This window comes from Ancalomicrobiaceae bacterium S20 (assembly GCA_040269895.1).
In the GTDB taxonomy this organism is placed as follows: Bacteria; Pseudomonadota; Alphaproteobacteria; order Rhizobiales; family Ancalomicrobiaceae; genus Methyloraptor; species Methyloraptor flagellatus.
Genome location: CP158568.1, coordinates 3604270 through 3719612 on the forward strand (window position 1 = coordinate 3604270; position 115343 = coordinate 3719612).

A 115343-nucleotide genomic window follows, 5' to 3' on the forward strand; every position below is an offset into this window, starting at 1 on the left:
TCATCTCGCACCTCGGCGCCCGGCCGCAGGTCGCGCTGCGCGGCTTTGCCGAGCAGGCCGGCTTCACCCTCTGATCCCGCATCGGCGGGCGACTTCGCGCGGGCCCCTCGCCCGGCCGGCGCCCGCGACCGAGGAGATCGTCATGGCGCGTGTGCCCACCTCCTCGTCCCCGGTTCCGGAGCGAAGACACGATCGGCCGCGAACCGGTCGGCCAAGCCCCGCAAGGCGGCCGCGCCCGTACCGGCCGAGCCGCGCGCGAAATCGCGCATCGGCGAGGCCAATGTCGAGAAGATCCTGGACGCGGCGCTCGGCGTCTTCGCCCGCTTCGGCCTGCGCGGCGCACGCACGGACCAGATCGCCGAAGCGGCCGGCATGTCGAAGCCGAACCTGCTCTATTACTTCCGCTCCAAGGAGGCGCTCTACACCGCCGTCCTGGAGCGGACGCTCGCCATGTGGCTCGATCCGCTCGCGCGCATCGACCCCGACATGGATCCGCGCGCGGCGTTGACCGACTATATCGAGCGCAAGCTCGCCTATTCGCGCTCGCATCCGGATTGTTCGAAACTGTTCGCGACCGAGATCATCCAGGGGGCGCCGATGCTGCGCCCGGTGCTGGAACGTGATCTCGTGCCGCTGGTCGAAGCCAAGACCGGCACGCTGAAGCGCTGGATCGCCGAGGGCAAGCTCGCGCCGGTCGATCCGGTGACGCTCGTCTTCATGATGTGGGCGACCACCCAGCACTACGCCGACTTCGCCGCCCAGGTCGCGCTCCTGACCGGCAAGACGCTCGACGACCCGGTCTTCCACGAGACCACGCGGGCGACCATCCTCAAGGTGATCCTCGACGGCGTGCTGCCGCGCTGAGGCGGTCGCGCGGCGCCGATCAGATCACCGCGAACTGCGCCTGATGCAGCGCGGCGTATTTTCCGGCGCGGGCGATCAGATCCTGATGCGAGCCGAGTTCGACGACGCGGCCGTCGTCGACCACCGCGATCAGGTCCGCGTCGCGAATGGTCGCGAGCCGGTGCGCGATGACGAGCGTGGTGCGGCCGCGGGTCAGATCGTTCAGCGACTGCTGGATCGCTCGTTCGGTCTCGGTGTCGAGTGCCGAGGTCGCCTCGTCGAGGATCAGGATCGGCGGATCCTTCAGGAACATCCGCGCGATCGCCACACGCTGCTTCTGACCGCCCGAGAGTTTCACGCCGCGCTCGCCGACGATCGTGTCGAGGCCATCGGGCATGGCGGCGATGACGTCGTCGAGCCGGGCCTTGCGCGCGGCCTCCCATATCTCGGCATCGGAAGCGCCGAGCCGGCCATAGGCGATGTTCTCGCGCATCGTGCCGCCGAACAGGAACACGTCCTGCTGGACGATGCCGATTTGCCGGCGCAGCGAGGCGAGCGTCATGCGGCGGATGTCGATGCCGTCGATCGAGATCGCGCCGCCGGTCACGTCGTAGAAGCGCGGCAGGAGCGAGCAGAGCGTCGTCTTGCCCGAGCCCGAGGGGCCGACGATCGCCAGCGTCTTGCCGGCCGGCACGGTGAGATCGACGCCGTCGAGCACGTCACCGCCGGGCGCATAGGCGAAGCGCACGCCTGCAAAGCGGATCTCGCCCGAAAAGCGCGGCGCCTCGATCGCACCGGGGGCGTCGGCGACATCGGGCGCGGTCTCCATCAGTTCGACGAAGCGCCGGAACCCGGCCATGCCCTTCGGATAGGTCTCGATCACGGCCGAGATCTTCTCGACCGGCCGGAAGAATACCGTGACCAGGATCAGGAAGCTCACGAAGCCGCCGGGGCTCAGCTGGTTCGTCAACACGAACCAGGCGCCGGCGATCATCACGATCATCTGCACCAGCCGCATGCTCATGTAGTTGAGCGAGCTCGACGCGGCCATCAGCTTGTAGGCCTCCAGCTTGGTGCGGCGGTAGGCGCTGTTGTCCTGCTCGAACAGGCCGCTCTCGTGGCCCTCGTTGCCGAAAGCCTGCACGACGCGGATGCCGCCGACGGTCTCCTCGATGCGGGTGTTGAAGTCGCCGACGCGCGTGAAAAGCTGGCGGAAATTCTGCGTCATGCGCTGGCCGAAGTGATTGGTGATCCAGCCGGTCGCCGGCACGATCACCGCGGTCAGCACGGCGAGTTCGACGTTGATCGACAGCATGATCAGGAGCGCGCCGAGGAAGGTCATCACCGCGATGAACAGATCCTCCGGCCCATGGTGCGCGACCTCGCCGATCTCCTCGAGATCCTTGGTCAGCCGGCCGACGATGTGGCCGGTCTTCATGTTGTCGAAGTAGCGGAACGACAGTTTCTGCACATGCTCGAACGCCTGCCGGCGCATCTCGGTCTCGATGTTGATGCCGAGCATGTGGCCCCAATAGGTGACCACCACCATCAGACCGGTATTGAGCGCGTAGATCCCGAGCAGCCCGGCGACGGCGGCGATGATCAGCGGCCAGTCGGCCGTCGGCAGCAGCAGGTCGACGAAGGCCTTCACCGCGACGGGAAAGCCGAGCTCGAGCAGGCCCGACACGACCGCGGCCGAGAAATCGAGCAGGAACAGGCCGCGATAGGGCCGGTAGTAGGAGAGGAACCGGGTGAACATCGCAACAGTCTCGGACGCGGTCCCCCACGCGCACGGGCGGACACGCGTGCCATGAGGGAAAGGGCGGAGGCGTCCGCTTAGGGGAAACACGTGTCGGCGCGGTGACGCAAGCAAAGGCGAGCAACGCCGACGCATGGCGGCCATCCATCACGTCGGAGCACGGGCCGGACGGCCGAGAAACCGCGAGATCCCGTTCCGTTCCGGTCCCGATCAACACGATTGATCGGATCGATCAGCAGGATGCGTTGGTTCTCGCCGGTGCGAAGGGCGAGTTTTGCATGCACATCACCGGCGCGGGGGAGATCCGACATGGCGGCGTTCAGGCTTCATTGCTTTGGTCAGTCGGGCAACAGCTACAAGCCCGCGCTCATGCTGGCCCTGTGCGGCGCCGATTGGGAACCCGTGCTGGTCGACTACTTCGGTGGCGAGACCCGGCAGGCCGGCTGGCGGGACGGCCTCAACGAGATGGGCGAATGCCCGGTGCTCGAACACGACGGCAGAACGCTCAGCCAGTCGGGCGTGATCCTCGACTATCTCGCCGAGGTGCTCGGCCAGTTCGGTGGCCGCGACGCGGACGAGAAGCGCGAGATCTGGCGCTGGGTCCTGTTCGACAATCACAAGTTCACCAGCTATTTCGCCACCCACCGCTTCCTCAACGCGCTCGCCGAGCCGCGCGGCAATCCGGATGTGATCGCATTCCTGAGGGCGCGGACGACGGCCGCGTTCAAGGTGCTCGACCAGCATCTCGCGACGCGGGCCTGGACGGTCGGCGGGCGGCCGACGATCGCCGATCTCTCGATGGCCGGATACGTATTCTATCCCGAGGCCGAGACCGGCTTCGATCTTCGGGCGGAGTTCCCCAACATCGCCGCCTGGGCCGATCGCATCGCCGCCCTGCCCGGCTGGCAGGCGCCCTACGACCTCATGCCGTCGCAGCGGTGATCGCGGGCATGCAACGTCGTCTCGCTCTCGTCACGGTCGTGGTGCCCGACTACGACCGCGCCATCGCCTATTACGTCGGCACGCTCGGCTTCCGGCTCGTCGAGGATATCGACATGGGTGGGGGCAAGCGCTGGGTCGTGGTCGCGCCCGGCGACGGCGGCTCACACCTGCTGATCGCGCGCGCCGCCACCCTCGGCCAGGAGGCCGCGATCGGCCATCAGGCCGGCGGCCGGGTGTTCCTCATTCTCGAAACCGACGATTTCGACCGCGACCACGCGATCTATCTCGCCGCCGGCGTCCACTTTCGCGAGGCGCCGCGCGACGAGCCCTATGGGCGGGTCGCGGTCTTCGAAGACGCCTTCGGCAACCGCTGGGATCTCATTCAGCCGAAGCGGTGAGGGCGCCCCTCGCGGGTCGCCCTCGTCCATGACATCGACCGAAAGGCCGGATCACTCCGCCGGTTCGCGCGCGACCGCGGCTTCCGGATATTCGACCGGGCCGCGCGGGTTCTTGGCCATCGGGTTGTTCGGATGTTCCATCCAGGTCCGGTGGCCGCCGACCACGCGGCCGGTGCGCTTGTCGACCTCGCCGGGCGCGAGCGGCCGCATGGTGATGCAGCTGTCGACCGGGCAGACGACGGCGCAGAGATTGCAGCCGACGCATTCCTCTTCCATGACCTCGAAGTGACGCGCACCGTCCTTCTCGGTCATGATCGCCTGATGCGAGGTGTCCTCGCAGGCAATGTGGCAGCGGCCGCACTGGATGCACAGATCCTGATCGATCTCGGCCTTGACCACGTAGTCGAGGTTCAGGTGCTGCCAGTCGGTCATGCGCGGCACGGCGCGGCCGACGATCTCGTCGAGCGAGCGGATGCCCTTCTCGTCCATGTAGTCGGAGAGGCCGGTGATCATGTCCTCGACGATCTTGAAGCCGTAGACCATCGCCGCGGTGCAGACCTGCACGGTCGAGGCGCCGAGCGCGAAATACTCGACCGCGTCCTTCCAGGTCTCGATGCCGCCGATGCCCGAGATCGGGATGCCGGCGGTCGCCGGCGAGCGGGCGATCTCGCTCACCATGTTGAGCGCGATCGGCTTCACCGCCGGGCCGCACATGCCGCCGTGGGTGGTGTGGCCGTCCGTCGCCGGCCATGGCTCGAGCGTGTCGAGATTGACGCCCATCACCGAGTTGATCGTGTTGATCAGGCTGACCGCGTCGGCGCCGCCGCGCTTGGCCGCCTCGGCCGGGCGGCGAATGTCGGAGATGTTCGGCGTCAGCTTGACGATCACCGGCATGCGGCTGTGCTGCTTGCACCAGCGCGTGACCATCTCGACATATTCCGGCACCTGACCGACCGCCGAGCCCATGCCGCGTTCGCTCATGCCGTGCGGGCAGCCGAAGTTGAGCTCGATGCCGTCGGCCTCCGTCTCCTCGACGCGGCGCAGGATCTTCTTCCAGCTCTCCTCCTCGCACGGGACCATCAGCGAGACGACCAGCGCCCGGTCGGGCCAGTCGCGCTTCACCTGCTTGATCTCGTCGAGATTGACCTGCAGCGGCCGGTCGGTGATCAGCTCGATGTTGTTGAAGCCGAACACGCGGCGATCTTGCGAATGGATCGCGCCGTAGCGCGGGCCGGAGACGTTGACGACGGGAAGCCCTTCCTCGCCGAGCGTCTTCCAGACCACGCCGCCCCAGCCGGCCTTGAAGGCGCGCACGACGTTGTAGGCCTTGTCGGTCGGCGGCGCGGAGGCGAGCCAGAACGGGTTCGGCGCCTTGATGCCGCAGAAGTTCACGCTGAGATCGGCCATGTCACCCTCCCCCGATCAAGCCGCGACGACCGCGGACGCGCCGAGCGCCCGGTCGATCGAAATGGCCGCCTGCTTGCCGTCCTCGACCGCCGCGACGGTCAGATCCTCGCCGCCGTAGACGCAGTCGCCGCCCGCCCAGACGCCCGGCATCGAGGTGCGCCGCTCGGCGTCGACCTCGATGCGGCCACCGCGCATGGTCAGCAGATCGGCTTCGACCTCATGCGCCATGAAGCTCTGGCCGATCGCCTTGAACAGCTGGTCGCAGGCGAGCGTCAGCGTCTCGCCGGTGCCGACCAGCTTGCCGTCGACGGTCTTCGTATATTCGAGTTCGACGCCGGTGAGCTTGCCGGCTTCCGCGATCAGGCGGACCGGCCGCAGGTCGGTGCGGATCAGCACGCCGTCGGTCTGCGCGACCTCCTGCTCGTATTCGGAGGCGTTCATCTGCGCCCGGCCGCGGCGATAGGCGATGGTGACCTCCTCGGCGCCGAGGCGCTTGGTCTGGCTCGCGATGTCAATCGCGGTCATGCCGCCGCCGATCACGACGATACGGCGACCGACCGGCAGCGTGGAGAGGTCCTTCGCCTGGCGCAGCCGCGCGATGTAGTCGACTGCGTCCTCGACGCCGGCGAGATCGTCGCCGAGGCCGAGCGCATTGACGCCGCCGAGGCCCATGCCGAGGAACACCGCATCGAAGCTGTCCTTCAGCGCGGTCAGATGGACGTCGCGGCCAAGGCGCTTGCCGTATTCGATCGTGATGCCGCCGACATCGAGGATGTAGGCGACCTCGCGCGCGGCGAAGTCGTCGGTCGCCTTGTAGGCGGCGATACCATATTCATTGAGGCCGCCGGCCTTCTCGCGGCCCTCGAAGATCACGACCTCGTGGCCGAGCACCGCGAGCCGATGCGCGCAGGCGAGGCCGGCCGGGCCGGCGCCGACGACGGCGATGCGCTTGCCCGTCGGCGCGCCGCGCCGGAACACCTGCTTGCCCGCGGCGAACAGCGTGTCGGTCGCGTAGCGCTGCAGGAGGCCGATCTCGATCGGCTTGCCCTCGGAGACCTCGCGGACGCAGACTTCTTCGCACAGCGTCTCGGTCGGGCAGACGCGGGCGCACATGCCGCCCATGATGTTCGACGACAGAATCGTCTTGGCCGCGCCGATCGGGTTGCCGGTGGCGACCTGCCGGACGAACAGCGGGATGTCGATCGAGGTCGGGCAGGCCTTCACGCAGGGCGCGTCGTAGCAGAACAGGCAGCGCTCGGCCGCCACGCGCGCCTCGAAGCGGTCGAGCGGCGGATGGATGTCGGAGAAATTCTCCGCGAGCACGTCCGGGGCGAGCCGTCCGCTCGCGATATCGGTCCATTCGGCCATGGGTCGTCCTCCCCCTGATGTCCGTCGATCGAGCAGGCCTCCATCCACCCGATCCGCCTGCCCGGCACCGCCTCCGCCCCGTCAAGGGGCGTCAAAGGCGCGGCCGGATGCGGCAGCGTAGCAGTCGGACCCGGCACTCTGGAACTATTCCGGTTCCAACTTTTGACCATCTGATCAAAACTCGGATGAGGTGTCAATTCCGCGCCATGGTCGAAAATTGGGCGTCGATTGCGGAATCCGGCGGCATCCGCGGACCGGATTGCGCAGGACCGACGCGGCGCCGAACCGAGTTCGTCGCCCGACCCAGAACCCCGCGGCGGGTCGCCTGCCGGCCGCTTCGCCGGGAGTGGAGGTGGAGCGGCGCGTGCGCGCTCGACCTCACAGCGACGACATGGCCCAAAGTGAACATTCTGTTTGACAGATGAACAGATGTTCCATTACTCTGCACCGCAACGATCGAGAACGGGTCGCCGCAGCGAACGGCGCCCCACGGGGAGGAACACCGAGACCGCCGAGCGCTCCGCCGGCCGGCTCTGCGCGTCTCCTCGATGAAGCTCTCGTGCGTTTCCGGCCTCGCCGTCAGGTGGCCGGTTCCGAGCTCGCCGGTTCAGGCCCGACCGGCCAGGTCCAGTGCCAAGAGGACGCCTCATGCCCGATGCCGCCGTCGCGACCAGCGCCACCGGTCTCGCCAACCTGCCCAAGGCCTTCCAGGTCTACGGGCCGGAAGCGCTGAAGACCGCGCTGAAGAAGATGCATCTGATCCGCCGCTTCGAAGAGGGCGCGGAAGAGCAGTACATGCGTGGCCTGATCCACGGCACCATGCATCTGTCGATCGGCCAGGAGGCGAGCGCGGTCGGCATCTGCATGCCGCTCGGTGACGCCGACTACATTACCTCGACGCATCGCGGCCACGGCCATTGCATCGCCAAGGGCGCCGATCCGAAGAACATGTTCGCCGAGTTCTTCGGCAAGGAAACCGGCTATTGCCGCGGCCGCGGCGGCTCGATGCACATCGCCGACGTCGAGAAGGGCAACCTCGGCGCCAACGGCATCGTCGGCGGCGGCCTGCCGATCGCGGTCGGCGCGGCGCTCGCCATCAAGCAGCAGGGCCGCAAGGACGTCGCGATCTCGTTCTTCGGCGACGGCGCCTCCAACGAGGGCTCGTTCCACGAGTCGCTCAACATGGCGGCGATCTGGAAGCTGCCGGTCGTGTTCGTCTGCGAGAACAACAAGTACGGCATGTCGACCTCGACCGAGCGGTCGATGGCGGTGCCGAACGTCGCCGACCGCGCGGTCGCCTACAATATTCCGGGCGTGATCGTCGACGGCAACCGCTTCTCGGAGGTCGCCTCCGCCGCGCTCGACGCGATCGAGCGCGCCCGCGCCGGCCTCGGTCCGACGCTGATCGAGTGCAAGACCTACCGCACCCGCGGCCACTCGCGCTCGGACCGCAACCGCTACCGCACCAAGGAGGAGATCGAGGCCTGGAAGGCCAAGGATCCGATCCAGCAGTTCGAGGCCGAACTGACCGAGCACGGGCTGATCACCGCCGAGGAGATCGCCGCGATCCGCGCCGCCGCCGAGGCCGAGATCGCCGCTGCGGTCGAATTCGCGATCGCCTCGCCCGCCCCGAACGCCGCGGACCTCGTCCGCGATGTCTACACCGTCTGAGGCCGCCCCCATGGATGCGATGATCCGCGAACTGAGCTTCGCCGAAGCCCTGCGCGAGGCCATGGGCCACGCGCTCGAGACCGACCCGCGCGTGTTCCTCATGGGTGAGGACATCGGCGTCTACGGCGGCGCCTTCCAGGTGACGGGCGACCTCGTCCATCGCTTCGGCGAGGCGCGCGTCATCGATGCGCCGATCGCCGAACTGGGTCAGGCCGGCGTCGCCGTCGGCGCCGCGCTCGCCGGCCAGCGGCCGGTGCTCGAGTTCCAGTTCTCCGACTTCGCGGCGCTCGCGATGGAGCAGATCGCCAACCAGGCGGCCAAGATCCGCTTCATGTACGGCGGCAAGTGCTCCGTGCCGGTCGTGATGCGCATGCCCTGTGGCTCCGGTACGGGCGCGGCCGCGCAGCACAGCCAGAGCATGGAAGCGTGGTTCGCCCATGTGCCCGGCCTCAAGGTGGTCGAGCCGTCGACCCCGGCCGATGCGAAGGGCCTGTTCCTCGCCGCGCTCGACGATCCGGACCCGGTCATGTTCTTCGAGCACAAGCTGCTCTACAAGACCAAGGGCCACGTGCCGACCGAAGCCTACCGGATTCCGCTCGGCAAGGCCGAGATCAAGCGGAAAGGTAGCCAGCTCACCATCGTCGCCTCGGCGATCATGGTGCTGAAGGCACTCGAGGCGGCCGAAGAGCTCGCCAAGGACGGCTACGACGTCGAGGTGGTCGACCTGCGCACGCTGCGCCCGCTGGACACCGAGACCATCATCGCCTCGGTCAAGAAGACCTCGCGGCTCATGTGCGTCTACGAGGGCGCCAAGACGCTCGGCATCGGCGCGGAGATCGCCGCGATGATCGCCGAGAGCGAGGCGTTCGACTATCTCGATGCGCCGATCCGGCGGCTCGGCGGTGCGGAATGCCCGCTGCCGTACAACCCGGATCTGGAGCGCGCCGCGGTGCCGCAGGTCCCCGACATCGTCGCCGCCGCGCGCGACATGCTCTCGAAGCGGGTGTGACGCCATGCCGGTCGAAGTGATCCTCCCCCGCGTCGACATGGACATGGCCACCGGCAAGATCGCCCGGTGGTACGCCGAGGCCGGCCAGCAGGTCGCCCAGGGCGAACCGCTGTTCGAGATCGAGACCGACAAGGCCGCCATGGAGATCGAGGCCCCCGCCTCGGGCATCCTGCGCGACATCAAGGCCGAGCCCGGCATCGACGTCGCCGTCGGCTCGACCGTCGCCTTCATCTATGCGGCCGACGAGGCGTGGTCGCCGGCTGCGGCGCCCGCCCCTGCGGCGGCAGCCGTCGCGGCGCCGGTCCTGGAGACCACCGCTACCACGGCGACCAAGACCGAGGCGCCGATCCCAGCGGCTCCGGTCGATATCGCCGGCAAGATCCGCGCGACGCCGCTCGCCCGCAAGCTGGCGTCCGGCGCCGGGCTCGACCTCTCGGCCATCGCCGGCACCGGTCCGCGCGGCCGGATCGTCAGCGACGACGTCCGCGCGGCCGCCTCCGCCCTTCCGAAGGTCGGGGCAGCTTCGGCCCCCGCTCCGGTGCCGGCATCAGCCCCGGCCGCACCGGCGGTGATCGCCGCACCCCCGGTCGCTCCGCGCCCGGCCGCACAGCACGGCCTCTCCGTGCATCGCCGCGAAGGCACCGGCACGCCGGTCGTGTTCCTCCACGGCTTCGGTTCGGAGAGCGGCTCGTGGGCCGGGCTCTTCGCCGCGGTCGAGCCGGGCCGGCCGATCCTCGCCTTCGACCTGCCGAGCCACGGCCGCTCGCCGGTCGAGGATGTGCCCTCGATCGCCGCACTCGCCGAACGGATCGCCGATGCGCTGCGGGCCGAAGGTGTCGACGAGGCCCATGTCGTCGCCCATTCGCTCGGCGGCGCGACCGCGCTCGCCCTCGCCGATCTCGCCCCCGCGCTCGTCCGTTCGCTGGTGCTGATCGCACCGGCCGGGCTCGGCGCCGACATCGACGGCGCCTTCCTCGACGGGTTCTCGCGGGCGACCTCGAAGGAGACCGTCGAGCCGTGGCTCGGCCGTCTGGTGGCCGATCGCAAGCACCTGTCGCCGGGCTTCGTCGCCGTCACGGCCAAGGGCCGGGCCGACGCCGAGCGCCGGGACGCGCAGGCGCGGATCGCTCGGACCGTGTTTCCGGCCGGCACGCAGACGACCGATCTGCGCGGCGTCTTCGAACGCATCGCCGTGCCGGTCCGGGTCGTCTGGGGCGTCGCCGATGCGATCATCCCCTGGAAGCACGCGCTCGGCCTGCCGGGTCGGGTCGGCCTGCACCTCATCCCTGGTGCCGGCCACCTGCCGCAGCTCGAGGCGCGCGACACGGTCGCGGCGATCGTCACCGAGACCATCCGCAGTACCGGCGCCTGACCTCCCGATCTCAGACCGCCTGACCACTCGATCCGACGAACGCCCCCCGTTCGTCGGATCTTTTTTTGCTCGCCGCAACAATGACGGGCCGCGGCGTGCCCAAACGGACACGGCCGCCGATCCGATTGGCCGCATCTCCATGGATTAACAAGAATTAACCTGCGGTCGGCTTGCCGGGGCGGGAGGCTTGAGGGCAGATAGCCTCGTCCACGACCTCGGCCGTGGTCTCGTCATCCCGTTGTCAGCCGGTGTCGCGTTCATGATCGGTCCCGTCGCGTCGAGCCGAAACCGCCGCCGTCAGCCGCGGCGCCTCGCGGCGATCATGGTCTCGGCCGGGCTCCTGTCGGCCTGCAGCGACGCGCCGCTGCCCGATCTCGCGCCCGATGTTCCGAAGGCCTATCAGTGGCGCGGTGCGGGCGGCACGCTGCCGACCAAGCCCGACTGGTGGGACAGCTATCGCTCGAGCGAGCTGTCGCGGCTCGTCCGTGCGGCCGATGCGCAGAACCTCGACATCAAGGCCGCGGTCGAGCGGATCTACGAGGCCGAGGCGCAGGCGCGGATCGCCGGCGCCTCGCTGCTGCCGACGCTCGACTTCTCCGGCGACGCCTCGCGCGCCCGCTCGAACGGCATCGAGCGCGGCAGCTTCCAGACCGCGCTGTCGGCGAGCTACACGCTGGACTTCTGGGGCCGTAACCGCGCGACCACGCTCGCCGCGGTCGAGAGCGCCCGGGCGAGCCGGTTCGACGCCGAGACCGTGCGGCTGTCGACGCTGACCTCCGTCGCCAGCGCCTATTTCCAGCTGCTCGCCGCGCAGGACCGCCGCGCGATCGCCGAGCGCAACGTCGCCGCAGCCACGCGCGTGCTCACCGTGATCCGCCAGCGGCTCGACGCCGGCACCGCGACGGCACTCGACGTGGCGCAGCAGGAGAGCGTGCTCGCGACCCAGCGTGCGACCGTGCCGCCGCTCGACCAGACCATCGAACAGACCCGCGCCTCGCTCGCCGTGCTGATCGGCCGGGCGCCGGAGCGCAGCCTGATCCGCGGCGGCTCGATGGCGGCGGTGCGCCTGCCCTCGATCGAACCCGGCCTGCCGGCGGAACTGCTGGTGCGCCGGCCTGACGTCGCCTCGGCCGAAGCACAGTTCGCCGCCGCGCACCAGGACGTGCTGGCGGCGCGCGCCGCCTTCTTCCCGACCCTGACGCTGACCGCCCAGGGTGGCTATGCATCGACGGCGCTGACGACACTGATCCGGCCGGACAGTGCGTTTTATTCGCTGGCGGCGGGTCTCACCCAGCCGGTCTTCGAGGGCGGCCGGCTGACCGGGCAGAAGGACTACTCGGAGGCGCGCGAGCGCGAGCTCGTGCAGACCTACCGCAAGACCGTGCTGACCGCGCTGTCCGATGTCGAAAAGGCGCTGGTGGCGATCCGGCAGCTGGCGCGACAGGAACGGCTGCAGCGGGAATCGCTCGATGCCGCCCAGCGCGCGTTCCAGATTGCCGAACAGCGCCTCAACGAGGGCACCGTCGATCTGGTCACCGTCATCAACACCCAGCAGACCCTGTTCAATGCTCAGGACACGGTGACGCAAGTGCGGCTTCAGCGCCTTCAGGCCACAATCGCACTTTATCAGGCCCTTGGCGGGGGCTGGGTGCGCGATCCGAAAGTGAGCGCGGCGGCCGATCCGCTCGGGGTCGCGCGATAAATCGCAATCCCGGCTCGCCCTCGCGCGTCGTCGACGCGGCATGGCTCACTTTTATTTGTTCAGTTCGGACCGTCCATGAAGCGCGTCATCCTTCTCGCCGTTCTCGCCCTGGCCGTGATGGTGACGGGGGACCTCCTCTGGCAGCGCTATCGCACGCCGACCGGGACCAAGCCCGGCGAACTGGCGGGAACGTCCGGCACGCCCGAGGCCGGCAACGGCGCCCAGCCGGCGGCCGGACAGCAATCCGGGCAGCAGGCCGGCGGCGCGCCCTCGCGGCGGCAGGGCGGTCAAGGCGGAGGAGCGGGCGGCGGCGGACGGCGCGGCGGCGCGGACCCGAACGTGCCGGTCGCGGTCGTCGCCGAGCCGGCGAAGAGCCAGGACGTGCCGGTCGAACTCGACGCGATCGGCACCGCGACGCCGCTCGCGCAAGTGACCGTGCGCTCGCAGGTCAGCGGCCAGCTCCTCGACGTGCTGTTCAAGGAAGGCCAGGACGTCAAGAAGGGCGACCTGCTCGCCCGTGTCGACCCGGTCTCCTATCAGGCCGCCTACGACCAGACGGTGGCCAAGAAGGCGCAGGACGAGGCGCTGCTCGAGAACGCCCGCCGCGACCTCGAACGCTATATCCGCCTCGCCGAGACCAACTCGATCGCGCGCCAGCAGGCCGACACGCAACGCTCCACCGTCGCCCAGCTCGAGGCGCAGGTCCGCGCCGACCAGGCGTCGATCGACAGCGCCAAGGCGACGCTCGACAACACCCGAATCCTCGCGCCGATCGACGGCCGCACCGGCGTGCGGCTGGTCGATTCCGGCAATCTCGTCAGTTCCAGCGACACGACCGGGATCGTCGTGATCGCGCAGATCCGGCCGATCTCGGTCGTCTTCAACGTGCCGCAGCAGCAGCTGCCGCGCATCATCGCCGGGCAGGCCAAGGCGCCCTTGCAGGTCGTGGCGGTCGAGCCGGAGACGCAAGCCCGGCTCGATACCGGCAAGCTCACCGTCGTCGACAATCAGGTCGACCAGACCACCGGCACGGTGAAGCTCAAGGCCGAGTTCCCCAACACCGATCTCAGGCTCTGGCCGGGCTCGTTCGCGACGGTGCGACTGCGGGTCGAGACGCTGGCCGGGGTCACAACCCTGCCGGCGGCGGCGATCCAGCGCGGACCGAAGGGGCCCTACGTGTTCCTTGTCGAGGGCGACCATGTGGTCCAGCGCGAGGTCAAGCTGACCCGTCAGGACGACCGGCTCGCGGTCATCGCGGACGGCGTCAAGCCGGGCGAACCGGTCGTGACGGTCGGCTTCGCGCGTCTGACCGACGGCGCCAAGGTGACGGTCTCCGGACCGGAAGCGCTGGCGAGCCCCGATCGACAGCCGACGGTGGACGGCGGCGCGCGCCGGCAGGGCGGCGGCCGCCGCAATCAGGGCCAGCAGGGGCAGGGCCAGCAGGGGCAGGGCCAGCAGGGGCAGGCTCAGCAAGGCGCCGGCGCCGAGCATCAACCGGGCGGCGCGGCTCAGGGCGCTGCGCCGGAAGGTCAGGCGGCGCCGGGTTCCGGCGAGCGTGCGCATCGCCGCGCCGCGGGCTCGGGGGCGGACGCCGCCAAGCCGGCGGACGCCACGGCTCCCGCCACGTCCGACGCCAACGCGCCGAGGCCGACGCCATGAACGTCTCCGCGCCGTCGATCCGCCGCCCGATCGCGACCGTGCTCCTGTCGATCGCGGTGGCGATCAGCGGCGTGCTCGGCTACCTGTCGCTGCCGGTCTCGTCGCTGCCGCAGGTCGACTTCCCGACCATCCAGGTCACCACCCAGCTGCCCGGCGCCAATCCGCAGACGGTCGCCGATCTCGTCACCGCGCCGCTCGAGCGCCAGCTCGGCCAGATCTCCGCGGTGACCGCGCTGACCTCGTCGAGCGCCTTCGGGCTCAGCCAGATCACCATCCAGTTCGATCTCGATCGCGACATCGACGCGGCGGCGCAGGACGTGCAGTCGGCGATCAACGCCGCCGCCTCGACGCTGCCGAAGACCCTGCCCTACCCGCCGGTCTACGCCAAGGTGAACCCGGCCGACGTGCCGATCATGACGATCGCGATCACGTCCTCGACCACCACGATCCGGGAACTTTCCGATCTCGCCGACACGCTGCTCGGTCAGCGCCTGTCGCAGATCTCCGGCGTCGGCCATGTCACGGTGCAGGGCGGCGCCAAGCCGGCGGTGCGGATTTCCGCCGATCTCGAACGGCTGGCCTCCTACAAGATCGGCCTCGAAGATCTGCGCAGCGCGATCTCGGGCGCCAACGTCAACGGGCCGAAGGGGTTCTTCGACGGTCCGAAGCAGAGCTACACCATCGCCGCCAACGACCAGATCACCGCGGCGGAGACCTATCGCGACATCGTCGTCGCCTACCGGAACGGCGCGCCGATCCGGCTCAAGGACGTCGCCGAGATCTCCGAGGGGCTCGAAAACGCCAAGGTCGGCGCCTGGTACAAGGGCGTTCCGGCGGTGGTGTTCGACGTGCAGCGCCAGCCGGGCGCCAATGTCGTCGAGACGGTCAAGCGCATCCGCGCCGAGCTGCCGCGCCTGTCGCAGGCGCTGCCGGCCGGCGCGAAGCTCTCGATCGTGTCCGACCGCACCGACATGATCCAGGCCTCGATCCACGACGTCGAGATGACGCTCGTCATCGCGATCGGTCTCGTCACGCTGGTGGTCCTGTTCTTCCTCGGCACATGGCGGGCGACCGTCATTGCCGGCGTCGGCCTGCCGCTCTCGATCGTCGCGACCTTCGCAACCATGTATTTCGCCGGCTTCTCGATCGACAACCTGTCGCTGATGGCGCTGACCATCGCGACCGGCTTCGTCGTCGACGACGCGATCGTCATGATCGAGAACGTCGTCCGCCACATCGAGAAGGGCGAGACGCCTTACAACGCCGCACTGAAGGGCTCGGCTGAGATCGGATTCACGGTCATCTCGCTGACCGCCTCGCTGGTGGCGGTGTTCATCCCGCTGCTGTTCATGTCCGGCATCGTGGGCCGCATGTTCCGCGAGTTCGCGATGACGCTGACGCTGACCGTCGTCGTCTCGGCGGTGATCTCGCTGACGCTGACGCCGATGATGTGCGCGTTCCTGCTGAAGCCTGGCAAGGGTCCGCACGGCGGCGACGCGTCCAAGGACGAGCGCGAGGCGCGCGGTCTGGTCGGGGCGCTGGTGCGCGGCTATCGCTGGAGCCTGGAGGCGGTCGTGCGCCATTCGGCGCTGACGCTGCTCATGACCGCAGCGACGCTCGCCGCGACTGTCTGGCTCTATGTCGTCAGCCCGAAGGGCTTCCTGCCGCTTCAGGACACCGGCCTCGTCACCGCGACGCTCGAAGCCGAGCCGACCGTGTCCTTCGCCGAGATGGTGCGCCGGCAAACAGCTCTCGCGCAAGCCGTCGAGAAGGATCCGGACGTCACCGGCGTCGTCTCGGTCGCCGGCGTCGGCACGGTCAATTCGGCGCCGAACGTCGGTCGCCTGACCATCGTCTTGCGCCCCAAGGACGACCGCGCTTCGAGCATCGAGGCGGTGATCGACCGGCTGAAGCAGGCCGCGACCACGGTGCCGGGCATTTCGGCCGTGTTCCTGGCGAGCCAGGACATCCAGATCACCACGCGCGCCGCCCGTGCGCAGTACCAGTACACGCTGACCGGATCCGACCGCACGAAGGTGCTGCAGGAGGCCCGGCTGGTCGCCGACCGTCTGGCGCGCGACAAGGCCCTGACCGATGTCGGCAGCCCGGCAGCGGCGAACGGGCTGGCGCTGATGGTCGACGTCGACCGCATGGCGATGGGCCGGCTCGGCGTCAGCCAGCAGTCGATCAACGACACGCTCTACGACGCCTTCGGCCAGCGGCAGATCTCGACCATCTACGGTCAGGCCAACCAGTATCGCGTGATCCTTGAAGCCATGTCGCGGTTCCAGACCGATCCGAGCTCGCTCGGGCGGCTCTACCTGCCCGGCAGCGGCGGCACGCAGGTGCCGATCGGGTCGGTCGCGCGCATCGAGCACACCACCGCGCCGCTGGTGCTGGAAAACCAGGACCAGTTCCCGGCCGCGACGATCTCGTTCAATCTCGCGCCCGGCACCTCGCTCGGCGATGCGGTCGCGGCGATCCGGATCGCCGAGGCGGAACTCGGCCGGACAGGATCGGGCGGGCAGATCGTCGGCACCTTCTCGGGCGAGGCGGCGGAATTCGCCAAGAGCCTCGAGAACGAACCCTGGCTGATCCTCGCCGCCGTGGTCGCGATCTATATCGTGCTCGGCGTGCTCTACGAGAGCGCCATCCACCCGGTCACGATCCTGTCGACCCTGCCCTCGGCCGGCGTCGGCGCGCTCCTGGCGCTCGACCTGACCGGCCACGACCTGTCGATCATCGGCATCATCGGCATCGTGCTCCTGATGGGCATCGTCAAGAAGAACGCGATCATGATGATCGACTTCGCGATCGAGGCGGAGCGCGAGCGGGGCCTGTCGCCCCGCGACGCGATCCTGGAGGCGGCGATGCTGCGCTTCCGGCCGATCATGATGACGACGCTTGCCGCGCTGTTCGGCGCCGTCCCCCTGGCACTCTCGACCGGCGCGGGCTCGGAGCTGCGCGTGCCGCTCGGCATCACGATCATCGGGGGCCTGATCGTCAGCCAGCTGCTGACCCTGTTCACGACGCCGGTCATCTATCTGATGATGGAGCGCATCCGCATCGCGCTGACGCCGGGCCGGCCGCACGAGCCGACGGTCGCCGCCGCGCTCTCGGACGGGAGGGCCGGCGAATGAGCCCCTCGGAGCCCTTCATCAAGCGGCCGATCGGCACGACGCTCATCGCGATCGGCCTCGTGCTCGCCGGGCTCCTCGCCTATTCACGCCTGCCGGTCGCGAGCCTGCCGACCGTCGACCTGCCGACGATCCGCATCTCGGTCAGCCAGCCGGGGGCGGATCCGGAAACCATGGCGGCGACCGTCGCCGCGCCGCTCGAACGCCGGCTCGGCACGATCCCGGGCGTCACCGAGCTGACCTCGACCTCGGCGCTCGGCTCGGCCAGCATCGCGATCCAGTTCGACCTGTCCCGCCAGGTCGACAAGGCGGCGCGCGACGTGCAGGCGGCGATCAACGCCGCCGCGACCGATCTGCCGAGCGACCTGCCGGCGATGCCGACGTTCCGCAAGATGAACCCGGCCGCCGCGCCGGTGATGATCCTGGCGCTGACTTCCGACACGATGCCGACCAGCGCCGTCTACGACGCGGCCGACTCGGTGCTGTTGCAGCGGCTCAGCCAGGTCGAGGGCGTCGCCGACGTGTCGGTCTCGGGCGCCGACCAGCCGGCGATCCGCGTGCGTGTCGATCCGGAGCGGATCAACGGCACCGGCATCTCGTTCGAGGACATCCGGCAGGCGATCGTCAATGCCAATGTCGTCGGCCCGCTCGGCGAGGTCTCGGCCGACGGCCGGGCCATGGCGATCCAGGGGCCGAAGCAGCTCAAGCAGCCGCTCGACTACGAGAACCTGGTCGTGAAGACCGTCAACGGCGTGCCGGTCCTGATGTCGAGCGTCGCCAAGGTCGAGCTCGGCGTGCGATCCAGCCGCTCGGCCGCCTGGTTCAACGGCCGGCCGGCGGTGCTGATCAACATCACCAAGCAGGGCGACGCCAATGTCGTGGAGACCGTCGACCGGGTCCGGGCACTGATCCCGGAGCTCCGGCGCCTGATCCCGGCCGGCATCGACATCAACGTCTCCAACGACCGCACGGTGACGATCCGGGCGAGCGTGAACGACATGAAGTTCACGCTCGCCCTCACCATCGCGCTCGTGATGACCGTGGTGTTCCTGTTCCTGCGACGCGCGACGCCGACCTTCGCGGCCGGCGTCACCGTGCCGCTCAGCCTGTGCGGCACCTTCGTCGCGATGTGGGTCTCCGGCTATTCGATCGACAATCTGTCGCTGATGGCGCTCGCGGTCAGCGTCGGCTTCGTCGTCGACGATGCGATCGTGATGATCGAGAACATCGACCGCAACCGCCGCGCCGGGCTCGGGCCCTATGCGGCGGCGATCGACGGGGCCCGACAGATCGGCTTCACCGTGATGGCGATCTCGATCTCGCTGATCGCGGCCTTCATCCCGATCCTGATGATGGGCGGCATCAACGGCCGGCTGTTTCGCGAATTCTCGATGACGCTGACCTTCGCGATCCTGATCTCGATGGTCGTGTCGCTGACGGTCACGCCGGCGATCGCCGCGCATCTGCCGCATGGCGAGGCGGGACGGTTCACCCGCGTGCTCGACCGGGTGGTCGAGGCCGCGCTCTCGGCGATGCTCAAGGGCTATGAGCGCACACTGACGATCGCGCTGAAGCTGCGCTTCCTGATGATCCTGGTGTTCATCGGCACGATCTGGGCGACGATCCACATGTACGCCACGATCAGCAAGGGCGCGATGCCGGCCGACGACACCGGGCTCCTGTTCGCCTGGACGGAGGCCGCGACCGACGTCTCGTTCACGGCCATGGCGGACCTCCAGACCAAGGCCGCGGCGGTGGTGCAGGCCGATCCGGCCGTGCAGGCGGTCGCCTCGTCGGTCGGGGGCGGCACCAATTCGTCGAACTCGGGCCGTCTGTTCGTCACGCTGAAGGGCCTCGAGGAGCGCGGCGGCCTGTCGACGGCGCTGGTGATCGATCGGCTGCGCCAGAAGCTCGCGCCGCTCGCGGGCCTGCGCGTCTATCTGGTACCGGCCTCCGATTTCCGGCCCGGCGCGCGCCAGGGCCGGTCGCAGTATCAGTTCACGCTCTGGGACACGAATTTCGAGGAGCTCGTGCGCTGGGCGCCGATCGTGCTCGACAAGGTGAAAGCCATCCCGGGCCTCACCGACGTCGCCACCGACCGACAGCCGAACGGGCTTCAGGCCGACGTGACCATCGACCGCGAGGCCGCCTCGCGGCTCGGCGTGCGTATCCAGGACATCGACAACGCGCTCAACAACGCCTTCTCGGAACGGCAGGTGTCGCTGCTCTACGGCGACCGCAACCAGTATCGCGTCGTGTTGCAGATCGACCGGCCGCGCGAGCGCGGACCCTCGGATCTCGACCGGATCTATGTCGCCTCGACGAGCGGCAAGCCGGTGCCGCTGACCAGCGTGGCGCGCTTCAGCCGTTCGGTGGCGCCGCTGGTGGTCAATCACCAGGGCCAATATCCGTCCGTTACGATCACCTACAATCTCGAACCGGGCATGGAGCTCGACGCCTCGATCAGCAAGATCGAGCTGGCGGTGCAGTCGCTGCATATGCCGGACAGCGTGCGCACCACCTTTTCCGGCGAAGCGCAGAGCCTGAAGGAGGACGCCGCGCGGCAGACGATCCTGATCGTCACCGCGCTGATCGCCGTCTACATCGTGCTCGGGGTGCTCTACGAGAACCTCGCCCACCCGCTGACGATCCTGTCGACGCTGCCCTCCGCCGGGCTCGGCGCGCTGCTGTCGCTGCAAGCCGCCAATATGCCACTGTCGATCGTCGCGCTGATCGGCATCATCCTCCTGATCGGTATCGTCAAGAAGAACGGTATCATGCTGGTCGACTTCGCGATCGAGGCCGAACGGCGCGGACTGCCCCCGCTGGAGGCGATCCGCTCGGCGGCGCTCGAACGGTTCCGGCCGATCCTGATGACGACGCTCGCGGCGCTGCTCGGCGCCGTGCCGCTGGTGCTCGCCAGCGGACCGGGCTCGGAGCTGCGCCGGCCGCTCGGCGTCACCATCGTCGGCGGCCTCGTGCTGAGCCAGATCCTGACGCTCTACACGACGCCGGTCATCTATCTGATGATCGGCAAGCTGCAACGCATCGGCCGCCGCGAGGATCGCGAACCGGGCGAGAAGCCGCCTGCGGCGCTCGGCGCGCCGGCGGAGTGACGCCGTCGCGGTGAACCTTATCGGCAGCGCACCGTTCTCTTCCCGTCAGATACGGAGGAGATGCGAGATGCCCAATCAGTCGATGGCCCCGATCCGGGGCGACGGCAAGACGCCGGGCGAGATCTGCGCGGCGCGCACCACCAAGGAAATCCTCGACAAGCGGGTCGACGAAGGCTCCGAACAGAGCTTTCCGGCCAGCGACCCGAGCGTCACCTCGCAGCCGGGTGCGGGCAAGGGGCTGACCGAGGCATTGGAGCCGCCGACGGTCGGCGGCGAGAATCCGCGCTGACGCTGACGACATCGCGCTAGGACGACGACACGCATAGGACAAGGCCCCCGCGGCGTTCGCCGCGGGGGCCTTGTCTTTCGGAAGCGTGTTCGGAGGGCTTCGGGGTATCACCCTCTCGCGGTGCCGCTCAGCGCACCGGTAGCGGCATCGGATCGCCCATCGGGTTCGGCAGGTCGGGCAGGTCCGGGCCGGGCTCCGGCGGCGAAGGATTGCCGATGTCGGGGATGTCCGGACCCCGCGTCGGGTCCGGCTCCTCGATCGGGCCGGTCGGGTTCGGATTCGGCACGCTCGGCGGCTGCCAGCCGGGCGGGCTCTCCGGCGTGGGACCGGGGTCGGCCCAGGGTTGGCCGGCGCCGGGCCGGGCGAGGGATCGGACGCCTCGCGCACGTCGGGCGGGGTCAATCCGGACAGGCGGGTCATGACGAGCTCCTTCTGCTGTGTATCGAGGGGCGAACGTCGGCGCCGGCCCGGGGTTCCGGCATGGCGCCGCGCCGGCCGTCGGGTCCGGCGGATTTAGGGTTGCCCGCGGTCGCGAACGCCGCCATGTGAGGGGGATCGAGCCGCACCGCGCGATCGGTCCGTGGGCGGTGGTATGGGGCCGGAAGGGATCGAGCAGGAGAGCGCGCATGGTCATCGAGGCCGCCGTCCGCAGTATGGGCGATGTCTTCACCCCGCCGTTCCGGTCGGTGCTGCTCCGGTCGCTCGCCATCACCTTTGCGCTGCTAGCGGCGATCTGGGTACTCGGCACCCGCTCGCTCGCCTGGCTCGCCGGCGACTACGCCGCCAGCCATCCGGTCGGCGTGCCCTGGTACGACACGTTGGTCGCCTCGGCCGCCGGCATCCTGTCGGGCGCCGCGCTGGTCGTCGGCCTGTCGTTCCTGATCGCGCCGATCACCTCGATCGTCGCCGGCCTGTTCCTCGACAGCGCCGCCGAGGCGATCGAACGTGTGACCTATCCCGACGATCGGCCCGGCATCGCCATGGGCGTGTGGGAGGGCATCGTCCAGGCGATCCGGTTCACCGGCCTCGTCGTGCTGGTCAACCTGCTCGCCCTGCTGCTCTTGCTCATTCCCGGCGTCAACCTGATCGCCTTCTTCGCCGGCAACGGCTACCTGCTCGGCCGGGAGTATTTCGAGTTCGCCGCTGCCCGCTACATCGGCGCGGGCGAGGCCCGGCGCCTGCGCATCGCGCATGGGGCCGGGTGTTCCTCGGCGGGCTGCTGATCGCGGGCGTGCTCGCCGTGCCCGTGCTCAACCTGATCACGCCACTGTTCGCGACCGCGCTGATGGTCCATCTCGCCAAGGCGGCGCTCGGGGCGCGGCCGCACCCGCGGCTGCCCTCGAATGTCGCGCCCCGCGGCTGAGGATCGGCGTGGACCGAGCCGCCCGGCCTCGCGCAATTCCGCCGATCGAAGCGTCGCCGGATCGTCATGAGCCGTTGACGCCCGAAGTGCTCGAAGCTATAAGCACCCCCGACCGGTGGCGGCACGATTGCCGCCGCTTTCATTTCTGTGCGATGCGCCATGGGGGTCGAACCCCGGTTGGTCCGTCGCCGAGACCGACACCCAGGAGAGGCCCTTCATGGCCAATACGCCGTCCGCCAAGAAGGCGGCCCGCAAGATCGCGCGCCGGACCGCCGTCAACAAGTCCCGCCGCAGCCGTGTCCGCGGCTTCGTCCGCAAGGTCGAGGAAGCGATCGCTTCGGGCGATCAGACCGCCGCCGTCGCCGCCCTCCGGGCTGCCGAGCCGGAGCTGGCGCGTGCCGCGACCAAGGGCGTGATGCACCGCAATACGGTCTCCCGGAAGATCTCGCGCCTCGCTCATCGCGTGAAGTCTCTCGGCGCCTGAGCGATTTTACGGAGGTGCCCTGCACCCCGAAGAGCCCGGCTCTACAGCCGGGCTTTTTTATTTGCCCGGCAAAATGGAATGCCATCGTAATGTTCCGATCCGGACTGTCACGAGCAGCACACAGGGGTTCGCCCCTGTCACGAAAAAATCAGCAATGTCATGCTGTTAGCTGATAGTGCTCGCCCAGCCCCGGGAATCGGGCAGCGGAACGGGCAGTCAAGAGGGCATCGCGTTTTTTTTTCGTCGGCGAAGGTCGACGGCAGCCCGCCGACGGTCCGATCTGTGAATTCCTTGAGTCGGAAGGACTTCGCCGAGCGACCGCTCGGAGCCGCTCCCGGCAGGCTATGGCGGAACCGCCACACCGCCTCGGAGCGACGTCTGAGCGCTGTTGCAGGGGCCGAAGAGCCTGTGTACAGTCCGGGTCATGGAGGTGCTGCACCTCCTGCCAGCCAGAAATCTCGAGCGTTCCAGGCCTCGCGGAGAGCACTCGTCATGTCATGCTCAAATATTTGGCATACTGATGCGGCATCCATGAACAGCCTCAGTGAACACTCGGATCCGGGCAGCTACGGAAATACGGCGGCGTGATCGCCTGATAGTCCGTTTCATCACCAAAACGTGGGTATCTATGCATGTGGCTTTGCAAAGAGCCGCTGCAGGAGAGTTTTGATGTCTGCAACCGAAACCAGAGGCTATGCCGGCGACGTGGCCGCGACCGAGGTCTGGAAAGACCTGCAGTCCAATCCCGCCGCTGTACTGGTCGACGTGCGGACGATGGCCGAGTGGAACTACGTGGGCATTCCTGCCCTCGGCTCGCTCGACAAGCGTCCGTTGCTGGTGGAGTGGCAGATGTTTCCGTCGATGGCGGTCGATCAGGACTTCGTCGCCAAGCTCGAAACAGCTCTGGTCGAGGCGGGCGTGGCGACGGATGCGCCGATCTATTTCCTCTGCCGCTCCGGGGTCCGGAGCAAGGCGGCGGCGATCGCCATGACGGCGACCGGGTACACGCGGTGTCTCAATGTCGAGGGCGGCTTCGAAGGCCCGCTCGACCACGAGGGCCACCGCGGCAGGATCACGGGCTGGAAAGCCTCGGGCCTGCCCTGGGCGCAGTCCTGACAAATCGCAGAAGCAGCAAGAAGCCACGCAAGACCAACAAGAAGACGTCAAAGGCGGTCGACCGGATCGGGCGGGGCCGCCCGATGCGGAAGACGGAACAGCAAGTCTCGAACGGCGGTCGCCCCAGTCCCGACGGTGCGCAAGACACCGAGGACAGCGCGAGCGCCAGTCATCGTCACCGGGTGGACGGGTGGCGAGACGATCCAGGGGATGATCTCGGGGATCGGGCAATGAAGAGAGGGATCGGCGGGCAACCGCGACAAGATCCCCGGGCCCGATCACCGGCAAGGAACCAACGCGCGACCGTGCAGGGCGGTATCGCGCAACCGATGCGGTCGGGTCCCCCCGGCCGCCGGCACAGCAGATTGGGGGCACCCCGGCGCGCGGTCAGGCGGACCGCGGCACCGAGGTACGGAACGGAGGCATACGATGACCTTGGGACTTCGCGGTCACGAGGAATGGGACCGCATCAAGAAGCGGCTGCGCGCCGAGCTCGGAGAGGACGTGTTCTCGAGCTGGTTCGCGCGCGTCGATCTCGAGGCGCATAACGACGGCATTGTCCACCTGTCGGTCCCGACGCGGTTCCTGAAGAACTGGATCCAGAGCAAGTATCGCGACCGGCTGCTCGGCCTGTGCCAGGACGAGTTCGGCATGGTGCAGCAGATCGAGTTCTCGGTCCGCAGCGCGATCCGGCCGTCCAATGGAGCGGAGGCGCCGCAGGGCGCGGGCGAGCGCAGCGTCGACCTGCGTCCGATCACCGTGCCGCCGACCCGGCCGTCGCCGACCGTGGTGCTCTCGGAGCCGCGGTCCGACAGCCGCGAGGACGTGCTCGCCGGCAGCCCGCTCGATCCGCGCTATTCGTTCGCGACCTTCGTCGAGGGCCGTTCGAACAGCCTCGCCTTCGCCGCCGCGCGCCGCGTCGCCGATACCAAGCCCGGCGAGCCGGTGGCGTTCAATCCGCTCTACCTCCACGCCGCGGTCGGCCTCGGCAAGACCCATCTCCTGCAGGCGATCGCGCATGCCGCCAAGGCGGCCGGCCGCAAGGTGCTCTATCTCACCGCCGAGCATTTCATGTACCGCTTCGTGGCGGCGCTGAAGTCGCAGTCGGCGATCCAGTTCAAGGACGCGCTGCGCGGCATCGATCTCCTGTTGATCGACGACATGCAGTTCCTGCAGGGCAAGCAGATCCAGCAGGAGTTCTGCCACACGCTGAATTCGCTGATCGACGGCGCCCGCCAGGTCGTGGTCGCGGCCGACCGGCCCCCGGTCGAGCTCGAGACGCTCGACGAACGCGTCCGCTCGCGGCTGGCCGGCGGCCTGCTCGTCGAAGTGCAGCAGCCTGATCTCGACCTGCGCCGCCGCATCGTCGGCGCGCGCGTCACCGCCGCGGTGAAGACCTATCCGGCGCTGACCGTGACCCCGGCCGTGGTCGACTATGTCGCCGAGAACGTGGTCTCTTCGGGCCGCGACCTCGATGGCGCGGTCAACCGGCTCGTCGCGCACAATCAGCTGACCGGCGAGCCGATCTCGGTCGAGATGGCCGAGGTGGCGCTGCGCGACCTGCTGCGGGTCCGCGAGCCGAAGAAGGTCAAGATCGAGGACATCCAGCGGATCGTCTCGAAGCACTACAACGTCTCCAAGGCCGACCTGCTGTCGGCCCGGCGCACCCGCACGGTCGTGCGGCCGCGCCAGATCGCGATGTATCTCGCCAAGACGCTGACGCCGCGCTCGCTGCCCGAGATCGGCCGTCGCTTCGGCAATCGCGATCACACCACCGTGCTGCACGCCGTGCGCAAGATCGAGGAACTGGTGGGTGCCGATCGCGTGCTCGCCGATGAGGTCGATCTCCTGAAGCGGATGCTCGACGGCTGAGCGGCACACGGGCTCCCTCCCGAGCGACCTTGCAAGGCCCGGCGCGATCTCGATCGCGTCGGGCCTCTTTCTTTTTCGGATCGCGTCGCAACTTCTTTCAAGGCCGAGAGGAACGGCGCCGGCGCATGCGCCCGAAGGCGAGGCGATCCGCGGGCCGCGACGCTTGCGCGGGCGTCGGACCTGCGTTAGGCCACGCATCTCTGGACCCGTGGCGGCGTCTTGCCGCAGAGGTCGTGCCGCGCGGCACGATGCGAGAGGAAACCGATGTCGGACATGCGGCTCGTCGTGGTGGGCGCCTCCGGGCGCATGGGGCTGACGCTGGCGCGCATCATCGCCGCGACCGAGGGCGTGACGCTCGCCGGCGCTGTCGAGCGCGAGGGCTCGCCGCTGCTCGGCCGCGACGTCGGCGAGCTCGCCGGCCTCGGGCCGAACGGCGTCAAGATCTCCGACGATCCGCTGCCCCTGTTCGCCGCCGCCGATGGCGTGGTCGACTTCACCGTCCCGGGCGCCACCACCGTCTTCGCCGAACTCGCCGCGCAGGCGCGCATCGTGCACGTGATCGGCACCACCGGTCTCTCGGAGGCCGACGAGGCGGCGATCGCCGCCGCGGCGCGCCATGCCCGGATCGTCAAGTCCGGCAACATGAGCCTCGGCGTCAACCTGCTGGCGCAACTCGTCAAGCAGGCCGCGCGGGCGCTCGGGCCGGAGTTCGACATCGAGATCGTCGAGATGCACCACAACCGCAAGGTCGACGCGCCGTCCGGCACCGCGCTGCTGCTCGGCGAGGCGGCGGCGGCCGGGCGCGGCATCAATCTGTCGAACCATGCCGAGCGCGGCCGCGACGGGCTGACGGGCCCGCGCGAGCCCGGCGCGATCGGCTTCGCGGCGCTGCGCGGCGGCACCGTCGTCGGCGACCACTCGGTGATCATGGCGGGGCCTTACGAGCGCATCGAGCTCGGCCATCGGGCCGAAGACCGCTCGATCTTCGCGCGCGGCGCGCTGAAGGCCGCGCTTTGGGCGCGCGATCAGAAGCCGGGCCTCTATTCAATGGTCGATGTGCTGGGGCTCTGAATGTCCGCCACATTCGACGCTATATGACGTAAAGACAACACGCTCGACGCGAGATCGGAGAGACCAATGGACCGCCTGCTCGTGCTCTGCCGCCACGGCCAGAGCGAATGGAACAAGCTGAACCTGTTCACCGGCTGGAAGGATCCCGACCTGACCGACAAGGGCGTCGCCGAGGCTCAGGCCGCAGGGCGCCGGCTGAAGGCGCTCGGGCTCGGGTTCGACAAGGCCTACACCTCGGCGCTCACCCGCGCGCAGCATACGCTGAAGCTGATCCTCGGCGAGCTCGGTCAGAGCGATCTCGAGACGGTCAAGGATCAGGCGCTGAACGAGCGTGACTACGGCGACCTCGCCGGTCTCAACAAGGATGATGCCCGCGCGAAGTGGGGCGACGAGCAGGTCAAGATCTGGCGCCGGTCCTACGACATCCCGCCGCCCGGCGGCGAGAGCCTCAAGGACACCGCGCAGCGCGTGCTGCCCTATTTCGATACGCACATCATGCCTGACGTGATGGCCGGCAAGCGGATCATCGTCGCCGCGCACGGCAATTCGCTGCGCGCGCTGATCATGAAGCTCGAGGGCCTGACCGGCGAGCAGATCATCGCCCGCGAACTCGCGACCGGCGTGCCGATCGTCTACCGGTTCGATGAGACCGGCGCGATCGTCGAGCGCACCGATCTGGCGGCCTGAGCACCGCCCGGCCGACGATAAGTCGGCAAACATCATCTCGCTATCGTTGAGAAGGGCCGCAGCGGTCGCCCCGCTGCGGCCCTTCTCGTTTGCCTGTGCTCGATCGAAGCCGGCGCTTCACTGCCGATGCGTGCCGCGCATCCGGCTCATTTCGGCGTCATGGTCCAGTCGTACTTGCGTCCGATCGCGCCCTCGCGCGCGGTGCAACCCTGATGGGTTCCCGAGGCGATGCGGCCGACGAAGCGGCCCTCGTAAGGCTCCAGGCAGTCCCCGTGCTCGGGATCCCTGCGCGTGAACACGATACGGCCGTCCGGATAGATCCGGCCTTCGACAGTGTCGTTGCGGGTGCCGGAGGCGTTGGCGGCACCCCCGAAAAACTTCATGTCCTTGAAGATCGTGATCCGCACCGTCGCGGGATAACCCGGCGTCTGCAGAGCGAAGCTGGCCTCGCCCGGCTTCGGCAACTGCGGAGCCGACGGGTTCGGCATCACGCCGGCCTTCGGCGTCTGGTCGCCGGTCACGCCGCCCGCGCTCGCCGCGCAGCCGTCGTAGACCACCTGTCGCATGCCGCGCTCCTCGTCGACCCTGGCCTTGGGCGTCCGCATGCACCAGTCGTAATAGCCGGTCGGCGACGTCGAAGCCTTGGCGATACTCTCGCATTTCATCTGCGCGCCGCGGGTTGCGGTCGAAGCCATGTACTTCGCATAGGCGTCGCAATAGGCGACCGTGTTGCCGCCCGTCGCCGGCATGGCGTCGACCGCCGGCCCCGGCGCGCCGCCGCTCTTGCGCATGGCGTTGACGCAGTCGGCAGTCGCGCCCATCACCTGGCCCATGCCCGCCGTCGGAATGTCGAAGCGCCGGCCGCCGATCTGCAGCGTTGCCGTGCCACCCTGCCGCAGCATGGCTTCGGCTGCCGCCGACAGCCAGATCCGGTCCTTCACACCTTTCGGCGCGGGCGAAACCGTGACGAGTTCGGAGGCACGGCCCGCTTCGATCGAGCCCTGCTGCTGCACACCGACGGGCAAACCCATGTTGGCCACCAGCACGGCCGTCTTGTCGTCCTTGACATAGCGGACGAAGTCGGAGATGCGCCCGGCGCCGCCGGGCGGCAGCGCGTTGCATGCGTAGGGCTCGCCGTTCCGGACGGTCGCGCGGATCTTCCAGCCGACCGTGACGCCATAGTCGGACACGACATCCTGGTTCTTGACCTGTGCCAGCGCCGATCCGGCCGAAGCGGTGAGGACGAGCGTCGCGAGCGCGACGCGGATACGGCTACCCATGTTCGATCCTCCGTCAGGCGCGCCCCTTGCGCACGGCGTTCACGCAGTCGGCCGTGGCGCCGAGCACCTGTCCCATGTCGGCGGTCGGGATATTGAAACGGCGGCCGGCGATCACCAACGTAGCGGTCCCGCCCTGGCGCAACATCGCCTCGGCGGCGCGCGAGAGGTAGATCCGGTCCTGCACGCCCGGGACGGACGGTTTCAGGGTGAAGCGTTCGGACGCACGCCCCACCTCGAGCACGCCCGACTGCGTCACGCCCGGCGTCAGGCCGAGGTTGGGGATCTGCACGGCCGTCCGGCCGTCCATATAGCGGATCAGATCGTTGATGCCGCCGCCGGTGGGCGGCTTCGCATAGCAGGATACGGGCCGCCCGTTGGGAGCGTAGATGTTGATCGTCCAACCGCCGGCGGATCCGTAGGGTCTGGCCGGACCGGCGCCTTGCGCCCAGGCCGAAGCCGTCGCGGCCGAAACGGCGGCGAGCGTCGCGAGCGCGACGCGGATGGTGCAGTTCACGGGATCCCTCCTCAATCGGCGTTCGGCCGATGACGTCAGGTTATCCCGTTTGTCGTTCCCGAATGTTTCGTTAATGGGCATCAAGCGATCGACCAGCCTTTCCGCTTGATCGCATCAACCGGCGGCATCGACCCTGCCGGCCTCCCAACCAAGGATCGCGCGCTTGCGGGTGAGGCCCCAATGGTAGCCGGTCAAGTCGCCGGAACGACCGATCACGCGGTGGCACGGCACGACGAAGCTGATCGGATTGCGGCCGACCGCGGCCCCGACGGCGCGCGAGGCCTTCGGGCTGCCGACCCGCGCGGCAATGTCGGAATAGGTCGTGGCCCGGCCGAACGGCACGCCGAGCAGCGTGCGCCAGACGCGGATCTCGAAATCGGTGCCGATCATCACGACATTGAGCGGCCGGTCCGGCGACCACTGGCCGGGCTCGAAGATGCGGGCGGCGCAAGGCGCGGTCGCGGCCTGATCGGCGACGTGGATCGCGGCCGGCCAGCGATCGATCAGGTCGTGCAGCGCCGCCTGTTCGCCGCCGGGATCGGCGAAGGCGAGGCCGGCGAGGCCGTGTTCGGTCGTCACCAGCACGGCGATGCCGAAGGGCGAGGGATGAAAACCGTGGCGCATGACGAGCCCGGCGCCGCGTGCCTTGTAGGCACCCGGCGTCATGGCATCATGGGTCACGAACAGGTCGTGCAGCCGGCCCGGGCCGGAGAGCCCGACCTCGTAGGCGGTGTCGAGCACGCTCGCCGACTGGTCGAGCAGCCGCCGCGCGGCATCGAGCGTGACGGCCTGCAGGAACTGCTTCGGCGTCAGGCCGGCCCAGCGCGCGAACAGGCGGTTCAGCTGCACGGGGCTGAGGCCGACCGCGCGGGCGATGTCGTCGACCGAGGGCTGGCGATGCGAGTCCTCGGTGATGAAGGCGATGGCGTCGCGGACCAGCGCATAGTCCGCGGCTTGATCGCAGGCGGCGGCCGCCGGCTCGGCACCGGACGAGGACGACGGTGACAGGGACAACAGGGGCGAGGCGGTTTCGAGCATCGCGGATCTCCGGATCGACGGCGCGGGAACGGCGCGAGGCGCTGCGGCCTCTCTTACGGGTCCCGAATTTTCAGCGATGATAGGAGCGGCGCCCGCGCGCCGACACCCGATTTCGGACAGGGGGGCGCCGTCCGCGAACGTCGCTTCGGCCGCCCTGCCCTTATTGTGCGGCGAACGCCATGCCGGACCGGACCGTGCCGGCCCGCGCCGCGCGCAGGGCCGCGCCGAGCGCATCGGCGAAGCTCGTTCGATCGTCCGGGTTCAGGAACGCCCCGATCTCGACGCCGCGGCCGCGCGAGTAGAGATAGATGTGGGTGACGCCCTCGTCCGGCACCCGCTCGATCTCGAGCCGGACCCAGACCGGGTTGAAGCGATAGTCGATCCGGTCGCCGCGCGGGCCGACCTTGGTGAAGAGGATCTCGAGCGGCCCGACCGCGATCTCCTCGCGCGCCCGCGCCGAACGGTAGTTGGCGGCGAAGGCGAGCGCGATCAGCGCGACGTCGGCGCCGGCGAAACCGACGACCGGCCAGGCACCGAGCAGCGAGAAGGCCAGGGCGGTCACGCCGGAGACCACCCCGACGCCGCCGAGCAACAGCGCGAGGCCACGCGGCCCGAGCGACCGATGCGGGGTCAGGACCGCGGAGAAGAACGGTGGATCGGCGGGTTCGGCGTTGCCTGTCGTCATGGCGTCTCAGTATAGATGCGTAGAGACGGAGTTGAAGATGAAGGCCGCGATCAAATCGCCGAAATCTGCTGCCGCGGCCGAGGCCGGGGCGAAGGCCGCGCCGCAGAGCGGTGTGAAGGCGCCGGCGCGGCCGCGGGCCAAAGCTGCACCGCGACGCAAGACGGCCTATACGCCGGCCGAGGTGCGGGCGATCTTCGAGCGCTTCCAGGCGATCGATCCCGAGCCCAAGGGCGAGCTCGATCACGTCAATCCGTTCACGCTGCTGGTCGCGGTCGTGCTGTCGGCGCAGGCGACCGACGTCGGGGTCAACAAGGCGACGCGCGAGCTGTTCCAGCTCGCCGACACGCCGGAGAAGATGGTCGCGCTCGGCGAGGAGCGCGTGCGCGACCTGATCAAGACGATCGGGCTCTATCGCAACAAGGCCAAGAACACGATCGCGCTGTCGGAACGGCTCGTCGCCGAGCACGGCGGCGCGGTGCCGCGCGACCGAGCCAGCCTCGAAGCCCTGCCCGGCGTCGGGCGCAAGACCGCCAATGTCGTGCTCAACATCGCCTTCGGCGAGCCGACCATCGCGGTCGACACCCACATCTTCCGGATCGGCAACCGGCTGCATCTCGCCGAGGGCAAGACGCCGGACGCGGTCGAAGCCAAGCTCGAGGCGATCATCCCGGCCGATTTGAAGCGCCATGCGCATCATTGGCTGATCCTGCATGGCCGCTACATCTGCAAGGCGCGTCGGCCCGAGTGCGAGCGCTGCCCGATCGCCGACCTGTGCAAGTTCGAGGGCAAGACGAACGACGTGCCGGTCCCGCTTCCCGCGCTCGCCTGACCGGTTCGATCCCACGCCGGCCACGGCCCGGTCGCACGCCGATGGCTCGACCTTCATGGGACGACTTACCGCCGCAACGTAAACCTGTCAGGCTCTGCCCCTGAGACAATCACGGGGGCTCCGGAATGACGGTCGGGACGGGTCGGGGACAGGAAGGCACGCACCGCGCAGTCGCGGCAATCCGGCGGCGGCTGGCGCAATGGCCGACGGCGCGGGTGTTGGCGGCCGCCGCTCTCGCGGCAGGCCTCGCGGCGATGGGCGCGCAGCCGGCATCGGCGCAGGCGCATCCGGACATGGTGCCGGTCTGCTTCTACGTCGGCGGCACGATGGAACCGACGCATTCGCCCAACACCTTCATTCCGAACGGCAAGTTCTACAATGCGAAGGGGCCGGCCGGTTCGGTCGACTATCAGCCGCCGTCACTCGCCGCCCGCGACGCCTGCACGGCCGGCGAGGGCGCGGCGGCGAAGTGCAATTTCGGCCAGGGGACGCCGGCCTTCCCGATGTGCCGGCAGATGACCACCGCTGCCGCGGCCGGAATGCCGGCCGTGGTGCAGATCCCGGTGACGCTGAAGCCCGAGCAGACGTCCTGCATCGCCATGGTGCGGGCGACGGTCGACGGCCGCACCGTCTGGACCGGCGAGTTCCGCTACGAGGTCGACGACAATTACGTCAAGGCCGAGAGCCGGCTCAAGGCGCGCTGCGCCGACGGCTCGTGTGATCCGATCAGCTGTAAGCGCCGGCCGATCTCCTATGGCGCGGGCTCGTCGAACACATCGAACGCGACGACCGCCAATCCGACGACGACCACCGCGGGCGGCGCCGGCCTTCCGACCGGCAATTTCGAATATTACTGGCGCCAGATCGGCGGCAACTGGAAGTCCGGCATCACGCCGACCGGCGTCCAGGCCTGCAACGCGCCGGGCGCGGTCTGTTCGGGCGACAAGGCCGGGCCGTTCAACGCCGGCGAGACGACGGCCTACCGCGCCGGCGGTTGCGGCGGGGCGCCGATCACCGTGCAATGCGTGGTGCAGAGGGCCGGGCTCGCCTCGAAAGCGCCGGGCAATCCGGGCGGCGGCACGTCGGGGACCAAGCCGGTCGATCCCGCGCGCGACAAGACCTGCCGGGACTATGCCGGCTTCTCGATCGATGCCGACCAGCGCACCCAGCGGGCCGGCTGCTCGCCGGCCGGCGCCGGGCCGAGCTGGCAGGCCGAATACGACTGGTGCATGGCCTCGCCGACCGCAACCGTACAGAGCCGGCGCAAGGCGATCCAGGGACAGGTCGATGCCTGCTTCAAGAAGGGCACGACCGCCGGCGGCACGGGCAGCGGCGCTGTCGGTGGGACGGGCAGCGGCACAGGTGGCGGGCCGGTCTCGACCGTCGGCCTCTATCGGCCGGGCGAGCGGGTGATCCAGAAGATCGGCCCGCTCTGGGAGCTGCGCGAGCACATCCGGCCGGACGGCTCGTTCGAACGCTGTTCGATCAGCTTCCTGCGCTACCCGACCAACATGTGGCGCTTCTCGCTTCTGGACAACCGCCGGATCGTTCTGAGCATCCCGACCCACCCGAGCGCGCCGATCGGCACCAAGCTGCCGATCCGCTACAGCGCCGGTGGCCAGTACTTCTCGGCCGTCGCCCAGATCGACGCGACCCGGACCCATTTCGACGTCACCCAGACGATCGGCGCCTTCGCCAGGCCGGCGGACGCCGACATTCCGATCAAGGACCGGACCTACCGGCTGTTCCTCTCCGAAATCGACAAGGCGCTGCCGGTCCTGCGGAACTGCCGGGCGCGGTTCCCGTGACCGCGCCGGGGAACGGAGCGATCAACCGCGCGCCTTGATCGCCTCGCGGGCGGCGGCGACGAAGGCGCGCAGTTTGGGGGCGAGCGCGGCCCGGCGCGGGTAGTAGAGGAACAGGCCGTCCTCGGTGATCGACGCCTCGGGCAGGATCTCGACGAGGCGTCCGGCCGCCAGGTCGTCGGCGACCAGCGGCTCGAACACATAGGCGATGCCGACGCCGGCACGGGCGAGGTGCGATGCATAGGTCGCGTCGGTGACGACCGCCGAACCGCGTACCGGCACGCGCACGTCGCGGCCGTCGGCGCGCAGATCCCATTCGTAGAGCCCGCCCGAGCCGAGCATGCGGAAGCCGATGCAGTTGTGCGCCGACAGGTCGTCGACCCGCCCCGGCGCGCCGTGGGCGGCGACATAGGCCGGCGCGGCGACCATGATGGCGCGGAACGGCGGCGTCAGCCGCGCGATGGTCATATCCTGATGCACCGCCTCGCCGAGTCGGATGCCGGCATCGAGCCCGCGGGCGACGATATCGACGAAGGCATCCTCCATCTGCACCTCGACGGTCAGCCCCGGATGCGCGGCGGCGAGCCGCGCCAGGATCGGCGTCAGGCCGAGCACGGCCGCGACCCGCGAGGCGCTGATCCGGAGCAGGCCGGTCACTGCCCCGCGATCCGCCTCGAAACTCTCGAAGGCACGCGCGACATCGTCGAAGGCCGGGCCGACCGCCGCCAGAAACCGGTGCCCCGCCTCGGTCACGGCGACGCTGCGGGTTGTGCGCGCGAACAGCGGCTGTCCCAGCCGATCCTCGACCGTGCGCACCGCATGACTGACCGCCGAGGCGCTCATCCCGAGCGCGGCCGCGGCGGCGGCGAAACCGCGATGGCGCGCGACCGCGAGCACGACCGGCAGATGCGGCAGCAGATCCCGATCCATTCATGCATCCGATCGCATTCGATATGCCGATTGACCCATCTTATCGCGGAATAACGCGCATCGCATCATCCTCCTCACCAGAGCGAGCGGCCGACGCCGCCCGGACGACGAGGATGGAGATCGACATGACCGACACCGTGACCCGGACCGCGACCACGTGGTTCATCACCGGCGCGGCGACCGGCTTCGGCCGCGCTTTCGCCGACTATGCGCTCGCGCAGGGCTACAACGTCGTCGCGACGGCGCGCCGGACCGAGCGCCTTGCCGATCTCGCTGCGCGCGCACCCGATCAGGTGCTGAACCTGCCGCTCGACGTCACCGATCCGGCGGCCGGCGAAGCCGCGGTCGCCGCCGCGGTCGCGCGGTTCGGGGCCATCGACGTGCTCCTCAACAATGCCGGCTACGGCACGGTCGGCGCGGTCGAGGAGACGCCGGAGGCCGAACTCCGCGCGCAGATGGAGACCAACTTCTTCGGCGCGGTCGCGATGATCCGCGCCGTGCTGCCCGGCATGCGCGGCCGCCGCGCCGGCGCGATCGTCAACATGTCGAGCCTCGGCGGTCAGCTCTCGTTCGGCGGATTCGGCGCCTACTCGGCCTCGAAGTTCGCGCTGGAGGGCCTGTCGGAGGCGCTGGCTCAGGAGGTCGCGCCGTTCGGTCTCAAGGTGCTGATCGTCGAGCCCGGCGCGTTCCGGACCGACTTCGCCGGCGGTGCGCTCAGGCAGATGCCCGAGCTCGCTGCCTATCGCGACATCGTCGGCGGCACGCGCGACTTCGCCCGCGCCATGCACGGCACGCAGCAGGGCGATCCGGCCAAGGCGGCCCGCGCCATCGACGAAGCCTTGCACGCGGCCTCAACGCCGCTCCGTCTCCAGCTCGGCGCCGACGCTGTCGACATGGTGCGCGCCCATGCCGAGGGGCTGCTCGCGGACCTGAAGACCTGGGAAACGGTCGCCCGCGCGACGACGGTCGACGCGCAGGCGTGACGAAAAAGGCCGGCACCGGATATCCGGTGCCGGCCTGATCTCTGGCCTTGCAAGGCTGCTCGGTGCGACGAACCTGTCGACTACTCCGCCGCCTGATCGAGCGGCGGATGACCGCCACGCGCCGGCTTGTGCGGCATCGGCACGACCACCGCGCGCGCGGGTGTCGGCGCCTCGACGGCGCCGTGCCCGGCCGGGGCCGGATGCGCCTCGCCATGAGCGCCCCCGTGCCCGGCCGCGGCCGCTCCCTCCCCGATCGGCTCGTCCGGCCGATTGGGCCGGAGCAGCCAGCCGAGGATCTTGCCGACCACGTGGCCGGTGTCGTCCATGATCGTGTAGAACGACGGGATGAAGATCAGCGACAGCAGGGTCGACACGATCAGGCCGCCGATCACCGCGATCGCCATCGGCGCGCGGAACTCGCCGCCCTCGCCGGTCGCCATCGCGGCCGGGATCATGCCGGCGACCATCGCGATCGTCGTCATCACGATCGGCCGCGCGCGCTTGCGGCCCGCATCGATCACCGCCTCGTACTGAGGTACGCCGTGCTTCTCGCGCTCGACCGCGAAATCGACCAGCATGATCGCGTTCTTGGTCACGATGCCCATCAGCATCAGGATGCCGATGACGACCGGCATCGAGACCGAGTTCTGCGAAGCCTGCAGCGCGAGCACCACGCCGGCGATCGAGAGAGGCAGCGTCGCGAGGATCGTGATCGGTCGGAAGATGTTGCCGAGCAGCAGGATCAGAACGACGAACACCATCATGATGCCCGCGCCCATCGCCTGGGCGAAGCCGGCAAAAACCTCGGCCTGGATCTCGGTATCGCCGGTCGACTGGAGATGGACGCCGGCCGGCAGCTGCTTCTGGGCGACCAGCGCCATCAGGTGGTTCAGGCCCTCGCCGGTGGCGTGGCCCGGCGCCATGGCGCTGCCGACCGTGACCCGGCGTTCGCGGTCGTAGCGCTCGACCGCCGACGGGCCCTGGCCGAAGGCGATGTCCGCGACCGCGGAGAGCGGCACGGTCTTGCCCGAGGCGGTCGGCACGCGCATGTCGGCGAGCGTCGCCGGATCGGCGCGGCTCGTGATGTCGAGCTGGACGCGGATCGGGATCTGGCGCAGGCCGTCCTTGAACTTGGCGAGATTGCCGGCGTTGTCGCCGATCGTCGCGACCCGCACCGCCTCCGAGATGGTCTCGGGCGTGACGCCGAGATCGGCGGCGACGTCGAGCTTCGGCGTGATGCGGATCTCCGGCCGGTCCATGGCCGTGGCGGCGGTCGGATTCGAATAGATCGGATCCTTGCGCATGCCGCTGACCAGCTCCATCGCCACCCGGTTCACGGCGTCGCCGTCGTTGCCCTGGATGCCGACCGCGAGCTCGCGCTCGCCGCGGTCGTTGACGAAGTAGTACCGGATGTCCGGGATCTTCGAGAGCACGCCCGCGACCACGGTCTCGAGCTGCTTCTGGCTGCGGTTGCGCTCGGTCTTGCGGACGAGATGCACCGTCATCTTGGCGCGGCGCAGTTCGAGCGTGCCGGTCGGCGAGGTGCCGCCGAGCACGAACACGTCCTTCACCTCCGGGATCTGCTTCAGTTCGCGCATCGCGCGGTCGGTGACGCGCGCGGTCTCGTCGAGCGAGACGCCGGCCGGCAGCTCGATCGAGGCGACGAGGCGCGACTGGTCGTCCGGCGGCATGAAGCCCTGCGGCAACGTCGAGGCGCTCATGATCGAGCCGACCGCGAAGGCGAGGCCGAGCACGAGCGTGATCCAGCGCCAGCGCAGCGTCTTCTGCAGGAGCCACGTGTAGGCGCGCATGACGAAGCCGTCGCGCTCGTCTTCGTGGCCGTGACTGCGGAACAGGTAGGCCGCCATCATCGGTGTGATCAGACGGGCGACCAGCAGCGAGAAGAACACCGCGACCGCGACCGTCAGGCCGAACTGCTTGAAGTACTGACCGGCCACGCCGCCCATGAAGCTGACCGGCGCGAAGACCGCGATGATCGTCAGCGTGATGGCGATGACCGCGAGACCGATCTCGTCGGCCGCCTCCATGGCCGCCCGGTAGGGCGACTTGCCCATGCGCATATGCCGGACGATGTTCTCGATCTCGACGATCGCATCGTCGACCAGGATGCCGGTCACCAGCGTGATCGCGAGCAGGCTGACCAGATTGAGCGAGAAGCCCATCACGCTCATCGCCCAGAAGGTCGGGATCGCGGCGAGCGGCATCGCGATCGCGGCGACGAGCGTGGCGCGGAAGTCGCGCAGGAAGATGAAGACGACGAGCACCGCCAGCGCGGCACCTTCGATCAGCGAATGCATCGCCGACAGATAGTTGCCGTAGGTCGAATAGACGCCGTCGTCGATGACCGAGAACTTCACGTCCGGGTACTTCTCGGCGATCTGCTTGACCCGGTCCGCGGTCACCTTCTGGACCACGGTGTCCGAGGCGCCCTTGGCACGGTAGATCGAGAAGGAGACGACCGGGTTGCCGTCGAGGCGGGCGAAGCTCTTGGGCTCCTCCCAGAGGTCCTCGACCTTGCCGAGATCGCCGAGGCGCACCTGCCGGCCGCCCGAGAGCGCGATGCGGGTGTTCTCCAGATCGGCGATGCGGTCCGAGGACGCGAGCGTGCGGATCGCCTGCTGGTCGCCGGCGATCTCGACCTTGCCGCCGGAGAGGTCGGTCGAGGTGGCGCGCAGCTGGCGGTTCACCTCGGTCGCGGTCACGCCGAGCGCCATCAGCCGGTCGGGATCGAGCGAGACGCGGATCTCGCGCGCCACGCCGCCGATGCGCTCGACACGGCCGACGCCCTTCAGGCCCTGGAGCTGGCGCACGACGACGTCGTCGATGAACCAGGACAGTTCCTCGGGCGTCATGCCGGGCGCGCTGGCGCCATAGGTCATGATCGACTGGTTCTCGACCTCGATGCGCTGGACGATCGGCTCATCGATCGTGCGCGGCAGGTCGGCGCGGATCTTGGCGATCGCGTCCTTGACGTCGTTCAGCGCCCGGTCGGAGTTGACCTCGAGCCGGAACTCGATGCCGGTCACCGACTGGCCGTCGGTGATGTCCGACTTCATGTGCTTGACGCCGGTGACGCCGGAGACGGCGTCCTCGACCTTCTTGGTCACCTGCTTTTCCAGCTCGGCCGGCGCCGAACCGCGCTCGGTGATCGTCACGGCGACCACCGGCACGTCGATGTTCGGGAACTTGGTGATCGGCATGGACTCGAACGAGACCCAGCCGAGCACGCACAGCACGACGAAGAGCAGGATCGGCGGAACCGGATTGCGGATCGCCCAGGCGGAGAAGTTCCAGTTCATCGGACGGCCCCTTCGCTCTTCGTCTGCCCTTCGGTGGCCTTGGCTTCGATCGCGGTGACGGCGTCGCCGTCGCGCAGGAAGCCACCGGCGCGGGCGACGACCTTCTCGCCGGCCGTGACGCCCTTGACGATTTCGACCAGCCCCTGGGACGTCAGGCCGGTCTCGACGCTGCGCGCCTGGACCTTGCCGTCGACGATCACCTGCACGACCGGGCCGTTGGCGGTGAACTGCACGGCCGCCAACGGCACCGCAACGCCCGACCGGCGCGCGAGTTCGACCGAACCGCGCGCAAAGGCGCCGATGCGCAGCCTCGGATCGGCCGGCAGCGCGATGCGCACCTTGCCGAGCCTCGTGGTGCGATCGACCTCCGGCAGCACCTGCCGGACCGTGCCGTCGAGCGTGGTCTTGGCGTCGAGCGACACGGTCGCGCGGGCGCCTTCCCTCATGCGGATCAGCCGGGTCTCGACCACGTCGGCCTCGAAGTTCGATCGCGCCGTCGCGGATGATGCGGAACAGCGGCTCGCCGGCGCCGGCGGCCGCGGTCTGGCCGAGGCGCACGGTCTTGCGGCTGATGATGCCGTTGGCGGGGGCCTTGACCTCGGTGCGCTCCAGGCGAACCTCGATCTCGCGCTTCTGTGCCTCCGCCGCCTTCAACGCCGCCTCGGCGATGCCGAGGCCGTTGCGGGCGGCAGCCAGCGCGCCGGCGGTCGAACGGGCCGCCGAGACTCGCTGATCGAGCGTCGCCTGCGTCGCGTTGCCAGACTTCACCAGGCTCTCGGTGCGCTTCAGCGCGTCGGCGGCCTCGACCTCGGCGGCTTCGGCCTGGGTGATCTGGTTCTTCGCCTGGGCGACCGCGGCTTCGGCGCGGGCGACCGAGGCGATGTTCTGCTGCAGTTGGACTTCGAGCACGTCCCGCGACAGCCGGGCGAGCACCTGGCCGCGCTGGACCTTGTCGCCCTCCTCGACCAGCACTTCCGTCACGCGCAGGCCTTCGGTCTCGGCGAAGACCAGCACCTCGTCACGCGGCACCAGCGTGCCGGTGACCGGCGCGGTCTCGACCAGTTCACGGGTATCGGCGGCGGCCACGGTCACCGCCGGCGGAGCGTTGTCGGAGCGCTCGACCGGGGTGGCGGAGGTCGCCGACCAGGCGAGAGCCGGCAGAGCGAGGCTGCCTGCGGCGAGCAGCGCGGCGGAGAGCGGAAGCGTGCGAAGACGCGCCGGGGACGATCGAAAAGCGGACATGGTCAAACCTCGGAAGAAACGGAAACGGTGCGGCCCGCGGCAGAAGCGCGCCGGGCCGGAGGAAGCGGCACGAGGCCGCTCATGGCGGCGGCGGCGATGGCGACCGCGACCTCGATCTCGCGCTCGGCATCGAAATCGCTCGCCAGCGCCCGGCGCACGAACAGGCCGTTGGCGAGCGTCACGAGCAGGACCGCGAAAGCGTCGGTGTCGATGTCGGGGCGCATCTCGCCCTTGGTCTTGGCGCCCTCGGCGAGATGCACGATCCAGGTATGGACCTCGGTCTCGAAAGCGAGGTGGATCTGGCGGAAAACGTCGTTGCGGGCCGATTCCGACCAGATCTCCATGCAGAGCACGGCATTGCCGGCCGGCTCATCGATCATGTGCTTGCGCATCGCCATCCCGAACGCCTCCAGGAAGGTGGTCGTCTCGGCGAGCTCGCGGAAGTCGGAACTCATCTCGGCGCGGTCGCGCTCGGCGAGGCCGATCACGATCGCGTCCTTCGAGGGAAAGTAGCGGTAGAGATTGCCCGGGCTCATGCCGGCCTCGGCCGCGACGTCCTGCATCGTGCAGCGATGGAAGCCGGTGCGGATGAAGCAGCGCTCGGCCGCATCGAGAATGCGCCGCTGGCGCTCCCCGACGTGGCCGTCCGCCAACACCGTCGCCGGTGCCGAAGAAGGCCCCGACGCGGATGGTCCCGACGCAGAGGGCGCTGGCGCAAACGGTGCTGACGCGGACCGTCTTGACGCCGAGCCGGACGACGGCGCGGGCGCCTCGCCCGCGGGCGCGGTGTCGTTCCTCATGATCGATGCCGTCCCTCGCCGGCCGCCCCTCGGCCGCCGACCAAAATGAGAATGAACGTTCATTCTCATGCTCGATCGTCAGATCGGCGTCAAGTGGCGACGCGCTACGGGCGTGCGAATTCCGCCGTTGCGGGGCGCGAGACGGCAATCTCGGCCCGATGACGGTAAACAGGCGATGGGGTCAGCCACAGGACGTCAGCCCGGGAGGTGCTCGCCGCAAGGAGGCGTATCGGCTCCGACGACGTGTCTACCCGACCGACACGCGCACCGCGATGTAGACGAGCGCGAGCGCGCCGATCCAGAGCGCGGCGCCGTCCCAGCGGCGGCGGCGGCGCTCAGCGGCGGCGATCGCCTCGACGGTGTCGTCGTCGAGCCGGAGCCCCTTGTCGGCCATGGCCGAAAAGCCGGCCGAGATGTGCTCGGCACGATCGACCAGGCGGGGCAGGGTCTCGAACACGCGGCCGAGCGCGCCGACGCTCTCGGCCGCGGTGCCGAGCTTGGCGGCGGGGCCGAGATTGCGCTCGATCCACTCGCGCACCACCGGCTCCGACGTGGTCCAGATGTCGAGATCCGGATCGAGCGTGCGCGCGACGCCTTCGACGACGACCATGGTCTTCTGCAGAAGGATCAGCCGCGGCTGGGTCTTCATGTCGAAGACCTCCGTGTACTCGAACAGCTGATTGAGCAGATGCGCCATCGAGATCTCGCGCGCCGGCCGGTCGCGCAACGGCTCGCCGATCGCGCGCAGCGCCTGCGCGAAGACCTCCACTTCCTGATGCGCGGGCACGTAGCCGGCCTCGAAGTGGACCTCCGAGGTGCGCAGGTAGTCGCGGCGGATGAAACCGAACAGGATCTCGGCGAGGAAGCGCCGCTCGGCCTTGTTGAGCCGGCCCATGATGCCGAAATCGACCGCGACCAGCGTGCCTTCCGGATCGACGAACAGGTTGCCCTGGTGCATGTCGGCATGGAAGAAGCCGTCGCGCATCGCATGGCGCAGGAACGACTGGATCACGATGCGGGCGAGCGCGACGAGGTCGTGACCGGCCGCCTCGAGCCCGGCGACGTTGGAGACCTTGGTGCCGTCGATCCACTCGAGCGTCAGCACCGTCTTGGCCGTGCGCTCCCAATCGACCGCGGGGACGCGGAAGCCCGGATCGCCGCGCGTGTTCTCGCCGAGCTCCGACAGCGCGGCCGCTTCCAGGCGCAGGTCCATTTCCAGTCGCACCGAGCGGGCGAGCGTGTCGACCACCGCGACCGGCCGCAGCCGGCGCGACGACGGCATGAATCGCTCGATCAGCCGGGCGGCGATGTAATAGCTCGAGATCGCGCCGGAACCGCGCCTCGACGCCGGGGCGCAGCACCTTGACGGCCAGCGCGCGCGTCTCGCCGTCCTCGTCGCGCACGAGCGCCTTGTGCACCTGCGCGATCGAGGCGGCGGCGACCGGCTCGCTCAACTCGACGAAGACGTCCTCGATCGGCCGTTGCAGCGCGCGGGCGATCTGGATCTTGGCGTCGGCGAGCGGGAAGGAGGTGACGCGGTCCTGCAGCGCCTCCAGATCCTTGGCCATCGCGGCGCCGACGACGTCGGGCCGCGTGGCCAGGAACTGGCCGAGCTTGACGTAGGACGGCCCGAGCCGGTTCAGCGCCTCGGAAACGCGCGTGCCGCGGTCGACGCCGGCGACGCCGCGGCGCTCGATCAGGCGCGAGACCGCCAGCACCAGGCGGCCGATCGGCGGCGGGTCCGGTGGGGCCATGGCGCGGAGCACGCCCTCGCGGGCGAGAACCCACCCGGCACGGGCGAGACGGAGGCTGGCGCGAATCCCGGGCATGCGATCAGATCTTCCAGCCCGAATGCAGCGCCGCGATGCCGCCGGTCATGTTGGTGTAGTCGACCTTGGAGAATCCGGCGCGCCGGATCATGTCGGCGAAGCGCTCCTGGGTCGGGAATTTTCGGATCGACTCGACCAGATACTGGTACGGCTCGGCGTCGCCGGCGATCAGCCGCCCCATCGGCGGGATGACGCGGAACGACCAGGCATCATAGATCCGGTCGAGCACCGGCACGTCGACGGCCGAGAATTCCAGGCACAGGAACCGGCCGCCGGGCCGGAGCACGCGGTAGGCCTCGGCCAGCGCCTTCTCGATGCGCGGCACGTTGCGGATGCCGAAGGCGATCGTATAAGCATCGAAGGAGCCGCTCTCGAACGGCAGTTCCTCGGCATTGGCCTCGACGAATTCGAGATTGGCGAGAAGGCCGCGCTTCTCGGCGCGCGTGCGGCCGACGCCGAGCATCGAGCCGTTGATGTCGGAGACCGTGACGCGGGCATTGCCCTCGGAGCGCTCGACGATCCGGAACGCGATGTCGCCGGTGCCGCCGGCCATGTCGAGCACGCGGAACGGCTTGCGCGAGGTCCGCGGCGGCGCCAGGCGCGCGATCATCGCGTCCTTCCAGACGCGGTGCAGACCGCCGGACATCACGTCGTTCATGACGTCATAGCGCTCGGCGACCTTGTGGAAGACGTCGTCGACCAGACCCTGCTTCTCGGCGAGCGGCACATCCGTGAAGCCGAAGGAAGCCGTCTCGGGAACGGCGGGACCGGTTCCGGCGAGACCGGTCGCGTGCTCGGTGGCGGGCTCGGACATGGGGGATCGTCTCCATTGCGGCGCGGGACCATAGCGAAGCAGGAGGTCAGACGCTATCGTCCGCGCCCCATATACGATCCCAGCCGCCCGTTCCTAATCTCAATCGGCCCGTCCCGCCATGCCCGAATTGCCAGAAGTCGAAACCGTCAAGCGCGGTCTCGCGCCCTTCCTCGAAGGCGCGACGCTCGCCCGCGTCGAATGCCGGCGTCCGGATCTGCGCTTTCCGTTCCCCGACAATTTCGCGGAAAGACTGGCCGGACGACGCGTCGTCGCGCTCGGCCGGCGGGCGAAATACCTCGTCGCCGATCTCGACGACGGCGCCGTGCTGATCATGCATCTCGGCATGTCCGGATCATTCCGGATCGAGGAGGACGGGGCGGCCGGCGGCGCGGAAGCCACGCCGGGCGAGTTCCACTACGCCCGCTCCAAGGCGGCCGCGCATGATCATGTCGTGTTCGAGGTCGCGGGCGGGCCCGGCGGGCCGGCGCGCATCACCTACAACGACCCGCGCCGCTTCGGCTTCATGACGCTCACCACCCGCGACGGCTTCGACGCGCATCCGCTCATGGCCCATGTCGGGATCGAGCCGCTCGGCAACGCACTCTCGGGCGAGGCGATCGCGCGGATGTTCGCGGCCAAGCGCGCGCCGCTCAAGGCCGCGCTGCTCGACCAGAGCCTGATTGCCGGGCTCGGCAACATCTACGTCTGCGAGGCGCTGTGGCGCTCGCGCCTGTCGCCGACGCGCGAGGCCGGCTCGATCGCCACGGGTGACCCGATCGCCACCGCACGGGTCGAGACGCTGGCGGGCGCGATCCGCGACGTGCTCGGCGAGGCGATCGAGGCCGGCGGCTCGTCCTTGCGCGACTACGTCAAGACCGACGGCGAGCTCGGCTACTTCCAGCACTCCTTCGCCGTCTACGACAGGGAGGACCAGCCCTGCCCGCGCGAGGATTGCGACGGCATCGTCACCCGCATCGTGCAGTCGAACCGTTCGACGTTCTTCTGCCCCGTGTGTCAGGGGTGAGCCCCCTCCCCTCGTCCGGATTGCGCCGACCCTGCGGCTCGGCTAGCGATCAATCGAACGGGCGGCCGAATAAGCGCCCGAGCGAGCGGTCGGAGGCCGGGATGAGCACGGACATGGTTTTCGAGAACATCATCGTCGAGACGCGCGGGCGGGTCGGGTTGATCACGCTCAACCGGCCGAAGGCGCTCAACGCGCTGAACGGCGCCTTGATGGAAGAGGTCGGCAACGCGCTCGAGGCGTTCCAGGCCGACAAGGGCGTCGGCGCCGTCGTGATCACCGGCTCTGAGAAGGCCTTCGCGGCAGGCGCCGACATCAAGGAGATGGCCGGGCTCAGCTATCCCGACACCTATCTCGACGACTTCATCACCCGCTGGGACCGCGTCGCGCAGGCGCGCAAGCCGATCATTGCCGCAGTCGGGGGCTTCGCGCTCGGCGGCGGCTGCGAGGTCGCCATGATGTGCGACTTCATCATCGCCGCCGATACGGCGAAGTTCGGCCAGCCCGAGATCAAGCTCGGCGTCATCCCGGGCGCCGGCGGCACGCAGCGGCTGACCCGCGCGATCGGCAAGGCCAAGGCCATGGACCTGTGCCTGACCGGCCGGCTGATGGACGCGACCGAGGCCGAGCGCGCTGGGCTCGTCGCCCGCGTCGTGCCAGCGGCGGAGCTCGTCGACACGGCGATCAAGGCCGCCGAGGAGATCGCCTCCTTCTCGGCGCCGGCGGTGCTGCTCGCCAAGGAGGCGGTCAATCGCGCCTTCGAGACCTCGCTCGCCGAAGGGCTCCGGTTTGAACGCCGCACCTTCCAGGCGCTGTTCGGCACGCCGGACCAGAAGGAGGGCATGGGCGCCTTCGTCGAGAAGCGCAAGGCGGAGTTCAAGTCGCGCTGAACGGGCGCGAGGCGCGGCGGTTGACGCGGGCGCCGCACCTCGCGGACAGTGCGCCTGCTGCATGAACCCCGACCCGACCCATCCGAGGAGTCCCGCTTGACCGCCGCCGACCGCCTCGCCCGCGCCTATGCGCTGATCGACAAGGCCAACGCCGACGACCCTGTGCGGGTCATGGTCGACGGCGTCGAGCGGCCCTACGCAGTGCGCTACGGCGAGGAGATGACGCGGCGCCTGGCCGAGCTGGTGTCCGATGCCTCGGATGCGCTGAGGATCGCCTGCCGCGCCCAGCACATCCGACGCTTCGACGTGCCGCGTGCGACCTATCCGATGGACAAGCCCGGCTATCACGCCTGGCGCAACGGACTGAAGGACCATCACGCGCGGCTCGCGGCGGATATCATGGCCGAGGTCGGCTATGACGAGGACACGATCGCGCGCATGCGCTCGATCATCCGCAAGGAGCGGCTGAAGCGCGATCCGGAGGCGCAGGCGCTCGAGGATTGCGCCTGTCTCGTCTTCCTCGAACACGAGTTCGTGCCCTTCGCCGCTGAGCACTCGGACGAGAAGATCGTCGACATCGTCGCCAAGACCTGGGTCAAGATGTCGGATGCGGGACACGCGGCCGCGTTGCAGCTGGCCCCGCTTCTGCCGGAACGGCTGCAGCGTCTCGTCGGCGAAGCGGTGGCGCGCCGCCCGTGACCGTCACGGCTCTGTCACAGCTTGCGGTCGCATGAGGCGATCCATGCACAGGACGCGGAGCTCGTCCTTCGAAGCGGCGTCGACGCCGGGACAGCCATGCCCGGCGCACTGTTAACCTTTGCCCCCGGACAGCGCAGAGTCTTCGGCAGAGACGCGATCCCCGGTCGGCACCCGTCGTGCGGCCGCCGTGTCGCGTCCGCCAGATGATCAGGCCGGAGGAACCATGGCGTCCAATCGCAGGCTCGAAGGACGTGTCGCCATCGTCGTCGGCGCGGGATCGAGCGGCCCGGGCTGGACCACCGGCAAGGCAAGCGCCGTGCTCTGTGCCCGCGAGGGCGCGCAGGTCGTGGTGGCCGATGTCGATCCGCGCGCGGCCGAGGAAACCGCCGAGATCATTCGCCTGGAAGGCGGCCGCGTCCTGGCGGTGCCCTGCGATGCGACCGACGCCGTGCAGGTCGAGCGGCTCGCAGCCGAGACCGTCTCGGCCTTCAAACGCATCGATATCCTGATCGACACGCTGTCGCTGCCGGTGGAAGGCCGCGTCGTCGACGTCAGCGCCGAAGATTGGCAGAAGGCCTTCGCGGTCAATCTCTCCGCCGCGGTCACTGCGATGAAGGCGGTCATCCCCGTGATGGCGGCGAACGGCGGCGGCTCGATCGTCAATGTCTCGTCGATCGCCTCGCATGTGGCGACCGGCCCGGCGCTGGCCGCCTTCGCCGCTTCCAAAGCCGCGCTCAATCAGGTCGGCCGAGCCGCCGCGATCGAACATGCCGGCTCGAAGATCCGCGTCAACACCGTCGTTCCGGGCTTTCTGAAGACGGGGTCTTCGCCCTGCGGCGCCGCAAAGCCGGGCGCCGTGCCGCTCGGCGACGTCGGCGATGCCTGGGACGTCGCCTATGCGGCGCTCTACCTCGCCTCGTCGGAGGCGCGCTTCGTCACCGGCATCGAACTGGTGGTCGACGGCGGCGTCACGCTGAAGTGCGGCTGAGCCGCCGAACCGGAGTTCGAACGGCCAAGGCCGCCCCGGGCGATCAGCCGCCGCGGTCCTTGCTCTTCGCCGCGAAGCGTGCGGCCGCCGCTCCCGCGACCGACCCGGTCGCGAAACAGGCCTGCAACAGGTAGCCGCCGGTCGGCGCCTCCCAATCGATCATCTCGCCGGCCACGAACAGGCCCGGCATATCCCGCACCATCAGATCGTCGTCGAGCGCCTCGAACAGCACGCCGCCGGCCGAGGAGATCGCCTTTTCGATCGGCCGCGCGCCGGTGACGACGATCGGCGTCGCCTTGATCGCGATGGCCAGCGCCTTCGGGTCGGCCGGCAGGTCCTTGCCGTGCCCTTCGCGGAGCAGGCCGACCGCAACCGGCGGCATGCTCGCGCCCTTGCGCAGACGGTTCGCGAGGCTATCGCCCGGCCGCGTGGCAGAGAGCGCGGCGATCAGTTCATCGCGGGTCATGCCCGGCTTCAGGTCGAGCATCACCGTGGCGCGGCCGTCGCGGCGGATCGCGTCGCGGATCGGGCCGGACAGCGCATAGACGCCGCCGCCCTCGAGGCCCTCGGCGGTGACCACCGCCTCGCCGCGCGCGGTCTCGCCGCCGAAGGAGATCGTCAGCCGCTTCAGCGGCTCGCCTTCGAAGCGGGTACGGAACACCTCCGACCACGGCACCTCGAAGCCGCAATTCATCGGCTGCAACGAGGCGACGGGCACGCGCGAGGCTTCCAGAATATCGACCCAGGCGCCATCGGAGCCGAGGCGCGGCCAGCTGCCGCCGCCGAGCGCCAGCACCATGGCCTCGGCCCGACGGGTGAATTCCGGCTCGGCGTCGCGGCTTCCCGGTTCACGCGGCTCCGCGCGGGCGAGCCGGAGCGCGCCATCGGCCGTCCAGCCGAGCCAGCGCGTGCGGGTCAGGATCTCGACCCCGAGGCCGTCGAGCCGCTTCAACCACGCGCGCAACAGCGGCGAGGCCTTGAAAGCTTTCGGAAAAACACGGCCGCTGGAACCGACGAAGGTCTCCTCGCCGAGCCCTGCCGCCCAGTTGCGCAGTTCTTCGGGCGGGAAGCGCTCGATCACCGGCGCGAGCCGGTCGGCACGGCCGCGATAGCGCGCGACGAAGCGCTCGCGCGCCTCGGAATGGGTGAGATTGAGCCCGCCGCGACCCGCCATCAGGAACTTGCGCCCGACGGTCGGCATCCGTTCGATCACGGTCACGGAAGCCCCGGCCGCGGCGGCCGCCTCGGCCGCCATCAGCCCGGCCGGGCCACCCCCGACCACGATCACATCCCGCACGTCGCCGCTCATCGCATGCCCTTCCTCGGCGGGCGACGCATGCCGCCCGCAGTCGGGGCGATGGATGGGCCAGGGCGGGGGAATTGGCAAGGGGCGGGATCGGCAATCGACGGCCACTGGACGCGGCCCCGCGGCATGAAAAAGCCCCGGCGACAGCCGGGGCTTCTCGTCGGCCGGGATCGCCCGTCCTCACATCCAGTAGGGCGTCGCGCCATAATAGGTGTGGACGGTGTCGCGCCACTGCGTGTCGCGGTCGCCGAGTTCCTCGATCGAGTAGTGCGGGGCGCCCTCGAGCTGGTTGCGCGCATAGGGCACCACATAGCCGCCCCGGTCGACCCGATAGGTCAGCACCGACCACGGGATCGGATGATAGCGCTCGCCGATGCCGAGAAAGCCGCCGAAGGCCATGATCGCATAGGCGACGCGGCCGCTCTCCTTGTGCAGCATGACGTCCTCGATATGGCCGAGATGCTCGCCGGCCTCGTTGTAGACGTCGGTGCCCTGCACCTTGTCGGCCGAGATCAGCGTGTCGGTCTCGTCGTAGCTGCCCGGCTGGCGGTCGGCGCCGCGCCCCGTCGATCCGGTGAGGCCGGTCGCGCCGGTGGTCGATCCGATGTTCATGGGACGTCTCCTTCTGTCCTCGCCCTCGCGCCATCGGCGCCGTCGAGCGTTCGGGAGGTCAACGGGGCGGGCCGCGCATCGTTCCCGATCCGCAGATCCGGCCGCACGCGGAACGAACCCCGCCTGTCCGCCGTTCTGGGCGCAGTCCGATCCCGGTCCATCGCCGGGCGGAAGGGCAGCACCGCAGGAGGAGGCCATCATGGGTGACGCGAACAAGGGCGCCGCAAGTGACACGGAAACGACGTCGATCCCTTCCGACGTCGGGCCCGGCGACAAGGGTGACGAGATCTGGCGTGAATCTGTCGTGCCAGGCACGGACGACGAGATCCGCGGCGAGGGTGTCGACCATGACACGGGCCGGCCGGGCGGGGATCGACGGGACAAGCAGGGCCAGGTCGACGGCAGGCTCACGGCCGATCGGCGGCCGGTGCTGAGCCAGCCGCCCCGCGAGACATCCGCCGATACGGCCTTCGTCGCGGCCGATCCGGCCACGGAGGCGGCGACCCGAACCCGGGGCGACAAGGGCTGACGTGCCTTAAGGACCGAGCGCCCGGAGCCCGGGCGCGGGTCGCATTCGCTCCGCCCGGCTGGGCGAGGCGACCTGCGATTTTTTCGTTAGCGCATGGAACCAATCCCGATGAATGACGTTGGGTTGCGAGTTTCCCACTGGAGAGGTCGGCCTTGACGCGCGATCGACGCGAGGACATGCCCAAGGACGGCGCCGATCGGCAGCCGTCGCCGGGGCCGTTTCGGGACGCCGCCGCCGACCAGCCGCGCGCGCCGGCGGCGCTGGACCGGACGCCTTCGGCGGCATCCGATGCCCGGGCCGCCGAAGGCCAGAAGCCCTATACGACCGAGCATGAGAACTATACGACCGGCGCGCTGAAGCGGCCCGACCACCCGGACCACCGCGCCGCCGCGCGCGTCGGGACACCGGTCGATCCTGCGGCGACGACGGGCTCGGAACCGCCGCCCGCCGATCCCGCCACCGACGGCTCCGAGGAGAAGGCGCCGTGACGGGAACCGGATCGAGCATACAGACATTGGACGAAGGCTGGCGCGGCCCCGTTCGGATCGCGGTCGGTCAGGGGCTCGTCCCCGCCGGCCCGCTCGAGCCACGGGGCCGTGCCGGCACCGCTTCTACCACTTCGAGAAGGCGCTTCGTCGCGGGCGCCCAGCACATGCGGATGGCGCTTCATGGCTCCGACTGAGAATTCCGGCCTCGCCCTGCCAGCGGAAATCGAGGGTGCGCTCAATGCGCACCGACGCATGATCGAGCTGATCGTGACGCTGCTCGGCGAACTGCGGGGCGATGCGCTCGCGCTCGTCCAGGATATCGAGCGGCGGGTCGGCTACCGCGATCATCACGAGGATCCGGGCTCGGAGCCGGACGCCGCCTTCGCGGTCGAGCAGGCCAGCGAGGACGAGTTGCGCCGTCTGCTGCGCAACATCCGCGACGCGGTCGATTTCAAAACGTTTTCCGACCGCTGATCCGCGTTTCGGATCGGCGGCGCCGCGATCCCTGCGCCCGGGTGAGCGCAGGGATCGGCCATGCGGCTCGTCCGGGTGGCCCGTCGAGCCGTTTCGGCCGAGGCTATAGTCGCCCGGTCAACAGCATGACGATCAGGACGATCACGACGAGACCGAGAATGCCGCTCGGACCATATCCCCAGCCCGTGCTGTAGGGCCAAGCAGGGAAGGCGCCGACCAGCAGCAGGATCAAGATAATCAACAATATCGTACCGAGGCTCATGTCTTTTCTCCCTCGTCTCCGGGCACGATGACCACTCCCGGACCCCGGCTTCCCCGGTTTCCGACGTGCCTCCTCCGGCGATTGCGGCATGAATTTCGAGTTATTCTTGCCTGCATAGCGCCTTCACCCGGTACGAACTGCATAATCTCGGCAAAGTTCCCGCTCGTGCCACAATCTCCTGATCACATGCCAAGGCGACGCTGCCGGTTTCCGCGATCTCACGATTTCGTCAAGGGAACAAAGCGCCGGCTCCGCCGTTCCTGTTTTCGCAAGTGTCATTCAACAATACCAAATTCGTCGGAGGCATCCCGATGCGTACCAAAGTCCTTCTCCCGGTGATCGCGGCGCTCTCGCTCGGCGCCTGCAGCGCCTACAACCAGACCGACCGTGCGATCGTCGGCGGAGCTATCGGTGCCGGCACGGGCGCGGCGATCGGTGCCGCCACGGGTGGTGGCGTCGGCGCGGCCGTCGCCGGCGGCGTGATCGGCGGTGCCGGTGGCGCCATGATCGGTGCGGCCACCACGCCGCGTTATCACGGCCGCTGCTACGCGCGGAACGAATACGGCGAGCGCGTTCGCGTTCCCTGCAACTGATCCCGACCGGCTCACGGGTATCCGAAGAGCGGCGGCACCCGACGGTGCCGCCGCTTTTTTCATGCCCGAGACGAATGGCAGCGCCCGGCCGGCGCCGCATGGCCCGACATGACAGCCGTGTGCGTTTTCGCCGGTCAGGGCATCGCCGGCCGCATTGGCCCGGCGGCGCCGCCGTCCCATGTTAGCCGAGACCGTTCGATCGGCCCCTCGAGGAGCACGCCGCGATGACCCCGACCCGCACCGAAACCGATTCCATGGGCGCCATCGAAGTCGCCGCGGACCGATACTGGGGCGCGCAGACCGAGCGCTCGATCCACAATTTCCCGATCGGCCGCTCGCGCTTCGTCTGGCAGCGGCCGGTGATCCGCGCGCTCGGCATCCTGAAGCGCGCCGCCGCCGAGGCCAACGTGGCGCTCGGCGAGCTGCCGGCCGACGTCGGCTCGGCGGTCGTGGCGGCCGCCGACGAGGTCATCGACGGACGGCTCGACGCGCATTTCCCGCTGGTCGTGTTCCAGACCGGCTCGGGCACGCAATCGAACATGAATGCCAACGAGGTGATCTCGAACCGTGCGATCGAGATGCTCGGCGGCACGCTCGGATCGAAGAAGCCGATCCATCCCAACGATCACGTCAACCGGGGCCAGTCCTCGAACGACACGTTCCCGACCGCGATGCATATCGCCATCGTCGAGGAACTCGCCGGCCGGCTGTTTCCGGCGGTCGAGGCGCTGGTGTCGACGCTGGCCGAAAAGGCGATCGCCAATGCGGACATCGTCAAGACCGGGCGGACCCATCTGCAGGACGCGACGCCGCTGACGCTCGGTCAGGAGATCGGCGCCTGGGCGGACCAGATCGCGGCGGCCCTCGCCGGCGTCGAGCAGACCCTGCCGGGGCTCTACGACCTGGCCATCGGCGCGACCGCCGTGGGTACGGGCCTCAACGCCCATCCGGCGTTCGGCGAGCGGGCGGCGGAGCGGATCGCCGCGCTCACCGGCCATCCGTTCCGCTCGGCGCCGAACCGCTTCGTCGCGCTCGCCTCCCATGATGCGCTGGCGGCCACCTCCGCGAGCCTCAGGACGCTTTCCGGCGCACTGATGAAGATGGCAAACGACGTGCGCTGGCTCGCCAGCGGGCCGCGCACGGGCATCGGCGAGATCCTGATCCCGGAGAACGAGCCGGGCTCGTCGATCATGCCGGGCAAGGTCAACCCGACCCAGGCCGAGGCGATGACCATGGTGGTCGCGCAGGTCTACGGCAACGACGCCGCGGTCGCCTTTGCGGCAAGCCAGGGCAATTTCCAGCTCAACGTCTACAAGCCGGTGATGCTGCACAATGTGCTCGAGAGCATCGAGCTGATCGCCGACGCGTGTCTGGCCTTCGAGGAGCACTGCGCACGCGGCATCGAGCCGAACCGGGCGCGGATCGATGCGAACCTCGGGCAGAACCTGATGCTGGTCACGGCGCTGAACCGTCACATCGGCTACGACAAGGCCGCGGCCATCGCCAAGAGCGCGCACAAGAGCGGCAGCACCCTGCGCGAGGCGGCGATCGCCTCGGGCTTTCTGACCGCCGAGGACTACGACCGGTGGGTCGTGCCGATCGAGATGACGCGGCCCTCGATCGGCTGACGCGCTATCGGGACCGCCTGGTCGGGACCGCCCTTTCGGCCGGCAGCCCTCGCCGGCCGACGCTTTCCAAAAAAAGAGCGCCCGGAGCACTGGGCTCCGGGCGCAAGGCATCCCACACACGAGGGAGTTCGGTCAGCGGACCGTTTCGGTGCAGCGGGTTCCCGCCGAATCGTGGACACAGGTCCGCTGGGTGACTTCCGGCGCCGGCTCGGCCGGAACGACATAGACCCGCTCACGGGTATTGGCCGAGTCGGCGGCGGCACCGGCGCCGGCCCCGACCACACCGCCCGCGGCAGCACCCACGGCTGCGCCGACCGGGCCGCCGACCACGGCGCCGGTCACGGCGCCGGTCGCAATACCCGCAGCGGCACCGCCGGCCGCGCCGTCCTGAGCCAGAGCCGCCGTAGAGACGGCGACCGAGGGAAGGGCGATGAGAGCGGCAGCACCGGCCGCGGCCATCAACATCTTACGCATCTCTTTTCCTCCGTCTTGGAAATGGATGCACAGACAACGGCGGGGACGGGATGTGGTTCCGCCAGTATTCGCCTCCAAAGATCCGAAATCCTGACAGATTGTTCAGATTTCCCTCGTCGTTCATCAAAGGACAGCGTCAACGATGCTTTGCGCGTCCAATGAAAAGACCCGCCAGCGGGTTCGCGGGCGGGGCTTTTCGGCGAGCGACAAAAATTGCGCGGTGGTCGTTCAAGCGCTCCGGAACACGGTCGCGGCGAGCGAGAGCACGAACAGCACCAGAAAGATGGTGAACAGGATCTTCGCGATGCCTGCCGAGGCGCTCGCAACGCCGCCGAAACCGAGAGCGCCGGCGATCAGCGCGATGACGAGGAATACGAGCGTCCAATAGAGCATGAAGGTCTCTCCTCCGTTGATGGAAGACAAACGTCGGCGCGGCCGTTTGGTTTCGCGCCTTGAGCATCCGGCCGCTCATGATGGCCGTCGATTTTTTCCTCGACGGGAGTGGAACAAGCCGGCGCGATCGGCGTTGCGAGACGATGCCGCCGGGTCAATCGGCCCGGCCGGTCATTCGTCCGAGAAAACCCGGGGAGAAGCCGATATGAAATCCAGGCGCGTTGAACCACGCCCGGACCAGGAAGAACTGCTTCGGGGGCTCATGAAGGACCTCGATCGGGTCGTCGGGGCACTACCGACCACCGACGAACGCCATTGCGACCCGATCCCCAGTCAAAGACCGGCCGGCTCCGTGCCCCGTACCCTCGGCGTCGGGTTCGGCCTGGGCCTGACCGGCACACGCCGCTGAAACGCCGAGGCTCCGGTTCTGAAGCGTCAGTCGACCGCCGACCGGAGTTCGCCCATGGACATCGCCGCGTCCCGATGCGGCGAGGCGAGCAGGCGCACGACGGGACCCTGCGCGAGGTCGGAGAGCCAGAGGCCGCGCGCGGGCACCGCGCCTTGGCTGCCATCATCGAAGGCGACCAGCACGCCGGCGAGTTCGCCCGCATCGCCGGCCGCCGCGTTGGCGACGCGACCGACGACCCGGCCGTCGGCGTCGAGCACCGGGGCGCCGACCAGGCGGTTGCCCGGCGCCGGGGCGGCATCGGGGGCGGGCGCCGTTGAGGACGGCATGCCGCCGCCGACCTTCTCGACAATGGTGATGCAATCCGGCGCGCAGGCGACCGTCGCCCGGCTCCAAGCCGGTCGCGTCGGCTCGGACGGCGGCGTGGTGACGGCGGCGCGGACCGGAAGCCGATCGGATTTCGCTGCCGGGGCCGGCTCGTCGGCGGCGGGGCCGGGCTGTGAAACAACCCCGATCAGAGAGGTCGCGACGACGAGCGCGAGCGCGACGCCGACCGTCTTCCGAACGGCGGATCGGAGGCTCTGCGGCGGCCGCGCGTGGGCGAGCGGGTCGATCATGTCGCTCTCCTGTTCGACTTTCTCTGATCGGAGAACGCGCGGGATGCGCCGACGTTCCCCAACGCCAGTCGCGCGACGGAGCGAACGGGCACGGCTTCAGTCCGCACGCCGTTTTGAGCGGCGTTCATTTTCTATATTGAACATTGTTCATTAAATCGCTATGGTCGCCTGCATCGGAGCTGACGAGACCGGCTCCGGCATTTCCCGTAGGCGAGACGGGCGAGCCGTGCGAGGCTCGCCCCGCAGACCAGACGAGGATCCAGGATGTCCGCCTCCCTTTTGAAGACCCGCCGGTTCGCACCGTTGTTCTGGTGCCAGTTCTTCTCGGCGCTCAACGACAATTTCCTCAAGAACGCGCTCGTGTTCCTCATTCTGTTCCACGTGGTCGACGGCAATGCCGGCGCCCTGGTCACCTTCGCCGGCGCGGCGCTCGTCGCGCCGTTCTTCTTTCTCTCCGCGCTCGGCGGCCAACTGGCCGACCGCTACGACAAGGCGCTGATCGCGCGGCGGCTGAAGTTCGCCGAGATCTTCGTCGCCGGCGTCGCGGTCGCCGGCTTCTCGCTGCATTCGATCCCGATCCTGTTCACCGCGCTCGCCGGCTTCGGCGTCATCGCCGCGCTGTTCGGCCCGATCAAATACGGCATCCTGCCGGACCATCTCGAACAGGGCGAGCTGCCGGCCGGCAACGCGCTGATCGAAAGCGCGACCTTCCTCGCCATCCTGCTCGGCACGATCATCGGCGGCTTCGCGGCGGCCGGCGGCGGCGATCCGGCGGCGCTCTCGGGCATCATGGTGGTGTTCGCGCTGATCTGCTGGCTGACCGCACGCATGATCCCGCGCACCGGCGAAGGCGCGCCGGGCCTCGAGATCGAGGCCAATATTCTCGCCTCGACCGTCCGCCTGCTCATCGACCTCAAGCGCGAGCCGAAGCTCTGGTGGCTCGGGCTCGCGGTCTCCTGGTTCTGGCTCATCGGCGCGGTGACGCTGTCGCTGCTCCCGACGCTGGTGAAGACGGTGATCGGCGGCTCGGAAGGTCTGGTGACCGCGTTCCTGGCGATCTTCTCGATTGCGATCGCCGTCGGCTCCGGCCTGGCGAGCTGGCTCTCGGCGCATCGCATCGTGCTGGTGCCGACCGCCATCGCCGGCGTGCTGATGGGCATCTTCGCGCTCGACGTCGGGCTCGCGACGCGCTCGATCGAGCACGGCGCGGCCGCGGTCGGCTTCTTCGAATTCGTCGCCACCGGACCGGGCCTGCGGCTCTCGCTCGACCTCGCCGGCCTCGCCATCGCCGGCGGCCTCTATGTCGTGCCCGCCTTCGCGGCCTTGCAGGCCTGGGCCGGGCCGGAGCGCCGCGCGCGCGTGGTCGCCGCCACCAACGTGCTCAACGCCGCCTTCATGACCCTCGGCGCGCTCGGCATGGGCGCCGCGCAGGCCAAGGGCCTCACGGTCGCCGGCGCCTTCATCACGCTCGGCATCGCCGGCCTCGCGGTCGGGCTCTTCATCTTCAAGACGCTGCCGACCCATCCGATGCGCGACTTCATCGCGCTCCTCTACCGCGTGCTATTCCGCGTCGAAGTCACCGGTCAGGAACATCTCGCCCATCTCGACGGCCGCACCGTGATCGCGCTCAATCATGCGAGCTTTCTCGATGCCGGGCTCGCCCTGTCGCTGATGGAGCGCGAACCGGTGTTCGCGATCGACAGCGTCATCGCGACCCGCTGGTGGGTCAAACCGTTCCTGCGCATCGCCCGCGCCCTGCCGCTCGATCCGACGCGACCGATGGCGACGCGCACGCTGATCCGCGCCGTCGAGGCCGGTGATCCGCTGGTGATCTTCCCCGAAGGCCGCATCACGGTCACCGGCGCGCTGATGAAGGTCTATGACGGCGCCGGCCTGATCGCCGACAAGGCGAACGCCGTCGTCGTGCCGATCCGCATCGAAGGACTCGAGCGCACGCCGTTCAGCCACCTCAAGACGGAGCAGACGCGCAGGGCCTGGTTCCCGAAGGTGCGCGTCACGATCCTGCCGCCGACCCGGCTCGACGTCGATCCGACGCTCAAGGGCCGCAAGCGCCGACAGGCGGCGGGTACGGCGCTCTATGGCGTCATGTCGGATCTGGTGTTCGAGACGACGCGGATCGACCGCACCGTGTTCGCGTCGGTGGTCGAGGCGGCCGAGATCCACGGGCTCGACCGCGTCGCCGTCGAGGATCCGCTGACCGGTGCCCTCACCTATCGCCGCCTGCTCGCCGGCGCGCGGGTACTCGGCCGCAAGCTGTCGCACGGCACCGAGCCGGGCGAGGCGGTCGCCGTGATGCTGCCGAACGCCAATGCGGCCGCGGCGACCATCCTCGGCCTGATGTCGGCCGGTCGCGTCCCGGCCATGATCAACTTCACCGCCGGGCCGACCAACATCGCCAGCGCCTGCCGGACCGTGCGCGCGAAGACCTTCGTCACCTCGCGCGCCTTCGTCGAGAAGGGTCGGCTGCAGGCGCTGATCGAGGGGCTGCCGCAGGATCTCCGCATCGTCTGGCTCGAGGACGTGCGCGCGACCGTCGGCTTCAAGGACCGACTCGACGGCCTCGTGTTCGGCCGGCGCGCGCTCGTGCGCCGCTCGCCCGACGATCCGGCGGTGATCCTGTTCACCTCCGGCTCCGAGGGGGCGCCCAAGGGCGTCGTGCTGTCGTCGAAGAACATGCTCGCCAACTGCGCGCAAGCCGCGGCCCGCATCGATTTCGGCCGCGCCGACAAGCTCTTCAACGTGCTGCCGGTGTTCCACTCCTTCGGGCTGACGGGCGGCCTCATATTGCCGCTCGTCTCCGGCGTGCCGATCTATCTCTATCCCTCGCCGCTGCACTACCGGATCGTCCCGGAGCTGGTCTACCAGGTCAACGCGACGATCCTGTTCGGCACCGACACTTTCTTAGCCGGCTACGCGCGATCGGGGCACCCTTACGATTTCCGCTCGATCCGCTACGCGATCGCCGGCGCCGAACCGGTCAAGACGACGACCCGGCAGGTCTGGATGGAGAAGTTCGGCATCCGGATCCTGGAGGGTTACGGCGTGACCGAGCTGTCGCCGGTCGTGGCGCTCAATACGCCGATGTACAACCGTTTCGGCACGGTCGGCCGGCTGCTGCCGGGCCTGACGGCGCGGCTCGAGCCGGTGGCCGGCGTCGAGGCCGGCGGCCGGCTGTGGCTCAAGGGGCCGAACGTGATGCTCGGCTACATGAAGGCCGACAATCCCGGCGTGATCGAGCCACCGGCCGAAGGCTGGCACGACACCGGCGACATCGTCTCGATCGATGCGGAGGGCTTCGTCGCCATCAAGGGTCGCGCCAAGCGCTTCGCCAAGGTCGGCGGCGAGATGGTGAGTCTCGCGGCGGTCGAGGCGCTGGCCGGCGACCTGTGGCCGGAAGCGGCGACCGCCGTCGCCACCGAGCCGGACCCGCGCAAGGGCGAAAGGCTGATCATGCTGACGACAAAGGCCGGCGCCGACCGCGCCAGCTTCCAGGCCTACGCCAAGGCGCGCGGCGCCTCCGACCTGATGGTCCCGGCCGAGGTCGCCGTGGTCGACAAGCTGCCGGTGCTCGGCTCCGGCAAGATCGACCACCTCGCGGTGGCGCAGTTGGTGCGGGAGCGCGCGGCCGCGCAGGCCGCGCAATAGTCCTGCCATCGGCCGGACCGGGGGACGAGAGCCCCCCGGCTCGTCCGAGCGAACCTCAATGCGCGTAGGCGCTGCCGGCCACCGCCGAGCCGACCAGGCCGAGCAGGATCGAGGCATACCAGGGCCAGCGCTTGCCGCCCGAGATGATCGAGATGGTCGCCACCGCGATCGAGACATGCAGCATGGTGACCGCGATGGTCAGGATGTGATGGCGGTGCTCGAAGGTTTCGCTCTCGTGCAGCCGCGCCTCCGCCTCGTGCTCGAGGCGACGCGCCTCCTTCATGATCTCGTTGCTCTCGTCCTCGTTCTTCTTGGCCTGGCGGAGGAAGTCGTCCTTCTTCGGACCATCACCGGCACCGGCGATCTCGTACATGTTCTTCTTGATGCTCTTGGCCTGGAAGAACGCCCACTGGTCGGTCGCCTTGTTCTGGAACAGCACCGCCTCGTTCTTGGCCGAAATCGCCTTGCCGCTCGACAGGGTCTCCAGGCTGCCGACGGTCGCGGCGACCACGGCGAGGACAGCGATCGTCAACGAGACATAGGCAGTCAGCCGATCGCCATGGGCGGCGGCGTGCTTGGCATGTTCGGCATGTTCAAAATGTTCGGTCGGCAATTCGGCCATGGAGCCCTCCCGTAAAGTCATCGACCTGCGTAACGGGGAGCGAGACCGACCGCAAGACAGGCTGCGCCCGAGAGAAGGCAGGCGGCCGTGGTCGCGACAAAAAACGGGCGCGCCCTCCGCGGAGGACGCGCCCGAAAGTCGGTACCAGAGGAGATCGTGCGGGGCTCAGCCCTTGAGCTTCGCCGCGATCGAGGCGACGTGCTTGCCCTGGAAGCGGGCGGCATCGAGCTCGACCGCGCTCGGCTGACGCGAGCCGTCGCCGTCGGTGATGGTGGTGGCGCCATAGGGCGAGCCGCCCTTGACTTCGTCAACGCCCATCTGGCCCTGGAAGGCGTAGGGCAGGCCGACGACGACCATGCCGTGATGCAGCAGGGTCGGGATCAGGCCGAGGATGGTCGATTCCTGACCGCCGTGCTGCGTCGCCGACGACGTGAAGATCGAGCCGACCTTGCCGACCAGCGCGCCGGAGAACCAAAGGCCGCCGGTCTGGTCGATGAAGTTGCGCATCTGCGAGGCGACCGAGCCGAAGCGGGTGCCGGCGCCGAAGATGATCGCGTCATACTGCGGCAGCTCCTCGACGGTCGCGATCGGCGCTGCCTGGTCGAGCTTGAAATGCGACGCCTTGGCGACCGCCTCCGGAACCAGTTCCGGCACGCGCTTCACGACCGCCTCGGCGCCGGCCGAGCGCACGCCCTCGGCCACGGCATAGGCCATGGTCTCGATGTGGCCGTAGGACGAGTAATAGAGAACGAGAACCTTGGTCATGGAAACCTCCTGGTGGGCCTCGTGCGAAGCCTTGGGCGGGGAGCCTCGGGGGGAACCCGAGGCGGAATGTCTTGGGCGCGGACCGGGCGAGGGCGTTCGGTGCCTCGCCCGATCCGCGCACTTCGCCCTTGAGCTAAAGCCGAACCGGCGTCTGCGATAGGACCGGCACGGCGAATAGAGTGTTCGCTCATCTCGAACGACGGACGACAAAATGCGAGCTTCCGCAAGGAAATGGCCCCGGATCGGTCCGATCCGGGGCCATCGCATGTATCGTCCAAGGTCATTGCGTTTGGACCGACTCGCCCCGGTCCTGCCCGGGTCAACCGGCCGGGTTCGGAACCGGGTCCCCACCCGCCGGAGCGCCGCCACCCTCCGGCCGATGCCGCGCATCGCCGCCGCCGGCGTGGCCCTCGGGGCCGTGACCGTCGTCACCGTGCTTGGCGTGCCAGTGCTTGCGGCGCATGCGCATGACGACGGCGCGGATGGCGACGTAGAACACCGGCGTCAGGAACAGGCCGAAGAAGGTGACGCCGAACATGCCGAACGACACCGCCGTACCGAGCGCCTGACGCATCTCCGCGCCCGGGCCGACCGCGATCGCCAGCGGCACGACGCCGAGGATGAAGGCGAAGGCCGTCATCAGGATCGGGCGCAAGCGCAGGCGGCAGGCTTCCACCACGGCGGCGACCGGGCCACGGCGGTCCTGAACCTCGAACTGGTTGGCGAACTCGACGATCAGGATCGCGTTCTTGGCTGCGAGGCCGACCAGCACCACGAGACCGATCTGGGTCAGCACATTGTTGTCCATGCCGCGGAACATCACACCCACGAGCGCGCTGCCGACCGACATGGGCACGATGAGAACGATCGCCAGCGGCAGAGCCCAGCTTTCGTACTGCGCCGCCAGGAGCAGGAACACGAACACCACCGCGAGCGCGAAGATGTAGGCGGCCGAGTTGCCGGCGAGCCGTTCCTGGTAGGCGATCTCGGTCCACTCGTAGCCGGTACCCGGCGGCAGGACCTTCTGGGCGATCTCCTCCATTGCCTTCAGGCCCTCGCTCGACGAGACGCCGGGCGCCGAATTCCCCTGCAGCGGCACCGAGGTGTACATGTTGTAGCGCTGCACGATGCCAGGACCCGAGACGTCCTTGATCGAGACCATGGTGCCGAGCGGCACCAGCGCACCGCGCGCCGAGCGGACCTTGAGCTGGAGGATGTCCTCCTTGGTCTGGCGGAAGCGGGCGTCCGCCTGGGCGCGCACCTGGTAGACGCGGCCGAAGGCGTTGAAGTCGTTGATGTAGGCCGTGCCGAGATTGTTCTGCAACGCCTCGAAGATGGCGTTGATCGGCACGTTCAGCATCTGCGCCTTGGTGCGATCGACCTCGAGGTAGATCTGCGGCGTCGTGGCGGTGAAGGTGGTGAACACGCCGGTCAGGCGCGGGTCCTTCGCCGCCATGCCCATCATCTGATAGGTCAGGCCGAGGATGCCGCGCGGGTCGGCGCCCTCGCGGTTCTGGATCTGGATCTTGAAGCCGCCCTGGTTGCCGAGGCCGCGCACCGGCGGCGGCGGCACAGCCACGGTGAAGGCCTCCTGGATCGGCGCCAGCGTCTTCATGATGTCGGCGACGATCACCTGCGCCGTGCGGCCGCGCGGCAGGCGCTCGTCGAACGACTTGAACGGCACGAACAGCACGGCGCCGTTCGAGGCCGGCGTGAAGGTCGCGGCGTTGAGGCCGGCGACCTCGACGGTCGCCAGCACGCCCTCGACATTGCGCACGCGCTCGCCGGCCCGGAGGATCACCTCCTGCGTGCGGCCGAGCGAGGCGCCGTCGGGCAACTGCACGACCACGATCGCATAGCCCTGGTCCTGGGCCGGAATGAAGCCGGTCGGCAGGATCTTGGCGATATAGCCGGTACCGAACAGCAGGCCGCCGTAGACGAGCAGCATCAGGAACCGATGGTGCACCACGAAGGCGACGACGCGCGCGTAGCCGTTCGCCGACTTGTCGAAGCCGTTGTTGAACTTCGAAGCCGCCCAGCGCCCGAGCCGCGTCAGCGGATTGCGCGTCGGCTTGTTGTGCTCCTCGTGCGGCTTCAGCAGGATCGCGGCCATGGCCGGCGACAGGGTCAGCGAGTTGATCGCCGAGATGATCGTCGAGACCGCGATGGTCACGGCGAACTGGCGATAGAACTGGCCGGTGATGCCGGGGATGAAGGCGGTCGGGATGAACACCGCCGACAGCACGAGCGCGATGGCGACGACGGCGGTGCCGACCTCGTCCATGGTCTCATGTGCGGCATCGCGCGGCTTCATGCCGAGCGCGATGTTGCGCTCGACGTTCTCGACCACGACGATCGCGTCGTCGACGACGATGCCGATCGCCAGCACGAGGCCGAACAGCGTCAGGTTGTTGAGCGAGAAGCCGAGTGCGGCGAGCGCGGCGAAGGTGCCGATCAGCGAGACCGGGATCGCCAGGATCGGGATGATCGCGGTGCGCCAGGACTGCAGGAACACCAGGACGACGATCACGACCAGGAACACCGCCTCGCCGAGGGTCTTGTAGACCTCGTCGACCGACGCCTGGATATATTCGGTCGGGTTGAACGGAATCGAATAGGTGATGCCCGCCGGGAAGCTCTTGGCGAGCTCCTCCATCTTGGCCTTGATCTGGTTGGCGCTGGCCAGCGCGTTGGTGCCCGGACGCTGGAAGATGCCGAGCGCGACCGAGGGCTTCCCGTTCAGCGACGAGGCGTTGGTGTAGTCCTGCGCGGCGATCTCGATGCGCGCGACGTCCTTCAGCCGGATCACGCGGCCGTCGGCGGTCGAGCGGACGATGATGTCGCGGAACTGGTTGGCGTCCTCGAAGCGGCCCTGCGTCTTGACCACGAACTGGAAGGCGGTGTCGGCCGGCGACGGCTGGCTGCCGAGCGCGCCGCCCGAGACCTGCACGTTCTGCCCGCGCACAGCGTCGAGCACGTCGCCCGAGGTCAGCGAATAGGCCGACAGCTTGTCCGGATCGAGCCAGACGCGCAGCGCATAGAGGCGTTCGCCGAAGATCGTGACGTCGCCGACGCCGTCGAGGCGCAGGAGCACGTCGCGGACGTTGTTGCGCGCGTAGTTCGAGACGTAGAGCGGATCGTAGGAGCCGTCCGGCGAGTACATCACCGCGACCATCATGATGTCGGGCGACGACTTGGCCGTGGTCACGCCGAGCGACTGGACCGTCGCCGGCAGGCGCGGCTGCGCGATGGCGACGCGGTTCTGCACCAGAACCTGCGCCTTGTTGAGGTCGGTGCCGAGCTTGAAAGTGATCGTCAGCTGCATCGACCCGTCGTTCGACGAGTAGGAGGACATGTAGAGCATGTCCTCGACGCCGTTGATCTGTTCCTCGAGCGGCGCGGCGACCGTCGCCGCGACCGTCTCGGAATCGGCGCCCGGATAGGTCGCGCGGACGACGATGGTCGGCGGCGCGATCTCGGGATACTGGGCGACCGGCAGTGCCAGATAGGCGATCGAGCCGATCAGCACCATCAGGATGGAAACCACCGAGGCGAAGATCGGCCGATCGACGAAGAAGTGGGCGAACCGCATGGGGCAGATCTCCGCGTGCGCGGGCTCATGACTGGAGCGGAGCGGCGATCCCGGATGAATCGTCGCTCTGAACTGTGCGGCGCGCGCCTTGCACGCGCTGCCGGATCACGGTGAAGCGATCGCCGCGCGGCGATCGCCTCGAGGGATCAGGGGGCGTTGCGGACCGGCGGCAGCGTGGTCGGCTGCGGCGTGACCTTCACGCCCGGCCGGATGCGCACGATGCCATTGACGACGATCTGCTCTGAACCGTCGATGCCGGAGCGGATAAGCCGGTAGCCGTCGATCTTCGGTCCCGGCACGACCGGCTTCGGCGTGACCGAGCCGTCGTCGGCGACCTGATAGACGATCCGGCGGGTCTGGTCGCTGGCGATCGCCTCGTCGGGAACCAAAACGCCCGGATGCATCTTGCTCGCCGGCACCTTGATGCGGCCGAACAGGCCCGGGGTCAGGAAACCGTCGGGGTTCGGCACCTTGGCGCGGACGCGCAGGGTGCCGGTCAGCGCATCGACGCGGTTGTCGGCGAAGTCGATGGTCGCCTTGCGCGCGGGTTCGGCCTCGTCGGAGGTGCCGACGAAGGCATTGTCGCCCACGATGCTGCCGCTCGCGCCGTGCATGTTGCGCGTGTAGGCGAGGAAATTCTGCTCGTCGACATCGAAGTAGAAGTCGATCGGGTCGATCGTCACGATGGTGGTGAGCAGCGTGTCGTTGGCGGCGACGATGTTGCCCTCGGCGACCAGACGCCGCGAGATGCGGCCGTCCATCGGCGCGCGCACCTCGGTGAACTCGAGGTTCAGCTTGGCATTGACCAGCGCGGCGCGATTGCCGGCGAGCTGCGCCTGGGCCTGCAGGTAGGCCTGCCGGCGCTGATCGGCGGTCTGATCGGTGATGTTGCCGGACTTCTGCAGCTGCATCGCCCGGTCGAGATCGTTCTTGGCGAACTCGACCGCGGTCTCCGACACCTTGACCGCCGCCTCGGACTGATCGGCGGAGGCGCGATAGGGGCGCGGGTCGATGGTGAACAGCAGGTCGCCCTTCTTCACCAGGCTACCGTCGACGAAATGCACCTTCTCAAGATAGCCGCCGACGCGTGCGCGGACGTCGACCGAGGCGGTGGCGTCGAAGCGGCCGGTGAAATAGGCCCACTCCTGCACGTCCTTGACGATGGGCTTGGCGACGGTCACCGGCGGACCGCCCGCCGGCGCCCCTTGGGCGAAAGCCGCCGGCACGGCCGCCGCGATCCCGATCGCGGCAATGGCGACCGTCGCGGTGAAGCGTCGGAAAATCATGGAGACCTCGGGGACGGAAAAGCGCCGACACTTGCCGGCACGGAAGCTTGCATCAGGCTTTCAGTCTAATGCGATGCGCCCGACTTAACACGTGTTTTCCCGAGTGCGAGTATCGATTGGCGCGGCACTGTCGCGCTTCAGCCGCATGTCGAGGGCGCTTGGCGCCGGCGAAGCCGGACACCAGTGCCGCGCGATGGGCCAATAGGATTTTCCGATCAGCTGCCGATCGCCCCCCAACCCGCGATCAGGGGCAGGTCGTTTCGACAGCCGAAGGGGCGCCGGCATGCGCGAACCCCTTCATCGTGCGATCGTCTCAGCCCGGGCGGTCCGAGGTCCGGAGCGGCGCATCCGATGCCACGCCGGCCCGCAGCCGGTTGAATTCCTGCGTCACGGTCGACCAGGCCGCCTTGGTGTTGGCGCCATCGTACTCGATCGCGTCATAGGCGATCAGACCGGCGAGGACGAGAAAGACAAAGGAAAATCGCATCATCATCTCCTTCTGATCAGCGCCGGGAGCGCGCCCGCGGGTCACGCGCGATTTTCACCGCCCGCTTTCAGCGCCGCCGGCGGCGGCATGTCGGCAGGCTCCGGCTCCTCGATCCGGTCCAGCGCGTCCAGCAGGGACTTCATCCGGTCGGTGAGCCCGTCCTGGAGCACGACCTCGTAGGACGAGCGCAGGCGTCGACCGATCTGGACCTGCACCTTGCCGTCGACCGGCGGCGCCTTGGGGGCGTTGGCCGGCCTCGCCTGGGGCGTGTCACTCGGGCGGGCCTTCAGCCCGTCGGACGACGGGACCTTGGGGTTTCGATCACGATGGCTCATAGCGGTCACGACTCTGGAACTCGGGTACTCGATCACGACGCGGGAACACCATGGTCGTTCTCGGGCTTGAAGGGCGACGCCGACCGCGGCTCAGCGGATCGACGAGGCCGATGAATGCCTGTTCGGGTGTCCCAACGTGCGGCGCCGTTCCGATGTTCCGGGCCAGGGTTCCTTTCGGTGAATCGATCCGCCGCGCGGAACAAGTGCCCGGTGCGTGCGTTAAGCCTCTTAGGACGTTGCGTCCGGTATCGAGTTTCCATGGAGAGAGGGAACATGTCGCTCGCCCACGCGATCGCGCCCCACCTGCCCTACCTGCGCCGTTACGCCCGCGCTCTGACCGGAACCCAGGGCGTCGGAGACAAATATGTCGCCGCCGCGCTCGAAGCGATCGTGGCGGACCCCGGCGTCTACGATGCGTCGCTGTCCGCGCGCGTCGCGATCTACAAGGTGTTCTCCCGGATCTGGAACTCGCTGCCGCTCAACGGCCGCGCCGAGCCGCGCGACATCTTCGATCCGGCGGATCGGCGGATCGAAGCGATCACGCCGCTGCCGCGGCAAGCGTTCCTGCTCACCGCCGTCGAGGGTTTCGATCTCGACGACGCGGCCGAGATCCTGAACGTCGGCCGGAGCGACGTCGGCGACCTCGTCGACGAAGCAGGCCGGCAGATCAGCGAGCAGGTCGTGACCGACGTGCTCGTGATCGAGGACGAGCCGTTCATCGCGATGGATATCGAGTCGCTCGTCGAGAGCCTCGGCCATCGCGTGATCGGCAACGCGCGAACCCATCGCGAGGCCGTCGCCATGGTGAAAGCGCGCAAGCCGGGGCTGGTGCTCGCCGACATTCAACTGGCCGACGGCTCGTCGGGCCTCGACGCGGTCAACGACATCCTGCGCGAGATGAGCGTGCCGGTGATCTTCATCACCGCCTATCCCGAGCGGCTTCTGACCGGCGAACGGCCCGAACCGACCTTCCTGGTGACGAAGCCGTTCCGGGACGACGCGGTCAAGGCCGTGATCAGTCAGGCGCTGTTCTTCGACAGCGCGGCCGAGACGCCGATCCGGGCGGCGGGCTGACGGTCGGCCGGATCTTGACGGGCGCGTTTTGTCCCGGTCGGGGAGTGGCGGTAGAGCCGTCCGCATTCCGACGCTCTGAACAAGCGGCGCGCGAGCTTTCGCGCGCCAAAGCCCCGTGTGGGTGACGAGTCGGGAGAGGGAACGATCCACGATGCGCCAACCGCACTCTCAGGGTCGGCATGTTCTGGACGACGCCGCGTGGTCGGCGGCGGCCGGCTTGTCGAAGCCGGAGCATGATCCGGCGGGCCGGGTGCCGCGTGGCGCCGAACGCCGCGCGTCCGAGCCCCGTCCCACCGAATCCCGGGCGCCCGAATCCCGCACCCCCGAACATTGGCAGGACATGGTCGAGACGCTGCGGCGCTTCGAGCTCGCGCTCGGCGTCTCCGGCATCGGCGTCGCCGTGCAGGATCTCGATCTCTTCTACCGGCAGGCGTTCAATCCCGCGAGCCCGATCGGACCCGATCCGATCGGGCGCAGCGATGAAAGCCTCTATCCCGCCGCCGTGGCCGATCATCTCACCGCCTTGAAACGTTCGGTGCTCGCGACCGGCGACGTTGCAGATACCGAGATCGTGCTGCCCGGCCCCTCCGGCCGGCGTTGGGTCCGGCTGCATCTGGCGCCCGAGATCGCGCCGGACGGGGCGATCACCGGCCTGATCTCGGTCGGGGTCGACGTCACCGACGAGCATCGGCGCACCGAGGAGATGGCGACGCTGACGCGGCTGCTGCTGGAAGCGAACGCGCGTATCGACGTCGCCTTGCGCGACTCCAGCATCTCGCTGTTCCGCCAGAACACCGATCTCGCCTACACCTGGGCCTACAATCCGCCGGTCGGGCTCGCCGATCAGGATCTGGTCGGCCTCACCGATGCCGATGTGCTGCCGGAAGTCGCGGCTCGGCTGCTGACCGCCGCCAAGCAGCGTGTGGTCGAAACCGGCCGTCCCGAGAAGCTCGAAGTGTCGCTGAAGGCGCCCGAGACGACACTCTGGTTCGACGTGCGCGTCGAGCCGCTGGTCGACGAGGGCGGGCTCGTCGGCGTGACGACCGTCATGGTCGATATCACGCATCAGAAAGAGATCCAGCAGCAGCTTCGGATGGTGATGCGCGAGCTGACGCATCGGTCGAAGAACCTGCTTGCGGTCGTCCAGGGCATCGCGCGCCAGACCGCACAGACCGTCGACAGCCTGCCGGCCTTCATCGACCGGTTCGGCGCCCGGCTCTACGCGGTCGGGCGGGCCCATGACGTGCTGGTCGACGAGAGCTGGCGCGGCGGCTCGATCCAGGAGCTGGTGACGAGCCAGCTCGGTCACATCGTCTCGACCGACAGCGGCGAGCGCATGACCGTCTCGGGCCCGCGGGCCATGCTCCGGCCCGAGGCGGCGCAGAACGTCGCGCTCGCGCTGCACGAACTCGCCACCAACGCGGCCAAATACGGCGCGCTGTCCAACGAGACCGGCAGCGTCTCGGTGCGCTGGGGGGTAGTCGACGCCGAGAGCGGGCCGCCACTGTTCGAGATCGTCTGGGAAGAGCGCGGCGGACCGGCCGTGCGCGAGCCGCAACGGCGCGGCTTCGGCCGGCTCATGATCGAGAAGCTGGTGCCGCGGGCGATCGAGGGCACCTCGGATCTCGGCTTCGACCCGGACGGGCTCACCTGGGTGCTGCGGTTTCCGACCACCTATCTCGCCGAGGGCTGGTCCGGATGACGTCGGCCTCCGGTCGCGCGGCTCCGGTCAGGCCGCGCGCACCCGGGCGAGGAAGTCGGCGACCTGCGCGGACAAGGCCGAGGCCTGTCTCGACAAGTGCGAGGCCGAGGCGAGCACGTCGGCGGAGGCCTTGCTGGCGTGTGCCGCCGCCTCGGTGACGCCGGCGATGTTCCCGGACACGTCCGACGTCCCCTGCGCCGCTTCAGAAACGTTACGGGCAATCTCGGCGGTGGCCTGCCCCTGGCCGTCGACCGCCGCAGCAACATCGCCGGCGATGTCGTTCATGCGCTGGATCGTTTCGCCGATGCCGGTGATCGCCTCCGCGGCTCCGAGGGACGCGCTCTGCATCGCCTGGATCTGAGCGCCGATATCGCCGGTCGCCTTGGTGGTCTGGTCGGCCAGCTGCTTCACTTCCGCCGCGACCACCGCGAAGCCCTTGCCGGCAGCCCCCGCACGCGCCGCCTCGATCGTGGCGTTGAGCGCCAGCAGATTGGTCTTGGAGGCGATGTCCTCGATCAGCGTCACGATCGAGCCGACACGGTCGGCCGCCTGGCCGAGGCCGGCGACGCGGCTGTTGGTCTCGTCGATCTCCCGGACCGCCGCGCGGGCGATCGTGGACGACACTTCGACGCGCCGCGCGATCTCGGTCACGGACGAGGCCAGTTCCTCGGTGGCGCCGGCGACCGAGGCGACATTCGCCGAAGCCTGTTCTGAGGCGGCGGCCACCGCCATGGACTGCTGCGACGTCCGCTCGGCGGTGCTCGACAGGACCTGCGCGGCGGTCTGCAGTTGGTGGGCCGCGTCGGAGACGACCGCTACGGTCTGACCGACCGCGTGATCGAACTGATCGGCAAGCGCCAGCATCTCGCGGCGACGCGCCGCGGCCGCGTCGCGCTCCTGGTCGGCGCGAGCGCCACGCAGGCGCTCGGCTTCTTCCATGTTGGCGCGGAACAGCGCCATGGTCTGGCCGAGCGCGCCGATCTCGTCGGAGCGCTCCGTGTAGGGCGCCTCGATGTCGAGCCGTCCGATGGCCAGTTGCTCCATCCGCTCGCGCAGCACGGCGAGCGGCGTGATCACACGGCGTCCCACCACGAACAGCATGGCGCCGGCAAACAGGATCCCGAGCGCTAGCAATCCCGACTGCACGAAAAAGTCGCGCCGCGCCGCACTGGCCTCGGTCGCCGCATGGAACTCGGCCTGGGCGAGCGCCTCGGTCGCGACCTTGGCGATCGAGCCGAGTGCGGCGAGATAGGCCTCGCCCCATTGCGCGGTATCGAGCGGCGGCTTCTCGCTGGCACTGAGCGCCTGGAACTGCCGCAGCTGCTTGTCCTGGAAGTCCTTGCCGCTGTAGTGCCGATCGAGATCGGCGAGTGCCGCCTCGAGCCCGGTCGAGATCGGCAGGCCGCGCAGCACGCCGCGGACGTCCTTCAGCGCGGCGCGGGCAGCGCCGAGGCTCAGATAGAACTTCGAGGCCGCATCGGCGGGCAACTTCACGCCGGACGTCGCATTCGAGATGAGCAGGGTAGCGTCACCGGCATTGTTGCGGGCGTCGAGCGCGGCGTCCTTCACCGCCAGCAGCGTATCGACCACCGGATCGCGCAGCTTGATCCGCAGTCCGAGGGACTCGGAGAGTTTGGTGAGACTCTCGATCTGGCTCGTCATCTCGGCCTGCCAACGGGCGGCCAGGTCGATGCGCGCCTGGGTCTTCGCTCCGGCCATCGCGGTGTTCGTCTCGGCCTGCAAGGCCAGGAGCCGGGTGTGATTGGCCTCGAGCTCGGCGACGAGAGTGTCGCGCTCAGGGATCGAGGCCGCCTTCAGCGCCACAATCGCACCAACGTATCCGGCATTTCCGGCGGTGCGCAGTCGCTCGGTCAGCGGCGTGATGCCGGTCTTGTCCGACATCAGTTCGCGGTAGGTGTTGCCGCGGTCGAGACGAACGTTCTGGAACGCATTGAACAATTGCGTGGAGACCGTCGTGATCTCCATGGTTTCGCGGGCCATCACCAGCCGCGACCACGAGCTTTGCGCACCGCGACCGAGGTCGATGGCAAGAGCCAAGGCAAGCCCGATCAGCGCGAAGCGCAATACCGAGGCGACCGACAGCGATTTCATCACGGAACTCCAGCGCTCATCCAGCGCTGGAATATCGCAGTATCCGGTTACTGAAATGCTTCATTTCTGCCGCACCGCGGTGTACGCGGCCGGCTACGGCCGGAAGAACACCGCGGTGACCAGCACGAAGGTCGGGATCAGGACCGCCCCCGACCAGACCATGTAGCCGAAGAAGCTCGGCATGTGCACGCCGCGCTCCTCGGCGATCGCCTTGACCATGAAGTTCGGCGCATTGCCGATATAGGTGTTGGCGCCCATGAACACGGCGCCGCAGGAGATCGCCAGCAGCGTGCTGGCGAGCGGGCCCATCAGCTCGACCGGATCGCCGCCGGCGAGGTTGAAGAACACCAGATAGGTCGGCGCATTGTCGAGGAACGACGACAGGATGCCGGTCAGCCAGAAATACATGGCGTTGTTCGGCGTGCCGTCGGCGTGCGAGACCAACGCGACGAGGCCGCCGAACGGGCCGTCTCGGCCGGCCTTCAGCATCGCGATCACCGGGATGATGGTCACGAAGATACCGGCGAACAGTTTGGCGACCTCGACGATCGGGCCCCAGGTGAAGCCGTTGGCGGCGCGGGTGTCGCGCGGGGTCAGGACCAGCGACAGGCCGGCCGCGACGATCAGGATCACATCGCGGAGCAGATCCTGGAGCTGGAGCGGCGTGCCGTAGACGACATATTCGATGCCCGGCTTCCACGAGCCGGACATCAGCACCGCGGCGACCACGACGGCGAGCAACAGGATGTTGATCTTGCCTTCCAGACGGATGCGGCGGCTGTCCGGGGTCGGGTCGTAGAAGCCGCGGAAGCGATGGTCCATCGCGTAGTAGCGGCGATCGAGCACGTGAAACACGGCGAGCAGGATCACGGCGACAAAGATCGTCTCCGCGAGCATGTGGACCGTGGTCCAGAAGAAACCGACGCCCTTCAGATAACCGAGGAACAGCGGCGGATCGCCGAGCGGGGTCAGCGAGCCGCCCACGTTCGAGACCAGGAAGATGAAGAACACCACGACATGGACGTTGTGGATGCGCTCGTCGTTGGCGCGGATCAGCGGGCGGATCAGCACCATCGAGGCGCCGGTGGTGCCGATCACGCTGGCGAGCAGGGTGCCGCCGCCGAGGATCGCGAGATTGGTCTTCGGCGAGCCGTGCAGGTTGCCCTTGATCAGGATGCCGCCGGCGATCGTGAACAGTGAGCCGAGCAGAGCGACGAAGGGGATGTATTCGAGCAGCGCCGTGTGCGCGAGCGCATGGGCGGCCGGGGTGCCGCCCTGGACCACGGCAAAGGGGACGGCGAAGGCGAGCGCCCAGCCGAGCGCCACCTTGCCGTAATGGTGATGCCAGAAATGCGGCGCGATGAGCGGCATCAGCGCGATCGAAAGGAGAATGCCGACGAAAGGCAGCGCCCAGACGACGCCGAGCGACCGGCCGGCGATCTCGGCATCGCCAGCCGCCGCGGCCGGCGTGACGGCCACGAAGACCACCAGCGCGGCAACCCCGGCGCGCCCGATCGCGGCCTGGTCGATACGATGGAACATGTGGCTCTCTCCCTCAGAGTCGGCGCCGGGCCTCGTCGGCTCTCGCGGCGCGCCTATACTGCCGGCCGCGCGCCGGTTGTCCAGTCGCACGAGGCGCTTGCACGAGATCGGGCGCGCCTCGGCGGGATCGGGAGGTGCTTTCGAGTCCGACGGGCGGCTTCGCCGCCGCCTCAGATCGCGGCGGCAGCACGCGGGCGGCGCGCGATGTCGAGGAACACCGCCTCCATCGTATCGCGACCGTAACGCGCCTTGAGATCGGCCGGCGTGCCGCGATCCTCGACGCGACCGCGCGCGAGCACGACCACTTCGTCGCAGAGACGCTCGACCTCGGGCATGTTGTGGGAGGCGAGCAGAATGCTGGCGCCGCGGCGGGCGCGATAGTCCTCGAGCCGGCCACGCACCCAATCGGCGGTATCGGGATCGAGCGAGGCGGTCGGTTCGTCGAGCAGCAGCAGATCCGGCTCGTTGATCAGTGCCTTGGCGAGCGCGACGCGCGTCTTCTGGCCGGCCGAGAGCTGGCCGGCGCGGCGATCGAGAAAATCGCCGAGCGCGAAATCCGCCGCGAGCCGGGCGATGCGCGCCTTCAGGTCCGGCACGGCATAGAGCCGCCCGAACACGGTCAGGTTCTGCCGGACCGTCAGACGGTGGGGCATGTCGACATAGGGGCTCTCGAAGTTCATCCGTCCGAGCACGGCGTCGCGCTCGCGCGGGATCGGATGCCCGAGCACCGCGATCTCGCCGCCGTCGGGCTCGATCAGGCCCATGATCATGCCGATCGTGGTGGTCTTGCCGGCACCATTGCCGCCGAGCAACCCGACGGTCGCGCCGGCCGGAATGGTGAAGGAGATCCGGTCGACCGCGGTCACCGCGCCGAAGCGTTTGACGAGATCGCGGACGACGAGGGCGGGCGGCACGGTCGACATGGCGCATTTCCCGGCGATTGGGCCGCGACGCTTTGCCGTGGTGCGGTCGGCCTTCGGCGTTACGGAGGTTCCACGTTATATAGGGGCGTCGCGCAACGCGGGAGGCTCGCTCCGCGCGATGGAGATCCGCAGAGCCGGGCACCGCCCCGGACCGGCCTCCGTCACGAGCCGTCGTTCGCCAAGGGGCCCCGCCACCGTGACCGCGCTCGCCGAATTCCGGGAATTCTCGACCAAGAGCCTCAAGCTCGACACGCTGGTGAAGCTGCGCTGGCTCGCGGTCGGCGGGCAGATCGCGACCGTGCTGGTGACGGCCTTCGGGCTGCGTTTCGCGGTGCCGGTCGGCTGGTGCCTGCTGCCGATCGTCGTCTCGATCGGCCTCAATCTGTTCCTGCGCCGGAAATTCGCCGCGACCTACCGGCTCGACAGCCCGGCGGCGACCGTGCTGCTCGCCTATGACGTGCTGCAGCTCGGGACGCTCTTGTTCCTGACGGGCGGGCTCGAGAACCCGTTCTCGTATCTCCTGCTCGCGCCGGTCATGGTCTCTTCGGCCTCGCTGCCGCCGCAGTCGACGGCGGCGCTCGGGGCGCTGGTCGCCACCGTCGCGACCGTGCTCGGGATGGTGCATTGGCCGCTGCCCTGGGGCTCGACCGCGGCGCCGGTGCTGCCGGAGCTCTATGTCGTGGCGATCTGGTTCTCGATCGTGGCGACGCTGGTGTTCTCGGCGCTCTATGCCTTCCGGGTCGCCCACGAGGCACGCCAGCTCGCCGAGGCGCTGGCGGCGGCCGAGCTGGTGCTGCAGCGCGAGCAGCACCTGACCGCGCTCGACGGCCTCGCCGCCGCGGCCGCCCACGAGCTCGGCACGCCGCTCGGCACGATCGCGGTCGTGACCAAGGAGCTCGAGCGCGAGCTGCCGGCCGGCAGCCCGATCGCCGACGACATCGGCCTGTTGCGCAGCCAGTCGGAACGCTGCCGCGAGATCCTGCGCAAGCTGACCACGCTCGGCACCGACATCGACAAGTATTTCGTGCGCATGCCGCTCGCCAGCATGCTGCAGGAGGTGACCGAGCCCTATCGCGAGTTCGGCGTGAAGCTCACCGTGCGCAAGCTCGGCCGCGGTGCCGAGCCGGTCGCCGCGCGCAACCCGGCGATCCTCTACGGCCTCGGCAACATCATCGAGAACGCCGTCGACTTCGCCAAGTCCGAGGTCGAGATCGCCGCCGACTGGGACAGCCGGGAGGTGACGCTGACCATCTCCGACGACGGGCCGGGCTTCTCGCCGGAGATCATCGATCGGCTCGGCGAGCCCTATGTGACGACCCGCGAGCGGCTCGAAGCACGCGAGGGCGACGACGTCGGCGGCGGGCTCGGGCTCGGCTATTTCATCGCCAAGACGCTCTTGAAGCGCTCCGGCGCGAAAGTTCTGTGCTCGAACCGCCGCTTCCCCGAGACCGGCGCGCGCATCCGGATCACCTGGCCGCGCGCGCTGATCGAGGCCCCGGTCGACCCGATCACCGGCGAGACGGCCTGAGCGAGACCGGTGCAGGCCATCAGGGCCAAGCGCTTGTTCCACAACCGTAAAACTATGTAGACGCACGATCCCGGCGACCTCGATCGGGTCGCCGGACGACGGCTCTGGCGCGATCGTGACCGCAAGCTCGCGCCCCGCCGCCACGGCTTTCCGTCACTGCCGGGTACGACTAATTCCGCATTGCAATAGAATCCATTGCGGTGCACCATAGACCTATTCGGAAATTACTACTCGATCCTTGAATTTCGATAGAAATAACCTCTCGTTCCATAGAAAGAACAAATCGTGATCATTTTGCTTTTCACGGAAGTTTAGACGGGCTATAAAGTCTCTCGAGCCGACGCCTAGGGCGGGAGCGTGTCTATACTCTGCGCGAGTGTCCTGTGATGAACGATCTCTCGATGGATTTTGTCGCCGAGCCGGATCAGACCCTGCTCATCGTCGACGATGACAAGCCGTTTCTGCAGCGGATCGCCCGGGCGATGGAGACGCGCGGCTTCGCGGTCGAAGTCGCGGAGTCGATCTCGGACGGCCTGACCCGCGTGCAGGCCCGGCCGCCGGCCTATGCGGTCGTCGACATGCGTCTCGGCGACGGTAACGGTCTCGACGTCATCGGCATGCTGCGCGAGAAGCGCCCGGACGCCAAGGCCGTCATCCTGACCGGCTACGGCAATATCGCCACCGCCGTCACGGCCGTGAAGCTCGGCGCGATCGACTACCTGTCGAAGCCGGCCGATGCCGACGACATCATCCGCGCGCTGCGTCAGGATCCGACCGACCGCGCGACCCCGCCGGAAAACCCGATGTCGGCCGACCGCGTGCGGTGGGAGCATATCCAGCGCGTCTACGAACTCTGCGAGCGCAACGTCTCGGAGACCGCGCGCCGCCTCAACATGCATCGCCGCACGCTGCAGCGCATCCTGGCCAAGCGCGCGCCGCGCTGAGGGCGCAGCGTTCCGCTCGGGACCGTCTGGAGCACGCAACGCCGACGACCTCCGATCGTCCTCTTCGGCCGCCCCGACGGCCGGATGCGGTGATCGGAGCGTGCCCCGGCCGAGCCCCGCGATCAGGAACCCCGCGACCAGGGCCCCCGCGATCAGGAGCCCCTGGCCGGAGAATGAACCCGAGGAGACCCCCTCGTGGCCTGACACCCCGCGCTTCCCCCGGCGCGGGGTTCTTTTTTGCCGCGCGTAGCTCGATCGGCATTGCCGGCTCGATCGAAACACCGGCGCGAAGACCAGGCGACCGAAGCACATCGAGGCCGAAGCCGCCTTACGGGTGCGCCTCACCAGGGCTCGGCGACACCCGGATCGACGATCCCGTGCAGGCGGTGCGCGGCGGCGCGGGCGAAGCGCAGGGTCATGGCCTTGCGCGTCGCCGCAGCCAGCCGATGCTCCGGCGCCTCGCGCAGGATCTCGGCGCCGAAGGCATCGGCGACGATCAGACCGCAGTCCTCGGGAAAGATCTCCAGCGGCACGCGCGGGCTGGTGGCGAAGTAGAGCCGATCGGAGTGCAGCCGATAGAACGGCCATTTCTGATCGACGCGGAAATCTTCAACCGACGACTTTACCTCGATGATGTGGATGTCGCCGCCCTCGGCGAGGCAGACCACGTCCGCCCGCCGACCCGACGCGAGCGGCAGTTCCTCGATCACCGCGAAGCCGAGCCGGCGCATGTGCCGCTTCACGCCGCGCAGCACCGCGCGCGTCTCCTCGGGGCGGGAGGGGGGCGCATGTTCGGGCGGGACAATCTCCGGCGCTGGCGCATCCGGAGCGTCGTTCACCGGCGACAGGGGATAGGCGGGTTCGCTCATGAGTACAAAGAGTGAACTCATCAGTCCGCCCGCGCAAGTCCTATCTGGCGCCGGTGCGGCACGATCCCGCGCGCACGGCGGGCGTCACGCCGGCTTGATGATACCCTTGACCAGGATGATATTGCCGTAGAGCCGCGCCTCGCCGGTCGACACGACCGCATAGGCCTGCTTGACCCGTTCATAGAAGGCGAAGCGTTCGATCGAGCCGAGCGTATAGCCGGCACCCTCGTGCTTCCCGATCAGGTCGCGGAACTCCTGGAAGATCGGCACTTCCGCCTGCGGATTGCCGACCACCTGCATGCGGAACGCCGGCTCGGGCACGAATTCCGGCAGATCGAGCGGCATGACGGACAGGATCGCGTCGAGCGCGGCGGTCGCCGAGACGCCGTCGAGGCGGATCAGACGCTGGGCGTGGGCGTCGGCCGGGTAATTGCCGTCGACGATGGCGATCTCGTCGCCGTGGCCCATGGCGCGTAGCACCTGCAGGAGGTCGGGCGACAGCAGCGGATTGAGGTTCTTCAGCATGGGAGCTCCGTAGGAAACGGCCGCGAGCGCGGGCCGCTTTGGAAGGACGACGGGCGAAGCTCGACCGGGCGCGTCGCTCGGCGAGCAGCGCGCGATCGGGTCGCGAGCGAGGTGATCAGGCGGGGATGGGTGCGTCCTCGCGTAGAAGGCCCTCGGCCTTCAGGTCCGCCCAGAGCGCGGGCGGGATCGTGGCCGCCATGATCTTCGCGTTGGTCTCGACCTCCTCGGGCGCCTGGCCGCCGGGGATCACCGACACGACCGCCGGGTGGCAGAGCGGGAAGCGCAACGCCGCCTCGATCAGGCGCACGCCGTGGGTCTCGCAGACCCGCGCGATCCGACCGACACGGTCGAGGATCGGCTGCGGCGCCGGGGCATAGTTGTAGCGGGCGCCGGGGATCGGGCCGGTTGCCAGGATGCCGGAGTTGTACGGGCCGCCGAGCACGATGCCGATGCCGCGCGCGACGCACAGCGGCAGGAAGGTCTCGAGCGCCTCCTGCTCGAGCAGCGTGTAGCGGCCGGCGAGCAGGAACAGGTCGAAGTCGCCGCGCCGGGCGAGCGTCTCGCAGACCTCCCACTCGTTGACGCCGGCACCGATCGCGGCGACGACGCCCTCGTCGCGCAGCTTGACCAGCGCGTGATAGCCGCCGGCCATGAATTCCTCGATGCGCCGGTCGGAGGCCTCGCGCGAGCCGTGGGTGAAGACGTCGACATCGTGGCAGAACAGGATGTCGACCCGGTCGACGCCGAGCCGTTCCAGCGACGCCTCGAAGCTGCGCATCACGCCGTCGTAGGAATAATCGTAGACGATCTTGCGCGCCGGTACGTCGACGAAGGCACCGGCGTCGCTCGGCTCGCCGGCGCGGCAGGCTCGGAGCAGGCGGCCGACCTTGGTCGACAGGAGCGGCGGGTCTGCGCGATGCTCGCGCAGAAAACCGTTCAGCCGCGTCTCGGCGAGGCCGAGGCCGTATTGCGGCGCGGTGTCGAAGTAGCGGGCCCCGACGGCCCAGGCCGCGTCGAGCGTCGCGCGCGCGGAGCGCTCGTCCAGCGGCCGATAGATGTTGCCGAGCGGCGCGGTGCCGAAGCCGAGTTCGGGGAAGACGAGGTCGCGCCCGCTCCCTGCCCGGAAGGTGCGCGTGCCGAACGCCCTGCTGCCGAACGCCTGGGTGCCGGGCGCGGGCGTGCCGGGCACCGGACTCCCGGGCGCTTGCACGCCCTGCTGCTGGCCAGCCGTCATTTCCATCCTCCCTCCGGAGCGTTTCGCCCCTCTCGACCGGCCGGCGGGCGGGCCATCCCGCTTCTCGCCCCGACCGGTCGCCTGTTTCAGCCGGCGTCGTCGAAGACGTCCTTGTTGTCGGCCGCGAAGGCGACCATCTCGGCGATCACCTGATCGAGGTGCCGAGCCATGGCGCGCCCCGCCGCCTCGCCGTCGCCGCGCGCGAGCGCCTCGAAGATCGCCACATGTTCCTCCAGCGTGACCGCGTGCCGGCGTGGGCTCGACAGGATGCGACGCACCCGATCGAGATTGCCGCGCGCGGTCTCCAGCATGGCGCGGACCCGGGCGAAGCCGAGCGCGTCGACCAGCGTCTGATGGAAGTCGAGGTCGAGCGCATGGAAGCCGGAGCGGTCGCCGGCTTCGACCGCGGCGCGCTGATAGCGCAGATTGCGATCGAGCGCGGCGATCGTGTCCGGGCGGATCTCGCCGGCGAGCCGGCGCACCGCCTCGGCTTCGAGCGCGCGGCGGATGAACATCGCCTCCTCGACATCGAGGATGCGGATGCGCGTCACCCGCGTGCCGCGCTGGGGCAGGATCTCGACCAGCCCTTCGGCCTGCAGGCGGGTCAGCGCCTCGGAGACCGGAAAGCGCGAAACGCCGAGCCGATCGCAGATCAGATGCTTGTTGATCGCCGTCCCCGGCGGCAGGTCGCCGGAGACGATCGCATCGCGGATGAGGCCCTGCACGTGATCGGTCGTGCCGCCGCGCGACGGCAGATTGAGACGTTGCAGGAAGGTGTAGTCGGGCTCGGCGGTCATTTGCATTGTAGCATGTTAGCCTGTCGTGCTAAGACGTCAATCCATCGAACGTCTGCGGCCGCTCTCCCGAACCGGCCGCTCCCCTTCGGATAGGACGCGGCCGGGCAATCGGCAATCGGCCGACCGAGGGAAACCGCCATCGACGAGGAGCCACCATGAACGATCTGAGCCCCGCCCGCCCCGCGACGCCGCGCACCGTGCGCCTGAGTGCGGCCGACAATGTCGTGGTGGCGGTGGATCCGATCGAGGCCGGACAGGTCTCGGATGCCGGCGTCGCGGCGAAGGCGCGCGTGCCGCGCGGCCACAAGATCGCGACCGTCGGCATTGCGGAAGGCGCCCCGATCGTGAAGTTCGGCCAGATCATCGGCTTCGCGACGCAGCCGATCGCGCCGGGCGACCATGTCCACAGCCATAATCTCGCGTTCCAGTCCTTCGAACGCGACTATGCCTTCACCGAGGACGCCCGCGACGACACGATTCTGCCGGTCGAGCTACAGGCGACGTTCCAGGGCTTCCGGCGCCCGAACGGCAAGGCCGGCACGCGCAACTATGTCGCGATCCTGTCGAGCGTGAACTGTTCGGCCTCGGTCGCGCGGTTCATGGCCGAGGCGATCAACCGCTCCGGCGTGCTCGCCGACCATCCGAGCATCGACGGCGTCATCCCCTTCGTGCACGGCACCGGTTGCGGCATGGCATCGAGCGGCGAAGGCTTCGAGATGCTGAAGCGCACGCAATGGGGCTATGCCTCGAACCCGAACATCGCGGCGGTGCTGCTGGTCGGGCTCGGCTGCGAGGTGTTCCAGATCGGCCGCATGAAGGAAGAGTACGGCATCGTCGACGGCGATCACTTCCAGACCATGACGATCCAGGACGTCGGCGGCACGCGCAAGACCATCGAACAGGGCGTCGAGCGCATCCGCGCCATGCTGCCGCTCGCGGCCAAGGCGCGGCGCGAGACGATTCCGGCCTCGGAGCTGATGCTGGCGCTGCAATGCGGCGGCTCGGACGGCTATTCCGGCATCACGGCCAATCCGGCGCTCGGCGCGGCGGCCGACCTGCTGGTCCGCCATGGCGGTACCGCGATCCTGTCGGAGACGCCGGAGATCTACGGCGCAGAGCACCTGCTGACCCGCCGCGCCGCAACGCGCGAGATCGGCGAGAAACTGGTCGACCGGATCCGCTGGTGGGAGGATTATACCGGCCGCAACGGCGGCTCGATGGACAACAATCCCTCGCCCGGCAACAAGGCCGGCGGCCTGACCACCATTCTGGAGAAGTCGCTCGGCGCGGCCGCCAAGGGCGGCACGACGACGCTGCGCGGCGTCTACGAATATGCCGAGCTGGTCGACGCCAAGGGCTTCGTGTTCATGGATACGCCCGGCTACGACCCGGTCTCGGCGACCGGCCAGGTCGCCGGCGGCGCCAATGTGCTCGCCTTCACCACCGGGCGAGGCTCGGCCTATGGCTGCAAGCCGACCCCGTCGATCAAGCTCGCCACCAATTCCGAGATCTATCGTCGCATGACCGACGACATGGACATCAACTGCGGCGATGTGCTCGACGGGGTGTCGATCGAGGAAAAGGGCCGGGAGATCTTCGACAAGGTGCTCGCGGTCGCCTCCGGCGAGCGTTCGCGGTCGGAAGCGCTCGGTTATGGCGACAACGAGTTCGTGCCATGGCAGGTCGGCGCGACCATGTGACTACGTGTATCTCCGTAGCGCTCGCCAAGTATCCATGCCGGCGCCTAGAATTACAGCAGATAATATCGCGCCGGGGCGGACAAACACCCGCCCCGGTGAGTCATAACCCGGTGGTACGGAAGTGTCGGAGCCGAAACGACCGCATCGCTTCGACCGCAAAATTCCAGCTCAGCACCGACGTGAAATTTCTAAGAAAGCAGCATTTGATATAATCGATTTTATTCCTAGCATACCGAAGTATATCGCATCATTGGATCAGTTATATACATACTCCCGCATCTGTCCGCGGGAAGCGGCAGATTCAGCCAACTGACAGCGAGGGCCTTATACCACGAAGGACTTCGGCGTTATTCGCCTTTAAACGCCTATTAAGTTCCCCGGCGCATTGTGCCTAAAAGCACGTCGAGGGAAGACACGCCCCATGTTGAATCTCCTGAGGAAATCCGGATCGTCTGTCGACAGCCGTGCCGTCGCGCCGGTCGCGACGGACCATGGCGCCGCGGCACGGGAGAGCGCTGCAGCGCTCGACCTCGCCCAGCGGACCGTCGGTCGCGTCCGGGAAGGACTTTCACGCTGGTACGGACACGCGGTCGAACAGGCGGTCAACCTCGGCGAACTGGCCTGCCTGATGGCATGGTCGAACGGCAACGTGCGCAAGCTCACCGGCGAGACGGTCGCGATCTCCTCGGCCGTCGAGGAGATGGCGCGCACCGTCCAGAACATCGCCGACCACAGCGCCGCCGCGCAGCGCCGCTCGGGCGAAGCGCATCAGCTCGTCGGCTCGGGTGTCGGCCGCGCCCAGACCGCCGGTCGCGCCATGTCGGAGATCTCGGAGGCTTTCACCGGCCTCGATCAGCGCATGCTGCTGCTCGGCAAGGCGATCGAGCAGATCGGCGGCTTCGCCAAGGAGATCGAGAGCATCTCCAGCCAGACCAAGCTGCTCGCGCTCAACGCCACCATCGAAGCCGCGCGCGCCGGCGAGGCCGGTCGCGGCTTCGCGGTCGTCGCGGCCGAGGTGAAGGCGCTCTCCGAGGAAACGTCGAAGACCACCGACCTGATCCGCGGCCAGCTCACCGAGCTCGCCAGCGTCATGCAGGACATGTTCGGCGCCATGCAGGTCGGCGGCGCCAAGGTGCGCGACGGAACCGAGATCTTTGCCGCCGTCGTCTCCGACATGGAGAACATCCGCGGCTGCATCAACGACGTGAACCAGGGGATCGACTCGATCACCCACATGCTCGGCGACCAGTACATCGCCACCGAATCGGCCGCCAAGAACCTCAGCGAGATCGCGCGGCTCGCCGGACAGAACGAAACCGATTCGAAGTCGGCGATCGATCTGCTGCGCGACGCCGACCGGCTGGTCGGCGAGCAGATCAACCAGGGCGAACGCGAGGACGTGCCCGGCCATGCCGAGCGCCGAATCCGCGCCGACGTCACGACCTACAAGAAGCGTCTCGCCGAATGCCTGGTCGGGATCACCCCGATCGAGGCGTCCGGCTTCGCCAATGTCGACCCGATGGGCCCCGGCTACAGCGCGGTCGTCGACCCCGCGGTGCGCGATCATGCCGCCTTCCGGGCGCTCGGACCGCTGCGCGAGACCATGCAGCGCGAAGGCCGCAAGGTGGTGGAGAACGTTGCGCGCGGCGACATGGGCAAGGCCATCGAAGCCTACATGGCAATGGACGGTGCGGCCGGCGACGCTGTGAAGCGGCTCGCCGAACTCGACCGCTCGCTCGGCCGCAGCACGCGCTGAACCGCGGCGACGGCCCTCCCGGGGTCTCGTCCGGCTGCCGTCGCGACCCTCACGCCCCCTCACGATCGATCAGAAGAGCCCGGACGCGGAACGGCGTCCGGGCTCTTCCCGTTGACGGGGCAGAGCGTTCCGGTGGCGCCGTGCCTATCCCCCTTCCGAGGCGGACCGATCCCGCGCCGATGAACGCCGGATGAACGGCCCCGTCACGCCCCGTCGAGCCTCGTTCGGTTAACGTCGTCTGGCTCGCGTGAGCGGGCGGGGGGATCCAGGAGATAGCCATGACCCAGACGTTCAAGCGTCTTGCAGCGGTCGGCCTCGCTGCCGCCGCTCTGACCGGCGTTTTCGCCAACCAGAACACCGCCGAGGCCCATTGCGGCGTCGGCTGCGGCGTCGCCGCCGGCATTCTCGGCGGCGCGATCATCGGCACCGCCATCGCCGGGCCGCACTATGCCTACTACAACGGCCCGCGCTACTATTACGGCGGCTACGGGTATCGGCCGTGGCGACATCACTATTGGGGCCCGCGCTATTACGACGGTCCCTATTATCGTTCGTGCTGGCGCGAACGCTGGTACGATCGGTGGGGTGACGTCCATGTCCGGAGGGTCTGCCGCTGACGAGTACTTCCGCATCCGATGAGGCCGGGGCCGGTCGCCTTCCGACGGGAGGCGCCAACCCCGGTACGCGCGGAGGCACGCGCCCGAACTGGCGCGGGTTCTCGTTCGGCCGTGTCGGGGCGATGATGCTGCGGCACTGGTACCTTCTGTCGTCGTCCTGGCCGCGCACCGTCGAGCTGATCTACTGGCCGACGGTGCAGCTGCTGACCTGGGGCTTCGTCCAGCTCTACGTCCAGAGCCATTCGAGTTTCTTTTCCCATGCCGCCGGCACCTTTGTCGGCGGCATCCTGCTCTGGGATGTGCTGCTGCGCAGCCAGCAGGGCTTCGCCTTTTCCTTCATGGAGGAGATGTGGTCGCGGAACCTCGGCAATCTGCTGATGAGCCCCTTGAGGCCATCGGAGTTCCTGGTTTCGCTCATGATCATGAGCGTGGTCCGGCTGTCGATCGGCATGATCCCGGTTACCTTCATCGCGATCCCGCTGTTCGGCTTCAACATCTGGGGCCTCGGCCTGCCGCTGGCGCTGTTCTTCCTGAACCTGCTGCTGTTCGGCTGGGCGATCGGCATCATGGTCGCGGGCGTGCTGCTGCGACAGGGCATGGGCGCGGAGAACATCGCCTGGTCGCTGATGTTCCTGATCATGCCGTTGACTTGCGTCTATTACCCGGTCGCGACCCTGCCCGGCTTCGTGCAACCGTTCGCCTGGGCCCTGCCGACCACCTTCGTGTTCGAGGGCATGCGGGCGATCATCATCGACGGCGTGTTCCGCGCCGATCTGATGGCGGGCGCGCTCGGCCTCAATACGGTGGCGATGGCGGTCAGCGTCTGGGCGTTCTTCCGCCTGCTCCGATCGGCGCGCCGCGCCGGCAGCCTGCTCCAGCAGGGCGAATGAGCGGGGCGAGGCGTTCTGCGGCGGATCGCTGCATCGCGGAACCGCGTGTCGATGTTCAGAGTTCGTGTTGACGAAGACCGGTTGTCGGCCGGCCGACCCGGCTCTGTCGCAATGAAAGCACTGCGGAACACTTTTCCGTGCCGCAGCGAAAAGATGTGCAGATCGGGCGCGATCCGGACTGGACAGTGACAGCCAACGCTGATCCGATCCCTCAGAAGAGCACGTCTTCACGACGTTCATGCGACGAATTGTCGATGGCCGGGGCCCTTGGCCGCCGTGAAGCACAGCTTAATCTCTTTGGTCCACGGTAGAGGCGTCGAGGGGCGCCCTCCGGGCCCTTGCGCGAAGGACGTGGCCGCCATGTTCTACCAGCTCTACGAGATGAACCACGCCGCGCTCGGACCCTTCCGCGCCGCAGCCGACGTCACCAAGCTCTATTTCCAGAACCCGCTCAATCCGCTGTCGCACACGTCCTACGGGCGATCGATGGCGGCGGCCTGCGAGGTGTTCGAGCGCTCGACCCGGCGCTATGGCAAGCCGGAATTCGGCCTCAAGACCACGCTGGTCGGCGGCATGCGCGTACCGGTCACCGAGCGCGTCGTGTGGGAGCGGCCGTTCTGCCGGCTGGTCCACTTCGAGCGCGCGCTGCCGGAAACCCGCCGGCACCGCGATCAGAAGGTGCTGCTGGTCGCGCCGATGTCGGGGCATTATTCCACGCTGCTGCGCGGCACCGTCGAGGCGCTGATGCAGCGCCACGAGGTGTACATCACCGACTGGGTCGATGCGCGCATGGTGCCGATGGCGGCCGGTCGCTTCGATCTCGACGACTATGTCGACTACATCATCTCGATGCTGCACGCGCTCGGCGGCGACACCCATGTGATCGCGGTCTGCCAGCCCTCGGTGCCGGTGCTCGCGGCGGTCTCCGTCATGGAGGAGAACGAGGATCCCTACGCGCCGCCGTCGATGATCCTGATGGGCGGACCGATCGACACGCGCTGCTCGCCGACGGCGGTCAACAAGCTCGCCAAGGAGAAGGGCATCGAGTGGTTCGAGCGGAACGTCATCATGAAGGTGCCGTTCCCGCACGCCGGCTTCATGCGCGACGTCTATCCGGGCTTCCTGCAGCTCGGCGGCTTCATGTCGATGAACCTCGACCGCCACATGACGGCGCACAAAGACTTCTACATGCACCTGATCAAGGGTGACGGCGACTCGGCCGAGAAGCATCGCGACTTCTATGACGAGTATCTGGCCGTCATGGATCTGACGGCCGAGTTCTACCTGCAGACCGTCGACAACGTGTTCGTGAAGCACTCGCTGCCGAAGGGCGAGATGCTGCATCGCGACCGGCCGGTGCGGCCGGAGGCGATCAAGAACGTCGCGCTGCTAACGGTCGAGGGCGAACTCGACGACATCACCGGCATGGGCCAGACCCAGGCCGCGCATACGCTGTGCTCGTCGATCCCGGCCGACCGCCGTGCCGACTACGTCCAGCAGAGCGTCGGCCACTACGGCGTCTTCAACGGCTCGCGCTTCCGGGCCGAGATCGCGCCGCGCATCTCCGACTTCATCAACTCCAACGCCCGTCGCGCCCCTGCCCCGGGCGCGTGGCGCGAGCCGGCCGCGGCGGCCGCGCCGACCGTGGTGAAAGCCGTGGCCGAGCCGGAAGCGGCGCCCGCCCACGTCGCAACGCCCGCGCCGGCCGCGTCGAGCCGGGCCCGCGCGGCGAAGCCCGCCGCTCCGGTGCTGCCGAAGAAGGGCAAGGTCTCGCGGGCCGGTTCCTCGGAGACCTCGCTGCCGCAGTGAAGCGACCCTTTCGGATCAGAGCATGACGGCGGGCCGATGGGTCCGCCGTCGTCGTTTTTGGCCGGCTCGTCCGCCCCCGGACCGGATGCCGAGCGGCGATCACCTTGTGCGGCGCGCTCGCGGCATGAAGGAAATTTAACCCGGGCAGCGCCGCCGGCCGCATTGAAATCGAGCCGTTTCGGGGCCACCTTTTCGGGCAGCCGCGGCCGGTCCGTCGCGGGCTCGTTCCGGAGGCGCGCCGCCATGAACTGCCATCCCATCATTCGACCGGGCTTCCGCCCGCTCTCGATCGTGCTGATGGTGCTCGGCTTCATCGTGTTCTGGCCGCTCGGGCTCGCGATGCTCGCCTACATGATCTGGGGCCGGCGCCTGCAGGGCTTCGCCCGCGGCTTCCGCGATGGGTTCGCCGCCCACGGTCCGTACGCCCGGCGCCGCGAAGGCGCCTATGCCTATGCCGGCTTCGGCCATGCCGACGGCGCTTCCGCGCGGGACAATGCGGCTTTCGAAGCCTATCGCGCGGCGGAGATCGAGCGGCTGGCGGCCGAGCGCCGGCGGCTCGACGAAGAGCGCCGCGCCTTCGAAGCCCGCGCCGCCGATCAGCGGCGGGTGGACGACAGGGCCGAGTTCGACCGGTTCATGGCCGGTCGTCGCCGTCAGACCGATGTCGGGCGTTCGTCCGACGCGGCGCCGCACTGACCTCCTGTGAGCCGCCGTCGCGGTGCCGCCCTCGTGCGGCCGCGTCTGGCAGCCGTACCTGACGACCGCGGGGGTATCGCCCCGACTGTGTGCTCCCCCAACCCGATCGTGGATAACGGCGATCGGGCGAGGCGCTGCCATGGGCTCGCCCCTTTGCGGCTTTATCCAGCGCCCCGCGTTCCGCATCATCGGAACAGGTCCGGCGCGATTCGGGCCTGACGCGCCGGCCCGCTCCCCGTTTCGCACCACCTCATGCCGCTCACGGTCCATGTTCGGATTTCCGTCCTCGCCCCGTCCGCGCCAGCGCCCGCTCCCGAGCGAGGTTCGCCTCGACCTCGGCGATCGCGAAGTCGCGGTCGCGGTGCGCCGGTCGGAGCGGGCGGTGCGCTATTCGCTCCGCCTCTCGGCCGACGGCGAGCCGGTGCTGACGCTGCCCGGCCGCGGCGGTTCGTTCGCCGAGGCGGTGAGCTTTCTCGAGCGCCATCGCGGCTGGCTCGACGACCGGCTTTCGCGCCGGCCGGCCAAGGTGCCGTTCGCGCCGGGCGCGATCCTGCCCCTGCGCGGCCGGCCGCACCTGGTCGAGCATCACGCCGAGCGGCGCGGCACGGTCTGGCTCGACGGCTCTGCCGAGGCGACCCCGCCGACGCCGGACCAGGATTTGTTGCCGAAGATCTGCGTCGCCGGCGGCGTCGAGCACGTGTCGCGGCGGGTTGCCGACTTTCTCAAGCGCGAGGCGCGCGCCGATCTGACCCGCGCGGTCGAGATCCACACGCGCCGGCTCGGCGTCAAGGCTGCCGCGATCCGACTCAAGGACACCAAGACGCGTTGGGGGTCGTGCACGGCGGAGGGCGAGCTGTCGTTCTCCTGGCGCGTCGTCCTGGCGCCGCCGCACGTGCTCGACTATCTCGCCGCCCACGAGGTCGCGCACCTGCGCGAGATGAACCACTCGCACCGGTTCTGGGCCCATGTCGCCGCGACCTGCCCGGCGTGGCGCGAGGGGCGGCACTGGTTGAAGACGCAGGGCGTCGCACTCCACGCCTACGGGTAGAGGACCGACCGGATCGCCTTTTTCCGCGGACCGCCCTGCGCCGGCGCAATAGTCTGGAATGATTCTCCGGCTTTGCTTCCCCGCCGCCCCCCTGCTACAAGCGGCGCGGATTTTGCCTGCCCGGAAATGATCACGGTCAGGTGATCGTCAGAGAGGTTTCGATGCGGCGAGCTTCGATCACGCGCAAGACCAAGGAAACCGCGATCGCGGTCGAGGTGAACCTCGACGGCACCGGGGCCTTCGACATCGCGACCGGGATCGGCTTCCTCGACCATATGCTCGAGCAGCTCGCGCGCCATTCGCTGATCGACATCACCCTCAAGGCCGAGGGCGACCTGCACATCGACATGCACCACACCACCGAGGACGCCGGTATCGCGCTCGGCCAAGCGGTGCGGTCGGCACTCGGCGACTGCAAGGGCATCAATCGCTACGCCGACTGCCACCTGCCGATGGACGAGACGCTGTCGCGCGCCGCCGTCGACGTGTCCGGTCGGCCGTTCCTGGTGTTCCAGGCCGAATTCACGCGCGACAAGGTCGGCGACTTCGACACCGAACTGTTCGAGGAATGGTTCCGCGCCTTCGCCATGAACGCCGGTATCACGCTGCACATGGCCAATCTCTATGGCTCGAACAACCATCATATCGCCGAGTCGCTGTTCAAGGCGCTCGCCCGCGCGCTGAAGGTCGCGGTCGCGGTCGATCCGCGGCAGGCCGATCGCATCCCGTCAACCAAGGGCACGCTCGGAGGCTGACATGGCGACCTGGACCGTGCATGCCCCGCCCGGGGCCGACGCCGGCCTGCCGGCTCATGACGCGCTGAGGTTCACCCGCGAGGGCTTCGCCTGGGCGGCGCTCGTGTTCGGTCCGCTCTGGGCGCTGTGGAACCGGCTCTGGCTGGTGTTCCTCGGCTGGCTCGTGGCTATCCTGGTAATCGAGATCCTGGCCCGCGTCGTCGGGGAGCCGGCGGCGACGGTGGCGAGCTTCGTCTTCGCCGTCTGGTTCGCCTTGTCCGCCGCCGATCTCAAGCGCTGGACGCTGGAGCGGCGCGGCTGGCGGCTCGTCGATCTCGTTGAGGCGTCGGGCCGCGACGAGGCCGAGAAGCGTCATTTCGACAAGGTCGCGCTCTCGACGCGCGCCGGTCGGGTCGAGACGCCGCGCGCCGTGGCCGCCTCCGCCGAGACCGAGACCGGTGCGACCCGTCGGATCGTGCCGCCCGGCGGCGCGCTGCCGCCGGTCGTCGGGTTCGACGCCGGCCGTGGAGGCCGGCCGTGACCGTCGCCCTGATCGATTACGGCGCCGGCAATCTGAGGTCGGCCATCAAGGGATTCGAGCGGGTCGCCCGCGAGATCGGGCGCGACCAGCCGATCGTGCTCACGACCGATCCGGACGTGGTGGCCAAGGCCGACCGCGTCGTGCTGCCCGGCGACGGCGCGTTTCCGTTCTGCCGCAAGGGTCTCGCCGCCATCCCCGGCATGGACGAGGCGCTGCGCGACTTCGTCGAGCACCGCGGCCGTCCCTTCCTCGGCATCTGCGTCGGCATGCAGCTCATCGCCTCGCGCGGCATCGAGCACGAGCCGATCGACGGCTTCGGCTGGATCGAGGGCGAGGTGCGGCCGATCCAGCCGTCCGATCCGGCACTCAAGGTGCCGCACATGGGCTGGAACACGATGGAACTCGTGAACCCGCATCCGGTGCTCGACGGCATCGCGCTCGGCGACGACGGCCTGCACGCCTATTTCCTGCACTCCTACGCCTTCGAGACCGCCCACCGCGCCGATCTGGTCGCGACCGCCGACTATGGCGGACCGCGCACCGCGATCGTGGCGCGTGACAATGTCGTCGGAACGCAGTTCCATCCCGAGAAGAGCCAGACCCTCGGTCTGAAGCTGATCGGAAACTTCCTGAAGTGGGCGCCATGATCCTGTTCCCGGCCATCGACCTCAAAGACGGGCAGTGTGTGCGCCTCAAGCTCGGCGACATGGGCCAGGCGACCGTCTACAACGACGATCCGGCCGCGCAGGCGCGCGCCTTCGAGGCGCTCGGCTTTCCGTGGCTGCACGTGGTCGACCTGAACGGCGCCTTCGAAGGGCGCTCGGTCAACGGTAGCGCAGTGGAGCGGATCCTGACCGCGGTCGACATGAAGGTGCAGCTCGGCGGCGGCATTCGGGACATGGCCGGCATCGCGGGCTGGCTCGAGCGCGGCATCGCCCGCGTGATCCTCGGCACGGTGGCCGTGCGCGACCCGGCGCTGGTGCGCGAGGCGTGCCGCGCCTTCCCCGGCAAGATCGTGGTCGGCATCGACGCGCGCGGCGGCAAGGTCGCGGTCGAGGGCTGGGCGGAAGCCTCCGAACTCGACGCGGTGACGCTGGCGAAGAAATTCGAGGATGCCGGGGTGGCCGCGATCGTCTATACCGACATCGACCGGGACGGGGTGCTCAAGGGTATCAATTTCGACGCGACGCTCGGGCTCGCACAAGCCGTGTCCATTCCGGTGATCGCCTCGGGCGGTCTCGCCGGCATGGACGACATCGAACGGCTGGCGGGCCCCGAATGCCGTATTCTCGAAGGCGCGATCTCGGGGCGCGCCATCTATGACGGCCGGCTCGACCCGAAGCTGGCGCTCGCTCGCATTGCCGAGGCCGCGTGACCTTCAATTCCGCCCTTCCCTCCGAGCCGGTCGTTGCGATCGGTACCCGTGCCGGCAACGCCGCGAAGGCCGTCGCCGCTTCGACTTCGACGCATCCGAAGGTCATGACCGACGCCCGTTACGCCCTCTATTTCGCGCCGCCCGCGGTCGATCCGCTCTGGTCCTTCGGTTCGGCCGCCATCGGCTACGATGCCGAGACCGGCGCCGAGGTCGCGATCCCGCCGGTCGACGGCTTCTCGGCCGATGCCCTGATCGCCGCCACCGCCGAGCCGCGCACCTACGGCTTCCACGCCACGCTGAAGGCGCCGTTTCATCTGATCGAAGGGGCCGACGAGGCCGGATTTCTGTCGGCCGTGCGGGCCTTCGCCGCCAATGTCGCGCCGTTCGAGATCCCGCGCCTCGCCGTCAACGCGATCGGCGCCTTCATCGCGCTGACGCCGGCCGAGCCCTGCGAGCCGCTGCAGGCGCTCGCCAAGCACACCGTGACGATCCTCGATGCGTTCCGGGCCGCGCTCGACCCCGCCGATCGCGAGCGGCGGCTGAAGAGCCCGCTCACCGAGCGTCAGATCGAGCAGCTCGATCGCTGGGGCTATCCTTACGTCCTCGACGACTTCAAGTTCCACATGACGCTGTCGGGCAAGCTCGACGACGCGACCCGCGACCGGCTCGCCGCGGCTCATGCGACGCGCTATGCCGCAATCGACCGGCCGGTGACGGTCGGCGAAATCGCCGTCTTCATGCAGCCGGACCGCAAGAGCCGGTTCCGGGTGATCGAACGGGTCAAGCTCGGACGCTGATGTCGGCCAGACGGCGCGCCGCCGTCCGGGCCATCGCCTCGGCGAGATCCATGCGCCATTCGGCCTCGACGTAGCTGCGGAAGTCGAAGCACGGCAGGCCCGGGCAGATCTCGAACTCGATCAGTGTCGGCCGGCCCTCCTCCGACAGCCGCAGGTCCATCGAGAAGACATCGCGGATGTCGAGCCCGCGCATCAGGCGCCGGGCGATCGCCGCGACCTCGCCTGCAGCCGCGGGCGCCGTCACGCGCAGGTCCGTGACGGTCGGCTCGACGTAGCGGCCTTCCGCGCGCGCCGCCGCGCCGGTCTCGCCATAGAGAGCGAGGCTGTCGGCCATGGTCTGGAAATCCGCCCCGGTCTCGACGGTCCAGATCCCCATGCGGGCGAGATCCGCCCGTCCATCGACGTCGAGAAAGCTGGCACGCAGGTTCGAGCCCGGCACATAGGCCTGCACCACGGCATCGTCGCGATAAGCCGCATGGATGCGCCGGGAGAGTTCGAGCGCGTGGCCGAGATCGTCGGTGCGCGAGTCCGACCAGATGCCGATCTTGGCGCCGAGGCGGTTCGGCTTGACGAAATAGCCCGAGGCGCCGGCGAGCGCCTCCGGCGGCGACAGCCATTCGCCGTTGCGGGCGAGTGCCGTCGCCGGCAAGGGCAGGCCGAGCGCCGACAACACCGCGCCGGAGCGGAACTTGTCCTGGCAGAGCGCGAAGACCGAGGCCTCGGCGCCGATCGTGGCGTGACCGGCGAAGCGAGCGAGCGCCGGCGCGAGGCTGCCGGCGAAATAGGCGATGCCGTCGGTCAGCGTCCAGACCACGGTCCGGGCCGGATCGAGCCGCGGCGGGTGAAAGGCGAAGTCGTCGAGCGTCACCGCCTGAAAACGCAAGCCGTGCGCGGCGCAAGCCGCTTCCAGACGCGGCAGCGCGGGCGCGAGGTCGGTCGACTGCGCCAGATAGGACGCGATCTCGGCGGCCGGTTCGGGGCGGAAACCTTGTCGGAGCAGGCGGTCGACACAGGCGGCTTCGGTTTCATGGACGAGCACCAGCGTCGCGTCTGCCATCATCACCGGTCCCTCTCGCGCCGGTGACGCTCAATGCGCTCGACCACGGCGGAACGGGACATTAGCGCGCCGTGGCCCGGCAGCGCTTGCGCGAATTCGACCTCGAGGACGCGATCGTGCGAAAGGCGGAGCGCAATGCGGTCCGCGCCCGGGATCGCATCGTAAATCTCGCCGTCGTGGACGGTGTCGGCGGTGTAGAAGAGGCCGCGCGCCTCATCGAGAAGCCCGATCGAGCCCGGCGAATGGCCGGGCAGGTGCAGGACCGTCAGCCGCAGCGCCGGGCCGAAGTCGAGCCGGGCGCCGTCGGCGAGCGTGCCGGTCAGCCGACAGGGGATCTGCTGGTAGGTCTCGGGCGCGACCGCCGTGCCGTCGGCCGCGAAGTCGAGATCGTCGATCCAGGGCCGCGCCTGAGTCTCATTGGGATCGAGCCGGTCGTAGACGGTCGCCTCGGCGGCATGGCCGAGACGCGTCTCGGCGAGGTGCAGCGCGCCGACATGGTCGGAGTGGCTGTGCGTCGCTATGGCGACCACCGGTTTTCCCGGCGAGAGGCCGAGATCGGCGCGGCCGCGGGCCAGCCCCCAGCCGCCGTCGATCAGCACCGCGCAGTCGGGCGTGTCGATCCGGTAGAAGAAGCTGCGGCAGGCCGGACGCAATCCCGACTCCGAGAGCCGGACGACGCCGGGCGCGGCCGGCTCTGCCAGGACGCCGCCACGAAGGGCCTTGAACGCGTCCCAGTCCATGGCGCCTCCGGATCAGAGTTTCCTGAGCTTGACCGTCTCGATGCGGTGGCTCGCGCCCTTCTTCAGGATCAGGTCGGCGCGCGGTCGGGTCGGGGAGATGTTCTCGCGCAGGTTTGCGAGGTTGATGTTCTCCCAGAGATCGTTGGCGATCGCCAGGCTCTCCTCGGCCGAGATGGTCGCGTAGCGATGGAAGTAGCTCTTCGGATCGCGGAACGCCGTGTTGCGCAGGCTCATGAAGCGCTCGACGTACCACTGGTGCAGCAGCTCTTCCTCGGCATCGAGATAGATCGAGAAATCGAAGAAGTCCGAGACGAAGGGCACGGCATTGCCCTCCTTCGGCATCTTCGAGGTCTGCAGCACGTTGAGGCCTTCGAGGATCAGGATGTCGGGGCGGTCGATGGTGACATGGGCGCCCGGCATGACGTCATAGACCAGATGCGAATAGACCGGCGCGCGCGCGCCGCCGCGGCCGGCCTTGATCGTGGCGAGGAACTCGAGCAGCGCGGCGATGTCGTAGCTTTCGGGAAAGCCCTTGCGCCGCATCAGGCCTTCACGATCGAGCACGGCGTTCGGATAGAGGAAGCCGTCGGTGGTGACGAGGTCGACCTTCGGGCTCGACGACCAGCGCGACAGCATGGCTTTCAGGATACGCGCCGTCGTCGACTTGCCGACCGCGACCGAACCGGCGATGCCGATCACGAAGGGTACCTTCGCATCGTTCACGCCGAGGAAGCGCCGGGTCGCGTGGAACAGGCGCTGCGTCGCTTCGACATAGAGCGACAGGAGCCGCGACAGCGGCAGGTAGATGTCGACGACCTCCTCGAGCGATACCGGATCGTTCAAGCTGCGCAGCCGGACGAGATCGGCCTCATCGAGGGTCAGCGGCGTGTCGGCACGCAGGTTCGCCCACTCGACGCGGGCGAAGTCGTGGAAGGGCGAAATCTCGGCCGGGCGAAACTGCGGCACGGACACTGTCCTCTGCGAGCCGGCCGAGACGGTCTCGGCCGCATCCGGATCGAACGGCGGGAATGGGGCGATGGCGGGTTCGACGGTGTCCACCCGGGGACCTCGTGGTCGGACGTGAAGCGCGAAGCCGCGGCGTCCGGTTCATCGGCCGGCGCCGGCGACCGCGGGGAGCGGTCGGTCCGGGACCGGATTTCGTATTGCCCGTCAGTCGGCCGGACGCGAGGCCTTTTCCTCGAGCCCGGTGCGGACGGTGCGCGATTTCAGTTCGGCCATCACCTCGTCGAGCGGAATGCCGGCCACATTGAGCACAACCATCAGGTGATAGATGAGGTCGGCGCTTTCGCCGACGAGCTCCTTGCGCCCCCCGACGACCGCGGCGAGCGCCGTCTCGACCCCTTCCTCGCCGAGCTTCTTGGCGCAATAGGCGATGCCCTTGGCCTTCAGCTTGCGGGTGTAGGACTTCTCGTCGTCGGACGTCGCACGCGTGGCGATGATGGCTTCCAAGTCGCTCAAGGTGAAGTCGGACATTGGGATGATCTCCTCGAGCAGCCCGTCGGCGGGGAATTCTTGCCACGGGACGGCGGTCGGAAGGGGAATGCCGGTCTCCGGATCGCCGGATCCGGACCGGTCGGTGCGGAGCCGCCGATCAGGCGTCGAGCCGCATCGGGATACCGGCGGCGGCCATGTGCTCTTTGGCCTCGCGGATCGAATAGGTGCCGAAGTGGAAGATCGAGGCGGCGAGCACGGCGCTGGCATGGCCCTCGCGGATGCCGTCGACCAGATGGTCGAGCGTGCCGACGCCGCCGGAGGCGATCACCGGCACCGATACCGCATCGGCGACCGCGCGGGTCAGTTCGAGGTCGAAGCCGGCCTTGGTGCCGTCGCGGTCCATCGAGGTGAGCAGCAGCTCGCCGGCGCCGAGCGCGACGACCTCGCGCGCGTAGTCGATCACGTCGATGCCGGTCGGCGTGCGGCCGCCGTGGGTGAAGATCTCCCACTTGGCCGGCGCGCCCGGTTCGGACACGCGCTTCGCATCGATCGCGATCACGACCGATTGGCCGCCGACCTGACGCACCGCCTCGGCCACGAAGGCGCGGTCGCGCACGGCGGCGGAGTTGATCGACACCTTGTCGGCCCCGGCGTGCATCAGGTTGCGGATGTCGTCGAGCGTGCGGATGCCGCCGCCGACCGTCACCGGCATGAAGCAGACCTCGGCGGCGCGGCGCACGACATCGAGGATGATGCCGCGGTTCTCGTGGCTCGCCGTGATGTCCAGGAAGCAGAGTTCGTCGGCGCCGGCAGCGTCATAGGCCTCCGCCGCGGCGACCGGATCGCCAGCGTCGATGAGATCGACGAAGTTCACCCCCTTCACGACCCGGCCGTCCTTGACGTCCAGACAGGGGATCACACGGGCTTTGAGCATCGGGACGGTTCCGGATCGGCGGGCATGCGCCTGACGCCTCGAGGGGCGGCGGCACGGCGTTTTCGAGCGCCTTCATATACGGCCACGGACCTCGGCGCCACCCGCGGGGCGATACGTCGCCCTGAAATGGCAGCCACCACGGCAGATATGAATAGCTAGTTAATCGTTTTAAGCGGAGCCATGCAAAATTGCATGTCCGAGTTGGGGACTTCCCCCTTACCGACGCAACCGCACAGGCGTATCTAGACAGCGTGATTTTGCAGTGCAGCAAGATCTTTCGCAAAGCGGTAATCGATCGGCTGCACAACGAAAAAGGAGATCCATCATGTCGCTGTCGCGCTTCGCCAACACCGTCGCCCAGTCCTGGAGCCGCTACAAGCTCTACAACCAGACCGTTCGCGAGCTGTCCCGCCTCGACGACCGCGAACTCGCCGATCTGGGCATCGGCCGCAACGGCATCCAGCAGCTCGCTCGCGAAGCGATCCGCTGATCCCTTACGGCGGCCGTCTGGCTGCCCCCCCGCGGCTCGACCGCAGACCATTCGTGATGACGGCGGACCAGATCGACCGACTGGCCCGCCCGACGAGACCACCACGACGGCGGGCCCGATCGCAAGATCGGCCCGCCGTCGTCGTTTCGGGTCGTCGTCGTTTCGGGTCCAGTCGTTTCGAGCCGGCCGGACCGAGCGGGGCTTCCGATCGCCGACGCCACGTTAATTTTTCGTAAGGTTGATGTCAGGTTCTTGCAAGCTCGGGCGGGGCGCCAAATCTCTCTCCTCAGGTCGACGGACTCGACCGCTCAGGAGGAAACGCAATGACGAACCGAAAACTCGCCCTCGCCGTCCTCGCCACGATCCTCGCCGGCACCGCGACGCCGGCGCTCGCCACCACGACCACCAAGGACTGCAAGCCGTTCAGCGCCGCCGACGCGCGCGACCGCTTCGACCGCTGGAATGCGTCGCTCGCCAGCGGCACCGCGGACGCGGTCGCGCTCTGGTACGCGCCCGACGCCAAGCTGCAGCTCGCGATCGCCGACAAGCCGATCAACGACCAGCGCGCGCTGCGCCAGTTCTACGAGGGCGCGATGCTCAAGGGCCTCAAGGCCGATGTGAAGGAGCGCAAGCCGCTCGAGGTCGCCTGCAACGTCGCCACCGATCGCGGCGTGGTCGAGTACACGCACGGCGGCAAGACCGTGAAGGCCGAATTCAAGAAGGTCTACGAGGTCCAGAACGGCGTCTGGCTGATCAAGGAGCATCAGTCGACCGTGCTGCGCTGACGATCGCCAGCATTTCAGGGATCGCCTCTCGCTTCATGGGTCCACGTCCCTCGGCCCTCCCCATCCCCCCGCGAAGGGGCGAGGACTCGTGAAAAAGGCCGGTCATCCCCGTGGGGACGACCGGCCTTTTTTCATCCCGATCCACCGGCCGGGAGGAGAAAGCAAAAAGCCGGAGAGCCAGAACCGTGGTCCGACAGATCGGAAAAGCAACGGGCGGCGGTCGCGACCGCCGCCCGTCACAGTTCGAAAAGTCGGCTTCGATCAGAAGCGATAGTTCACGCCAACGCGGACGGCATCGGCCGTCAGGTTGTTGCGGAAGCTGTAGGTCGCGCCGTTGCCGGCCACCGCGCTGAAGGTCTTGCTGCCGAAGTCGTAGTGATCGTACTCGACCTTGGCCGACCAGTTGCGGGTGAAGGCGTACTCGACGCCGGCACCGAGGGTCCAGCCGACGCGGGTGTCGTCGGCGGTCGCGTTGATCGTGTTGCCGCCCGGCGCCACGGTCGAGGTGTCCTGCACGCGGCTGGAGCCGCCGTAGAACGCCACACCGCCCTTGCCGTACAGCAGGAACGCGTCGGCCGCGAAGCCGAGCTTGCCCGTGATGGCGCCGAAGGCACCGTCATTGGTCCAGGCGCGGGTGTCGCCGTTCGGGCTCGACGGCTGGATCGTGGTCTTCTTCAGATCCATGTAGCCGACTTCGCCCTCGATACCGACGACGAAGTTCGGGCTGACCTGATAGTTGTAGCCGAGCTGCAGACCGCCGATGAAGCCGCTCGGGGCGCGGCCCCAACGCTCACCAGCCGTGTTGTAGCCATTGATGTCGGTCGTGCGGGCGGTGCCGCCGACCCAGCCGAGGCTGCCGCCGACATACGGACCGGTCCAGAACATCGGAGCAGCGGCGACGACGGCCGAAGCCGGAGCGATGGCCGGGGCAACACCGAGATCCGCCGCGGAGGCGGCGCCGGCGGCGCCGAGGACGAAGACCGAGGCGAGGAGAATGGAACGCTTCATGACAAGTGTCTCCCTTGTGCGTGGCTCTTATCTACGCTCGAGATGCTGAAAAGTATGTAACCAAAAAACCACAACGAATTTTCGTATTCAGATGGCGATCGAGGCTATTCGTGGCGAAACTTCGGCATATCGGAGCTGAACATGGCATTAACAGGCCATTCACGACTTATTTACCGAACCTAAATAGCCTCCATTTACCTAGATGAAATTCGGTTTTCCGCGCCACAATTCAGTTTTATCTCTCCACAATCCCGACACAATCGAGATTTTCTTTCTGGCTCTTGTTGGCTTTGATGGGCGTAACGCCCCACTCCACCTCCGGAACCGCGTTAAAAACGTACGCCCGGAAGTGTAGTTCCCTGACGGTGCAGATAAATTTCGACGTCACCGCCGAGATGATCGCCCGGTTCCGCCATGTCAAAAATGTGGCGCTGACCGCCCGTGATGCAGCGCGACCCAGGCAGAAGCCGTTTTCGTGCATGGCTGAAGCCAAGCCGTCAGCGATAATCCCCGCGTGCTTTTTCCGGATCGCCTGTCCGGCGGAACCGTCCCGCCTCCGACAACCTGCCCTCGGCAACGGCACCGGGACCGACAATGGGGCAGATCTCGCGCGGATCGAGCTGCATCTCGGCCAATGCCGATCGGCAACGGTCGAGCCGCGATGGAGGCGCCCGTCAGCCCTTGCGACGCCGCGGATCGGCCGACAGGGTTTCGCTAGCCGGTCGCTCGCTTTAGGATGAGGCACATGGGTGGGCTCGCGAGGGGGTGGCGATCGACGATCGGCGCCGGCAGCGAGAGGTGTCGATGGCGTTCATGCCGCGGGCGTTCATACCGCGACGGGGCCGTGTTCCGCGGCTCCATGGTCCTGCGTCGTTCCGGTCCGGCCGGAGACTTCCGGTCGTGCTCGCGGCCGGGGTCTTCGTGGTCTGTGCCGGTGCGTACCCCGCGCGCGCCTTCGATCTGTTCGGCTATCACCTCTGGGGCGAGAAGACCGAGGACAAGGCCGTCTCCCCCGATGCCCAGCGCTATACCCTGACCTTCTCCGTCGCCGGCGGCGATGCCGATCTGGAGAAGCGGCTGCGCGGCGCCTCGCTGCTCGCCGAGGAAGCCGACGGTACGCCGCCGCCGAGCACCGCGGCGTTCCTTTCCCGCGCACGGGCCGAATATGGCCGCATCCTCGCCGGGCTCTATGCCGAGGGCCGCTATGGCGGCGCGATCACCATCACTGCAGCCGGCCGGCCGATCGAGCAGATCCCGGCCGATGCCCGGCTGCCCAATCCGGTGCCGGTGGCCATCGCCGTCGATCCGGGCCCTGCCTATGCCTTCGGCCGCATCACGATCGAGGGGCGGCCGACCGCGATCCCGCCGCAGATCTCGCCCGAGATCAAGCCGCCGAAGTCGCCCGAGGATCTCGGCCTCACGCCCGGCGCGGTGGCGCGCTCGGGCGCTGTGATTAGCGCGGAGGAGGCGCTGGTCGCCGCCTGGCGGCGCATCGGTCATCCCAAGGCGCGGGTGGTCCGGCGCGACGTGGCCGCCGATCATCCGCATCGGCGGATCGACGTCACGCTGGTCATCGATCCGGCGCCGCGGGCGGTCTATGGCGAGACCACGGTCAAGGGCACCAAGCAGGTCGACCCGGCCTTCGTCGCGCGGCAGACCGCCCTGCCCGCGGGCGAACCCTATTCGTCCGACGAGGTGAAGCGCGCGGAACGACGGCTGCAGCGGCTGGAAGTGTTCGGCTCGGCGCGCGTCACCGACGACGCGGCGCTCGACCGGCGCACGGACCCGGCCGGCCAGCCGATGACCGTGACGGTCACCGAGCGGCCGATGCATGTGTTCGGCGCCGGCGCCAGCTATTCGACTGTCGATGGCGCCGGGCTCGAGGGCTACTGGCAGCATCGCAACCTGTTCGGCGAGGCCGAGCGGCTGCGGCTCGACGCCCGCGTCTCCGGCATCGACGGCGTCGATCCGCGCAAGTTCACCTATCTCGGCGGCCTCACCTTCGTGAAGCCGGGCATCTTCGATCCCTATACAGACCTGACCGCGCAGATCCAGGGCGCGCGCGAGGTCTACGATCCCTATACGGAAGAGCGCGTCCGCGCCCGCATCGGGTTGGCGCACGAGTTCTTCCCCGGCTTCGACGGCACGGTGACGCTCAACGGCGAGACGTCGCGCGTCAATGACGCCTGGGGCAAGCGCTCCTTCGTGCTCGCCAGCCTGCCGACGACGCTGACCTGGGACACCAGCAACGACAAGCTGGAGCCGACCAGCGGCTTCCGGCTCAAGGGGCAGGCCGAGCCGTTCTACGAGACGCGCTTCGGCAACGGCGGCCTGATCGCGCGCATCGACGCCTCGACCTATTGGGCGCTCGACGCGGCCGGGCGCTATGTGCTCGCCGGCCGGATCGCGCTCGGCTCGATCACCGGCGCGCCGCTGACCGGCTTGCCGGACAGCCGACTGTTCTTCGCCGGCGGCGGCGGCTCGGTGCGGGGCTATGCCTACCGCAGCCTCGGGCCGCGGCTCGACGACGGCCGCATCGTCGGCGGTCGATCGCTGTTCGAAGCTTCGGCCGAAGTCCGGGCGCGCGTCACCGATTCCATCGGCGTCGTGCCCTTCGTCGATGTCGGATCGGCCTACGAGGGCAGCGTGCCGGACTTCTCGGAGAAGCTCCGGATCGGCGCCGGCCTCGGGCTGCGCTACTACACCGGCATCGGCGCGATCCGGCTCGACGTCGCCGCGCCGCTGGTGCGCGACCGGCGTGATCCGCGCTTCGCGATCTATATCGGCATCGGGGAGGCGTTCTGACATGCTGACGACCGCCCGAACCCGCTTTGCCTGCCTTGCCGCTCGCCTGCATCGCGCCGCCGCGCTCGGCCTCCTCGCCATGGGCGTCACGTTCGGCGCTGCATCGCCCACCCTGGCGCAGAGCGCCGACGAGGCCGAGAAGTCGAGCTTCGTGCGCTTCGTCGAGGAGCAGATCTCGACGCCGGACCAGAAGATCTCGCTCGGCCGCATCGACGGCGCGCTGTCGTCGGATGTCCGGATCGGCTCGATCACCATCGCCGACCGCCAGGGCGTCTGGCTCGAAGTGACCGACGTGCATCTGGTCTGGAGCCGGCTGGCGCTCCTGCAGAAGCGGCTGGAGATCGACAGTCTGGAAGCGAAGGCGATCCGCGTCATCCACCGGCCGGCAGCGACCGGGCCCGAGGTCGCCGCGACACCGACCTTCGCGCTGCCGGACCTGCCCGTGGCGGTCCGGATCGGCAAGCTCGCCGTGCCGAGCGTCGATCTCGGCGAGGGGATCGCGGGCATTCCGGCGCGGTTCTCGGTCGACGGCCGCGCCTCGCTCGCCAAGGACGTCCTCGATGCGCAACTGGCGATCCAGCGGCTCGACGGGTCGGGCCGGCTCGCCTTCAAGCTCGGTTACGCCGACCAGACCCGCAAGCTCGACCTCGATCTGACGCTTTCGGAGGGCGCCGGCGGCTTCCTCGGCACGCTGCTCGACATTCGCGGCCGGCCGGCGCTCGACCTCTCGGTGCGAGGATCGGCGCCGATCGACAGCTTCGCGGCCGACATCGCGCTCGACGCCGACAAGGCGCGGCTCGTCTCCGGGCGTGCAGCCATCGGCCGCAACGCCTTCGGCTATCGCTTCGCACTCGAGGCGAACGGCTCGCTCGAACGGCTCGTTTCGGAGCGCTGGGGCGCCTATTTCGCCGGACCGTCCTCGATCGCGCTCGTCGCGGAAGCAGCAGAGAGCGGCTGGAAGATCTCGCGGGCCTCGATCGCCTCGGGTGCCGCGACCTTCGAAGGCAACGGCGCGCTCGCCGCGGACGGCTTTCCGACCGCGCTCACGGTCGATGCGCGGCTCGGGGGCGCGGCGCGCGCGTGCCGCTGCCGTTCACCGATGGAACGGTCGACGGCGTCCGGCTCGCGATCGACTACGGCGAGGCGGCCGCCTGGAAGGCGACCGTCCGCGCCGACGGCTTCGAGAGCGCCGACGCCAAGCTCGGCTCGGCCGCCCTGGAGGCGTCAGGCGTCGCGCGCAATCTCGCCGATCCGGCCGCGCGCAGCCTCTCCTTCACGCTCTCCGGCGCAATCGCCGGCCTGCAGGCCGGCGATGCGGCTAAGGCGTTCCGCGATCCGATCCGGATCGCCGGCCGCGGCAACTGGCGGGCCGGCGCAGCGACGCTGGTCGAGGGCTTCTCGATCTCGGACGGCAATGCCAGCATCGCCTTCGACGGCACGCTCGGACTTTCGGCCGTGACCGGCGCGGCGCGGATCGGCGTCAAGGACCTGGCGCCGTTCGCCGCGCTCGCGGATCGGCCGTTGCACGGGGCAACCGCGCTGACCGCGACCGGCCGCTATGAGCCGATCGGCGGCGCTTTCGATCTGGCGCTCGACGGCATGACCACCGATCTCGCCGCCGGTCTCGGTCGCGCCGACGCCCTGCTCGGCGGCCGGCTCGCGCTCAAGGGCCGGGTCGCGCGTGCGACCGACGGCCTGCATTTCGATGCCGTGCGGCTCGGTAACGGCCGGATCCAGGCATCCGTCGCGGGCCTTTTCGGCCGCTGGACCTCGGACCTCGCGATCAATGCCGCGATCGCCGATGTCGGCGTCGCGACCGACCGGGCCAAGGGCCGCGTGGCGCTCGACGCACGCGTGACCGGCGCCAGCGAGAAGCCGACCGTCGCGGCGCGGATCGCCGGATCGAATCTCGTCCTGCAGGGCCGGCCGTTCCGCGACGCGGCCCTGCGTTTCGACGGCACCGTGGCGCAGGGCGAGGTCGACGGCATCGTCGCGCTCGGCGGCGATCTCGGCGGCCGGCCGGTCACGGGGCAGGCGCGCCTCACCTCGCTCGCTGATGGCGGACAGGCGATCGAGGCGCTGATCTTCCGCGTCGGCCGCAGTACGATCAGCGGCGACGTGACGATCGACGAGGCCGGTCTCGCCGACGGGGCGCTCGCGATCACCTCGCCCGATCTCGGCGAGGTGGCGCCGCTGGTGCTGATGACCGCGGCCGGATCGGTCGACGCCAAGATCGGCCTGTCCCGCGCGAACGGGCGCCAGGACGTCAAGGCCAAGGGCACCGCTAAGGGTGTGAAAATCGAGGCGATCTCGATTGCCAGCGCCGATTTCGATCTCTCCGCCCAGGATCTTCGCGGCCGCCCGGCGATCACCGGCACGGCGACGGCCCGGACCATCGCGACCCCGGCCGCGACCGTCGCCAAGGTCGATGCGCGCGCGACCCCGGACCCGAACGGCGCCACGCGCTTCGACGTTACCGCCGACGGCATCGCACCGACGGCATTGCGCAATGCCGGCATCGGCGCGCTCACGGCCCGTGCCCGTGGCACGTTGGCCGAGCGGCTGTTGCGCTTCGATGCGGAGGCGACCGCCGGCGGCGGCATCCGCCTGACGGCGGGCGGCGCCGCCGCGATCGACGGCGCGAGCCTCGATGTCGCGGTGAAGGGCAATCTGCCGCTCGCCGCCGCAAACGGCTTCCTGCGCGACCGGGCGACGCGGCTCGCGGGCACCGCGACGCTCGACCTGCGCGTGACCGGCAGCGCGGCCGAGCCGCGCCCGGCCGGGACCGTCACGATCGGCGGCTTCACGCTCGCCGATCCCGAGACCGGGTTCCGGCTGGCGAACGGTCAGGGCCGGATCCGGCTCGGCGACGGGCGGGCGACGGTCGAGAGCTTCTCGGCGACGACCGGCCGTACCGGCACGATCGCCGTTTCCGGCACGGTCGGCCTGCCGCCCGCCGATGGTTTTCCGGCCGATCTCACGATCCGGCTCGCGCGCTCCACATCACCAACGGCGACCTGCTGACCGCCGACGTCAGCGGCACCGTGACGGTTCGCGGTCCGCTCGCCGGCGCGCCGACCATCGGCGGCACCATCACGGTCGACCGCGCCGAGATCACCATTCCGGAGCGCTTTTCCGGCCGCGTCACCATGCTCGACGTGCGCCAGATCGCGCCGCCGCCGAAGGTCGCACGCACGCTTGCCAAGGCGCGCGCGGCGATCACCCCGCGGTCCACGGCCAAGTCGGCGACCGGCGTGGTGCTGGCGCTCACCATCGACGCGCCGGCGCGGGTGTTCGTGCGCGGCCGCGGCCTCGATACCGAGCTCGGCGGCCGGATCACGCTCGCCGGCCCGGTCGAAGCCGTGCGGCCGGTCGGAGCGTTCCAGATGATCCGCGGCCGGCTCGACGTGATCGGCCAGCGCATCGACTTCACCCGCGGCGTCGTCACGCTGACCGGATCGCTCGATCCGGACATCGACTTCGCGGCCGAGGCGGTGCGCGGCTCGATCACCATCACCGCCCGCGTCACCGGCAAGGCGAGCGATCCGCAGATCGCGCTGACCTCCTCGGAAGACCTGCCGCAGGACGAGATCCTGGCGCGCTTCCTGTTCGGCCAGTCGATCACGCAGCTGTCGCCGTTCCAGGTGGTCCGGCTGACCGTCGCGGTCGCCCAGCTCGCCGGCGGCGGGCAGTCGGCCGACCTGGTCGGCAAGATCCGCAAGTCGACCGGCCTCGACGACCTCGACATCGTGACGGATTCGTCCGGAGGCACCGCGGTGAAGGTCGGCCGCTACCTGAGTGACAACATCTATTTCGGCGTGACCACCGGCGGCGCCGGCCAGACCAACGCGACGATCAACCTCGACATCACCAAGAACCTCAAGGCGCGCGGCGAAGCCGGCACCGAAGGGTCGAGCCTCGGGGTGTTCTTCGAGAAGGAATATTGAGGTGGGGATCAGCGGCGGGCCATGACCGGGAAGTCAGCCGGATCGTCGGTCCGCGGGTCGAACGGCGACACGCCGCGCAAGCGCATGTCCCGGTCAAGCGCCGGGGGCCGTCGGCCCGCGCGAGTCTCACGGCCTAGCTGAAGCGGGCCTTCGCATCCTCGAGCTTCCAGACATCGACCGCTCTGCGCCCCGTGGATAGCCAGGTATCGTCTGCATCGGCCATGGAATGCGCTCCCGATCAGCTAGTCAGATCGGCCCTTCGCATGGCGTCTGCAATCCCTCGAATGGCGGAGCGATGAAAAGCGAAAGCCGCCCGCGGGGTCGCGGGCGGCTTTCACGACGTTTCAGGAAGGGCAGTGTCTCAGAAGTCCGCTTCCTCGAAGGCCATGATCGACTTGCCGCCGGCCATGATCGCGGCGAACAGGCCCGAGGTCTGCGGCAGCAGGCGTTCCATGTAGAAGCGTGCGGTCGCGACCTTGGCGCGGTAGAAGCCGTCCGGATCCTGGTCCGTCCCGACCTTGGGCAGGCTGATCTCGGCCGAGCGGGCCCAGAGATAGGCGAGCGCGACGAGGCCGAACAGGCGCAGGTACTCGGTCGCCGCTGCGCCGGCCTCGTCGGGCCGGGCGAGGCCGCGGCGGGCGACTTCGGCGGTCGCCTGCTGCAGGCGGACGAAGGCCTTGGCCAGCGGCTGCACGAACTCGCCGAGCGCCTCGTCCTCCATCTTGGTCTGGATGAAGTCCGAGACCGGATGGAAGAAGGTGCGCAGATAGCGGCCGGCGTGGGCGCCCATCTTGCGGCCGACCAGATCGAGCGCCTGGATGCCGTTGGTGCCCTCGTAGAGCTGGGCGATGCGGCAGTCGCGGACGTACTGCTCCTGGCCATGCTCGCGGATGAAGCCGTGGCCGCCATAGACCTGCACGCCGATGTTGGCGACCTCGAAGCCGAGGTCGGTCATCAGCGCCTTCACGATCGGCGTCACCAGCGCGACGAAGTCGTCGGCCTCGACACGCTTGACCGGGTCGGGGTGGTGCTTGGAGACGTCGATCGCCTGCGCGGCCCAACCGGCGAGCGCCCGGCAGCCCTGCGTGTAGGCACGGGCGGTCAGGAGCATGCGGCGGACGTCCGGGTGCACGACAATCGGGTCGGCCGGCTTCTCGGGCTGCTTGGCGCCCGAGAGCGCGCGGCCCTGCAGGCGGTCCCTGGCGTAGGCGACGGCGTTCTGGTAGGCGACCTCGGCGATGCCGAGACCCTGCATGCCGACGCCGAGACGGGCCTCGTTCATCATCGTGAACATGGCGCGCATGCCCTTGTTGGCCTCACCGACCAACCAGCCCTTGGCGCCGTCGAAGTTCATCACGCACGTTGAGGAGGCCTTGATGCCCATCTTGTGCTCGATCGAACCGACCGCCGCGCCGTTGCGCTGCCCCGGCCGGCCATCCTCGGTCGGCAGGAACTTCGGCACGAGGAACAGCGAGATACCCGCCGTCCCCTTCGGCGCGCCGGGCAGGCGTGCCAACACCAGATGGATGATGTTCTCGGTCAGGTCATGCTCGCCGGCCGAGATGAAGATTTTTGTTCCGGTGATCGAATAGCTGCCGTCGTCCTGCGGCGTGGCGCTCGTCTTCAGGAGACCGAGGTCGGTGCCACAGTGCGGTTCGGTCAGGCACATTGTGCCGGACCAGGTGCCGTCGACGATCTTCGGCAGATACTCGGCCTTGAGCGCCTCGTTGCCGTGGGCGTGAAGGGCCTTGTAGAAGCCGTGGCTCAGCCCCGGATACATGCCGAACGACAGGTTCGCCGCGCAGATCATCTCCGAGACGAAGGTGTTCACGACGCTCGGCGCGCCCTGCCCGCCATAGGCCGGGTCGCAGGCGAGCGAGGTCCAGCCGCCTTCGCGGAACAGGTCGTAGGCTTGCTTGAAGCCTTTCGGCGTGCGCACCACGCCGTTTTCGAGCGTGCAGCCCTCCTCGTCGCCGGAGCGATTGAGCGGGAACAGCACCTCCTCGCAGATCTTCGCCGCCTCTTCGAGCACGGGGTCGATCAGGTCGCGGGTGAATTCCTCGTAGCCCGGCAGGGCGGCGATCTCGTCGCCCTGCATCAGTTCGAACATCACGAAGCGCATGTCCCGGAGGGGCGCCTTGTAGAGCGGCATGAGAATCCTCCCGAGTTCAGTTGCGGAGCGGCTTGCCGGTCTCGAGCATGTGCTCGACGCGGGCCAGCGTGCCGGGATGGCGGACGAGCGACATGAACGCCTCGCGCTCGAGTTCGAGCACGGCATTCTCGTCGATCGGCTTGATGAAGTCGGTATCGCCGCCCGACAGCACGCGGGCGAGCGCGCCGGAGACGACGATGTCATGCGGCGTCGCCTTGCCGAGCTTGGCGAAGCTGTCGACCGCCATCTGCATGGCGGTCAGGCCGGTCGGGCCCGGCAGCACATACTCCGGCGGCTTCGGCGGCGCGTAATCGGCGACCAAGGCGAGCGCACGGGCCTTGGCGTCGGCGAGCAGCCGGTAGCGGTTCATGGTGATGCCGTCGGTCGGGCGCAGGAACAAGAGTTCCTTCGCCTCGGCCGCCGACTTCGAGACCTGGGCGGTCGAGATGATCTCGAAGGCCTTGGCGACCGGCGGCATCGGGCCCTTCGGCATGCGGCCGAGGGTCGCCCAGCGGTTCAGCATCTCCTTGCAGCCGCCCCAGCCCGGCACGAGGCCGACGCCGACCTCGACGAGACCCGTGTAGGTCTCGGCATGGGCCTGCACCGCGGCACAGTGGAGCAGGATCTCGCAGCCGCCGCCGAGCGCCATGCCGGCCGGAGCGCCGACCACCGGCACCTTGGCGTATTTGAGTGCCTTGTAGGTGTCCTGGCCGGCCGCGACGAGGTTCTCGATCTCCGGCCAAGCCGCAATGTTGCAGGCGAACAGCGCGAGGCCGAGATTGGCACCGACCGAGAAGTTTGAGCCCTCGTTGTAGACGACCATGGCCTTCATCTGCTTCTCGACCAGACGCAGGGACTTCCGAAGGAGGTCCATCGTGTCGGGATCGAGCGAATTCATCTTGGAGGTGAATTCGAAGCAGGCGACGCCGTCGCCGATGTCCCAGAGCGCGGCCGAGCCGTTCTTCAGGAGCGGCTGCGTCTTCAGCTTGATGTCGGCGAGCATGATCACGCCGTCCGGGCGGACGATGTCGCGATAGCTGCCGGCCGCCGTCAGCACCTGACGGGTGCCGGCCTCGATCCGGTAGAAGCTCTTGCCCGCCGCCGTCTTCAGGATCGGCGCGACGGCGACGCCGTCGGCCTCGAGCATGGTGACGAAGGCATCGATGCCGATCTTGTCGATCAGCTCGAACGGGCCTTCCTTCCAATTGTAGCCGAGGCGCATGGCCTCATCGATCGCCTCGACGTCGTCGGTGGCGTCGCCGATCAGGGCGGCGGCATAGGCGAGCGTGCGGCCCATGACGGCGCGGGCATAGCGGCCGTGCACGCTGTCATGCGTGAACAGCTTCGCCAGCGACCGCCCCGCCGCGTCGATCGCCTCGATGCGCGGCTTCGCCTGCGGCCGGTATTCGCCGGTCGAAAGGTCGATCGCCTCCTTGAGCTTGACCTTCTCGCGATTGAGCCGGTAGAAGCCGCCCTTACCCTTCCGGCCGGTATAGCCGTCGGCGATCATCTTCTCGACCAGCGGCATCGGCCGCGCGATCGCCTGGAACGGGTCATTTGCCGGCAAAGATCCGACCATCGAGCCGAGCACATGCGGCATCAGATCGAGACCGACGAGGTCCATCAGGCCGAAGACGCCGGTCTTCGGGATGCCCATCGGCTTGCCGATGATCGCATCGGCCTCTTCGACGGTCAGACCCATGTCGCCGGCATAGACCGCAGCGGCCTGCAGCCAGTAGACGCCGAGCCGGTTGGCTATGAAGCCCGGGCGGTCCTTGCAGAGGACCACCGACTTGCCGAGCGACACATCGGCGAAGCGCGCGACCGCCGCGACCGCGTCGCTGCGGGTCTGCGCGCCGGCGACGATCTCGAGCAGGCGCATGTAACGCGGCGGGTTGAAGAAATGCGTGATCATGAAATCACGCGCAAAGCTCTCCGGCAGCCCCTCGACGAGCTTCGCCAGCGGGATGGTCGAGGTGTTGGACGACACCACCGATCCCGGCTTGCGCACGCCTTCGAGCTTGGCATAGAGCGCCTGCTTGATATCGAGGCGCTCGATGACCGCCTCGATGATCAGGTCGCAGTCGGCGAGGAGACCGAGGTCGTCCTCGATGTTGCCGGGCGTGACCAGCCGGGCGGCCGCCTTCGACATGAACGGCGCCGGATCGGTCTTCAGCAGCTTCTCGACCGCGCCCTTGGCGATCGCGCTGCGGTCGGCGACCGTGCCGTCCGGGCCCGGCTTCGGCACGATGTCGAGGAGCACCACCGGCAGGCCGGCATTCGCCGCGTGCGCCGCGATGCCGGCGCCCATGACGCCGGCGCCGATCACGGCGACCTTCTTGATCTCCGCAGTCATCAGATCGCCTCCAGCACCGTCGCGATACCCTGGCCGCCGCCGATGCACTGGGTCGCCAGCGCATACTTGCCGCCCTCGCGCTTCAGGAGCTGCGCCGCCTTGCCGACGATGCGCGCGCCGGTGGCGCCGAGCGGGTGACCGAGCGCGATGGCGCCGCCGTCGAGGTTGACCTTGGCCTGATCGAGGCCGAGGTCGCGGATGCAGGCGAGCGACTGCGAGGCGAAGGCCTCGTTGAGCTCGACGACGTCGAGATCCTTCACGTCGATGCCGGCACGGGCGAGCGCCTTGCGCGTCGCGCCGACCGGACCGATGCCCATGATCTCCGGATCGCAGCCCGAGATCGCGACCGACTTCACCGCCGCGAGCGGCTCCAGGCCGTGCTTGGCCGCGAAAGCTTCCGTGCAGACGATCACGGCCGAGGCGCCGTCGGTCAGCGGCGACGAGGTGCCGGCGGTGACGACGCCGTCGGCCGAGAAGGCCGGCTTCAGGGTCGACAGGCCCTCGGCGGTCGTCTCCGGACGGATGCAGCCGTCCTCCGAAACCAGACCGGCCTTGGACTGGATCGGCACGATCTCGTCCTTGAGCTTGCCGGCCTCGCGGGCAGCCGCAGCCTTGCGATGGCTCTCGGCCGCGAAGGCCTCCTGCTCGCCGCGGGTGATCTGCCAGCGGCGGGCGACGTTCTCGGCCGTGTCGCCCATGCCGAGATAGGCACCGGGCATCTCGGCGGCGAACTTCGGATTGGGCATCGGGTTGAAGCCCATCATCGGCACGCGCGACATGCTCTCGACACCGGCGCAGACGAAGGCGTCGCCCGCGCCGAGCGCGATGGCGCCCGCGGCCATGTGGACCGACTGCATCGACGAGCCGCAGAAGCGGTTGATCGTGGCGCCGCCGACCGACTTGGGCAGGCCGGCCATCAGGCCGATCAGGCGCGCGACGTTGAGACCCTGCTCGCCTTCCGGGAAGGCGCAGCCGAGGATCAGGTCCTCGAGCTCGTCGCCGGGGACGCCCAGGCGCTCGACGAGCGTGCGAATGACGGCAGCGGCCAGGTCGTCCGGCCGGACCGAGGCGAGATCGCCCTTCTTGGCCGGCGTGAACGGCGAACGCGCGTATCCGGCGATGACCACCTTGCTCATGACATCCGTCTCCAATGATGCGCCTCCCGACGACATCACGGGGGGGACCCGTCCGCGCCGGTGGTTCAGTCGATCTCGATGCCGCGGCCCTTGAGGGTATCGAGGCTCAGACGCTCGATATCCTTCAGTTCGCCGAGGCTCACTCTCACCGCTTCAGCCTGGTCCTCCAGCTGGTCGATCCGCGACCTGACCTTCTTGACCAGATGCTGAAGCTGCTCGACCTGCGTCGTGTCGACGACGTAGAGGTCGAGAAACTCCTTGATGTCCCGAAGGCTGAAGCCCAGCCGCTTGCCGCGCAGGATGAGGATCATCCGGGCGCGGTCGCGATGGGTGTAGACCCGGGTGTTGCCGGCCCGTTGCGGGGAGATGAGGCCGCGGTCTTCATAGAAGCGGATCGTCCGCGCGGTCACGCCGAGTTCGCGCGCGAGTTCCGTCACCGAATAGAGCTTCTCCATGAACCGCGGATTCCTCTTGGTCTTGATTCTAACTGTACGGGCCGTAGGTTGCCCAATACGTCACATCAATGCCATAGAAATACCACGCGATCCAGTGCCGCGGCTCGTCGTTCCTCCGTTTCAGGCTTGCGTTGGATGGTTCGGAGCGCCGGACGCGGCCTTGGCCAGTTCGTCGGCGACCAGTTCCTTCTTGGACAACTTGCCGATCATGGTCTTCGGCAACTCGTCACGGATTTCGATCGCCTTCGGCATCTCGATCTTCGAGATGTAGCCGGTAAGGAACGTCATCAGCTCCTCGGGCGTCACGGTCTTGTCGGCGAGGCAGCGGACGAAGGCCTTCGGTGCCTGGCCGCGATAGGCATCCGGCACACCGATGACGGTCACCTCGGCGACCGCCGGATGCTGGTAGAGCGCCTCTTCGATCACCCGCGGGTAGACGTTGAAGCCCGAGCAGATGATCAGGTCCTTGAGGCGATCGACGATGTAATAGTAGCCGTCGGCGTCGCGATAGCCGACGTCGCCGGTGCGCAGCGCGCCGTCGACGAAGGTCTTCGCGGTCTCCTCCGGACGGCTCCAGTAACCGGTCATGACCTGCGGTCCGCGCACGCAGAGTTCGCCCTTTTCGCCGATCTCGGTCACGATATGGCCGTCCTCGAGCGAGCGCAGTTCGATGGTCGTGCCGGCGGCCGGCACGCCGATCGAGCCGTCACGGGCCCCACCGGTCACCGGATTGCAGGTCACCACCGGCGAAGCCTCGGTCAGGCCATAGCCCTCGACCAGGGCGCAGCCGGTCAGCTCCTCGAAGCGATGCCTGACCTCGACCGGCAGCGGCGCGCCGCCGGAGATGCAGAACCGCAGCGACGACAGGTCGAGCTTCTGCTTGGATGCGAGATTGTTGATCGCGGTGAAGATCGTCGGCACGCCCGGGAACAGCGTCGGCCGGCGCTTGGCGATGGTCTTGACCACCTGCTTCAGCTCGAAGCGCGGCAGCAGGATCAGCTCCGCGCCGAGCGCCACGCCGACGTTCATGACAACGCCCATGGCAAAGACATGGAACAGCGGCAGCACGCCGAGCATGCGCTCCTGGCCGGGATGCGGATCGGGCAGATAGCGGACGATCTGCTCCATGTTCGCGGTCAGGTTGGCGTGCGTGAGCATGGCGCCCTTCGGCACGCCGGTGGTCCCGCCGGTGTATTGCAGCACCGCGATGTCGGTGAGCGGATCGATGCGCGCCGGTGTGTAGCGACCGTCATTGGCGAGCAGGCGCTCGAACCCGACGAAACGGCGATCGCCGGCCGGCGGGGTCGCGAGATCCTTGCGCTTCAGGATCCGGAACAGCAACGATTTGATCGGCGGCAGGATCGCGGCCATCGAGCAGACCACGACGGCCTCGAGCCGCGTGGTCTTCAGCAGGTCGGCGACCTTCGGCAGGATCTGCGCCACGTCGAGCGTGATCATGATCCGCGTGCCGCTGTCGGCGATCTGGTGCTCCAGCTCGCGCGGCACATAGAGCGGATTGTAGTTGACCACGATGCCGCCGAGCTTCAGCACGGCAAAGAAGCAGATCACCGAATAGGGCGTGTTCGGCAGGCAGAGCCCGACCCGGACACCCGGGCCGACTCCGAGATCCTCGAGCCCGCGCGCGCAGCGATCGACGAGACCGCCGAGCTCGGCATAGGTCCACCGGCGACCGAGAAAGTCGATCGCGGGACGCGGGCCGAACTGTGCCACGGCCCGATCGAGCACGTCGCCCAGCGGCCGGGTCTCGACCGGAGCGGCAAAACTCGCAGGAACAACCTGAACCATGGGGGCTCCCATGAGCTCGAACTCCGTCACGAGTACTCAATGTACCGGCAAGACTCGCCGGTCGGCGCGCCGCCCCACTCGAGCGCGCCCTGGACCGTCGACTTGTCGGCTGCGGGCGGGCGGGGATCGCGGTCCTCGCCCGTCGTCGCTCGGCCCGAAACGGTCAGAACTTGACCGAATAACCCAGGCTGATGATGTCGGCGTCGGCGTTGTAGCTGCCGGTCGTCCGATAGGTGATCGGCAGCGACGGCGTCGCCGGCGTCACATGAGAGATGTTGTTCGAACCGACGCCGAACAAGTGCGCATAGGACAGATTGATCTTCGAGTTCGGCGTGAACTCGTAGGAGATGCCGGCCGAAGTCCAGAGGCGATCGGCATCCGGGATGCGCGCGGTCCGGACCGTGTCGGTGACCGGGGCGATCTCGTAGCCGATGCCGAGCTGACCGGCGAACTGCTGGGTGAACTTGTAGTTGCCACCCACCGAGAAGAACCAGCCGTCACGCCAGTTCTCGGCCGTCACCGAGTCCGGGCGGCCGTCGCCGTACTTGATGCGCAGCTCCTTGAACAGCGACCAGTTGGTCCACTGCACTTCGGCCATCAGCGCGAAGTCCGGCGTCACCTCGTGATAGAAGCCGAGGCTCGCGACATCCGGCAGCGTCAGCTTGGCCGAACCGCTGGTGTTGGTGAGCGCGGCGCGCAGGGCGGCCGGCAGGGCGGCCAGCGGCACCGGCGACACGAAGTTGGCATCGCCCTTGAGGTTCGTGCTGATGCGCGAACGATAGTCGAGGCCGATGCGGGTGGTCGGGCTGAACTCGTAGAGCACGCCGACATTGAAGCCGACGTTGGTCGAGTCGCCGCTCAGCTGGCCGTAAGCGTCCGAGCGGATCAGACCGCCGGTCAGGGCCGGCAGATCGATCGCGGTGCCGAGCTTGGCGGTCGTGTAGGAGATGTCGATGCCGAGACCGACCGACAGGGCCGAGTTGATCCGGTAGGCGATGGTCGGCTGGACCTGGAAGTTCATCAGCGAGCTGTCGAGCGCCTGATAGCGACCGACGAAGTCGGACGCGTACTTGGAGCGCAGGCCGAACGGCGACACCACCGCGACACCGAACTTCAGGTCGTTCGAGAAGCTGTAGACGCCGTAGCCGCCGCCGACGAGGCCGTCGCCGATCGCGTCGCCACCGATCGAGCCGGCGATCGGCGCGCCGTTGCGGGTCGCGCCGCCGGAGAAGCTCGCGTAGGGCATCACGCCCGACGTGGTCGCCGAGAGGTGATGGCCCTGCAGACGCGTCATGCCGGCCGGGTTGGAGAACACGGTCGAGGCGTCGGAGGCCTTGGCGGACTGGCCGGCCAAGGACGTCGCCAGCGAATCGGCGCTCAGTTCCTTCAGCTGGAAGCCACCCGCTTCGGCCTGCGCAATCGCGACCACCGAAGCAGCCGCCGCACACATGAGACCGACGATACGCGCACGCCCTTGGCGATTCATCGTTTTCCACCCCAGGTTATGGCGCGCGATACCGCGCCTTAGACATTATTTTGACAGATTACGGACACGTGCCGAATACGTCAACCGTCCGACGATTACCGTCCAGACGGCGCAACGCCGGTGTTGTCCCGGCACAACATATTCAATTCAGCGCACCCACGAGCTTCATCGCAACGCCGGTCGAACCCTTCACCTTGATCTTGCCCATCGCGTAACCGAGCATCGGATCGAGACGACCGTCGATCAGGTCGAACAAATGCTTTGCGGTGGTGCGAATCGTACAGGAGACGTCGTCTTCGAGGTCTTCCGCGAGCCGCGCGGGCGCCACACGGCCGTCGATGGTCCATTTCCCCTCATCGCCGAGATCGAAGCAAACCGCATAGCCGAGCCGGTCGAGCTTCGGCAGCACATCGCGCAGGCGGTCTTCCACGTCGTCCATCGATCGATCTCCGAGCTTGGGAACGACCCGACTTTTTCACGGGCTCCCGTATACGTCAATACGATTCCGTACTAGACATTTCGCCATGTGTCCGCGTGTGTCCGTTCACGCGCGGCGCCACACGCATCGGGCGAATCAGCCGACCAGCCGATCGCGCGCCTGAGCGTACTCGCGGCGCAGGCGGGCGACGAGCGCGGCGACCTTCGGCACGTCGGCGATGCCCCCGACACCATGGCCGGCCGACCACACGTCGCGCCAGGCCTTGGCCTCCTTGTCCATGTCCAGTTTCGGGGTGCCGGCGGCGTTCGGATCGATGCCGTTGGCCTCCAGGCTCTGGCGCATGAAATTGGCGTTCACGCCGGAGACCTTCGGCGTGTAGACGATGTCGCCGGCCTGGGCCGCGACGATCATGGCCTTGTAGGCGTCGGGCGCGAGGCTCTCCTCGGTCGCCACGAAGCGGGTGCCCATATAGGCGAGTTCGGCACCCATCGCGCGCGCCGCCGCTATATCGCCGCCGGAGCTCATGGCGCCCGAGAGCACGATCGGGCCGGCGAAGACGCGCCGCAGCTCCTTCAGCAGCGCGAAGGGACTGAGCGTGCCGGCGTGGCCGCCGGCGCCAGCCGCGACCGCGATCAGGCCATCGACACCGGCGGCGGCGGCCTTGGCGCCGTGACGCGCGGTGATCACGTCATGAAAGACGACGCCGCCATAGGAATGCACCGCGTCGACGACCTCGCCGACGGCGCCGAGCGAGGTGATGACCAGCGGCACCTTGTGCTTCACCACGAGTTCGAGATCCGCCTTCAGGCGCGGATTGGTCGGATGGACGATCAGATTGACGCCGAAAGGCGCCGCCGGGCCGCCGTCCGGCTTGCCGGCGGCGAGCGCCGTCTCGATCTCGTCGAGCCAGGCCTCAAAACCCTCGCTGGTCCGCTGGTTCAGCGCCGGGAACGTGCCGATCACGCCCGCGCGGCAGGCCTCGATCACCAGCGCCGGCCCGGAGACCAGGAACATCGGCGCGACGATCAGCGGAAGATCGAGCCCACGGGTGAGGCTCGCGGCAAGGTCCGACATGGATGCTCCCTCGGCGGCGCGTCTCGTTTGCAGAACCCGGGCATCCGCGCGCCTCGTCCCCGGCTGAAACGAAACGTCCCGCAATCTGCCGCATACGTCAAGGTGACGCCGTATGGGGCACAAGCGCCAACGCAAACGCCGCGGCGAGGCTCGCCGCGGCGTTCGATGTTCGGGTCTTCGTCGTGCGGGAGAATCAGGCCGCGGCGCCGAGCGTCGGGTAGTCGACGTAGCCGCGCGCGCCGCCGCCGTAGAGCGTGTTGCGATCGAGCTCGTTCAGGGGCGCGCCGAGACGCAGGCGTTCGACGAGGTCGGGGTTGGCGATGAACGGCTTGCCGAAGGCGACGAGATCGGCCGTGCCGTTGGCGACGGCGGCCTCGGCCATGGCCTTGTCATAGCCGTTGTTGACCATCCAGGTGCCGCTGTAGCGGCGGCGCAGCGCGGCGTAGTCGAACGGCGCGACGTCGCGAGGGCCGCCGGTCGCGCCTTCGATCACATGAATATAGACCGGCTTCAGCGCCTCGAGTTCGCCGACGAAGTA

101 protein-coding genes and 2 pseudogenes (2 of these 103 only partly in view) are annotated in these 115343 nt (G+C 68.7%); 54 read left to right on the forward strand and 49 right to left on the reverse strand.

Annotated elements, in window-relative coordinates:
- On the forward strand, positions 1-74 hold the end of the coding sequence (locus tag ABS361_16360) for an adenosine kinase (GenBank protein XBY43638.1). 931 nt of this gene lie to the left of the window's left edge; the window shows 74 of its 1005 coding nt (coding positions 932-1005); the start codon falls outside the window, past its left edge; its stop codon occupies positions 72-74.
- A complete protein-coding gene (locus ABS361_16365; protein XBY43639.1) occupies positions 46-864 on the forward strand; it encodes a TetR family transcriptional regulator C-terminal domain-containing protein in 819 nt (272 codons plus the stop codon). The genes ABS361_16360 and ABS361_16365 overlap by 29 nt, the downstream gene beginning before the upstream one ends.
- A 19-nt stretch (positions 865-883) precedes the next feature.
- Here ABS361_16365 and ABS361_16370 read toward each other — a convergent pair whose 3' ends face one another.
- A complete protein-coding gene (locus ABS361_16370) occupies positions 884-2602 on the reverse strand; it encodes an ABC transporter ATP-binding protein (GenBank protein ID XBY43640.1) in 1719 nt (572 codons plus the stop codon).
- A 309-nt stretch (positions 2603-2911) separates the two neighbouring features.
- Between ABS361_16370 and ABS361_16375 the strand changes: the two genes are divergently transcribed.
- Complete coding sequence (locus ABS361_16375; GenBank protein XBY43641.1) at positions 2912-3544, forward strand: glutathione S-transferase; 633 nt, start codon at positions 2912-2914, stop codon at positions 3542-3544.
- A gap of 8 nt (positions 3545-3552) precedes the next feature.
- Positions 3553-3942 carry a VOC family protein gene (locus ABS361_16380; GenBank protein ID XBY43642.1) on the forward strand — a complete coding sequence of 130 codons (390 nt, stop codon included), beginning with the start codon at positions 3553-3555 and terminating at the stop codon, positions 3940-3942.
- A 51-nt stretch (positions 3943-3993) separates the two neighbouring features.
- Here the strand turns inward: ABS361_16380 and preA are convergent, their stop codons facing one another.
- Both preA and ABS361_16390 read right to left on the reverse strand, forming a co-directional pair.
- On the reverse strand, positions 3994-5349 hold the full coding sequence (gene preA, locus ABS361_16385; GenBank protein ID XBY43643.1) for an NAD-dependent dihydropyrimidine dehydrogenase subunit PreA: 1356 nt from the start codon (positions 5347-5349) through the stop codon (positions 3994-3996).
- 15 nt (positions 5350-5364) lie between these two features.
- Positions 5365-6717, reverse strand: coding sequence for an NAD(P)-dependent oxidoreductase (locus ABS361_16390; protein ID XBY43644.1), 1353 nt, complete (start codon positions 6715-6717; stop codon positions 5365-5367).
- A gap of 648 nt (positions 6718-7365) precedes the next feature.
- On the opposite strand from ABS361_16390, the gene ABS361_16395 reads away from it, so the two are divergent.
- The 8 genes from ABS361_16395 to ABS361_16430 all read left to right on the forward strand — a co-directional run bounded on the left by ABS361_16395 (position 7366) and on the right by ABS361_16430 (position 20672).
- Positions 7366-8388, forward strand: a complete 1023-nt coding sequence (locus ABS361_16395; GenBank protein XBY43645.1) for a thiamine pyrophosphate-dependent dehydrogenase E1 component subunit alpha — start codon at positions 7366-7368, stop codon at positions 8386-8388.
- 10 nt (positions 8389-8398) lie between these two features.
- Positions 8399-9397, forward strand: a complete 999-nt coding sequence (locus ABS361_16400; protein ID XBY43646.1) for an alpha-ketoacid dehydrogenase subunit beta — start codon at positions 8399-8401, stop codon at positions 9395-9397.
- A 4-nt stretch (positions 9398-9401) separates the two neighbouring features.
- Positions 9402-10769, forward strand: a complete 1368-nt coding sequence (locus ABS361_16405; protein XBY43647.1) for an acetoin dehydrogenase dihydrolipoyllysine-residue acetyltransferase subunit — start codon at positions 9402-9404, stop codon at positions 10767-10769.
- A gap of 259 nt (positions 10770-11028) precedes the next feature.
- Positions 11029-12471 (forward strand): efflux transporter outer membrane subunit, encoded by a 1443-nt coding sequence (locus tag ABS361_16410; protein XBY43648.1) that lies wholly within the window; start codon positions 11029-11031, stop codon positions 12469-12471.
- A gap of 75 nt (positions 12472-12546) precedes the next feature.
- On the forward strand, positions 12547-14130 hold the full coding sequence (locus ABS361_16415) for an efflux RND transporter periplasmic adaptor subunit (GenBank protein ID XBY43649.1): 1584 nt from the start codon (positions 12547-12549) through the stop codon (positions 14128-14130).
- Positions 14127-17270, forward strand: a complete 3144-nt coding sequence (locus ABS361_16420) for an efflux RND transporter permease subunit (protein XBY43650.1) — start codon at positions 14127-14129, stop codon at positions 17268-17270. Before ABS361_16415 ends, ABS361_16420 begins: the two co-directional genes overlap by 4 nt.
- Positions 17267-20383, forward strand: coding sequence for an efflux RND transporter permease subunit (locus ABS361_16425; GenBank protein XBY43651.1), 3117 nt, complete (start codon positions 17267-17269; stop codon positions 20381-20383). The genes ABS361_16420 and ABS361_16425 overlap by 4 nt, the downstream gene beginning before the upstream one ends.
- Positions 20384-20450: 67 nt before the next feature.
- Positions 20451-20672, forward strand: coding sequence for a hypothetical protein (locus ABS361_16430; protein XBY43652.1), 222 nt, complete (start codon positions 20451-20453; stop codon positions 20670-20672).
- Positions 20673-20799: 127 nt separating this feature from the next.
- Here ABS361_16430 and ABS361_16435 read toward each other — a convergent pair whose 3' ends face one another.
- Positions 20800-20958 carry a hypothetical protein gene (locus tag ABS361_16435; protein XBY43653.1) on the reverse strand — a complete coding sequence of 53 codons (159 nt, stop codon included), beginning with the start codon at positions 20956-20958 and terminating at the stop codon, positions 20800-20802.
- A gap of 340 nt (positions 20959-21298) precedes the next feature.
- Here ABS361_16435 and ABS361_16440 point away from each other — a divergent pair, with 340 nt between their 5' ends.
- The 7 genes from ABS361_16440 to ABS361_16470 all read left to right on the forward strand — a co-directional run bounded on the left by ABS361_16440 (position 21299) and on the right by ABS361_16470 (position 27265).
- The gene (locus ABS361_16440; GenBank protein ID XBY43654.1) at positions 21299-21895 is read left to right on the forward strand and encodes a sulfate transporter family protein; all 597 of its coding nucleotides are present in this window, start codon (positions 21299-21301) and stop codon (positions 21893-21895) included.
- Complete coding sequence (locus ABS361_16445) at positions 21874-22035, forward strand: hypothetical protein (protein XBY43655.1); 162 nt, start codon at positions 21874-21876, stop codon at positions 22033-22035. Before ABS361_16440 ends, ABS361_16445 begins: the two co-directional genes overlap by 22 nt.
- A 217-nt stretch (positions 22036-22252) precedes the next feature.
- On the forward strand, positions 22253-22519 hold the full coding sequence (gene rpsT, locus ABS361_16450; protein ID XBY43656.1) for a 30S ribosomal protein S20: 267 nt from the start codon (positions 22253-22255) through the stop codon (positions 22517-22519).
- 669 nt (positions 22520-23188) lie between these two features.
- Positions 23189-23635 carry a rhodanese-like domain-containing protein gene (locus tag ABS361_16455; GenBank protein ID XBY43657.1) on the forward strand — a complete coding sequence of 149 codons (447 nt, stop codon included), beginning with the start codon at positions 23189-23191 and terminating at the stop codon, positions 23633-23635.
- Between the two features lie 429 nt (positions 23636-24064).
- A complete protein-coding gene (dnaA, locus tag ABS361_16460; GenBank protein ID XBY43658.1) occupies positions 24065-25507 on the forward strand; it encodes a chromosomal replication initiator protein DnaA in 1443 nt (480 codons plus the stop codon).
- Between the two features lie 264 nt (positions 25508-25771).
- Positions 25772-26578, forward strand: coding sequence for a 4-hydroxy-tetrahydrodipicolinate reductase (dapB, locus tag ABS361_16465; protein XBY43659.1), 807 nt, complete (start codon positions 25772-25774; stop codon positions 26576-26578).
- A gap of 66 nt (positions 26579-26644) precedes the next feature.
- Complete coding sequence (locus ABS361_16470; protein ID XBY43660.1) at positions 26645-27265, forward strand: 2,3-bisphosphoglycerate-dependent phosphoglycerate mutase; 621 nt, start codon at positions 26645-26647, stop codon at positions 27263-27265.
- Positions 27266-27411: 146 nt separating this feature from the next.
- Here ABS361_16470 and ABS361_16475 read toward each other — a convergent pair whose 3' ends face one another.
- From ABS361_16475 to ABS361_16490, 4 genes are all read right to left on the reverse strand, one after another.
- On the reverse strand, positions 27412-28545 hold the full coding sequence (locus ABS361_16475; GenBank protein XBY43661.1) for a hypothetical protein: 1134 nt from the start codon (positions 28543-28545) through the stop codon (positions 27412-27414).
- 13 nt (positions 28546-28558) lie between these two features.
- A complete protein-coding gene (locus ABS361_16480) occupies positions 28559-29140 on the reverse strand; it encodes a hypothetical protein (protein XBY43662.1) in 582 nt (193 codons plus the stop codon).
- A gap of 33 nt (positions 29141-29173) precedes the next feature.
- On the reverse strand, positions 29174-30097 hold the full coding sequence (locus ABS361_16485; GenBank protein XBY43663.1) for a bifunctional helix-turn-helix domain-containing protein/methylated-DNA--[protein]-cysteine S-methyltransferase: 924 nt from the start codon (positions 30095-30097) through the stop codon (positions 29174-29176).
- Between the two features lie 160 nt (positions 30098-30257).
- Complete coding sequence (locus ABS361_16490; GenBank protein ID XBY43664.1) at positions 30258-30782, reverse strand: DUF2244 domain-containing protein; 525 nt, start codon at positions 30780-30782, stop codon at positions 30258-30260.
- A gap of 37 nt (positions 30783-30819) precedes the next feature.
- Here ABS361_16490 and nth point away from each other — a divergent pair, with 37 nt between their 5' ends.
- Positions 30820-31611: an endonuclease III gene (gene nth / locus ABS361_16495; GenBank protein XBY43665.1), complete on the forward strand. Its 792-nt coding sequence runs from the start codon at positions 30820-30822 to the stop codon at positions 31609-31611.
- Between the two features lie 125 nt (positions 31612-31736).
- Complete coding sequence (locus ABS361_16500) at positions 31737-33419, forward strand: hypothetical protein (protein XBY43666.1); 1683 nt, start codon at positions 31737-31739, stop codon at positions 33417-33419.
- 21 nt (positions 33420-33440) lie between these two features.
- On the opposite strand, the gene ABS361_16505 is transcribed toward ABS361_16500, so the two are convergent.
- Positions 33441-34346, reverse strand: coding sequence for a LysR family transcriptional regulator (locus ABS361_16505; protein ID XBY43667.1), 906 nt, complete (start codon positions 34344-34346; stop codon positions 33441-33443).
- Positions 34347-34471: 125 nt separating this feature from the next.
- On the opposite strand from ABS361_16505, the gene ABS361_16510 reads away from it, so the two are divergent.
- A complete protein-coding gene (locus tag ABS361_16510; protein XBY43668.1) occupies positions 34472-35329 on the forward strand; it encodes an oxidoreductase in 858 nt (285 codons plus the stop codon).
- 80 nt (positions 35330-35409) lie between these two features.
- Here ABS361_16510 and ABS361_16515 read toward each other — a convergent pair whose 3' ends face one another.
- The 6 genes and pseudogenes from ABS361_16515 to ubiE form a co-directional block, all read right to left on the reverse strand.
- Positions 35410-38649: an efflux RND transporter permease subunit gene (locus ABS361_16515; GenBank protein XBY46918.1), complete on the reverse strand. Its 3240-nt coding sequence runs from the start codon at positions 38647-38649 to the stop codon at positions 35410-35412.
- Entirely contained in the window at positions 38646-39119 is a 474-nt protein-coding gene (locus tag ABS361_16520; GenBank protein XBY46919.1) for an HlyD family efflux transporter periplasmic adaptor subunit, read from the reverse strand. The genes ABS361_16515 and ABS361_16520 overlap by 4 nt, the downstream gene beginning before the upstream one ends.
- 445 nt (positions 39120-39564) lie before the next feature.
- Positions 39565-39891: pseudogene (locus tag ABS361_16525) on the reverse strand (biotin/lipoyl-binding protein).
- 2 nt (positions 39892-39893) lie between these two features.
- Entirely contained in the window at positions 39894-40544 is a 651-nt protein-coding gene (locus tag ABS361_16530) for a TetR/AcrR family transcriptional regulator (protein XBY43669.1), read from the reverse strand.
- Positions 40545-40938: 394 nt separating this feature from the next.
- Positions 40939-42520 (reverse strand): annotated as a pseudogene (ubiB, locus tag ABS361_16535) (2-polyprenylphenol 6-hydroxylase).
- Positions 42521-42524: 4 nt separating this feature from the next.
- Entirely contained in the window at positions 42525-43334 is an 810-nt protein-coding gene (gene ubiE / locus ABS361_16540; protein XBY43670.1) for a bifunctional demethylmenaquinone methyltransferase/2-methoxy-6-polyprenyl-1,4-benzoquinol methylase UbiE, read from the reverse strand.
- Between the two features lie 118 nt (positions 43335-43452).
- On the opposite strand from ubiE, the gene mutM reads away from it, so the two are divergent.
- The 4 genes from mutM to ABS361_16560 all read left to right on the forward strand — a co-directional run bounded on the left by mutM (position 43453) and on the right by ABS361_16560 (position 46932).
- On the forward strand, positions 43453-44358 hold the full coding sequence (gene mutM, locus ABS361_16545) for a bifunctional DNA-formamidopyrimidine glycosylase/DNA-(apurinic or apyrimidinic site) lyase (GenBank protein ID XBY43671.1): 906 nt from the start codon (positions 43453-43455) through the stop codon (positions 44356-44358).
- A 113-nt stretch (positions 44359-44471) separates the two neighbouring features.
- Positions 44472-45245, forward strand: coding sequence for an enoyl-CoA hydratase (locus ABS361_16550; protein XBY46920.1), 774 nt, complete (start codon positions 44472-44474; stop codon positions 45243-45245).
- Positions 45246-45341: 96 nt separating this feature from the next.
- A complete protein-coding gene (locus tag ABS361_16555; protein ID XBY43672.1) occupies positions 45342-45944 on the forward strand; it encodes a DUF4202 domain-containing protein in 603 nt (200 codons plus the stop codon).
- A gap of 223 nt (positions 45945-46167) precedes the next feature.
- The gene (locus ABS361_16560; protein XBY43673.1) at positions 46168-46932 is read left to right on the forward strand and encodes an SDR family oxidoreductase; all 765 of its coding nucleotides are present in this window, start codon (positions 46168-46170) and stop codon (positions 46930-46932) included.
- 43 nt (positions 46933-46975) lie between these two features.
- Here ABS361_16560 and ABS361_16565 read toward each other — a convergent pair whose 3' ends face one another.
- Together ABS361_16565 and ABS361_16570 are read right to left on the reverse strand one after the other, a co-directional pair.
- Positions 46976-48346: a TIGR03862 family flavoprotein gene (locus ABS361_16565; protein ID XBY43674.1), complete on the reverse strand. Its 1371-nt coding sequence runs from the start codon at positions 48344-48346 to the stop codon at positions 46976-46978.
- A 72-nt stretch (positions 48347-48418) separates the two neighbouring features.
- Positions 48419-48850 (reverse strand): PRC-barrel domain-containing protein, encoded by a 432-nt coding sequence (locus ABS361_16570; GenBank protein XBY43675.1) that lies wholly within the window; start codon positions 48848-48850, stop codon positions 48419-48421.
- Positions 48851-49049: 199 nt separating this feature from the next.
- Between ABS361_16570 and ABS361_16575 the strand changes: the two genes are divergently transcribed.
- The 3 genes from ABS361_16575 to ABS361_16585 all read left to right on the forward strand — a co-directional run bounded on the left by ABS361_16575 (position 49050) and on the right by ABS361_16585 (position 50341).
- Entirely contained in the window at positions 49050-49379 is a 330-nt protein-coding gene (locus tag ABS361_16575; protein ID XBY43676.1) for a hypothetical protein, read from the forward strand.
- 152 nt (positions 49380-49531) lie between these two features.
- The gene (locus ABS361_16580; GenBank protein ID XBY43677.1) at positions 49532-49867 is read left to right on the forward strand and encodes a hypothetical protein; all 336 of its coding nucleotides are present in this window, start codon (positions 49532-49534) and stop codon (positions 49865-49867) included.
- Between the two features lie 180 nt (positions 49868-50047).
- On the forward strand, positions 50048-50341 hold the full coding sequence (locus ABS361_16585; protein XBY43678.1) for a hypothetical protein: 294 nt from the start codon (positions 50048-50050) through the stop codon (positions 50339-50341).
- Between the two features lie 103 nt (positions 50342-50444).
- On the opposite strand, the gene ABS361_16590 is transcribed toward ABS361_16585, so the two are convergent.
- Positions 50445-50603 (reverse strand): DUF3309 domain-containing protein, encoded by a 159-nt coding sequence (locus ABS361_16590; GenBank protein XBY43679.1) that lies wholly within the window; start codon positions 50601-50603, stop codon positions 50445-50447.
- A gap of 311 nt (positions 50604-50914) precedes the next feature.
- Here ABS361_16590 and ABS361_16595 point away from each other — a divergent pair, with 311 nt between their 5' ends.
- Both ABS361_16595 and fumC read left to right on the forward strand, forming a co-directional pair.
- The gene (locus ABS361_16595) at positions 50915-51196 is read left to right on the forward strand and encodes a bacteriocin (protein XBY43680.1); all 282 of its coding nucleotides are present in this window, start codon (positions 50915-50917) and stop codon (positions 51194-51196) included.
- A gap of 224 nt (positions 51197-51420) precedes the next feature.
- Positions 51421-52824, forward strand: coding sequence for a class II fumarate hydratase (gene fumC / locus ABS361_16600; protein ID XBY43681.1), 1404 nt, complete (start codon positions 51421-51423; stop codon positions 52822-52824).
- 132 nt (positions 52825-52956) lie between these two features.
- Here the strand turns inward: fumC and ABS361_16605 are convergent, their stop codons facing one another.
- Together ABS361_16605 and ABS361_16610 are read right to left on the reverse strand one after the other, a co-directional pair.
- Positions 52957-53298: a hypothetical protein gene (locus ABS361_16605; GenBank protein XBY43682.1), complete on the reverse strand. Its 342-nt coding sequence runs from the start codon at positions 53296-53298 to the stop codon at positions 52957-52959.
- Between the two features lie 228 nt (positions 53299-53526).
- Positions 53527-53691 (reverse strand): DUF1328 domain-containing protein, encoded by a 165-nt coding sequence (locus ABS361_16610; GenBank protein ID XBY43683.1) that lies wholly within the window; start codon positions 53689-53691, stop codon positions 53527-53529.
- Between the two features lie 19 nt (positions 53692-53710).
- Between ABS361_16610 and ABS361_16615 the strand changes: the two genes are divergently transcribed.
- Positions 53711-54100 carry a hypothetical protein gene (locus tag ABS361_16615; protein ID XBY43684.1) on the forward strand — a complete coding sequence of 130 codons (390 nt, stop codon included), beginning with the start codon at positions 53711-53713 and terminating at the stop codon, positions 54098-54100.
- Between the two features lie 26 nt (positions 54101-54126).
- Here the strand turns inward: ABS361_16615 and ABS361_16620 are convergent, their stop codons facing one another.
- Positions 54127-54714 carry a hypothetical protein gene (locus ABS361_16620; protein ID XBY43685.1) on the reverse strand — a complete coding sequence of 196 codons (588 nt, stop codon included), beginning with the start codon at positions 54712-54714 and terminating at the stop codon, positions 54127-54129.
- A gap of 264 nt (positions 54715-54978) precedes the next feature.
- Here ABS361_16620 and ABS361_16625 point away from each other — a divergent pair, with 264 nt between their 5' ends.
- Positions 54979-58380, forward strand: coding sequence for an acyl-[ACP]--phospholipid O-acyltransferase (locus ABS361_16625; GenBank protein XBY43686.1), 3402 nt, complete (start codon positions 54979-54981; stop codon positions 58378-58380).
- Between the two features lie 55 nt (positions 58381-58435).
- Here the strand turns inward: ABS361_16625 and ABS361_16630 are convergent, their stop codons facing one another.
- The 6 genes from ABS361_16630 to ABS361_16655 all read right to left on the reverse strand — a co-directional run bounded on the left by ABS361_16630 (position 58436) and on the right by ABS361_16655 (position 65503).
- Positions 58436-59002, reverse strand: a complete 567-nt coding sequence (locus tag ABS361_16630) for a DUF4337 domain-containing protein (protein XBY43687.1) — start codon at positions 59000-59002, stop codon at positions 58436-58438.
- A 165-nt stretch (positions 59003-59167) separates the two neighbouring features.
- A complete protein-coding gene (gene wrbA / locus ABS361_16635; protein XBY43688.1) occupies positions 59168-59767 on the reverse strand; it encodes an NAD(P)H:quinone oxidoreductase type IV in 600 nt (199 codons plus the stop codon).
- A gap of 319 nt (positions 59768-60086) precedes the next feature.
- Positions 60087-63359, reverse strand: a complete 3273-nt coding sequence (locus ABS361_16640) for a multidrug efflux RND transporter permease subunit (protein XBY43689.1) — start codon at positions 63357-63359, stop codon at positions 60087-60089.
- A 146-nt stretch (positions 63360-63505) separates the two neighbouring features.
- Entirely contained in the window at positions 63506-64645 is a 1140-nt protein-coding gene (locus tag ABS361_16645; protein XBY43690.1) for an efflux RND transporter periplasmic adaptor subunit, read from the reverse strand.
- Between the two features lie 313 nt (positions 64646-64958).
- Entirely contained in the window at positions 64959-65132 is a 174-nt protein-coding gene (locus ABS361_16650) for a hypothetical protein (protein XBY43691.1), read from the reverse strand.
- A 41-nt stretch (positions 65133-65173) separates the two neighbouring features.
- On the reverse strand, positions 65174-65503 hold the full coding sequence (locus ABS361_16655) for a NepR family anti-sigma factor (protein XBY43692.1): 330 nt from the start codon (positions 65501-65503) through the stop codon (positions 65174-65176).
- A 237-nt stretch (positions 65504-65740) separates the two neighbouring features.
- On the opposite strand from ABS361_16655, the gene ABS361_16660 reads away from it, so the two are divergent.
- Positions 65741-66541 carry a response regulator gene (locus ABS361_16660; protein XBY46921.1) on the forward strand — a complete coding sequence of 267 codons (801 nt, stop codon included), beginning with the start codon at positions 65741-65743 and terminating at the stop codon, positions 66539-66541.
- 340 nt (positions 66542-66881) lie between these two features.
- The gene (locus tag ABS361_16665) at positions 66882-68243 is read left to right on the forward strand and encodes an HWE histidine kinase domain-containing protein (protein XBY43693.1); all 1362 of its coding nucleotides are present in this window, start codon (positions 66882-66884) and stop codon (positions 68241-68243) included.
- 27 nt (positions 68244-68270) lie between these two features.
- Here ABS361_16665 and ABS361_16670 read toward each other — a convergent pair whose 3' ends face one another.
- The 3 genes from ABS361_16670 to ABS361_16680 form a co-directional block, all read right to left on the reverse strand.
- Entirely contained in the window at positions 68271-70355 is a 2085-nt protein-coding gene (locus ABS361_16670; protein XBY43694.1) for a methyl-accepting chemotaxis protein, read from the reverse strand.
- A gap of 93 nt (positions 70356-70448) precedes the next feature.
- The gene (locus ABS361_16675) at positions 70449-71897 is read right to left on the reverse strand and encodes a sodium:proton antiporter (GenBank protein XBY43695.1); all 1449 of its coding nucleotides are present in this window, start codon (positions 71895-71897) and stop codon (positions 70449-70451) included.
- Between the two features lie 170 nt (positions 71898-72067).
- Positions 72068-72820 (reverse strand): ABC transporter ATP-binding protein, encoded by a 753-nt coding sequence (locus tag ABS361_16680; GenBank protein ID XBY43696.1) that lies wholly within the window; start codon positions 72818-72820, stop codon positions 72068-72070.
- Positions 72821-73016: 196 nt separating this feature from the next.
- Here ABS361_16680 and ABS361_16685 point away from each other — a divergent pair, with 196 nt between their 5' ends.
- Together ABS361_16685 and ABS361_16690 are read left to right on the forward strand one after the other, a co-directional pair.
- Positions 73017-74348, forward strand: a complete 1332-nt coding sequence (locus ABS361_16685) for an ActS/PrrB/RegB family redox-sensitive histidine kinase (GenBank protein XBY43697.1) — start codon at positions 73017-73019, stop codon at positions 74346-74348.
- A 386-nt stretch (positions 74349-74734) separates the two neighbouring features.
- On the forward strand, positions 74735-75292 hold the full coding sequence (locus ABS361_16690; protein ID XBY43698.1) for an ActR/PrrA/RegA family redox response regulator transcription factor: 558 nt from the start codon (positions 74735-74737) through the stop codon (positions 75290-75292).
- A gap of 341 nt (positions 75293-75633) precedes the next feature.
- On the opposite strand, the gene ABS361_16695 is transcribed toward ABS361_16690, so the two are convergent.
- The 4 genes from ABS361_16695 to ABS361_16710 all read right to left on the reverse strand — a co-directional run bounded on the left by ABS361_16695 (position 75634) and on the right by ABS361_16710 (position 78723).
- Positions 75634-76182 carry an MmcB family DNA repair protein gene (locus ABS361_16695; protein XBY43699.1) on the reverse strand — a complete coding sequence of 183 codons (549 nt, stop codon included), beginning with the start codon at positions 76180-76182 and terminating at the stop codon, positions 75634-75636.
- Between the two features lie 63 nt (positions 76183-76245).
- Positions 76246-76686 (reverse strand): RbsD/FucU family protein, encoded by a 441-nt coding sequence (locus tag ABS361_16700; GenBank protein XBY43700.1) that lies wholly within the window; start codon positions 76684-76686, stop codon positions 76246-76248.
- A 115-nt stretch (positions 76687-76801) separates the two neighbouring features.
- Complete coding sequence (locus ABS361_16705; protein ID XBY43701.1) at positions 76802-77920, reverse strand: aldo/keto reductase; 1119 nt, start codon at positions 77918-77920, stop codon at positions 76802-76804.
- 86 nt (positions 77921-78006) lie between these two features.
- Positions 78007-78723 carry a GntR family transcriptional regulator gene (locus tag ABS361_16710; GenBank protein XBY43702.1) on the reverse strand — a complete coding sequence of 239 codons (717 nt, stop codon included), beginning with the start codon at positions 78721-78723 and terminating at the stop codon, positions 78007-78009.
- Positions 78724-78872: 149 nt separating this feature from the next.
- Between ABS361_16710 and ABS361_16715 the strand changes: the two genes are divergently transcribed.
- The 12 genes from ABS361_16715 (at position 78873) to ABS361_16770 (ending at position 90680) form a co-directional block, all read left to right on the forward strand.
- Positions 78873-80417, forward strand: coding sequence for an altronate dehydratase family protein (locus ABS361_16715; GenBank protein ID XBY43703.1), 1545 nt, complete (start codon positions 78873-78875; stop codon positions 80415-80417).
- A 421-nt stretch (positions 80418-80838) separates the two neighbouring features.
- Positions 80839-82173 carry a methyl-accepting chemotaxis protein gene (locus ABS361_16720; GenBank protein ID XBY43704.1) on the forward strand — a complete coding sequence of 445 codons (1335 nt, stop codon included), beginning with the start codon at positions 80839-80841 and terminating at the stop codon, positions 82171-82173.
- A 278-nt stretch (positions 82174-82451) separates the two neighbouring features.
- Positions 82452-82790, forward strand: a complete 339-nt coding sequence (locus tag ABS361_16725; GenBank protein XBY43705.1) for a hypothetical protein — start codon at positions 82452-82454, stop codon at positions 82788-82790.
- Positions 82791-82915: 125 nt separating this feature from the next.
- The gene (locus ABS361_16730; GenBank protein ID XBY43706.1) at positions 82916-83680 is read left to right on the forward strand and encodes an ABC transporter permease; all 765 of its coding nucleotides are present in this window, start codon (positions 82916-82918) and stop codon (positions 83678-83680) included.
- A gap of 360 nt (positions 83681-84040) precedes the next feature.
- The gene (gene phaZ, locus ABS361_16735; protein XBY46922.1) at positions 84041-85489 is read left to right on the forward strand and encodes a polyhydroxyalkanoate depolymerase; all 1449 of its coding nucleotides are present in this window, start codon (positions 84041-84043) and stop codon (positions 85487-85489) included.
- Between the two features lie 243 nt (positions 85490-85732).
- Positions 85733-86185, forward strand: coding sequence for a DUF2852 domain-containing protein (locus tag ABS361_16740; protein XBY43707.1), 453 nt, complete (start codon positions 85733-85735; stop codon positions 86183-86185).
- A gap of 268 nt (positions 86186-86453) precedes the next feature.
- Positions 86454-87233 (forward strand): SprT family zinc-dependent metalloprotease, encoded by a 780-nt coding sequence (locus ABS361_16745; GenBank protein ID XBY43708.1) that lies wholly within the window; start codon positions 86454-86456, stop codon positions 87231-87233.
- Positions 87234-87394: 161 nt separating this feature from the next.
- The gene (gene hisB / locus ABS361_16750; protein XBY43709.1) at positions 87395-87988 is read left to right on the forward strand and encodes an imidazoleglycerol-phosphate dehydratase HisB; all 594 of its coding nucleotides are present in this window, start codon (positions 87395-87397) and stop codon (positions 87986-87988) included.
- Position 87989: 1 nt separating this feature from the next.
- The gene (locus ABS361_16755; GenBank protein ID XBY43710.1) at positions 87990-88508 is read left to right on the forward strand and encodes a DUF2628 domain-containing protein; all 519 of its coding nucleotides are present in this window, start codon (positions 87990-87992) and stop codon (positions 88506-88508) included.
- A complete protein-coding gene (hisH, locus tag ABS361_16760) occupies positions 88505-89155 on the forward strand; it encodes an imidazole glycerol phosphate synthase subunit HisH (protein XBY43711.1) in 651 nt (216 codons plus the stop codon). Before ABS361_16755 ends, hisH begins: the two co-directional genes overlap by 4 nt.
- Positions 89152-89883: a 1-(5-phosphoribosyl)-5-[(5-phosphoribosylamino)methylideneamino]imidazole-4-carboxamide isomerase gene (gene hisA / locus ABS361_16765; GenBank protein ID XBY43712.1), complete on the forward strand. Its 732-nt coding sequence runs from the start codon at positions 89152-89154 to the stop codon at positions 89881-89883. The genes hisH and hisA overlap by 4 nt, the downstream gene beginning before the upstream one ends.
- Positions 89880-90680 (forward strand): DUF1045 domain-containing protein, encoded by an 801-nt coding sequence (locus ABS361_16770; GenBank protein ID XBY43713.1) that lies wholly within the window; start codon positions 89880-89882, stop codon positions 90678-90680. Before hisA ends, ABS361_16770 begins: the two co-directional genes overlap by 4 nt.
- Here ABS361_16770 and ABS361_16775 read toward each other — a convergent pair.
- The 5 genes from ABS361_16775 to hisF all read right to left on the reverse strand — a co-directional run bounded on the left by ABS361_16775 (position 90664) and on the right by hisF (position 94866).
- Positions 90664-91737: a D-alanine:D-lactate ligase-like protein gene (locus tag ABS361_16775; protein ID XBY46923.1), complete on the reverse strand. Its 1074-nt coding sequence runs from the start codon at positions 91735-91737 to the stop codon at positions 90664-90666. The two genes, ABS361_16770 and ABS361_16775, sit on opposite strands and share 17 nt — an antisense overlap.
- 2 nt (positions 91738-91739) lie before the next feature.
- Entirely contained in the window at positions 91740-92477 is a 738-nt protein-coding gene (locus ABS361_16780; GenBank protein ID XBY43714.1) for an MBL fold metallo-hydrolase, read from the reverse strand.
- 12 nt (positions 92478-92489) lie between these two features.
- The gene (coaA, locus tag ABS361_16785; GenBank protein XBY46924.1) at positions 92490-93443 is read right to left on the reverse strand and encodes a type I pantothenate kinase; all 954 of its coding nucleotides are present in this window, start codon (positions 93441-93443) and stop codon (positions 92490-92492) included.
- Positions 93444-93647: 204 nt separating this feature from the next.
- Positions 93648-93971 (reverse strand): phosphoribosyl-ATP diphosphatase, encoded by a 324-nt coding sequence (locus tag ABS361_16790; protein ID XBY43715.1) that lies wholly within the window; start codon positions 93969-93971, stop codon positions 93648-93650.
- Between the two features lie 118 nt (positions 93972-94089).
- Positions 94090-94866 carry an imidazole glycerol phosphate synthase subunit HisF gene (gene hisF, locus ABS361_16795; GenBank protein ID XBY43716.1) on the reverse strand — a complete coding sequence of 259 codons (777 nt, stop codon included), beginning with the start codon at positions 94864-94866 and terminating at the stop codon, positions 94090-94092.
- Between the two features lie 325 nt (positions 94867-95191).
- On the opposite strand from hisF, the gene ABS361_16800 reads away from it, so the two are divergent.
- Together ABS361_16800 and ABS361_16805 are read left to right on the forward strand one after the other, a co-directional pair.
- The gene (locus tag ABS361_16800; GenBank protein XBY43717.1) at positions 95192-95356 is read left to right on the forward strand and encodes a DUF1127 domain-containing protein; all 165 of its coding nucleotides are present in this window, start codon (positions 95192-95194) and stop codon (positions 95354-95356) included.
- A gap of 323 nt (positions 95357-95679) precedes the next feature.
- On the forward strand, positions 95680-96141 hold the full coding sequence (locus ABS361_16805) for a hypothetical protein (GenBank protein XBY43718.1): 462 nt from the start codon (positions 95680-95682) through the stop codon (positions 96139-96141).
- A 261-nt stretch (positions 96142-96402) separates the two neighbouring features.
- Here the strand turns inward: ABS361_16805 and ABS361_16810 are convergent, their stop codons facing one another.
- Entirely contained in the window at positions 96403-97149 is a 747-nt protein-coding gene (locus ABS361_16810) for an outer membrane beta-barrel protein (protein ID XBY43719.1), read from the reverse strand.
- A gap of 900 nt (positions 97150-98049) precedes the next feature.
- Here ABS361_16810 and ABS361_16815 point away from each other — a divergent pair.
- The 3 genes from ABS361_16815 (at position 98050) to ABS361_16825 (ending at position 103901) form a co-directional block, all read left to right on the forward strand.
- Positions 98050-99954 (forward strand): autotransporter assembly complex family protein, encoded by a 1905-nt coding sequence (locus ABS361_16815; GenBank protein XBY43720.1) that lies wholly within the window; start codon positions 98050-98052, stop codon positions 99952-99954.
- Between the two features lie 1080 nt (positions 99955-101034).
- Entirely contained in the window at positions 101035-102978 is a 1944-nt protein-coding gene (locus ABS361_16820; GenBank protein ID XBY43721.1) for a hypothetical protein, read from the forward strand.
- 20 nt (positions 102979-102998) lie between these two features.
- Complete coding sequence (locus tag ABS361_16825; protein XBY43722.1) at positions 102999-103901, forward strand: translocation/assembly module TamB domain-containing protein; 903 nt, start codon at positions 102999-103001, stop codon at positions 103899-103901.
- A gap of 361 nt (positions 103902-104262) precedes the next feature.
- Here ABS361_16825 and ABS361_16830 read toward each other — a convergent pair whose 3' ends face one another.
- From ABS361_16830 to ABS361_16870, 9 genes are all read right to left on the reverse strand, one after another.
- Positions 104263-106053, reverse strand: coding sequence for an acyl-CoA dehydrogenase C-terminal domain-containing protein (locus ABS361_16830; protein ID XBY43723.1), 1791 nt, complete (start codon positions 106051-106053; stop codon positions 104263-104265).
- A 16-nt stretch (positions 106054-106069) separates the two neighbouring features.
- Entirely contained in the window at positions 106070-108409 is a 2340-nt protein-coding gene (locus ABS361_16835) for a 3-hydroxyacyl-CoA dehydrogenase NAD-binding domain-containing protein (protein ID XBY43724.1), read from the reverse strand.
- Positions 108409-109545: a thiolase family protein gene (locus tag ABS361_16840; protein XBY43725.1), complete on the reverse strand. Its 1137-nt coding sequence runs from the start codon at positions 109543-109545 to the stop codon at positions 108409-108411. Before ABS361_16840 ends, ABS361_16835 begins: the two co-directional genes overlap by 1 nt.
- A 65-nt stretch (positions 109546-109610) precedes the next feature.
- The gene (locus tag ABS361_16845; GenBank protein ID XBY43726.1) at positions 109611-110000 is read right to left on the reverse strand and encodes a MerR family DNA-binding transcriptional regulator; all 390 of its coding nucleotides are present in this window, start codon (positions 109998-110000) and stop codon (positions 109611-109613) included.
- 120 nt (positions 110001-110120) lie between these two features.
- Positions 110121-111806 (reverse strand): long-chain fatty acid--CoA ligase, encoded by a 1686-nt coding sequence (locus ABS361_16850; GenBank protein XBY43727.1) that lies wholly within the window; start codon positions 111804-111806, stop codon positions 110121-110123.
- A gap of 163 nt (positions 111807-111969) precedes the next feature.
- Entirely contained in the window at positions 111970-113235 is a 1266-nt protein-coding gene (locus ABS361_16855; protein ID XBY43728.1) for an outer membrane protein transport protein, read from the reverse strand.
- A gap of 199 nt (positions 113236-113434) precedes the next feature.
- Complete coding sequence (locus ABS361_16860) at positions 113435-113731, reverse strand: SCP2 sterol-binding domain-containing protein (GenBank protein XBY43729.1); 297 nt, start codon at positions 113729-113731, stop codon at positions 113435-113437.
- A gap of 135 nt (positions 113732-113866) precedes the next feature.
- Positions 113867-114805: a nitronate monooxygenase family protein gene (locus ABS361_16865; protein XBY43730.1), complete on the reverse strand. Its 939-nt coding sequence runs from the start codon at positions 114803-114805 to the stop codon at positions 113867-113869.
- 193 nt (positions 114806-114998) lie between these two features.
- Positions 114999-115343: the final stretch of an alkene reductase gene (locus ABS361_16870; GenBank protein ID XBY43731.1), read on the reverse strand. 744 nt of this gene lie beyond the right edge of the window; only the last 345 of its 1089 coding nucleotides appear in the window; its start codon lies beyond the right edge, outside the window; its stop codon occupies positions 114999-115001.

Coding starts and splice junctions, on each gene's coding strand:
- ABS361_16470 (XBY43660.1), top strand. CDS start 26,645: ATGGACCGCCTGCTCGTGCTCTGCCGCCACGGCCAGAGCGAATGGAAC.
- ubiE (XBY43670.1), bottom strand. CDS start 43,334: ATGTCCGAGCCCGCCACCGAGCACGCGACCGGTCTCGCCGGAACCGGT.
- ABS361_16485 (XBY43663.1), bottom strand. CDS start 30,097: ATGCTCGAAACCGCCTCGCCCCTGTTGTCCCTGTCACCGTCGTCCTCG.
- ABS361_16700 (XBY43700.1), bottom strand. CDS start 76,686: ATGCTGAAGAACCTCAATCCGCTGCTGTCGCCCGACCTCCTGCAGGTG.
- ABS361_16430 (XBY43652.1), top strand. CDS start 20,451: ATGCCCAATCAGTCGATGGCCCCGATCCGGGGCGACGGCAAGACGCCG.
- ABS361_16595 (XBY43680.1), top strand. CDS start 50,915: ATGCGTACCAAAGTCCTTCTCCCGGTGATCGCGGCGCTCTCGCTCGGC.
- ABS361_16515 (XBY46918.1), bottom strand. CDS start 38,649: ATGAACTGGAACTTCTCCGCCTGGGCGATCCGCAATCCGGTTCCGCCG.
- hisF (XBY43716.1), bottom strand. CDS start 94,866: ATGCTCAAAGCCCGTGTGATCCCCTGTCTGGACGTCAAGGACGGCCGG.
- ABS361_16755 (XBY43710.1), top strand. CDS start 87,990: ATGGCGACCTGGACCGTGCATGCCCCGCCCGGGGCCGACGCCGGCCTG.
- ABS361_16865 (XBY43730.1), bottom strand. CDS start 114,805: ATGTCGGACCTTGCCGCGAGCCTCACCCGTGGGCTCGATCTTCCGCTG.
- rpsT (XBY43656.1), top strand. CDS start 22,253: ATGGCCAATACGCCGTCCGCCAAGAAGGCGGCCCGCAAGATCGCGCGC.
- ABS361_16575 (XBY43676.1), top strand. CDS start 49,050: ATGGGTGACGCGAACAAGGGCGCCGCAAGTGACACGGAAACGACGTCG.
- ABS361_16715 (XBY43703.1), top strand. CDS start 78,873: ATGAACGATCTGAGCCCCGCCCGCCCCGCGACGCCGCGCACCGTGCGC.
- ABS361_16390 (XBY43644.1), bottom strand. CDS start 6,717: ATGGCCGAATGGACCGATATCGCGAGCGGACGGCTCGCCCCGGACGTG.
- ABS361_16805 (XBY43718.1), top strand. CDS start 95,680: ATGACGAACCGAAAACTCGCCCTCGCCGTCCTCGCCACGATCCTCGCC.
- ABS361_16480 (XBY43662.1), bottom strand. CDS start 29,140: ATGCCCATTAACGAAACATTCGGGAACGACAAACGGGATAACCTGACG.
- ABS361_16640 (XBY43689.1), bottom strand. CDS start 63,359: ATGCGGTTCGCCCACTTCTTCGTCGATCGGCCGATCTTCGCCTCGGTG.
- ABS361_16400 (XBY43646.1), top strand. CDS start 8,399: ATGGATGCGATGATCCGCGAACTGAGCTTCGCCGAAGCCCTGCGCGAG.
- ABS361_16690 (XBY43698.1), top strand. CDS start 74,735: ATGAACGATCTCTCGATGGATTTTGTCGCCGAGCCGGATCAGACCCTG.
- ABS361_16425 (XBY43651.1), top strand. CDS start 17,267: ATGAGCCCCTCGGAGCCCTTCATCAAGCGGCCGATCGGCACGACGCTC.
- hisA (XBY43712.1), top strand. CDS start 89,152: ATGATCCTGTTCCCGGCCATCGACCTCAAAGACGGGCAGTGTGTGCGC.
- ABS361_16730 (XBY43706.1), top strand. CDS start 82,916: ATGCTGCGGCACTGGTACCTTCTGTCGTCGTCCTGGCCGCGCACCGTC.
- ABS361_16860 (XBY43729.1), bottom strand. CDS start 113,731: ATGGACGACGTGGAAGACCGCCTGCGCGATGTGCTGCCGAAGCTCGAC.
- ABS361_16650 (XBY43691.1), bottom strand. CDS start 65,132: ATGCGATTTTCCTTTGTCTTTCTCGTCCTCGCCGGTCTGATCGCCTAT.
- ABS361_16605 (XBY43682.1), bottom strand. CDS start 53,298: ATGCGTAAGATGTTGATGGCCGCGGCCGGTGCTGCCGCTCTCATCGCC.
- fumC (XBY43681.1), top strand. CDS start 51,421: ATGACCCCGACCCGCACCGAAACCGATTCCATGGGCGCCATCGAAGTC.
- ABS361_16505 (XBY43667.1), bottom strand. CDS start 34,346: ATGGATCGGGATCTGCTGCCGCATCTGCCGGTCGTGCTCGCGGTCGCG.
- ABS361_16710 (XBY43702.1), bottom strand. CDS start 78,723: ATGCAAATGACCGCCGAGCCCGACTACACCTTCCTGCAACGTCTCAAT.
- ABS361_16630 (XBY43687.1), bottom strand. CDS start 59,002: ATGGCCGAATTGCCGACCGAACATTTTGAACATGCCGAACATGCCAAG.
- ABS361_16440 (XBY43654.1), top strand. CDS start 21,299: ATGGTCATCGAGGCCGCCGTCCGCAGTATGGGCGATGTCTTCACCCCG.
- ABS361_16830 (XBY43723.1), bottom strand. CDS start 106,053: ATGCCGCTCTACAAGGCGCCCCTCCGGGACATGCGCTTCGTGATGTTC.
- ABS361_16745 (XBY43708.1), top strand. CDS start 86,454: ATGTTCGGATTTCCGTCCTCGCCCCGTCCGCGCCAGCGCCCGCTCCCG.
- ABS361_16510 (XBY43668.1), top strand. CDS start 34,472: ATGACCGACACCGTGACCCGGACCGCGACCACGTGGTTCATCACCGGC.
- ABS361_16490 (XBY43664.1), bottom strand. CDS start 30,782: ATGACGACAGGCAACGCCGAACCCGCCGATCCACCGTTCTTCTCCGCG.
- ABS361_16610 (XBY43683.1), bottom strand. CDS start 53,691: ATGCTCTATTGGACGCTCGTATTCCTCGTCATCGCGCTGATCGCCGGC.
- dapB (XBY43659.1), top strand. CDS start 25,772: ATGTCGGACATGCGGCTCGTCGTGGTGGGCGCCTCCGGGCGCATGGGG.
- ABS361_16665 (XBY43693.1), top strand. CDS start 66,882: ATGGTCGAGACGCTGCGGCGCTTCGAGCTCGCGCTCGGCGTCTCCGGC.
- ABS361_16660 (XBY46921.1), top strand. CDS start 65,741: ATGTCGCTCGCCCACGCGATCGCGCCCCACCTGCCCTACCTGCGCCGT.
- nth (XBY43665.1), top strand. CDS start 30,820: ATGAAGGCCGCGATCAAATCGCCGAAATCTGCTGCCGCGGCCGAGGCC.
- dnaA (XBY43658.1), top strand. CDS start 24,065: ATGACCTTGGGACTTCGCGGTCACGAGGAATGGGACCGCATCAAGAAG.
- ABS361_16840 (XBY43725.1), bottom strand. CDS start 109,545: ATGAGCAAGGTGGTCATCGCCGGATACGCGCGTTCGCCGTTCACGCCG.
- ABS361_16790 (XBY43715.1), bottom strand. CDS start 93,971: ATGTCCGACTTCACCTTGAGCGACTTGGAAGCCATCATCGCCACGCGT.
- ABS361_16670 (XBY43694.1), bottom strand. CDS start 70,355: ATGAAATCGCTGTCGGTCGCCTCGGTATTGCGCTTCGCGCTGATCGGG.
- ABS361_16695 (XBY43699.1), bottom strand. CDS start 76,182: ATGAGTTCACTCTTTGTACTCATGAGCGAACCCGCCTATCCCCTGTCG.
- ABS361_16680 (XBY43696.1), bottom strand. CDS start 72,820: ATGTCGACCGTGCCGCCCGCCCTCGTCGTCCGCGATCTCGTCAAACGC.
- ABS361_16775 (XBY46923.1), bottom strand. CDS start 91,737: ATGGCAGACGCGACGCTGGTGCTCGTCCATGAAACCGAAGCCGCCTGT.
- ABS361_16475 (XBY43661.1), bottom strand. CDS start 28,545: ATGGGTAGCCGTATCCGCGTCGCGCTCGCGACGCTCGTCCTCACCGCT.
- ABS361_16415 (XBY43649.1), top strand. CDS start 12,547: ATGAAGCGCGTCATCCTTCTCGCCGTTCTCGCCCTGGCCGTGATGGTG.
- ABS361_16845 (XBY43726.1), bottom strand. CDS start 110,000: ATGGAGAAGCTCTATTCGGTGACGGAACTCGCGCGCGAACTCGGCGTG.
- ABS361_16720 (XBY43704.1), top strand. CDS start 80,839: ATGTTGAATCTCCTGAGGAAATCCGGATCGTCTGTCGACAGCCGTGCC.
- ABS361_16590 (XBY43679.1), bottom strand. CDS start 50,603: ATGAGCCTCGGTACGATATTGTTGATTATCTTGATCCTGCTGCTGGTC.
- ABS361_16645 (XBY43690.1), bottom strand. CDS start 64,645: ATGATTTTCCGACGCTTCACCGCGACGGTCGCCATTGCCGCGATCGGG.
- ABS361_16585 (XBY43678.1), top strand. CDS start 50,048: ATGGCTCCGACTGAGAATTCCGGCCTCGCCCTGCCAGCGGAAATCGAG.
- ABS361_16615 (XBY43684.1), top strand. CDS start 53,711: ATGGAAGACAAACGTCGGCGCGGCCGTTTGGTTTCGCGCCTTGAGCAT.
- ABS361_16375 (XBY43641.1), top strand. CDS start 2,912: ATGGCGGCGTTCAGGCTTCATTGCTTTGGTCAGTCGGGCAACAGCTAC.
- preA (XBY43643.1), bottom strand. CDS start 5,349: ATGGCCGATCTCAGCGTGAACTTCTGCGGCATCAAGGCGCCGAACCCG.
- ABS361_16410 (XBY43648.1), top strand. CDS start 11,029: ATGATCGGTCCCGTCGCGTCGAGCCGAAACCGCCGCCGTCAGCCGCGG.
- ABS361_16395 (XBY43645.1), top strand. CDS start 7,366: ATGCCCGATGCCGCCGTCGCGACCAGCGCCACCGGTCTCGCCAACCTG.
- ABS361_16705 (XBY43701.1), bottom strand. CDS start 77,920: ATGACGGCTGGCCAGCAGCAGGGCGTGCAAGCGCCCGGGAGTCCGGTG.
- ABS361_16620 (XBY43685.1), bottom strand. CDS start 54,714: ATGATCGACCCGCTCGCCCACGCGCGGCCGCCGCAGAGCCTCCGATCC.
- ABS361_16405 (XBY43647.1), top strand. CDS start 9,402: ATGCCGGTCGAAGTGATCCTCCCCCGCGTCGACATGGACATGGCCACC.
- ABS361_16560 (XBY43673.1), top strand. CDS start 46,168: ATGGCGTCCAATCGCAGGCTCGAAGGACGTGTCGCCATCGTCGTCGGC.
- ABS361_16420 (XBY43650.1), top strand. CDS start 14,127: ATGAACGTCTCCGCGCCGTCGATCCGCCGCCCGATCGCGACCGTGCTC.
- ABS361_16625 (XBY43686.1), top strand. CDS start 54,979: ATGTCCGCCTCCCTTTTGAAGACCCGCCGGTTCGCACCGTTGTTCTGG.
- ABS361_16455 (XBY43657.1), top strand. CDS start 23,189: ATGTCTGCAACCGAAACCAGAGGCTATGCCGGCGACGTGGCCGCGACC.
- ABS361_16725 (XBY43705.1), top strand. CDS start 82,452: ATGACCCAGACGTTCAAGCGTCTTGCAGCGGTCGGCCTCGCTGCCGCC.
- mutM (XBY43671.1), top strand. CDS start 43,453: ATGCCCGAATTGCCAGAAGTCGAAACCGTCAAGCGCGGTCTCGCGCCC.
- ABS361_16550 (XBY46920.1), top strand. CDS start 44,472: ATGGTTTTCGAGAACATCATCGTCGAGACGCGCGGGCGGGTCGGGTTG.
- ABS361_16500 (XBY43666.1), top strand. CDS start 31,737: ATGACGGTCGGGACGGGTCGGGGACAGGAAGGCACGCACCGCGCAGTC.
- phaZ (XBY46922.1), top strand. CDS start 84,041: ATGTTCTACCAGCTCTACGAGATGAACCACGCCGCGCTCGGACCCTTC.
- ABS361_16570 (XBY43675.1), bottom strand. CDS start 48,850: ATGAACATCGGATCGACCACCGGCGCGACCGGCCTCACCGGATCGACG.
- ABS361_16800 (XBY43717.1), top strand. CDS start 95,192: ATGTCGCTGTCGCGCTTCGCCAACACCGTCGCCCAGTCCTGGAGCCGC.
- ABS361_16740 (XBY43707.1), top strand. CDS start 85,733: ATGAACTGCCATCCCATCATTCGACCGGGCTTCCGCCCGCTCTCGATC.
- ABS361_16850 (XBY43727.1), bottom strand. CDS start 111,806: ATGGTTCAGGTTGTTCCTGCGAGTTTTGCCGCTCCGGTCGAGACCCGG.
- ABS361_16380 (XBY43642.1), top strand. CDS start 3,553: ATGCAACGTCGTCTCGCTCTCGTCACGGTCGTGGTGCCCGACTACGAC.
- ABS361_16780 (XBY43714.1), bottom strand. CDS start 92,477: ATGGACTGGGACGCGTTCAAGGCCCTTCGTGGCGGCGTCCTGGCAGAG.
- ABS361_16810 (XBY43719.1), bottom strand. CDS start 97,149: ATGAAGCGTTCCATTCTCCTCGCCTCGGTCTTCGTCCTCGGCGCCGCC.
- ABS361_16835 (XBY43724.1), bottom strand. CDS start 108,409: ATGACTGCGGAGATCAAGAAGGTCGCCGTGATCGGCGCCGGCGTCATG.
- ABS361_16675 (XBY43695.1), bottom strand. CDS start 71,897: ATGTTCCATCGTATCGACCAGGCCGCGATCGGGCGCGCCGGGGTTGCC.
- wrbA (XBY43688.1), bottom strand. CDS start 59,767: ATGACCAAGGTTCTCGTTCTCTATTACTCGTCCTACGGCCACATCGAG.
- hisB (XBY43709.1), top strand. CDS start 87,395: ATGCGGCGAGCTTCGATCACGCGCAAGACCAAGGAAACCGCGATCGCG.
- ABS361_16370 (XBY43640.1), bottom strand. CDS start 2,602: ATGTTCACCCGGTTCCTCTCCTACTACCGGCCCTATCGCGGCCTGTTC.